This window comes from Sphingomonas sp. CARO-RG-8B-R24-01 (genome assembly GCF_022662295.1).
In the GTDB taxonomy this organism is placed as follows: domain Bacteria; phylum Pseudomonadota; class Alphaproteobacteria; order Sphingomonadales; family Sphingomonadaceae; genus Sphingomonas.
The window spans coordinates 113,149-224,068 of the sequence record NZ_JAKNQI010000009.1 but is presented as its reverse complement, the minus strand read 5'-3'; the positions used below and the strand labels follow the sequence as shown (position 1 = coordinate 224,068).

General features: G+C 65.7%; 104 protein-coding genes and 1 tRNA gene (1 of these 105 cut by a window edge). 44 read left to right on the top strand and 61 right to left on the bottom strand.

Annotated elements, in window-relative coordinates; translation table 11 throughout:
* Positions 1-457 precede the first annotated feature (457 nt).
* Entirely contained in the window at positions 458-841 is a 384-nt protein-coding gene (locus L8G49_RS17620; RefSeq protein WP_242187032.1) for a hypothetical protein, read from the top strand.
* Positions 842-881: 40 nt separating this feature from the next.
* Here the strand turns inward: L8G49_RS17620 and L8G49_RS17615 are convergent, their stop codons facing one another.
* From L8G49_RS17615 to L8G49_RS17605, 3 genes are all read right to left on the bottom strand, one after another.
* The gene (locus L8G49_RS17615; RefSeq protein ID WP_242187031.1) at positions 882-1,322 is read right to left on the bottom strand and encodes a hypothetical protein; all 441 of its coding nucleotides are present in this window, start codon (positions 1,320-1,322) and stop codon (positions 882-884) included.
* Between the two features lie 339 nt (positions 1,323-1,661).
* On the bottom strand, positions 1,662-2,840 hold the full coding sequence (locus L8G49_RS17610; protein ID WP_242187030.1) for a zinc-dependent alcohol dehydrogenase: 1,179 nt from the start codon (positions 2,838-2,840) through the stop codon (positions 1,662-1,664).
* A 179-nt stretch (positions 2,841-3,019) separates the two neighbouring features.
* Complete coding sequence (locus L8G49_RS17605) at positions 3,020-4,219, bottom strand: multidrug effflux MFS transporter (RefSeq protein ID WP_242140181.1); 1,200 nt, start codon at positions 4,217-4,219, stop codon at positions 3,020-3,022.
* A 1,067-nt stretch (positions 4,220-5,286) separates the two neighbouring features.
* Between L8G49_RS17605 and L8G49_RS17600 the strand changes: the two genes are divergently transcribed.
* Both L8G49_RS17600 and L8G49_RS17595 read left to right on the top strand, forming a co-directional pair.
* Positions 5,287-6,699 carry an amino acid permease gene (locus L8G49_RS17600; RefSeq protein WP_242139988.1) on the top strand — a complete coding sequence of 471 codons (1,413 nt, stop codon included), beginning with the start codon at positions 5,287-5,289 and terminating at the stop codon, positions 6,697-6,699.
* Between the two features lie 27 nt (positions 6,700-6,726).
* Positions 6,727-7,677 (top strand): cation diffusion facilitator family transporter, encoded by a 951-nt coding sequence (locus tag L8G49_RS17595; protein ID WP_242187029.1) that lies wholly within the window; start codon positions 6,727-6,729, stop codon positions 7,675-7,677.
* Between the two features lie 54 nt (positions 7,678-7,731).
* Here L8G49_RS17595 and L8G49_RS17590 read toward each other — a convergent pair whose 3' ends face one another.
* The 3 genes from L8G49_RS17590 to L8G49_RS17580 all read right to left on the bottom strand — a co-directional run bounded on the left by L8G49_RS17590 (position 7,732) and on the right by L8G49_RS17580 (position 10,465).
* Positions 7,732-8,388 carry a DUF4893 domain-containing protein gene (locus L8G49_RS17590; protein WP_242187028.1) on the bottom strand — a complete coding sequence of 219 codons (657 nt, stop codon included), beginning with the start codon at positions 8,386-8,388 and terminating at the stop codon, positions 7,732-7,734.
* Between the two features lie 102 nt (positions 8,389-8,490).
* On the bottom strand, positions 8,491-9,276 hold the full coding sequence (locus L8G49_RS17585) for a 3-hydroxybutyrate dehydrogenase (RefSeq protein ID WP_242187027.1): 786 nt from the start codon (positions 9,274-9,276) through the stop codon (positions 8,491-8,493).
* A 28-nt stretch (positions 9,277-9,304) separates the two neighbouring features.
* Positions 9,305-10,465, bottom strand: a complete 1,161-nt coding sequence (locus L8G49_RS17580; protein WP_242187026.1) for a patatin-like phospholipase family protein — start codon at positions 10,463-10,465, stop codon at positions 9,305-9,307.
* Between the two features lie 162 nt (positions 10,466-10,627).
* Here L8G49_RS17580 and L8G49_RS17575 point away from each other — a divergent pair, with 162 nt between their 5' ends.
* Positions 10,628-11,554, top strand: a complete 927-nt coding sequence (locus tag L8G49_RS17575; protein ID WP_242139993.1) for a neutral zinc metallopeptidase — start codon at positions 10,628-10,630, stop codon at positions 11,552-11,554.
* Between the two features lie 149 nt (positions 11,555-11,703).
* Here the strand turns inward: L8G49_RS17575 and L8G49_RS17570 are convergent, their stop codons facing one another.
* Both L8G49_RS17570 and L8G49_RS17565 read right to left on the bottom strand, forming a co-directional pair.
* A complete protein-coding gene (locus tag L8G49_RS17570; protein WP_242187025.1) occupies positions 11,704-12,693 on the bottom strand; it encodes an NADP-dependent oxidoreductase in 990 nt (329 codons plus the stop codon).
* Between the two features lie 137 nt (positions 12,694-12,830).
* Complete coding sequence (locus L8G49_RS17565; RefSeq protein WP_242187024.1) at positions 12,831-13,940, bottom strand: DUF2171 domain-containing protein; 1,110 nt, start codon at positions 13,938-13,940, stop codon at positions 12,831-12,833.
* 245 nt (positions 13,941-14,185) lie between these two features.
* On the opposite strand from L8G49_RS17565, the gene L8G49_RS17560 reads away from it, so the two are divergent.
* The 3 genes from L8G49_RS17560 to L8G49_RS17550 all read left to right on the top strand — a co-directional run bounded on the left by L8G49_RS17560 (position 14,186) and on the right by L8G49_RS17550 (position 15,941).
* Positions 14,186-14,261, top strand: a tRNA-Ala gene (locus tag L8G49_RS17560).
* Between the two features lie 79 nt (positions 14,262-14,340).
* A complete protein-coding gene (locus L8G49_RS17555; RefSeq protein WP_242187023.1) occupies positions 14,341-15,189 on the top strand; it encodes an oxygenase MpaB family protein in 849 nt (282 codons plus the stop codon).
* Positions 15,186-15,941, top strand: a complete 756-nt coding sequence (locus L8G49_RS17550; RefSeq protein WP_242187022.1) for an NUDIX domain-containing protein — start codon at positions 15,186-15,188, stop codon at positions 15,939-15,941. Before L8G49_RS17555 ends, L8G49_RS17550 begins: the two co-directional genes overlap by 4 nt.
* Before the next feature lie 4 nt (positions 15,942-15,945).
* On the opposite strand, the gene L8G49_RS17545 is transcribed toward L8G49_RS17550, so the two are convergent.
* The 4 genes from L8G49_RS17545 to L8G49_RS17530 form a co-directional block, all read right to left on the bottom strand.
* Entirely contained in the window at positions 15,946-16,497 is a 552-nt protein-coding gene (locus L8G49_RS17545; RefSeq protein ID WP_242187021.1) for a hypothetical protein, read from the bottom strand.
* 204 nt (positions 16,498-16,701) lie between these two features.
* The gene (locus tag L8G49_RS17540) at positions 16,702-17,013 is read right to left on the bottom strand and encodes a hypothetical protein (protein WP_242139998.1); all 312 of its coding nucleotides are present in this window, start codon (positions 17,011-17,013) and stop codon (positions 16,702-16,704) included.
* A gap of 56 nt (positions 17,014-17,069) precedes the next feature.
* A complete protein-coding gene (locus L8G49_RS17535) occupies positions 17,070-17,849 on the bottom strand; it encodes a transglutaminase family protein (RefSeq protein WP_242187020.1) in 780 nt (259 codons plus the stop codon).
* Between the two features lie 84 nt (positions 17,850-17,933).
* Complete coding sequence (locus L8G49_RS17530) at positions 17,934-18,668, bottom strand: Bax inhibitor-1/YccA family protein (RefSeq protein ID WP_242140000.1); 735 nt, start codon at positions 18,666-18,668, stop codon at positions 17,934-17,936.
* 388 nt (positions 18,669-19,056) lie between these two features.
* Between L8G49_RS17530 and L8G49_RS17525 the strand changes: the two genes are divergently transcribed.
* From L8G49_RS17525 to L8G49_RS17515, 3 genes are all read left to right on the top strand, one after another.
* Positions 19,057-19,218 (top strand): hypothetical protein, encoded by a 162-nt coding sequence (locus L8G49_RS17525; RefSeq protein ID WP_242187019.1) that lies wholly within the window; start codon positions 19,057-19,059, stop codon positions 19,216-19,218.
* 179 nt (positions 19,219-19,397) lie between these two features.
* On the top strand, positions 19,398-20,972 hold the full coding sequence (locus L8G49_RS17520; protein ID WP_242187018.1) for an MFS transporter: 1,575 nt from the start codon (positions 19,398-19,400) through the stop codon (positions 20,970-20,972).
* Positions 20,973-21,104: 132 nt separating this feature from the next.
* A complete protein-coding gene (locus tag L8G49_RS17515) occupies positions 21,105-21,476 on the top strand; it encodes a PilZ domain-containing protein (RefSeq protein WP_242187017.1) in 372 nt (123 codons plus the stop codon).
* A 10-nt stretch (positions 21,477-21,486) separates the two neighbouring features.
* Here the strand turns inward: L8G49_RS17515 and L8G49_RS17510 are convergent, their stop codons facing one another.
* The 3 genes from L8G49_RS17510 to L8G49_RS17500 all read right to left on the bottom strand — a co-directional run bounded on the left by L8G49_RS17510 (position 21,487) and on the right by L8G49_RS17500 (position 24,189).
* Entirely contained in the window at positions 21,487-22,023 is a 537-nt protein-coding gene (locus L8G49_RS17510; protein WP_242187016.1) for a superoxide dismutase family protein, read from the bottom strand.
* A gap of 143 nt (positions 22,024-22,166) precedes the next feature.
* Positions 22,167-23,177: a ferritin-like domain-containing protein gene (locus tag L8G49_RS17505; RefSeq protein WP_242187015.1), complete on the bottom strand. Its 1,011-nt coding sequence runs from the start codon at positions 23,175-23,177 to the stop codon at positions 22,167-22,169.
* Positions 23,178-23,217: 40 nt separating this feature from the next.
* Positions 23,218-24,189: a ferritin-like domain-containing protein gene (locus L8G49_RS17500; RefSeq protein ID WP_242187013.1), complete on the bottom strand. Its 972-nt coding sequence runs from the start codon at positions 24,187-24,189 to the stop codon at positions 23,218-23,220.
* Between the two features lie 421 nt (positions 24,190-24,610).
* Between L8G49_RS17500 and acnA the strand changes: the two genes are divergently transcribed.
* The gene (gene acnA / locus L8G49_RS17495) at positions 24,611-27,283 is read left to right on the top strand and encodes an aconitate hydratase AcnA (protein ID WP_242187011.1); all 2,673 of its coding nucleotides are present in this window, start codon (positions 24,611-24,613) and stop codon (positions 27,281-27,283) included.
* Between the two features lie 432 nt (positions 27,284-27,715).
* Positions 27,716-29,104 (top strand): short-chain fatty acyl-CoA regulator family protein, encoded by a 1,389-nt coding sequence (locus L8G49_RS17490; protein ID WP_242187009.1) that lies wholly within the window; start codon positions 27,716-27,718, stop codon positions 29,102-29,104.
* Between the two features lie 167 nt (positions 29,105-29,271).
* Here L8G49_RS17490 and L8G49_RS17485 read toward each other — a convergent pair whose 3' ends face one another.
* Positions 29,272-30,177 carry an SDR family oxidoreductase gene (locus L8G49_RS17485; protein WP_242187008.1) on the bottom strand — a complete coding sequence of 302 codons (906 nt, stop codon included), beginning with the start codon at positions 30,175-30,177 and terminating at the stop codon, positions 29,272-29,274.
* Between the two features lie 96 nt (positions 30,178-30,273).
* Between L8G49_RS17485 and L8G49_RS17480 the strand changes: the two genes are divergently transcribed.
* The 3 genes from L8G49_RS17480 (at position 30,274) to L8G49_RS17470 (ending at position 34,023) form a co-directional block, all read left to right on the top strand.
* The gene (locus L8G49_RS17480; RefSeq protein WP_242187007.1) at positions 30,274-31,119 is read left to right on the top strand and encodes a helix-turn-helix transcriptional regulator; all 846 of its coding nucleotides are present in this window, start codon (positions 30,274-30,276) and stop codon (positions 31,117-31,119) included.
* Between the two features lie 320 nt (positions 31,120-31,439).
* A complete protein-coding gene (locus L8G49_RS17475) occupies positions 31,440-33,035 on the top strand; it encodes an isocitrate lyase (RefSeq protein ID WP_242187006.1) in 1,596 nt (531 codons plus the stop codon).
* A 169-nt stretch (positions 33,036-33,204) separates the two neighbouring features.
* Positions 33,205-34,023 carry an EF-hand domain-containing protein gene (locus L8G49_RS17470; RefSeq protein ID WP_242187005.1) on the top strand — a complete coding sequence of 273 codons (819 nt, stop codon included), beginning with the start codon at positions 33,205-33,207 and terminating at the stop codon, positions 34,021-34,023.
* Between the two features lie 6 nt (positions 34,024-34,029).
* On the opposite strand, the gene L8G49_RS17465 is transcribed toward L8G49_RS17470, so the two are convergent.
* From L8G49_RS17465 to L8G49_RS17455, 3 genes are read right to left on the bottom strand one after another with little or no spacing between them, the layout of a single operon-like run.
* Complete coding sequence (locus L8G49_RS17465) at positions 34,030-34,980, bottom strand: aldo/keto reductase (RefSeq protein WP_242187004.1); 951 nt, start codon at positions 34,978-34,980, stop codon at positions 34,030-34,032.
* Positions 34,977-35,186 (bottom strand): hypothetical protein, encoded by a 210-nt coding sequence (locus tag L8G49_RS17460; RefSeq protein WP_242140014.1) that lies wholly within the window; start codon positions 35,184-35,186, stop codon positions 34,977-34,979. The genes L8G49_RS17465 and L8G49_RS17460 overlap by 4 nt, the downstream gene beginning before the upstream one ends.
* Complete coding sequence (locus L8G49_RS17455) at positions 35,186-35,554, bottom strand: hypothetical protein (RefSeq protein WP_242140015.1); 369 nt, start codon at positions 35,552-35,554, stop codon at positions 35,186-35,188. Before L8G49_RS17455 ends, L8G49_RS17460 begins: the two co-directional genes overlap by 1 nt.
* Before the next feature lie 172 nt (positions 35,555-35,726).
* Here L8G49_RS17455 and L8G49_RS17450 point away from each other — a divergent pair, with 172 nt between their 5' ends.
* The 5 genes from L8G49_RS17450 to L8G49_RS17430 all read left to right on the top strand — a co-directional run bounded on the left by L8G49_RS17450 (position 35,727) and on the right by L8G49_RS17430 (position 42,777).
* Entirely contained in the window at positions 35,727-36,695 is a 969-nt protein-coding gene (locus L8G49_RS17450; protein WP_242187003.1) for a metalloregulator ArsR/SmtB family transcription factor, read from the top strand.
* A complete protein-coding gene (gene metF, locus L8G49_RS17445) occupies positions 36,692-37,630 on the top strand; it encodes a methylenetetrahydrofolate reductase [NAD(P)H] (RefSeq protein ID WP_242187002.1) in 939 nt (312 codons plus the stop codon). Before L8G49_RS17450 ends, metF begins: the two co-directional genes overlap by 4 nt.
* 133 nt (positions 37,631-37,763) lie before the next feature.
* Positions 37,764-38,810 carry a homocysteine S-methyltransferase family protein gene (locus L8G49_RS17440; RefSeq protein WP_242187001.1) on the top strand — a complete coding sequence of 349 codons (1,047 nt, stop codon included), beginning with the start codon at positions 37,764-37,766 and terminating at the stop codon, positions 38,808-38,810.
* 151 nt (positions 38,811-38,961) lie between these two features.
* Positions 38,962-41,673, top strand: a complete 2,712-nt coding sequence (metH, locus tag L8G49_RS17435; RefSeq protein WP_242186999.1) for a methionine synthase — start codon at positions 38,962-38,964, stop codon at positions 41,671-41,673.
* A gap of 159 nt (positions 41,674-41,832) precedes the next feature.
* A complete protein-coding gene (locus L8G49_RS17430) occupies positions 41,833-42,777 on the top strand; it encodes a right-handed parallel beta-helix repeat-containing protein (protein ID WP_242186997.1) in 945 nt (314 codons plus the stop codon).
* 43 nt (positions 42,778-42,820) lie between these two features.
* Here the strand turns inward: L8G49_RS17430 and L8G49_RS17425 are convergent, their stop codons facing one another.
* Positions 42,821-44,446 carry an alkaline phosphatase family protein gene (locus L8G49_RS17425; RefSeq protein WP_242187036.1) on the bottom strand — a complete coding sequence of 542 codons (1,626 nt, stop codon included), beginning with the start codon at positions 44,444-44,446 and terminating at the stop codon, positions 42,821-42,823.
* Positions 44,447-44,543: 97 nt separating this feature from the next.
* Between L8G49_RS17425 and L8G49_RS17420 the strand changes: the two genes are divergently transcribed.
* From L8G49_RS17420 to L8G49_RS17400, 5 genes are all read left to right on the top strand, one after another.
* Positions 44,544-46,619 carry a thioredoxin family protein gene (locus tag L8G49_RS17420; RefSeq protein WP_242186996.1) on the top strand — a complete coding sequence of 692 codons (2,076 nt, stop codon included), beginning with the start codon at positions 44,544-44,546 and terminating at the stop codon, positions 46,617-46,619.
* The gene (gene bla, locus L8G49_RS17415; RefSeq protein ID WP_242186994.1) at positions 46,616-47,467 is read left to right on the top strand and encodes a subclass B3 metallo-beta-lactamase; all 852 of its coding nucleotides are present in this window, start codon (positions 46,616-46,618) and stop codon (positions 47,465-47,467) included. The genes L8G49_RS17420 and bla overlap by 4 nt, the downstream gene beginning before the upstream one ends.
* An 81-nt stretch (positions 47,468-47,548) precedes the next feature.
* Positions 47,549-49,051 (top strand): circularly permuted type 2 ATP-grasp protein, encoded by a 1,503-nt coding sequence (locus tag L8G49_RS17410; protein WP_242186992.1) that lies wholly within the window; start codon positions 47,549-47,551, stop codon positions 49,049-49,051.
* On the top strand, positions 49,051-49,986 hold the full coding sequence (locus L8G49_RS17405) for an alpha-E domain-containing protein (RefSeq protein WP_242186990.1): 936 nt from the start codon (positions 49,051-49,053) through the stop codon (positions 49,984-49,986). Before L8G49_RS17410 ends, L8G49_RS17405 begins: the two co-directional genes overlap by 1 nt.
* The gene (locus L8G49_RS17400) at positions 49,986-50,795 is read left to right on the top strand and encodes a transglutaminase family protein (RefSeq protein WP_242186989.1); all 810 of its coding nucleotides are present in this window, start codon (positions 49,986-49,988) and stop codon (positions 50,793-50,795) included. The genes L8G49_RS17405 and L8G49_RS17400 overlap by 1 nt, the downstream gene beginning before the upstream one ends.
* Before the next feature lie 43 nt (positions 50,796-50,838).
* On the opposite strand, the gene L8G49_RS17395 is transcribed toward L8G49_RS17400, so the two are convergent.
* Positions 50,839-51,642 (bottom strand): arginyltransferase, encoded by an 804-nt coding sequence (locus tag L8G49_RS17395; protein WP_242186987.1) that lies wholly within the window; start codon positions 51,640-51,642, stop codon positions 50,839-50,841.
* Positions 51,643-51,818: 176 nt separating this feature from the next.
* Positions 51,819-53,066 carry a threonine ammonia-lyase gene (locus L8G49_RS17390; RefSeq protein ID WP_242140185.1) on the bottom strand — a complete coding sequence of 416 codons (1,248 nt, stop codon included), beginning with the start codon at positions 53,064-53,066 and terminating at the stop codon, positions 51,819-51,821.
* Positions 53,067-53,216: 150 nt separating this feature from the next.
* On the opposite strand from L8G49_RS17390, the gene L8G49_RS17385 reads away from it, so the two are divergent.
* Positions 53,217-54,893 (top strand): amidohydrolase, encoded by a 1,677-nt coding sequence (locus tag L8G49_RS17385; RefSeq protein WP_242140026.1) that lies wholly within the window; start codon positions 53,217-53,219, stop codon positions 54,891-54,893.
* Positions 54,894-55,024: 131 nt separating this feature from the next.
* Here L8G49_RS17385 and L8G49_RS17380 read toward each other — a convergent pair whose 3' ends face one another.
* The 4 genes from L8G49_RS17380 to L8G49_RS17365 form a co-directional block, all read right to left on the bottom strand.
* Entirely contained in the window at positions 55,025-55,699 is a 675-nt protein-coding gene (locus L8G49_RS17380) for a hypothetical protein (RefSeq protein ID WP_242140027.1), read from the bottom strand.
* Positions 55,699-57,870 (bottom strand): alkaline phosphatase family protein, encoded by a 2,172-nt coding sequence (locus L8G49_RS17375; RefSeq protein WP_242140028.1) that lies wholly within the window; start codon positions 57,868-57,870, stop codon positions 55,699-55,701. The genes L8G49_RS17380 and L8G49_RS17375 overlap by 1 nt, the downstream gene beginning before the upstream one ends.
* 241 nt (positions 57,871-58,111) lie before the next feature.
* Positions 58,112-58,816 carry a response regulator transcription factor gene (locus L8G49_RS17370; protein WP_010163146.1) on the bottom strand — a complete coding sequence of 235 codons (705 nt, stop codon included), beginning with the start codon at positions 58,814-58,816 and terminating at the stop codon, positions 58,112-58,114.
* A 157-nt stretch (positions 58,817-58,973) separates the two neighbouring features.
* A complete protein-coding gene (locus L8G49_RS17365; RefSeq protein WP_242140029.1) occupies positions 58,974-59,876 on the bottom strand; it encodes a LysR family transcriptional regulator in 903 nt (300 codons plus the stop codon).
* A 135-nt stretch (positions 59,877-60,011) separates the two neighbouring features.
* On the opposite strand from L8G49_RS17365, the gene L8G49_RS17360 reads away from it, so the two are divergent.
* A complete protein-coding gene (locus L8G49_RS17360; RefSeq protein WP_242186985.1) occupies positions 60,012-60,710 on the top strand; it encodes a pirin family protein in 699 nt (232 codons plus the stop codon).
* A 37-nt stretch (positions 60,711-60,747) separates the two neighbouring features.
* Positions 60,748-61,350, top strand: a complete 603-nt coding sequence (gene wrbA / locus L8G49_RS17355; protein ID WP_242186983.1) for an NAD(P)H:quinone oxidoreductase — start codon at positions 60,748-60,750, stop codon at positions 61,348-61,350.
* A gap of 61 nt (positions 61,351-61,411) precedes the next feature.
* Here wrbA and moaC read toward each other — a convergent pair whose 3' ends face one another.
* The 4 genes from moaC to L8G49_RS17335 are packed head-to-tail and all read right to left on the bottom strand — an operon-like array spanning position 61,412 to position 64,240.
* Positions 61,412-61,885 carry a cyclic pyranopterin monophosphate synthase MoaC gene (gene moaC / locus L8G49_RS17350; RefSeq protein WP_242186982.1) on the bottom strand — a complete coding sequence of 158 codons (474 nt, stop codon included), beginning with the start codon at positions 61,883-61,885 and terminating at the stop codon, positions 61,412-61,414.
* Positions 61,882-62,667 (bottom strand): indole-3-glycerol phosphate synthase TrpC, encoded by a 786-nt coding sequence (trpC, locus tag L8G49_RS17345; protein WP_242186981.1) that lies wholly within the window; start codon positions 62,665-62,667, stop codon positions 61,882-61,884. Before trpC ends, moaC begins: the two co-directional genes overlap by 4 nt.
* Positions 62,664-63,659: an anthranilate phosphoribosyltransferase gene (trpD, locus tag L8G49_RS17340; RefSeq protein WP_242186980.1), complete on the bottom strand. Its 996-nt coding sequence runs from the start codon at positions 63,657-63,659 to the stop codon at positions 62,664-62,666. The genes trpC and trpD overlap by 4 nt, the downstream gene beginning before the upstream one ends.
* Complete coding sequence (locus L8G49_RS17335; protein ID WP_242186979.1) at positions 63,656-64,240, bottom strand: aminodeoxychorismate/anthranilate synthase component II; 585 nt, start codon at positions 64,238-64,240, stop codon at positions 63,656-63,658. The genes trpD and L8G49_RS17335 overlap by 4 nt, the downstream gene beginning before the upstream one ends.
* Before the next feature lie 124 nt (positions 64,241-64,364).
* Here L8G49_RS17335 and L8G49_RS17330 point away from each other — a divergent pair, with 124 nt between their 5' ends.
* Entirely contained in the window at positions 64,365-64,799 is a 435-nt protein-coding gene (locus tag L8G49_RS17330) for a hypothetical protein (RefSeq protein ID WP_242187034.1), read from the top strand.
* A 60-nt stretch (positions 64,800-64,859) separates the two neighbouring features.
* Here the strand turns inward: L8G49_RS17330 and trpE are convergent, their stop codons facing one another.
* Entirely contained in the window at positions 64,860-66,431 is a 1,572-nt protein-coding gene (gene trpE / locus L8G49_RS17325) for an anthranilate synthase component I (RefSeq protein ID WP_242186978.1), read from the bottom strand.
* Positions 66,367-68,316, bottom strand: coding sequence for a peptidylprolyl isomerase (locus tag L8G49_RS17320; RefSeq protein WP_277923341.1), 1,950 nt, complete (start codon positions 68,314-68,316; stop codon positions 66,367-66,369). Before L8G49_RS17320 ends, trpE begins: the two co-directional genes overlap by 65 nt.
* A gap of 136 nt (positions 68,317-68,452) precedes the next feature.
* On the opposite strand from L8G49_RS17320, the gene tpiA reads away from it, so the two are divergent.
* Together tpiA and L8G49_RS17310 are read left to right on the top strand one after the other, a co-directional pair.
* A complete protein-coding gene (gene tpiA / locus L8G49_RS17315; protein WP_242186975.1) occupies positions 68,453-69,190 on the top strand; it encodes a triose-phosphate isomerase in 738 nt (245 codons plus the stop codon).
* 15 nt (positions 69,191-69,205) lie between these two features.
* Positions 69,206-69,847, top strand: a complete 642-nt coding sequence (locus L8G49_RS17310) for a GNAT family N-acetyltransferase (protein WP_242186973.1) — start codon at positions 69,206-69,208, stop codon at positions 69,845-69,847.
* A gap of 9 nt (positions 69,848-69,856) precedes the next feature.
* On the opposite strand, the gene L8G49_RS17305 is transcribed toward L8G49_RS17310, so the two are convergent.
* From L8G49_RS17305 to rimO, 4 genes are all read right to left on the bottom strand, one after another.
* Positions 69,857-70,249, bottom strand: a complete 393-nt coding sequence (locus tag L8G49_RS17305; protein ID WP_242186971.1) for a hypothetical protein — start codon at positions 70,247-70,249, stop codon at positions 69,857-69,859.
* Positions 70,246-71,634, bottom strand: coding sequence for a leucyl aminopeptidase family protein (locus tag L8G49_RS17300; protein ID WP_242186969.1), 1,389 nt, complete (start codon positions 71,632-71,634; stop codon positions 70,246-70,248). Before L8G49_RS17300 ends, L8G49_RS17305 begins: the two co-directional genes overlap by 4 nt.
* Positions 71,631-73,034, bottom strand: a complete 1,404-nt coding sequence (locus L8G49_RS17295; RefSeq protein ID WP_242186967.1) for a serine hydrolase domain-containing protein — start codon at positions 73,032-73,034, stop codon at positions 71,631-71,633. The genes L8G49_RS17300 and L8G49_RS17295 overlap by 4 nt, the downstream gene beginning before the upstream one ends.
* Before the next feature lie 73 nt (positions 73,035-73,107).
* Positions 73,108-74,439, bottom strand: coding sequence for a 30S ribosomal protein S12 methylthiotransferase RimO (gene rimO, locus L8G49_RS17290; RefSeq protein WP_242186966.1), 1,332 nt, complete (start codon positions 74,437-74,439; stop codon positions 73,108-73,110).
* A gap of 123 nt (positions 74,440-74,562) precedes the next feature.
* Here rimO and L8G49_RS17285 point away from each other — a divergent pair, with 123 nt between their 5' ends.
* From L8G49_RS17285 to L8G49_RS17270, 4 genes are all read left to right on the top strand, one after another.
* Positions 74,563-74,832: a GIY-YIG nuclease family protein gene (locus tag L8G49_RS17285; protein WP_242186964.1), complete on the top strand. Its 270-nt coding sequence runs from the start codon at positions 74,563-74,565 to the stop codon at positions 74,830-74,832.
* A gap of 47 nt (positions 74,833-74,879) precedes the next feature.
* Positions 74,880-75,395 carry a DOMON-like domain-containing protein gene (locus tag L8G49_RS17280; protein ID WP_242186963.1) on the top strand — a complete coding sequence of 172 codons (516 nt, stop codon included), beginning with the start codon at positions 74,880-74,882 and terminating at the stop codon, positions 75,393-75,395.
* A gap of 145 nt (positions 75,396-75,540) precedes the next feature.
* On the top strand, positions 75,541-76,737 hold the full coding sequence (locus L8G49_RS17275) for a DUF1343 domain-containing protein (RefSeq protein WP_242186962.1): 1,197 nt from the start codon (positions 75,541-75,543) through the stop codon (positions 76,735-76,737).
* Between the two features lie 170 nt (positions 76,738-76,907).
* Positions 76,908-77,066: a hypothetical protein gene (locus L8G49_RS17270; protein WP_242140046.1), complete on the top strand. Its 159-nt coding sequence runs from the start codon at positions 76,908-76,910 to the stop codon at positions 77,064-77,066.
* An 81-nt stretch (positions 77,067-77,147) separates the two neighbouring features.
* On the opposite strand, the gene L8G49_RS17265 is transcribed toward L8G49_RS17270, so the two are convergent.
* The 12 genes from L8G49_RS17265 to L8G49_RS17210 all read right to left on the bottom strand — a co-directional run bounded on the left by L8G49_RS17265 (position 77,148) and on the right by L8G49_RS17210 (position 89,360).
* Entirely contained in the window at positions 77,148-78,326 is a 1,179-nt protein-coding gene (locus tag L8G49_RS17265; protein ID WP_242186961.1) for a VWA domain-containing protein, read from the bottom strand.
* Positions 78,327-78,334: 8 nt separating this feature from the next.
* Positions 78,335-79,720 (bottom strand): hypothetical protein, encoded by a 1,386-nt coding sequence (locus L8G49_RS17260; protein WP_242186960.1) that lies wholly within the window; start codon positions 79,718-79,720, stop codon positions 78,335-78,337.
* 59 nt (positions 79,721-79,779) lie between these two features.
* Positions 79,780-80,331, bottom strand: coding sequence for a CHAP domain-containing protein (locus tag L8G49_RS17255; RefSeq protein WP_242140188.1), 552 nt, complete (start codon positions 80,329-80,331; stop codon positions 79,780-79,782).
* Positions 80,332-80,452: 121 nt separating this feature from the next.
* Positions 80,453-81,307, bottom strand: coding sequence for a MoxR family ATPase (locus tag L8G49_RS17250; protein ID WP_242186959.1), 855 nt, complete (start codon positions 81,305-81,307; stop codon positions 80,453-80,455).
* 69 nt (positions 81,308-81,376) lie between these two features.
* Entirely contained in the window at positions 81,377-82,021 is a 645-nt protein-coding gene (locus L8G49_RS17245) for a hypothetical protein (protein WP_242186958.1), read from the bottom strand.
* Between the two features lie 293 nt (positions 82,022-82,314).
* Positions 82,315-83,217 carry a PAS domain-containing protein gene (locus tag L8G49_RS17240; RefSeq protein ID WP_242186957.1) on the bottom strand — a complete coding sequence of 301 codons (903 nt, stop codon included), beginning with the start codon at positions 83,215-83,217 and terminating at the stop codon, positions 82,315-82,317.
* A gap of 269 nt (positions 83,218-83,486) precedes the next feature.
* The gene (locus L8G49_RS17235) at positions 83,487-83,696 is read right to left on the bottom strand and encodes a glycosyltransferase (protein ID WP_242186956.1); all 210 of its coding nucleotides are present in this window, start codon (positions 83,694-83,696) and stop codon (positions 83,487-83,489) included.
* Positions 83,693-84,496, bottom strand: coding sequence for a hypothetical protein (locus L8G49_RS17230; RefSeq protein WP_242186955.1), 804 nt, complete (start codon positions 84,494-84,496; stop codon positions 83,693-83,695). Before L8G49_RS17230 ends, L8G49_RS17235 begins: the two co-directional genes overlap by 4 nt.
* Entirely contained in the window at positions 84,486-86,513 is a 2,028-nt protein-coding gene (gene rpoD, locus L8G49_RS17225; RefSeq protein ID WP_242186954.1) for an RNA polymerase sigma factor RpoD, read from the bottom strand. The genes L8G49_RS17230 and rpoD overlap by 11 nt, the downstream gene beginning before the upstream one ends.
* Positions 86,513-88,396 carry a DNA primase gene (gene dnaG / locus L8G49_RS17220; protein WP_242186953.1) on the bottom strand — a complete coding sequence of 628 codons (1,884 nt, stop codon included), beginning with the start codon at positions 88,394-88,396 and terminating at the stop codon, positions 86,513-86,515. Before dnaG ends, rpoD begins: the two co-directional genes overlap by 1 nt.
* Positions 88,393-88,836, bottom strand: a complete 444-nt coding sequence (locus L8G49_RS17215) for a DUF559 domain-containing protein (RefSeq protein WP_242186952.1) — start codon at positions 88,834-88,836, stop codon at positions 88,393-88,395. Before L8G49_RS17215 ends, dnaG begins: the two co-directional genes overlap by 4 nt.
* A gap of 56 nt (positions 88,837-88,892) precedes the next feature.
* Positions 88,893-89,360 (bottom strand): GatB/YqeY domain-containing protein, encoded by a 468-nt coding sequence (locus L8G49_RS17210; RefSeq protein ID WP_242186951.1) that lies wholly within the window; start codon positions 89,358-89,360, stop codon positions 88,893-88,895.
* A gap of 118 nt (positions 89,361-89,478) precedes the next feature.
* Between L8G49_RS17210 and L8G49_RS17205 the strand changes: the two genes are divergently transcribed.
* The 4 genes from L8G49_RS17205 (at position 89,479) to greA (ending at position 95,183) form a co-directional block, all read left to right on the top strand.
* Positions 89,479-90,891 carry a carbamoyl phosphate synthase small subunit gene (locus L8G49_RS17205; RefSeq protein ID WP_242186950.1) on the top strand — a complete coding sequence of 471 codons (1,413 nt, stop codon included), beginning with the start codon at positions 89,479-89,481 and terminating at the stop codon, positions 90,889-90,891.
* Positions 90,891-91,289, top strand: coding sequence for a ribonuclease E inhibitor RraB (locus L8G49_RS17200; RefSeq protein WP_242187033.1), 399 nt, complete (start codon positions 90,891-90,893; stop codon positions 91,287-91,289). Before L8G49_RS17205 ends, L8G49_RS17200 begins: the two co-directional genes overlap by 1 nt.
* Positions 91,289-94,621: a carbamoyl-phosphate synthase large subunit gene (carB, locus tag L8G49_RS17195; protein ID WP_242186949.1), complete on the top strand. Its 3,333-nt coding sequence runs from the start codon at positions 91,289-91,291 to the stop codon at positions 94,619-94,621. Before L8G49_RS17200 ends, carB begins: the two co-directional genes overlap by 1 nt.
* Positions 94,622-94,706: 85 nt before the next feature.
* On the top strand, positions 94,707-95,183 hold the full coding sequence (greA, locus tag L8G49_RS17190; protein ID WP_242186948.1) for a transcription elongation factor GreA: 477 nt from the start codon (positions 94,707-94,709) through the stop codon (positions 95,181-95,183).
* 123 nt (positions 95,184-95,306) lie between these two features.
* Here greA and L8G49_RS17185 read toward each other — a convergent pair whose 3' ends face one another.
* From L8G49_RS17185 to L8G49_RS17165, 5 genes are all read right to left on the bottom strand, one after another.
* On the bottom strand, positions 95,307-95,540 hold the full coding sequence (locus L8G49_RS17185) for a DUF4170 domain-containing protein (RefSeq protein WP_242186947.1): 234 nt from the start codon (positions 95,538-95,540) through the stop codon (positions 95,307-95,309).
* Between the two features lie 79 nt (positions 95,541-95,619).
* A complete protein-coding gene (locus tag L8G49_RS17180; RefSeq protein ID WP_242186946.1) occupies positions 95,620-96,219 on the bottom strand; it encodes a hypothetical protein in 600 nt (199 codons plus the stop codon).
* A gap of 28 nt (positions 96,220-96,247) precedes the next feature.
* Positions 96,248-96,544, bottom strand: coding sequence for a DUF3618 domain-containing protein (locus tag L8G49_RS17175; protein ID WP_242186945.1), 297 nt, complete (start codon positions 96,542-96,544; stop codon positions 96,248-96,250).
* Positions 96,541-96,909 (bottom strand): phage holin family protein, encoded by a 369-nt coding sequence (locus L8G49_RS17170; protein ID WP_242140061.1) that lies wholly within the window; start codon positions 96,907-96,909, stop codon positions 96,541-96,543. Before L8G49_RS17170 ends, L8G49_RS17175 begins: the two co-directional genes overlap by 4 nt.
* 22 nt (positions 96,910-96,931) lie before the next feature.
* Complete coding sequence (locus L8G49_RS17165; RefSeq protein ID WP_242140062.1) at positions 96,932-97,444, bottom strand: hypothetical protein; 513 nt, start codon at positions 97,442-97,444, stop codon at positions 96,932-96,934.
* Positions 97,445-97,590: 146 nt separating this feature from the next.
* On the opposite strand from L8G49_RS17165, the gene eno reads away from it, so the two are divergent.
* Positions 97,591-98,868 (top strand): phosphopyruvate hydratase, encoded by a 1,278-nt coding sequence (gene eno, locus L8G49_RS17160; RefSeq protein ID WP_242186944.1) that lies wholly within the window; start codon positions 97,591-97,593, stop codon positions 98,866-98,868.
* Between the two features lie 81 nt (positions 98,869-98,949).
* Entirely contained in the window at positions 98,950-99,237 is a 288-nt protein-coding gene (locus L8G49_RS17155) for a septum formation initiator family protein (RefSeq protein WP_242140191.1), read from the top strand.
* A gap of 175 nt (positions 99,238-99,412) precedes the next feature.
* Here L8G49_RS17155 and L8G49_RS17150 read toward each other — a convergent pair whose 3' ends face one another.
* On the bottom strand, positions 99,413-100,234 hold the full coding sequence (locus L8G49_RS17150) for an alpha/beta hydrolase (RefSeq protein ID WP_242186943.1): 822 nt from the start codon (positions 100,232-100,234) through the stop codon (positions 99,413-99,415).
* Between the two features lie 150 nt (positions 100,235-100,384).
* On the opposite strand from L8G49_RS17150, the gene L8G49_RS17145 reads away from it, so the two are divergent.
* The gene (locus L8G49_RS17145) at positions 100,385-102,121 is read left to right on the top strand and encodes a DUF885 domain-containing protein (protein WP_242186942.1); all 1,737 of its coding nucleotides are present in this window, start codon (positions 100,385-100,387) and stop codon (positions 102,119-102,121) included.
* A gap of 64 nt (positions 102,122-102,185) precedes the next feature.
* Here L8G49_RS17145 and L8G49_RS17140 read toward each other — a convergent pair whose 3' ends face one another.
* From L8G49_RS17140 to L8G49_RS17130, 3 genes are all read right to left on the bottom strand, one after another.
* Positions 102,186-102,809, bottom strand: a complete 624-nt coding sequence (locus L8G49_RS17140) for a PEPxxWA-CTERM sorting domain-containing protein (protein WP_242186941.1) — start codon at positions 102,807-102,809, stop codon at positions 102,186-102,188.
* Between the two features lie 292 nt (positions 102,810-103,101).
* Complete coding sequence (locus L8G49_RS17135; protein WP_242186940.1) at positions 103,102-104,496, bottom strand: MFS transporter; 1,395 nt, start codon at positions 104,494-104,496, stop codon at positions 103,102-103,104.
* Positions 104,497-104,551: 55 nt separating this feature from the next.
* Positions 104,552-105,043: a pyridoxamine 5'-phosphate oxidase family protein gene (locus L8G49_RS17130; protein WP_242186938.1), complete on the bottom strand. Its 492-nt coding sequence runs from the start codon at positions 105,041-105,043 to the stop codon at positions 104,552-104,554.
* 167 nt (positions 105,044-105,210) lie between these two features.
* On the opposite strand from L8G49_RS17130, the gene L8G49_RS17125 reads away from it, so the two are divergent.
* Complete coding sequence (locus L8G49_RS17125; protein ID WP_242186935.1) at positions 105,211-105,555, top strand: hypothetical protein; 345 nt, start codon at positions 105,211-105,213, stop codon at positions 105,553-105,555.
* Here L8G49_RS17125 and L8G49_RS17120 read toward each other — a convergent pair.
* Entirely contained in the window at positions 105,552-106,451 is a 900-nt protein-coding gene (locus tag L8G49_RS17120) for a phosphatase PAP2 family protein (protein ID WP_242186933.1), read from the bottom strand. The two genes, L8G49_RS17125 and L8G49_RS17120, sit on opposite strands and share 4 nt — an antisense overlap.
* Before the next feature lie 278 nt (positions 106,452-106,729).
* On the opposite strand from L8G49_RS17120, the gene L8G49_RS17115 reads away from it, so the two are divergent.
* Positions 106,730-106,906: a hypothetical protein gene (locus L8G49_RS17115; protein WP_242186932.1), complete on the top strand. Its 177-nt coding sequence runs from the start codon at positions 106,730-106,732 to the stop codon at positions 106,904-106,906.
* 193 nt (positions 106,907-107,099) lie between these two features.
* On the opposite strand, the gene L8G49_RS17110 is transcribed toward L8G49_RS17115, so the two are convergent.
* The 3 genes from L8G49_RS17110 to L8G49_RS17100 all read right to left on the bottom strand — a co-directional run.
* A complete protein-coding gene (locus tag L8G49_RS17110; protein WP_242186930.1) occupies positions 107,100-107,450 on the bottom strand; it encodes a DUF3147 family protein in 351 nt (116 codons plus the stop codon).
* A gap of 109 nt (positions 107,451-107,559) precedes the next feature.
* Complete coding sequence (locus tag L8G49_RS17105; protein ID WP_242140073.1) at positions 107,560-109,887, bottom strand: UvrD-helicase domain-containing protein; 2,328 nt, start codon at positions 109,885-109,887, stop codon at positions 107,560-107,562.
* 60 nt (positions 109,888-109,947) lie between these two features.
* Positions 109,948-110,920 carry the 3' portion of a glycosyltransferase gene (locus L8G49_RS17100; RefSeq protein WP_242186929.1) on the bottom strand. 287 nt of this gene lie beyond the right edge of the window, so only the last 973 of its 1,260 coding nucleotides appear in the window; its start codon lies off the right edge, out of view; the stop codon is at positions 109,948-109,950.

Below are 110,920 nucleotides of genomic sequence, written 5' to 3'. Positions count from 1 at the left end.
CCCAGTTTCGGACATTGATAATCGCCTTAGACGACGCATAATCGCGGTATGGCTTATCGAAAATCAAACCGAGCAGGATGCTTCGTTTCGCTCGCTTTATCTGTCTTTGTCGGACTGCCGATATGGGCTGTATTGTTACTCGGCGAGCGTTCTTGCGACATGCATATCGGTCCGCCGTGTGCGATAAGCTGGGGCTGGCTAAGGCTGCTCAACGGATTGACTATAGCCGCTGTTTGCGCCGCTGCTGGTTGGCTCGCTTCATTCTTGGTCCGTGTTTCTGGCAACGAAGACCCGACCGGCGACGGCAGCTAACCACCTTCTATTGCCGTCAGACCCTTCGCGGGCGTTCATCGTGCCTACAAGCCGACCGGCAGCTATCGAGCGGGAAAGCTGTCGGTCCGCAAGCGCCCAAAGCCGGCTGTTGACGACGACGATGCCACGGCTACGATCCGGACTGATGAAGGCAGCCTTTCTCGCTACACTGTTGATGTGCTCTGGCTGTTCGGATGCCTGCCAGAACACCGTGGCTTCGCGGATCGCTTCCCCCGATGGCATCCATGTCGCGGTTTTGTTCCAGCGTGATTGCGGAGCGACCACGGGCTTCTCCACCCAAATTTCAATACTGGACGCCGACGACAAACCGTCCGGTGGCGGAAACGCATTTGTCGCGGACGACGATCACGGTGTCGCTACGGTCGGTGAGTGGGAAGGATCATGGGCTGAGACGAAATGGCTGTCGCCGGAACGCCTTCTCATCCGATATGCTGCGAAGTCTAGGCTGTTCAAACAAAAGGCACGGGTTTCTGGAGTGAATATCACCTATCAAATGGTCGGCGGCTAACGCCCACTTTCGGTCATTCCGTTGCGCCGGTGGATCGTGTCTATCCGCGCCGTTTGAACACGTAGTCGAGGCTGTCATCCAAGCCGATGACACGGAGCGATGTCGGCGTTCCGATGGCTGGCAAAGCGGTGCTGTCCCGGTTGAAATGAACGAACACGTAGTTCCCGCCGAACTCGACCGCTCCGTTACGAACGCCAATACCAGCGGCGACGGTGATCTGATTTCCGAATTTGCTCTCTGACACGACGTAATTCGTTGCCTTGTTAGCTGTGGTGACTTTTCCATCACGCAATAGCAGGGGTGCGCAACAAGCGTTGACGTAGGTGCCGTTCGCCCACGACTGCGACGGTAGTATATGGCGGGGCGAAACGGCGTAGATCAGCCCGAAAACGAAAAGCATTCCGGGAATTAGAATCAGACTGCTCCACCCCATCAGGGATGAGCGCATCTCGTCGTCGACGGCTCGGCTAGAAGAAACCATCCACATACGGTGACGGAAATTCCCAGACGGAGCAATGTCTGGTTTCCGCCAAATTAGCCGCTCAGCCTAATGGATCGCGGTCGTCTTTTGACGGTCGCGCCCACTACCGTCATCCCCGCAACGGCGGGGATCCATACTGGCTGACTGAGCAGGACTGCGGGGACGGTGCTAATGGATTCCCGCCTACGCGGGAATGACAGACAGTTTGCAAGAAATTTGCCCTTCCACCGCCAGCTAGACGACGCTTACTCCCCGACCCAAACACGACAGTGGCATTCACGAGCCTACAGCCTACATTCCTCGCCGGGGTGACGGCACCGCCGCCACCCCGACCAAGCCTTACCCGTGCGGGCGCATCACGACCTTGATGACGCCGTCTTCCTTGTCGCGGAACTTCTTGTACATTTCCGGCGCATCCTCGAGCGAGGCGGGGTGCGTCACGACGAAGCTCGGGTCGATGTCGCCCGCCTCGATCCGCGCGAGCAGCGGCTTGGTATACGCCTGGACGTGGGTCTGGCCCGCCTTGATCGTCAGGCCCTTGTTCATCAGCGCGCCAAGCGGGACCTTGTCGCCCATGCCGACATAGACGCCCGGGATCGACACCGTGCCGCCCATCCGGCAGCTCATGATCGCCTCGCGCAGCACATGGATTCGATCGGTCGCGAGGCCGACCGCCGCCTTGGCCTTGTCGAGCACAGCATCCGCCGAGCCGTGGCCCGAGGCTTCCGCGCCGACCGCGTCGATGCAGCTGTCGGGGCCGCGGCCCTTGGTGCGATATTGCAGCTCGTCATAGACGTTCTCGACTTCGCTGAAATCGATCGTCTCCGCGCCGCCGGCTTCCGCCATCCGCAGCCGCTCGGGGACTTCGTCGATCGCGATGACGCGGCCTGCGCCGAGCATCAGCGCCGAGCGGATCGCGAACTGGCCGACCGGGCCGCAACCCCAGATCGCGACGGTGTCGCCGGGTTCGATCTGCGCGTTTTCCGCGGCCATATAGCCGGTCGGAAAAATGTCCGACAGGAACAGCGCCTGTTCGTCGGTAACGCTGTCGGGGACCTTGATCGGGCCGAAATCGGCCATCGGGACGCGGAGATATTCAGCCTGCCCGCCGCAATAGCCGCCCAACATGTGGCTGAACCCGAACAGGCCGGCGGGCGAATGGCCCATCGCCTTGATCGCCATCTCGGCATTGGGGTTGGTCGTACAGCAGGCCGAGAACAGCCCCTTGCGGCAGAACCAGCAATCGCCGCAGCTGATCGTGAACGGCACGACGACGCGGTCGCCGATCTTGAGGTTGGTCACTTCCGAGCCAAGCGCAACGACTTCGCCCATATTCTCGTGGCCGAGGATGTCGCCCGATTCCATCGTCGGCTGATAGCCGTCGAGCAGGTGAAGGTCCGACCCGCAGATCGCGCAGGCAGTAACCTTGATGATCGCATCGCGCGGATGCTTGATTTCGGGGTCGGCCACGGTGTCGACGCGGACGTCGCCTTTCCCATGCCAGCATAATGCGCGCATCGTATGTCTCCGTCAGGCTTCGGATCTGCCCCGGGGGTAGGGCAGTGGATCCTGTCGCGGTAACGAGCGATGCTGGAAAAGGTCCCGGTCCTTAGTCAAAAGACAATAAGTAAATGTACCGGGAAACCCCGTGTTGTCTGCAGAACTAAACCTTGGTTAAGATTGTCCGGCCAACCCGGTTAGTCATTCTGCATTCTTGGCTGGAACAGTGCGCCGCCCTCGACCACCCAGATGATTCCCAGTACCGCGACCCCGATCGCGAGGTAGCCGATCGCCAGCGGGAAGGTCGTGCCGTTGTACGATTGCCCGATAGCGGTGCCTACCAGGACCGCGCCGACGCTGGTGATAAACCCCTGCACCGATGACGCGGTCCCCGCGATATGCCCGACCGGCTCCATCGCCATCGCGCCGAAATTGGAGCCGCACAGCCCGATGCAGGTCATGCTCAGCGCCTGGAAGACCATGTAGGTGATGAGCGATTCACGCCCGACGCCGATCACCGCGAGGTGGATGAGCGACAGGCCGATCAGCCCGAACACAGCGACCTGCGAGATCAGCCGCGTCCCCAGCCGCTCGACCAGCCGGCTGTTGGCAAAGGACGCGCACCCCATCGAAAACGCGCAGACCGCGAACAGGATCGTGAAGCGTTCGCCCGCGTGGAATTCATCGACGAAGATCTGCTGCGCCGACGCCACGAACGCGATGATTCCGCCGAAGGTCAGCGACGCGGCGAGCGCATAGCCCGCCGAATAGCGGTTGGTCAGCGTCAGGCGGTAGGAGCTGGACAGCGTCGCGATCGAGATCGGCACGCGCCGCGCGACCGGCAGCGATTCGCGCAGCCGTGCGAGCGTCCATGCCAGCACGAACGCCGCGAAGCCGGCGAGCGCGTAGAAGATAAAGCGCCACGGCCCCATCGTCAGCAGCACCTGCCCGAGGCTCGGCGCGAGGATCGGCACGAGGAAGAAGATCATCTGCGCGACCGACAACGTCCGCGCCATCGTCCGCCCCGAGAAATTGTCGCGCACGATCGCGACCGCGAGCACCCGTGTCGCCGCCGACATCAGCCCTTGCAGGATGCGCGCACCGAGCAGCGCACCGAACGTGCCCGAACTCGCCGCGAAGATGCTCGCGGCGACGAAGCCGATCAACGTGATGATGAGGATCGGCTTGCGGCCATAGCGATCGGTCAGTGGGCCGTAAGCGAGCTGGCCGGTGCCGAACCCGAGCATGTACGCGGTGATGATCCACTGCCGGTGGTTGGCGGTGGCGATCGACAGGTCCCGCCCGATATCGGCAAGCGCGGGGAGCATCAGGTCGACGCCGAGCGCGTTGACCGCCATCAGCGCGGCGACGAACGCCACGAATTCATGACGATGCATCGCGGGGAGGGGGGAGGTGGATCGCGTGGACATGGCGTCCGCTTAGTGCTGCGGGGCGGGATAGGCCATCGTTGATGCTGGCGAAGCAAGGGCGGGGTGCGCGAGCGCGGTTCTTTCGCGTCGGACGCGTCCTGTTCGCTCGCGCCGGTTCGGGTCAGGCTGCTCAACCGTCCCTCCATGCCCTCCTTCCTTACGCTTCCCCGGCGCAGGCCGGGGCCCCGTCGCGCAGGTCGACGTCATCGAGCGTCGCCACCGCCATGCGCGGCCCACGACTGGGCCCCGGCCTCCGCCGGGGAAGGGCAGAGGGGGATGTCGTGCGGGCGGGCTGCGCGAGGGCGGTTCTTTCGCGTCGGACGCGTCCTGTTCGATCGGGCCGGATTGGGTCAGGCTGCTCAACCCTACCCTCCTTGCCCTCCTCCCTTACGCTTCCCCGACGTAGGCCGGGGCCGAGTCGCGCAGGTCGACGTCATCGAGCGCTGCCCCCGCCATGCGCGGCCCACGACTGGGCCCCGGCCTCCGCCGGGGAAGGGCAGAGGGGGATGTCGTGCGGGCGGGCTGCGCGTGGGAGGTTCTTTCGCTTCGGGCGCGTCCTGTTCGATCGGGCCGGATTGGGTCACGCTGCTCGCCCCCCCCGATGCCCTCCTCCCTTACGCTTCCCCGGCGCAGGCCGGGGCCCAGTCGCGCAGGTCGACGTCATCGAGCGCTGCCCCCATCATGCTCGGCCCACGACTGGGCCCCGGCTTTCGCAAGACCTCTGCGAACATCGCCCGATCCCGCATCCGTCACCCCGGCGAAGGCCGGGGCCGTGTGGTTATCCGGGCGCGGCGAGACGGCTGGGCGCGGTATCACCGGTTTTGCCACCTTACATGGCGGCCCCGGCCTGCGCCGGGGTGACGGGCAGAGGCAACGGTGCGACTTTCGGAGAGGGCTCGCCTTCGCCGGGGAAGTGGGGGAGGAAAAGCGCGTCGAGCAAGGACGGATGTACTCGTCCCACCGGCAGGGCTTTCCTCCCGCCACACTCCCACGGTAAGGCGCTCCATCAACGATAGAACATTCCCGGGGGAAGCATGGCCAGTCTGTTGCGCCGCAAGATCATCAAGACCGGCGCCGACCAGCCCGCCGACCAGCAACTCGCGCGCACCTTGTCCTGGCCGCACCTGATCGCACTTGGTGTCGGGGCGATCGTGGGAACGGGCATCCTGACGCTGATCGGCGTCGCCTCGGATCGCGCAGGCCCGGCGGTGTTGCTGAGCTTCGCGGTCGCGGGCGCGATCTGCGCGTGTGCGGCGCTCTGCTATGCCGAAATGGCGACGATGATCCCCGCCTCGGGCAGCGCCTATACCTACAGCTATGCGGTGCTCGGCGAGATCATCGCCTGGGTGGTCGGGTGGAGCCTGATCCTCGAATATTCGCTGGTCGTCTCGGCTGTCGCGGTCGGCTGGTCGAGCTATGCCGTGCGCTTCCTCGCGGGCGTCGGGATCGTTCTCCCTCAAGTCCTGACGCATGGCCCGAGCGTCGGTGGGGCGTTCGGGATCAATGTCCCCGCGGTCTTCATCATCGCGGTCGTCGCGGGGCTGTTGACGCTCGGCACGCGCGAGAGCGCGCGGATCAACAGCGCGCTCGTCATCCTCAAGATCGTCACGCTGACGCTGTTCGTGATCGTCGCGTTGCCACACTTCGATTCCGCCAATCTCCATCCGTTCGCGCCCTATGGTTATGGCAGCGTCGCGGGGGCGGACGGCGTGAAATACGGGATGATGGGTGCCGCCGCGATCATCTTCTTCGCCTTCTATGGCTTCGACGCGATCTCGACCGCGGCCGAGGAGACCAAGAACCCCGAGCGCGACCTCGCGATCGGGATCGTCGGGTCGATGGTGGTGTGCACGATCATCTACATCGTCGTTGCGCTCGCGGCGGTCGGCGCGGTCCATTACAGCGTCTTCGGCAAGAGCGCCGAGCCGCTCGCGCTGATCCTCGTCCAGCTCAAGCAACCCGGCATCGCGACGATTATCGCCGCGGCCGCGGCGATTGCGCTGCCGACGGTGATTCTCGGCTTTCTCTACGGGCAGAGCCGGATCTTCCTGGTCATGGCGCGCGACGGTTTCCTGCCCCCCGCGCTTGCCCGGGTCTCCACGCGCGGAACCCCCGCGCGCGTGACGCTGATGACCGCGCTGTTCGTCAGTGTCATCGCGGCGCTGATGCCGATCGACGTGATCGCCAGCCTCGCCAACGCCGGCACGCTCTGCGCGTTCGTCGCGGTGGCGGCGTGCGTGCTCGTGCTGCGGCGGCGCGATCCCGCCGCGCGTCGCCCGTTCCGCATGCCGCTCGCCTTCGTCATCGCCCCGCTCGCGATCCTTGGCTGCGCATATCTTTTTACCAGCCTGCAGGTCGTAACCCAGCTTTCGTTCGTTGCGTGGAACGCGGTCGGCCTGCTGGTGTACTTCGCCTATGGCCGCGCCCGCGCGACGATCGCCGCCTGAACCGCGCGCGGAAGAGGGAATTCGACGATGTCCGCAGCCAAAGAAGGTGAATCCAATCTGGTGATCTTCGCCGCCCTGGCGGCAAATCTCGGTATCGCGGTCGCGAAGTTCGTCGCGGCGGCGATCACCGGTTCGTCTTCGATGCTGACCGAGGGGTTCCACTCGGTCGTCGACAGCTTCAACCAGTTGCTGTTGCTCTATGGCCAGCATCGCGGGAAGCGGCCGCCGGACGTCGCCTATCCGTTCGGCTATGGCCGCGAACTGTATTTCTGGAGCTTCGTCGTCGCGATCCTGATCTTCGGGGTGGGCGCTGGCGTGTCGGTCTACGAGGGGTGGGTCCATCTCGAGGAACCCGAGCCGCTGCGTGACCCGCTGGTCAACTACATCGTCCTCGGCGTCGCCTTCGCGCTGGAGGGAACGTCGTGGGTGCTCGCGGTGCGCGGTTTCGCCGCGGACAATCGCGGGCGGGGCTGGTGGCAGGCGGTGCGGCGGTCGAAGGACCCGGCGGGCTTCATCGTATTGTTCGAGGATTCGGCGGCGCTGGCTGGCCTGATCGTCGCGGGCGCGGGTGTCTGGCTGAGCCACGCGCTGAACGATCCCCGGATCGACGGCATCGCCTCGATCGTGATCGGGCTGACCCTCGGCGTGGTCGCCGCGTTGCTCGCTCGGGAGGCGAAGGGGTTGCTGATCGGCGAGGGCGCCGACCCGGCAATCGTGGCGCGGGTCCGCGCGATCGTCGACGGCCGACCGGAAATCACCGCCGTCAACCACGTCCGCACGATCCATACCGCGCCGCAGAGCATCTTCGTCGCGATCAGTGCGGACTTCGTCGATACGCTGTCGATGGGCGAGGCCGAGACGCTGATCGAGCGGATCGAGACCGAGCTGAAACAGGCCGAGCCGATGTTGTCATCGATCTACATCCGGCCGGAAAAGCGCGAGGATGCGGCGGTGCTGCCGGGGGCGCCGACGGCCTGAGGCGAAGCTGTACGTCGTCGCCGCGGCAAACCGGTGGACCGCAGGCTCGCGGCGTCAGCCCACCGGCACGATCTCCACGACGTCGAGCAGCGATTCAAACCGTGGCGACGGCAGCACCAGCCGCCAGCGCCGCGTGCCGATCCGCTCGACGTACCCGGCAAGATCGCGATTGCCGTCCTTGCCGTAGGGCAACGCGCGATGTTCGTCACCGATCACCATCGTGCCCAGGAACACGGTACGCGCGGAGGAATCCTCATACAGCGTGCCGACCGGACGTTGGCCACCGCCGATCTTGTACATTCGGACGACGCCGCCCGTCGCATCTACCCCGCAGTCGACCACGGGATAGGCCGTTAACGCGCGCATGGCGGTGCCGTTGGCGCCCAGCTTGGTCACGCGGCAGCGATAGGCGCCCGACGGCGGAACGGGGTCGGGCAGCGCGCGATCCGGATCGAACAGCGCGGGATCCGCGTCGAGCTGCGCCATCAGCCCCGCCGCGCGCACCTGCGCCAGCGCATCGATCCAGGCGCCCCGCCACGATCGCAATCGCGCCCGGTCGGCCGGCGTCGCCACCTGTCGCCAGTCGCCTTGACGATCGGCCGCTGCGGAAAGGCCGGGGGCGGCCACCGCCTTCGCACCGCGGCCGCCGCAGGCGGTCAGGATCGCGCACAGGACAAACCCCGACAGGCGGGCAGGGCCGTTCACGGGCATGGGCTCATAGCAGGGCATTCCTTCGGCGGGGTGTTTCGCAACCAACCACGCAATTCCAGCAAAGCCAAGGACTTCCGTGCCCCATCCTGGGGTGTTGCCGGATCAGGCGGCGGTCCATCCGCCATCGACCGACAGGTTCGCGCCGGTGATCGCCTTGGCCTCGTCGCGGCACAGGAAAAGCGCGAGCGCGGCGACCTGCTCGACGGTGACGAACGCCTTGGTGGGTTGTGCGGCGAGCAGCACGTCGTTCAGCACCTCGTCGCGCGTCATCCCGCGCGCCTTCATGGTGTCGGGGATCTGCGCCTCGACCAGCGGGGTCCAGACATAGCCCGGCGAGATGCAATTGACGGTGATGCCGTCGGTCGCGGTTTCCAGCGCGATCGTCTTGGTCAGTCCGGCGAGCCCGTGCTTGGCCATCACGTACGCGGACTTGTTGGGGCTGGCGACGAGCGAATGCGCCGACGCGGTCGAGATGATCCGGCCCCATCGGGCCGCCTTCATGTACGGCACCGCTGCCTGCATCATGTACCAGGCGGAATTGAGGTTGATCTGGATGATCGCCTCGAACTTGTCGGCGGGGAAATCCTCGATCGGGGCGACATGCTGGATGCCCGCGTTGTTGACGATGATGTCCGGGCCGCCGAGCTGGTCGTGGCAGCGCTTGACCATGGCCGCGATCTGCTCGGGCTTGGTCATGTCGGCGGCGTCGTACAGCGCCTTGCCGCCACTGGCCGCTTCCAGCTTGGCGCGCTCGGTCTCGATTGCAGCCGCATCGCCGAAGCCGTTGATGACGACATTCGCGCCCTCCGCCGCAAACGCCTGCGCATAGGCAAGCCCGATGCCCGAGGTCGATCCGGTGACGATGGCGGTTTTGCCCTTGAGGAACATGCGGAGTCTCCGTTGCGGCGGGGGATGGTCAGATCGTGCGCGGTGGGTTCGGTTGCGTCAGGTCGAAGGTCGCGCTCTTTCCGGTCTCGATATTCTGCGCGATCAGCTGGGCGTTCGCCATGGTCTCTTCCACCGCCGCCAGACCCGCGCTCCAATGCTCGCGCATCGTGCGGGCGGAAAACTCGAAATCGCGGCTGCCGCCCTCCCAGGCATTGGCGCGGTGGATCAGATGGACCAGGTTGACCGGATCCTCATGCGACCGCGCCGTCAGGGCGACGACATCGGGGTCGTCCTGCAGGTCTGCGGGCAGCTTCGCCAGCACCCGCCGCGCCAGCTCGCGATCCTTGCGGACGCGCATCATCTGGTCCGACACCTGGCGCGTGCGGCTGGAAAAGCGGATTTCCTTCTCGCGCGCCATGACGTCCATGATGGTGCGCGGATGTTCCGATGCCGCCGGGAACAGATCGATCTGGAACGCCAGCAACGCGCCTTGCTGATGATCGAGCACGTGCGTCAGCGGGGTGTTCGACACCAGGCCGCCGTCCCACCACCACCGGCCGTCGATCTCGATCGGGGGGAGGCCGGGCGGCAGCGCGCCCGATGCCATGATATGGCGGGCGTCGATGCGTGTTTCGGTGGTGTCGAAATAGGCGAAATTGCCATTCTCCACATCGACCGCGCCGACCGAAAGCCGGACCGGACCGGCATTGAGCAAATCCCAGTCGATCAGTCCGTCCAGCGTCGCCTTCAGCGCATGGCTGTCATAGAAACTCAGTGCCTCCGGCGTCCCCGGGATCGCCAGCGTCGGGGGGATCAGCCGCGGCGTGAAGAAGCCGGGAACACCCCCGGTCAACACCGTGCCGGCGGACCATTCGTGCAGGAATTCACGGACTCGATCGTTGGGAAAGATCGGGAAGCTGGGCAACGCGCTGGTGACCGTATCCCAGAAGGCGGTCAGCTTCTCGACGCGCCGCTCCGGCGGGTTCCCGGCAAAGATCGCGGCGTTGACCGCACCGATCGAAATGCCGGACACCCAATCGATCTCGATCCCGCTCGAGGCCAATCCCTCGATCACGCCGGCCTGGTAACTGCCCAGCGCGCCGCCGCCCTGCAGAACCAGGGCGACACAATCGGGTAGCGGCAGGCTCTTGGCCCGGCGTTTCGGCTTGATCGATTCTGTATCTGCCATGGCCACGACATGCGCGTGTTGCAGTGCAGGATCAACGCCCGTTTTCACGGAATAAGCGCTCCGCCCGAGGACAAAAACGGCGCCGTGGCATGCACCCTTGCAACAAGCCGGCCTGCCGCGCATTCATGCCGCAACGGCAACGAATCTCGGAAAACATCCGCCATGCGTCTCGACGACTTCGATCCCAACATCAATGTCGAGGACCAGCGCGGGCAGGGCGGTGGCAGCGGCTTCGGCGGTTTCGGCGGCGGGGGCGGCGGCGGTCTGCTGTTCGGCCTGCTCCCGCTGGTGTTCAGCCGGTTCGGGTGCGGCGGCGTGGCGGTATTGCTGGCGGTGCTGCTGTTCTTCGGCGGCGGGCTCGGCATGCTCGGCGGGGGCGGCGGCGGTCAGGTGGGGGCACCGACCCAGCAGGCCGGGAGCGCGCGCGCGGGCACCGACGCAAAGTCGAGCTGCACGCTGAATGCCGAGAGCAAGGTCGCGTGTAACGCCTTCAGCTCGGCCGACAAGACGTGGGCCGCCATCTTCCAGCGCGAGGGCAAGACGTTCCAGCAGCCCAAGCTCGTATTCTACGGCGGTGACGGCCGTTCGGGCTGCGGCGCGGCACAGAGTGCGATGGGGCCGTTCTACTGCCCGCGCGATCAGGGTGTGTATCTCGACACGAGCTTCTTCGGGGAACTGGCCAATCGCTTCGGCGCCAAGGGCGACTTCGCGCAGGACTATGTGATCGCCCATGAATTCGGCCATCACATCCAGAACCTGCTCGGCACGTCGGACAAGGTCTCCAGCATCCAGCGCAGCGGCAACGAGGTCGAGGGCAACAAGGCCTCGGTCAAGCTGGAACTGCAGGCGGATTGCTACGCCGGGGTATGGGCTGCCCAGAACCGTGACCGGCTCGATCCGGGCGATCTGGAGGAGGGCATGACCGCGGCGAAGGCGATCGGCGACGACACGCTTCAGCAGCAATCGCAGGGTCGGGTCGTTCCGGACAGTTTCACCCACGGCACGTCGGCGCAGCGCATGAAATGGCTGCGGACCGGGATGGAAAGCGGTGATCCCAACGCCTGCGACACGTTCTCCGGCGCGATCTGAGCGCTGACCGCAACCCAGCCCGGGGCTCCGGGCTGGGGAGGTAGTGCCCCTTTCGTCAATCAATGGGCGCATACGCGCTTTGGGAGGCCGGGGGGTAAGCCCCGGATTTGGCGGAGGCCCCGGATCTGGTCCGGGGCCTGCCCCCCTTCTTACAGCCGAACCAGCATCTTCCCCGTGTTGCCCCCGGTGAACAGGCCGAGAAACGCATCCGGCGTGGCGTCCAGGCCATCATGGACGGTATCCTGGCTGGTAAGCGCGCCGCTCTTCACCATCGCCGCCATGTCCGCGTAAAAGTCCGCAGCACGCGCGAAATACGGCGTAACTAGGAACCCCTGCATCCGGATCCGCGCACCGATCAACCGCATCAGATAGCGCAGTTGCGTCGGAGCCCCGCTATTGTACGCGTCGATCATGCCGCAGATCGCGAAACGCGCCTGATCGCGGGCTTGCGCGAGTGCCGCATCGAGATGATCGCCGCCGACATTGTCGAAATACACGTCGATCCCGTCCGGGGCGGCGGCGCCCAGCGCCTTCACCAAGGGCACGTCTCCCTTGTAGTCGATCACGTGATCCGCACCCAAGGATTTGACCCAGGCACATTTGTCGGCACCCCCGGCCGATCCGATGACCGTCATTCCCTTGGCCTTGGCGACCTGCACCACGGTCGAACCGACGGCACCCGCGGCGGCGGAGACGAACACCGTCTCGCCCGGCTTGGCCGACGCCACGTCCAGCAATCCCCAATAGGCCGTCATGCCGGGCATGCCGAGCATGCCGAGGAACTGTTGGTCGGGCACGCCGAGATCGGGCAGCTTCTGGACCTGGTTTGCCGGCAGGATCGCTTCATCGCGCCAGCCCAGCATGTGCTGGACCTTGTCGCCGACCTTGATGGCGTCGGAACGGCTCTCGACAACCTCGCCGAGCGCGCCACCCTGCATCGGCTCGCCGAGCGCGAACGGCGCGACATAGGACTTCGTGTCGTTCATCCGTCCGCGCATGTACGGGTCGACCGATAGCCAGCGGTTCGCGACCCGCACTTCGCCGTCGTTCAAGGCGCGCGAGCCGGTCTCGACCAAGGCGAAATCGCCGTGCTGCGGCATGCCGGTCGGGCGGCTTTTCAAGGTCCAGGAACGGGGCATTGGCGCTTTCTCCATCAGGTGTTTCGAAGTCGAGGTATGCGCGGCGGGGAGTGATGGCAACGAAAAAACCCCTCCTCCGCCGAAGCGGAGGAGGGGCTCTCGTCACGATCGAAATTTCCTTTGCGAACGCAACGCGTTCAGTAGGTCCCGCCGAAGCTCCGATTGAGCGTCCGCGGACCGTCGGCCGAGTCGGACCCCTTGGCGTCCGTAGTCTTGGCGTCGGTGGTCTTGGCGTCGTCGTCGCCGAAGAACGCCTGATTCCGTTCCTCGTCGCGCCAGTGCGCCTTGGCGTCCTCAGCCGTCTTGGAGATCGTGACCTTGTCCGCGACGCTCTGCAGCCAGCTCGACGGGATCGAATGGTGGCGACCACCGGCGTCGGCGTCATTCTTCGTCAACAGGATCCGGTCACCGCGAACCTTGTCGACCGTGCCGACATGCGCGCCGTCCGAGCCAAGAACTTCCATATGCTCGGTGACTTGCGCCAGCGACTGGCGCTGCGTCTGGCGATTGGTGCGCCATGAACCGAACTCGGACTCGAACTTCGTGCGGTTCTCCCGGCGATATTCGTCATAGTCCCGATCGAGCGCCTCGATCTGCGTCCGGCGCCAGCTGCCGTAGTGGTCATCGCTGCCCGACCGCTCCGTGGCGGACCGCTCGGTGCCATAGCGCTGATCGTCATACCGCGCGTCCATGTCGCGACGGCGCGTCGCCTCATCATCGCCGAACCAAGACCGGACCTCGTCGCCCGCCCGGTCGAAGAATCCGCGGTCGTCGTAATCATAGCCCTGGGGCTGGCGGCCATAGCCCGGCTGGCCCTGGCCCTGCGAACCGTGGCGCTGCTGGTCCTGCGGTTTCCCATAGGCACGATTGGAGTCACGATTGCCGTACATGTCGGGTCGACCGTAATCTTCCCGCCCCTGGGCGCGCCCCTGGAACCGGTCGCCATGGCCGCCGTCGCCATAGGCGCCGCCACCGTAGGAACGGTTGCCGTAGCCGCCGCGGGACTCATAGCGATCATTGCCGCCCTGATCCTGGTAGCCGCCACGGTCGCGGTTCTGGCCGCCGCCATACCCGTAAGAGGTCGACCGCGAGTCGCTGTCCGACCCGTAATTCTGCTGGCGATCCGCGCCGCGCGGGTCCCGCCCGTACCGATCGCGATCGCCATAAGGGCTCTGCCCATAGTCCTGATACTGGTCACGGTTGTCATGTCGGTCGTCGTTCGACCGGGGATAGCGTTCATAAGCCATGATAGCGTCCTCCTGAGACAAGGGTGCCAAATGGCGCGTCGTTCGGCGCGTCGCAGTGGCAGCTGTCAAAACTCGGGAAAAAGCGGCTCGGTTCCGTGGTCTAACGCACATTCGAGGCGCGTCGTCGACACCGCTGGCGGATGCGGGGGGCGCGGCAGGCGGGTTGGTGAAGGCGGCCCATTGCCAGCGGCGAAAAGCAGCGTTAAGGCGGCAGTCCCGCCGAACGACCGGCCGGGGCGTGGTGCGGGGCTGTAGCTCAGATGGGAGAGCGCTGCAATCGCACTGCAGAGGCCAGCGGTTCGATTCCGCTCAGCTCCACCACGCCAAGCCCGTCGCCACGCGCATCCTTTCACGGCGCGGAGCCTAGTCGCTTCCGTATCGTTGATGCACAATGCCACCGATGTCTCCCGCCGACCGCCTGTCCCGCCCGCTGAAAGGCATGATCGTCGGTCAGGTGCGGGCGTTGTTCAACGATCAGGCGCGGGGCGAACGACCCGTCCAGCGGCGTGATGACGCCCTGTTTCCTCCAGATTCTGTTGCCTGGCGCGTGCACGGGGACGTGACCTCGATGCTGGTCGGGGGTATCGCGGCGCTGCTGTTGCAGATGTTGCACCCATCGGTACTCGCCGGCGTATGGGATCACTCGGGGTTTCGGGACGACATGCAGGGCCGGCTGCGCCGCACCGCGCGGTTCATTGCGGTGACGACCTATGGCGCACCCGATGATGCCCGAGCGTTGCTCGCCAAGGTGCGCCGCATCCATGACCATATCGGCGGCACCCTGCCGGACGGAACGTCCTACCGTGCCAGCGATCCCGCGCTGCTCGCCTGGGTCCATGTCAGCGAGGTGCTGAGCTTTCTGGATGGCTGGATCCGTTACGGCGAACCGGGCATGAGCCGTGCCGACCAGGATCGCTATGTCGCCGAAATGGCGCGCATTGCCGAGCCGCTCGGGGTGGAAGCGATCCCCCGGACGCGGGCGGAGGCCGAGGCCTTGCAGGCCGCGATGCGGCCGCAACTGAAGGTCGATGCGCGAACGCGCGACGTCGCGACGGTCCTGTTGCGGCAGCCGGCGCCCTCGCTGGCAGCACGCCCGTTCCAGACGATCACCATGCAGGCGGCGATCGACCTGTTGCCGGGCTGGGCACGGACGATGCACGGACTGGAGCGACCCGGACTTGGCGTGCCGCTGCTGCGTGCGGGGACGTTCGGGGTCGCCAGCACGCTGCGGTGGGCGTTCCGGGGATGACGACGCCGCCCCCGTCGCCGATTCCTGCCGCGACGCTGGTGCTGTTTCGCAGCGGCGGTGGCGCCCCCGAACTGTTGTTCGTCGAACGGTCGAGGACGATGGCGTTCGCCGGCGGTGCGCTGGTGTTTCCCGGCGGGCGGGTCGATCCCGGCGACCACGCGCTGGCGGCAACGTTCGACGGCGACCCCGACGAAAGCGCCGCGCGCATTGCCGCGATCCGCGAGACGCTGGAGGAGGTTGGGCTGGCGATCGGCCTCCAGGCGATCGATGCCGATCGTCTGGCAGGGCTGCGAGCGGCGTTGCATGGCGGCGTGGGTTTCGGGGATGCCCTCGTTGCCGCGCAGGCCGTGCTGGCGATCGACGGGCTGGTGCCGTTCGCGCGGTGGTGCCCGTCGCATGCTCCCGCCCGCATTTTCGACACGCGGTTCTTCCTCGCCGAAGTTCCCGCCGAGGCGCCCGACCCGGTGGTCGACGATACCGAGAATGTCCGCGTCTTCTGGGCGACCGCGCAGGCCGTGCTCGACCTTGCCGATTCCGGGGCCGCCAAGATCATCTTCCCGACCCGTCGCAACCTCGAGCGTCTCGCCCAATTCGACAGCTTTCGGGCCGCCGTGGCGGACACGGCCGATCGCCCGATGCGAACGGTCACGCCATGGGTCGAGGATCGCGACGGCATGCCGCATCTCTGTATCCCGACCGATCTCGGCTATCCCGTGACCGCCGAACCGATGGAGGATGCGGTCCGCGGATAGCCGCTCAGTTGGGCAGCGCGGTCGCTTCGACCTTCTCGACCCAATGGGGGAAGAAGCCTGGCTGGCGATTGGACCATCCCGACGCGGTCGCCGCGGCTTCGCTGATCGATTGCAGCAACGTGCGCCGCAGGTCGGGGTGGAGATGCGGCAAGGCGGCGGCCGAGCAGAAGGCGGCGGGCAACCACGGCCTGACTTCCGCGCCGACCAGTCGCTCGTACAGGAAGCGATAGGCCGCGAATGTCGTAAGCCGTCCCTGGCCCAGGTCGAAGGCAGACACGGTCAACAGGGGCGCAAGAAACGGTTCCAGCGACTCCAGCCCGCCGCCATCGGGCATCGTGGCGCGGATATCGGGCAGGCGTGCGTATAGCCGCGCCTGGGCGCGAATGCTTGCCGCTTCGATCACATCGCGGGACCAGCGCAGCATGGCGTCCTCGCGGTCGAGGCCGATGTCGAGTGAACGGCGGATATAGCGCTGGGTTGCCGCTGCAAACCCCGCGAATTCCTTCATCTCCGCCAGGGTCATCGTGCCGTTGGCCGCTTTCATCCGGAAACCCATGTGCCACTCCGCTGCTAAGGGTGCAGTCGGACGACCATGCGCTTACCGGATTACCCCGTGGTTAACGCCGATCGCTTTCTGCGCCACCAAGCGACCATAGGTTGTGTTGCGACGCAACATGCATTGCGATCAAGCGTTTAAAACCTTCGAAAATATCCGCTAGCGTTGCGCCCGCGCAACGGAAGTTGCGCGGGCGGTGGATGGTTAACGCTTGTCCGTCGCCAGCTTCGCTTCCGCTTCGGGATCGTAGCCGGACGATTTCGGGGGCTCGCTATTCTCGCCTGGACGCGTCGAGGCGGGTGGATCCGACGCATCCATCGACTCGTCCAACGCATTGTCCAGCGCCGCGTCGGGGCTGGTGGGGTTGCGCTCGAGGCGCTGCGCGATGGACTGGTCCTGACCGGCATCCTGCTTGGGATGCTGGATGTGGCCCGTTGCATCGTCCTCGGGATCGCCAGGAGCGACCGAAAGGCTGTCCAACGCCTTTTCGTCGATCAGCTTGGGGTCATCGTTCATCGTAGCTCTCCTGATCGTTAGGGCCATAGAACGACCCGACCCGCAAGCCTGTTCCGTCAGGGCAGCCGCGTCACCGATACGCGCTGGGCGACGAAGGTCGCGCGACCGAAGACGGTCATGAACGCAATGTCGGTCGCATCGCGGCCCACCGCGACGCGGACGAGGTCCGAACAGCTTGCCATGCGGGTGGCGTCGACCAGATGCCACCGGTCCCCCAGCCACACTTCCGCGACCGCGTGGAAGTCGGGCGGATCCACGCCGGGGGCATAGGCCGAAACGCAACGCGCCGGGATGCCGCCCGCGCGGGCGAGTGCTACGAGCAGGTGCGCATAGTCGCGACACACGCCGTGCCGCTCCGCGAAGGTCATCATCGCGGTGGTGGTGCCGTTCGACGTGCCGCATTCGTAGCGCAGATGCCCCGCCACCCATTCGACCAGCGCGGCGGCGAGCGGGCCGCCCTGCAACCCGCCGAACTGCTGCTCGACAAACCCCTCCAGCCGATCCGATTCACAATAGCGGCTGGGCAGCAGATACGGGATCGTCTCGGGCGGCATGGCGCGCGGCGGGGTGGGGCCGAGCGTCCTGAAATCCACGGCCGGCCGATCGATCCGGACGATCGCGCGATAGTCCGCGCGAAACGCTCCTTCGCCGCGCGCCCAGCAGCGTTGGCCGATGCCGTCTTCACCAGGGACCGCCCGCAACGGTTCGGGCGAGTAGACGCGCAGGTCCTGCAATTCGAGGTGCTGGTCGGGCTGTTTTGCCGCCTCGATCAGCAGCAGCACATCTGCGGCCCCGTCGATGGTATAGTCGAGCATGGCCTCGATCGCGATGCGCATGGTGGTCCTCTGCCTGTGACGAAGAAAAAGGCCCGATGGATCGTGCCATCGAGCCCTTCCGGATGCTGTGGATCCGTACCGCGTTTAGTTGCGGTTGCCGAACAGGCGCAGGATGAACAGGAACATGTTGATGAAGTCGAGGTACAGGCTCAGCGCCGACATGATCGTCACGCGCTGCTCATATTGCGTACCGGCGACCTGGGCATACAACGCCTTGGTGCGCTGCGTGTCGTAGGCCGTCAGGCCGGCGAACAGCAGGACTCCGACGAAGCTGATCACCAGCGCCAGCGGGCCCGAATGCAGGAACACGTTGAGCAGGCTGGCCACGATCAGGCCGATCAGCCCCATCATCAGGAACGTGCCGAACGCCGACAGGTCCCGCTTGGTCGTGTACCCGTAGAGGCTGAGACCACCAAAGGCCGCAGCCGTCGCGAAGAACGCCTGGGCGATGGCGACCGGGCTATAGACCAGGAAGATCGTCGAGAGCGAAAGCCCCATCGCGACCGAGAAGCCCCAGAACATCGCCTGCAGCGTGCTGTTCGACATGCTGTTCTGGCCGAAGCTCATCCCGAAGACGAAGCCGAGCGGCGCGAGCGTGATGACCCACTTGAGAATGCCGGGGCCGCCGAACACCGTTGCAGCTGCGCCGCTGGCCACGAAGCCCAGCGCGACGATGCCGGTCAGCAGAACCGCCGACGTCATGTAGTTGTAAACAGACAGCATGTACCGCCGCAGGCCGGCGTCATACGCCTCCGAGCGGGTGGTCCCAGCCGTCTGGAACGCGGAAGCGTTCGGACGGGGATCAGACCAGTTTGCCATTACCAAAAGCTCCTTGCAGCCGGCCGTGTGCCGGTTACGCTGAATATCGGCGCACTGCGTCCGCATTTCAAGCGAATCCGGGGGCAACGGGGCGGTCAGCAACACTGTCTCACAATAGGCCGTACGGCGTGCCGCCTGCGCGTGCGCGCGGACGACATCGCACTCGACCATAATCTTGCGATGAAATCGCTAAGCGAAAGATATGGGACCCACGGTGATCGATCACGGTGCGGCGAACATATTCTCTGTCACAACACCGTCATGATCTGCCGGCTCTGATGACACAATGAAGTCAAGTTGATGACGATGCATAATGTCTAACTGTTGATTAGGAAGTTATACATGATTCATGTTAGGACGCGCCAAACCGGGCGATAGGAATGCTCGAATGCTGTTGGCAGTCTTCGTGATTCTGGTGGTCGGTCTGGGCATCGGCCTGTGCAGCTTCCTGCTGAAGCGGAACAAGCGTTCGCGGCGGCGGCGGACGCATTATGTCACTATTGCCGTAAGAGACTCCGACCGGGCGACCGACCACGAGAACGATCTGTAAAGATCTTGCCGATCGCGCGGATCTCCGGCGGGACGCATCCCGCTATGCAACGCCCGGCGACCGTACCGCGCCACCGCGGCGGCAGCACCGCGGCGGACGTTCATTTAAAATCGCTTTCGTAATCTCGGTATGCTCTGCTAGTCCTGGCGCAAGAACAGAAAAGACCGAGAGGATCCAGCATGACGACCACCGGCGCGGCCACGGCCGATGCGTCCGAAACTGTGCGCGTATCGCGGTACGCCTGGCTGGTGTTGGGGATCCTCTTCCTCGTTTACGTCCTGAATTTCGTCGATCGGCAGATCATCTCGATCCTTGCCGAGGACATTAAGCGCGATCTGCATTTGAAAGATGAGGATCTCGGCTTTCTCTACGGTACGGCGTTCGGCGTGTTCTATTCGCTGTTTGGCATTCCGCTCGGGCGGCTTGCCGATACGTGGCATCGAGTCCGGCTGATGACGGTCGGCCTGGCGTTATGGTCTGCGATGACCGCGGCTTCGGGGTTGGCGCAGAGCGGCGGCGGGCTGGCCGGGGCGCGGATCGGCGTAGGCGTAGGCGAAGCCACCGCAAGCCCCTCGGCTTACTCGCTGATCTCGGACTATTTTCCCAAACGTCTGCGCGCCACGGCGCTCGCGATCTATTCGTCGGGGCTGTACGTCGGGGGCGGGCTATCGCTCGGGATTGGCGGACTGATCGTCCAGCGATGGAATCACGCCTATCCGAGCGGCGGACCCTTCGGGCTCCATGGCTGGCAGGCCGCCTTCATGCTGGTCGGCGTGCCGGGCCTGATCCTCGCGCTGGTCGTCGCAACCCTGCGGGAACCGATCCGCGGGGCAGTCGAGGGACTGCCGCAGCCCGAACGGCATCCCGCACCGTTCAACGCGTTCCTCGCCGAGCTGTTGACGATCCTGCCGCCGTTCACGCTGATCGGCGCTGCCCGGGGCGGGCTGCAGACGTTTCTGGTCAATATCTTGGCACTGGGGATCGTGGTCGCCGGCGTGCTGGGGTTGCACGCGATCGGGGAACCATGGCCGCAGTGGATCGCGATCGGGATCGGCGTCTACGCCGTCTTCTCCTGGGCGGCGGCGTTGAAGCGCCGGGACCCGCCGACCTATCGCTTGATCGTCGGCAATCCGGCATTCCTGTGCATCGTCGTTGCCTATGGGCTGAACGCCTTCATATCCTACGCCATCAGCTTCTGGGCGGCACCGTTCGTGCTGCGGACGCTCGGCGAGACGCCGGCCGTCGCGGGCCTGTTCGTCGGCTCGACCGGGGCGCTCGCCGGGTTTCTCGGCGTGATGCTCGGCGGGCTCGCCGCCGATCGGTTGCGCAGGGGCAATCCCGCGGGCCGGGTGCTCGTCGTGCTGTTCGGTGCGACGGTGCCGATCCCCTTTGTCATCCTGGCTTTCACCGCGACGACCACAATGGTCTTCTATCCGTGTTTCTTCATCGCCAGCATCTGCGCCAGCACCGCGCTCGGCGCGGCGGGGGCGACGATGCAGGACCTCGTGCTGCCCCGGATGCGCGGGACCGCGACGGGGACGTTCTTCATCGGAACGACGTTGCTCGGACTGGCGATGGGCCCCTATCTCGCGGGGCGCATCTCGACGCTGTCAGGCAGCCTGTCGATCGGGGTGCTGTCGCTGCTGTGCGCCGCGCCGATCACGATCGCAGCAGGGATTGCTGCCTATCGCCTGGTCCCCCGCGCCGAGGCCCAGCGCGAGGCCTGGGCGCGCGTCGCCGGCGAAACGATCTGATCCTTAGGGATGACCGGGCGGCCATTTCATCCCAAGAGATGAGGGGGCCGCCGTTCGGGGTGGGTCTGCGCAAACCCTTCGGAAAGCCTTTCGGACATTACTCTCGCGGCGGACCAACTGCGGAGAGTATTCATGTTTTCGGCTGAGATCGTCACGCTTCCCGGACATGCGGGCACCGTCCGGAGCACGCGCAAGGCCGATCGCTCCGACGTCACCATGCCCGGCAGGGTAGGGGATCTGGGCGCGCGCAGCCTTTGCCGCATTTCCGACCTGTCGACGTCCGGCGCGCGTCTGAAGACCTTTCAGCCGCTCGTGCCGCACAGCGTCATCATGCTCCGGTTGCCCAGCCAGCCGCCCCGGCGGGCACGGATCGTGTGGGCGGACGATTTCACCGCCGGCTGCGCGTTCGAGCGACCGATCGACCAGACATTGCTCGACGCGCTGGTCGCGATCTACGGCTTTACCCCCGCGCTTCCCGAGATCGGGATGTTCCGGCTCCCCTGACCCGATCGGATCAGCTTGCGCCGAAGACCCCGCAGGCGATGCGACCACCGCTGTTGCCCGAGGGATCGGTCATCAGGTCGTCCGGGTTTGCATGGACCACCAATGCCGAGCCGTCCGCGTCGAGCAACCCGGCCATCGTCGCGCCGGGCAGAACGATGCCGATCGTGCCACGCCCGTTCGAGCCGACGATCAGGTTGGGCAGGTCGCCTTCATGCGGACCCTGCGGGTTCATCGACCCGTGTTTTGCCGCCGTGGGGTTCCAATGGCCGCCGGCCGTCGCGAAATCCGGGGCGTCGCAATGGCCCACGGCGTGGACGTGCGCGCCGTGCGTGCCCGGTGGCATGTTGCGGACGTCGAGCGTGAGGCGAAGTCCGCCGCCGACCTCGGTAGCCGTTGCGCGACCGACATCGGCGCCGTCGGGCGTGCGCAGCATCGCGACCGCATGGGCCCCGTTCGCCATCGGCGTACCGGTCTTCAGCTCGTTCCTGTCGCATGCGGCCAGGCCGAGCGTGGCCAAGGTCGCTGCCGCGAGGATCCGTACGCGCATCGGGAATCTCCTGCTTTGTGTCGGTGCCGGGGTGCGCCTTAACGCAGCGCGCGACAACCATACCCCGGCGTGGTCCTCAAAACACAGCCAAAAAAAAGGGCCGCGCGACTCACGCCGCGCGGCCCCGTACAGATGGCGTCGGTTTAGTTGGCGTTGCTCGTCTTGATGAAGCCGTTGACGCCGTTCGGGAAGAAGCCGCCCCCGACGGTCGCCGACTTGGTGAGGTAGACGATGTTGAGGACGTTCGCTGCGGACCGGCTGTATGCGATGCCACTGGCATCGGTCGGGACGATATTCGAGATCGTCGAATCCGCGCCGGCAATGCCCTGATCGTCGTCGGTCGTGCCATCGAGGCTGTCGCGCGCGTCGCTGATCAGGCGGACCGTGTCGAACAGCGACCCCGTTCCAGTGCCGCCGGCAAGGCCCTTGGCATACAACACCGTGCGCACCAGCCCGGCGTGATAGGCTTCCGCCGCGAGGATACCCGCTGCTGCGTCCAGATACGTCTTGCTGGTCAGCAACGGTGCCGCGCCCTTATAGGCACTGACGCCGACGTCCTCGAAGATGAACGCGCCGAGCAGGAAGTTGTTGTCATTGGCATAGGGGTCGAACGTCCCCGTTGCCGACACGACGCCAGCCGCGCGCGCCGCGGCCGTGAACGCGCCCGTTGCGCTGCCGTCGATATTGATGGCGGGCATTGCAACGGCCGCCGATCCCAGCGCGGTTCGCAGGAACGCGACGTGTGCGATCTCGTCGGATGCGATTTCCCGCGCATATTGCGCAACCACCGGATCGGTAAAGGTCACCTGCTTGCCGCCGGTGACCGCGCCCTGCGTTCCCACGCCCGACAGCTGCGAGGCCGGAAGACCGGTTCCGTAGACGGCGTAGGAGTAGAATTGCGCCTCGAGATATTCGAGGTTGAGCGCGAAGTTCAGGATGTCCGCGTCGGTCGCCGCGGTGGTGCCCGTCGGGGTCGGGGTGGGCGTCGGCGTGGGAGTGGGCGTCGTATTGTTGTTGCCGCCGCACGCCGCCAGCAGCGACAGGCCGCCGGCCGCGATCGAGGCCTGGCCGGCCGCGCGAAGGAAGCTGCGACGTTCGTCCCGGCGGCGATCGCTCGCCTCCAGAACCTGTGTGAGCATGTCTTGATCGTTCATGTCGAATTCTCCCTGAAGGGATCGAGAGGCATTGACGCGCTTAGGCGGTCACGGTGCTCGTCTTGATGGTGCCATTGACGCCGGCGGGGAAAAATCCGCCCATGCCGACACCGGCGTTCGTCGTGTTCAGGTACACGATGTTCAGGACCTGACCCGTCGTCCGGCTGTAGGCGAGGCCATTGCCGTCGAGCGGTACGATATTGGACGCGAGCGAGCCGTTGATCGTCGTTGGCGAAATGCCCTGGTCGTCGTCCGAGGACCCGTCGAGCGAATCACGGGCATTGGAGATCGAATCTGCCGATGTCCGCAGCGTGGGCGTCTGTACGCCGCGCGCATAGAGCGAGGTCCGCACGAGACCGGCGTGATAGGCCTCGACGGCCAGGATGCCGGCAGCTGCCTCGAGGTAGGTCTTGTTGGTGATCAGCGTTGCGGCGCCCTTGTAGGCCGTCACCCCCACGTCCTCGAAGATGAACGCGCCGAGCAGGAAGCTGTTGTCGTCGGCATAGGGGTTGAAGTTGGCGGACAGGCCGGCTGCAACGGCGGCCGTGCTGAACGCGCCGCCGGGGCCGCCCGCAATGTTGATGGCGGGTTGTGCCACGGCCGATGTCATCAGCTGGCTGCGGAGGAACGTCACGTGCGCGACTTCGTCCTGCGCGATTTCCTTGGCATAGGCGATGACCAGCGGATCGGACAGATTGGCCTTCTGACCGCCGGTGACCGCGCCCTGCGTTCCCGTGCCGGTCAGCAGGTTTGCCGCAAGGCCGGTCCCGTTGACCGCGTAATTGTAGAATTGCGCTTCGAGATATTCGAGGTTGAGCGCGAAGTTGAGGACGTCTGCGTCAGTCGGTGCGGTCTGCGCGTCGGCGCGTTGGCCGATGGCAAGCGCGCTCATACCGGCACCCGCGATCGCGGCGGCACCGAATGCATTCTTGAAGAACTCACGGCGTTCGTTGCGGCGTTCTACGCGCCGGTCGAATGCTTCGATGAGTTGCTGGTTAACGTCGTCGGTCATCGAACTAGACCTCCCTGTGGATGGTAAAGCGCCAACTCGCCCGCCTGGAGTCGGTTCCATGTCATTGATAAACAATAATAAAACGTACTTTTGGCAGGCGCACGGCGGGTCGGTTCGCGACCGACGGCCGCGACTTTTACCGCTGTGGCACAGCTACGCGCGGCGTTTCCGCAGGGATGCAGTCCGTCACAATAATTCGTATCGATCCCATTCGGTTTCATGAAATGTCGTGAACGGGCCCTCATCAATTACGCTTGTTCGTGCCCGAAGCGCGATTGGCAGACGTGCCCTTTCCCCGGCGATGCCCCCTTGCTAAGGGCTCCCTCGACTCTTGCATTCGCACAGTCGGTCGCGCCCGCGCGGAGCCCCCCGGTTCCGCCTCCCCGCCGCGGCCCGACGCAAAGGGAAGGACCCGCTGCACATGACCGCCATTGGCCAGGACACACTCGGCACGCGCACCACGCTCGACGTCGGTGGTACCTCGTATGACTATTTCAGCCTCGCCACCGCCGCCGAGAAGCTGGGCGACATCAGCCGCCTGCCGTTCTCGATGAAGGTGCTGCTCGAGAACCTTCTCCGTTTCGAGGATGGCGTCACCGTCACCACCGAGGATCTCCAGGCGATCATCGACTGGCAGCAGGAGCGCAAGTCCGACCGCGAAGTCCAGTATCGCCCCGCGCGCGTGCTGATGCAGGATTTCACGGGCGTGCCGTGCGTGGTCGATCTCGCGGCGATGCGCGATGCGATCACCAAGCTCGGCGGCGACGCGGTCAAGATCAACCCGCTCGTTCCGGTCCACCTCGTGATCGATCACTCGGTGATGGTCGACGAATTCGGCACGCCGCAGGCGTTCGAGGATAACGTCGAGCTCGAGTACAGCCGCAACAACGAACGCTACGAGTTCCTCAAGTGGGGCTCGAAGGCGCTCGACAATTTCAAGGTCGTCCCCCCCGGCACCGGCATCTGCCACCAGGTCAATCTCGAGAACATCGCGCAGGCGGTGTGGTCCTCGACCGCGCCCGACGGCAAGACGATCGCATACCCCGACACCTGCGTCGGCACCGACAGCCACACCACGATGGTCAACGGCCTCGGCGTGCTCGGCTGGGGCGTCGGCGGGATCGAGGCTGAGGCCGCGATGCTCGGGCAGCCGGTCTCGATGCTGATCCCTGAAGTCGTCGGCTTCAAGCTGACCGGCGAGCTCGCCGAGGGCATCACCGCGACCGATCTCGTGCTCACCGTCACCCAGATGCTGCGCGCGCGCGGCGTCGTCGGCCGGTTCGTCGAATTCTACGGCCCGGGCCTCGACGCGCTCAGCCTCGCGGATCGCGCGACGATCGCCAACATGGCGCCCGAATATGGCGCGACCTGCGGTTTCTTCCCGGTCGACGACGCCACGCTCGATTACATGCGCCTGACCGGCCGCAGCGAGGAGCAGATCGCGCTGACCGAGGCCTATGCCAAGGCACAGGGGATGTGGCGTCTGGCGGATGCGCCCGATCCCGTGTTCACCGACACGCTCGGCCTCGACATGGCGAATGTCGTGCCGTCGCTCGCCGGACCGAAGCGCCCGCAGGACAAGGTCATCCTCACCGAGGTCGACGACACGTTCAACGCCGATCTCGCCAAGGTCTATCACCACTCGACCGCCAAGCGCGTCCCGGTCGAAGGCCGTGACCATGACATCGGCGACGGCGACGTCGTGATCGCGGCGATCACGAGCTGCACCAACACCTCCAACCCGTCGGTGCTGGTCGCCGCGGGTCTGGTCGCGCGCAAGGCGAACGCGCTGGGCCTCAAGCCCAAGCCGTGGGTCAAGACCTCGCTTGCGCCGGGCTCGCAGGTCGTGACCGACTATCTCGACAAGGCAGGGCTCACGACCGATCTCAACGCGGTCGGCTTCAACCTCGTCGGCTATGGCTGCACCACCTGCATCGGCAACTCGGGGCCGCTCGCCCCGGCGATTTCGGCGGCGATCAACGGCAACGACATCGTCGCCGCCTCGGTCCTGTCGGGCAACCGCAACTTCGAAGGCCGCGTCTCGCCCGACGTGCGCGCGAACTTCCTCGCGTCGCCGCCGCTGGTCGTCGCCTATGCGCTCAAGGGCACGGTGACCGAGGACTTCACCACCACCCCGATCGGCCAGGCGACCGACGGCCATGACGTCTATCTCAAGGACATCTGGCCGACCAACGCCGAAGTCCGCGAAGTGATGGACGCGAACATCGATCGCGGCATGTTCCAGTCGCGCTATGCCAGCGTGTTCAAGGGCGATGCCAAGTGGCAGGCGATCGAGATCGAAGGGTCGGACACCTATGCGTGGCCCGCGAGCTCGACCTACATCGCCAACCCGCCGTATTTCGAGGGCATGTCGATGACCCCGGCACCCGTGCAGGACATCGTCGAGGCGCGTCCGCTCGCGATCCTCGGGGATTCGATCACGACCGACCACATTTCGCCGGCCGGCTCGATCAAGGCGGACAGCCCGGCAGGTGCGTGGCTGATGGAGCGGCAGGTTTCGCGCGCCGACTTCAATTCTTATGGCGCGCGGCGTGGCAACGACAATGTCATGGTCCGCGGCACCTTCGCCAACATCCGCATCAAGAACGAGATGGTCCCGGGCGTCGAGGGCGGCATGTCCTCGTACAAGGGCGAGACGATGCCGATCTACGACGCGGCGATGCGCTTCAAGGCGGATGGCGTTCCGATGATCGTCATCGCGGGCAAGGAATATGGCACCGGCTCGTCGCGTGACTGGGCCGCGAAGGGCACCAACCTGCTCGGCGTCCGCGTCGTCATCACCGAGAGCTTCGAGCGGATCCATCGCTCGAACCTCGTCGGCATGGGCGTGCTGCCGCTGCAGTTCGCCGAGGGCATCGACCGCAAGACGCTCAACCTCGACGGGTCGGAGAGCTTCACGATCATGAAGGTCTCGGAAATCCGTCCGCGTCAGGACGTCGAAGTGACGATGACCCGCGCCGACGGCACGGTAGAGACGTTCATGACGCGCTGCCGGATCGATACCGTCAACGAGCTGGAATATTTCCTCAACGGCGGCATCCTGCAGTACGTGCTGCGCAAGCTGGCGGCGTAAGCGGGGGCGGGCGGGCTTCGGCCCGCCGGTTCTATGGAAATAAAGAAGGGGCGGGGAAACCTGCCCCTTTTTTGCGTGTGCCAGGTAAGACCGTTCTCAACGCGACCGCTACCCCGGCGAAGGCCGGGGCCCAGCAGTGGGCCATCGATCCTCCCGCGCTGCGTTAGCTTCCTCGACCTTCGCTACTGGGCCCCGGCCTTCGCCGGGGTGGCGTCAAACGAGGTCTGGCGTGGCACCCCCCAGAAACGGGAAATGCCCGCCACGCTTGCGCGTGGCGGGCATCCTTTCCTCCCCAGGAAACTTTCTTGAGCCGTCCCTAGAGCTTAGCATCCGAAGGCGCACCGCAGGATCGGCGATCCGCACGGTCATCTTGTAACGTTCGTCGGTCAAGTGTACGTCGGGTTGTAAAGTCTTGACTTACAGGAGCGTGCCATGGCCGATCGCAAGCTGTTTGCAGGGCATGCCGTCCGCAGATTGCGACGCAGCGCCGGCCTGACCCAAGCCGCCATGGCCGAGGTGCTCACGATCTCGCCGAGCTACCTCAACCTGGTCGAGAAGAACCAGCGGCCCTTGTCGGCAACCTTGCTCGTCAAGCTTGCCGAGACGTTCGATTTTGATCCCCGCGCGCTGGCGGCCGGGGAGCCGGGCGGCGGGGAGGCGGCGCTGCGGCGCCGGCTGGCGGATCCGATGTTCGCCGATCTGGAAATCGACCGCAACGAAATCGAGGAATGGCTCGCCGGGGCCCCTGGCGGCGCGGAGGCGTTCGCACGCGCGTTCGACCGGATCGGCGTCGGCGGGGGCGGCGAGGAGTCCGCCGCGCTCGACCCGATGGGAGAAGTGCGGCGCGAAATCGAACGGTGGCGCGGGCATTTCGCCGATCTCGATGCCGCCGCCGAGGCGCTGGCGGACGAACTGCGCATGGGGGCAGGCGACCTGTATGGCGCGATTGCCGAGCGGCTCCGGATCAAGCATCAGCTGACGATCCGCGTCCTGCCGGTCGATGTCATGCCCGACCTGCTCCGCCGTACCGACCTGCACGCCCGGCAAGTGCAGCTGTCGGAAACGCTCGACCCTGCCAGCCGGACCTTCGCGGTCGCGGTCCAGCTTGCGCAGATCGAGGCGCGCGACGAAATCGACGCGCTCGCCAAGGGCGCGGGCTTTGCAGATCGCGCGGCAGAGCGACTGTACCGGCGGCATCTCGCCAATTATTATGCCGCCGCACTGATGATGCCCTACGCCCGCTTCCTGCGCGCGTGCGAGGCGACCGGCTATGACATCGAGCTGCTTCAGCGGCGGTTCGGCGCGGGGTTCGAACAGGTCGCGCACCGGTTCACCGCGCTGCAACGCGTCGGCGCGCGCGGATTGCCGTTCTTCCTGGTCCGGATCGATCGGGCGGGGCAGGCGTCGAAGCGATTTTCGGGTGCGAGCGGCTCGCCACTGGCGGAAGCCGAGGCACGGTGTCCCTTGTGGCGGTTGCATGGGGCGTTCGATCGGCCGGGGACACTGGCGGTCCAGCTGGTGGCCTTGGAGGATGGCTCCCGCTGGCTGACGATCGCGCGGACGGTGACGCCGCAGGGGCGGCGCTACGGCGCAGTGCCGGCGGAGTTCGTCGTCGGGATCGGGGTCGCTGCGGCGCATGCAGGATCGTTGGCGGTCGCGCGCGGGGTCGACCTGACCGGCGAAGCGACCCCGATTGGGCTGGGCTGTCGCGCCTGCGGACGCGGGCAATGCCCGCAGCGATCGCTCCCGCCCGCAGGCCGCGCGCTGATCGTCAACGAACGCGAGCGCGGGGTCAGCGGGTTCGCCTTCGGCGGCGACTGACGCGGCAAGCGGCCGCGCGCTGCATCCCGCTTTCGCCGAAAACGTGGCGAAGCCGTGCCTTTGCATAGTCTTGCGAATGCAGGGGCAAGATACCGGTAGAAAGCGAACCGGCCTGTATCCAACCCCCGCCCATTGGCCGGCGTGCTCCAGCGGCCACATGTTCGGCGCTACGCAGGAACCTCGATCGGCGCATACACCATCGCCTCGAGGTCGGTGATCAACCCGGGACCGGTCGGATCCCAGCCCAGTTGCGCGCGCGTCCAGTCGCTGGACGCCGGCATGTCGAGCGCCGCGAACATCGCAAACCATCCGAAATGCCCGGGCGCCTCTTCCGGGGAGAGGGATACTGTTGGGAGACCCAGGCCCGCGGCGACGACTTCGGCGATCGCGCGGGCGGAGATACCCTGCTCGGCGACCGCATGATAGCGCGCGCCCATCGTGCCGTGATCGAGAACGAGTGCGTAGAGCTTCGCCACGTCGAGGACATGCGCGGCCGGCCACCGGTTGGCCCCGTCGCCGACATACGCCACCACCCCCTTGTCGCGTGCGATGTCGATGTACGGCGAAATCAATCCCTGCCTGACGGTATCGTGGACCTGCGGGAGCCGCATTACGCGGACATCGACGCCCGCTTCGAGCAGGGCATTGCCGGTCTGCTCCGACGCGATCCGCGGGTTGGGATGTTCGGGATTGAACAGCGCTTCGATGGCCAGGCGTCCGGGACCGGCATCCCCGATCCCCGTCCCGGAGGTGATGATCAGCGGCCGCGCCGAACCGCGGAGCGCTTCTCCCAACGCGCCGATCGCATGGCGATCCTTCTCGCAATTCTGGACGAAGTTGCTGAATGTGTGATCGAACGCGGTGTGGATCACCGCGTCGGCCTGCTCTGCGCCCGCGCGCAGGCTGGCGGGATCCTCCAGCGTGCCATGATGGGGCGTGGCACCGGCTTCGATCAGTCGGTCGGCCCCGGCGTCGGACCGGGTCAGTCCCAGCACCTGATGCCCGGCCGCCAGGAGTTCGGGAACGATCCGCGCCCCGATGAAGCCGGTCGCACCTGTCAGAAATACGCGCATCGATTGTCTCCGTGTTGTCCGGGGACGGACTTCGCGCTACTCGAGATCCTGTAAAAGTAGTGATCGTATCATGGTATAACCTGCAACAGGATCGAGATGTCGATGGAGACGGATAATCCGCTCGGAACGTTCCTGCGCGATCGCCGGTCGCGCATGGACCCGGTGGCGTTCGGGTTCGGCGGCGGACGTCGCCGCACGCCCGGCCTGCGGCGGGAGGAAGTTGCGCAACGCGCCAACATCTCGCCGACCTGGTACACCTGGCTCGAGCAGGGCAGAGGCGGCGCGCCGTCTGCGGACGTCTTGAGCCGCCTCGCCGCCGGACTGATGCTGACCGAGCCGGAACGCGAGCACCTTTTCATCCTCGGGCTCGGGCGCCTGCCGGAGGCGACGTACAAGACCTCGGGCGAAGTGACGCCGCGGTTGCAACGGGTGCTGGACGCGATGCCGTTCAGCCCTGCCATCATCAAGACAGCGACCTGGGATGTCGTCGCCTGGAACGCGGCGGCGGCAATGGTGTTGACCGACTATGGCAAGCTGCCGCGTGAGCAGCGCAATATCCTGCGGTTGATGTTCACCAACCCCGGGATGAAGGCGGCGCAGGAGGATTGGCGCAGCGTTGCCCGGTATGTCGTCGGATCGTTCCGCGCGGATGCCGCCCGCGCCGGCGCGGGGGCGGAAATCGCGACGCTGGTCGAGGAACTGTCCCGGCTCAGTCCGGAGTTCGAGTCGCTCTGGCGCGATAACCATGTGGCCGGTCATGCGGACGGACTGAAGCGGCTTCACCATCCCGAGCACGGCTTGCTCGAGCTCGAATTCTCGGCGCTCGCAGTGGATGGGCGGCCCGAGCTGGGGGTCATTATCTATAATCCCGCGACGCCGGAGACGGCCGGACGCATCCAGTCGCTGATGATGCGTCGGGCTGATCCGTCTCCCGCGGATTGAACGGGAAGCCACGTTTAACGGCGACACTGGGGTGCTGCGGGCCATGTCCTACAGGGCGAGCATCTGGTATCCCGGTCCGATCCGCCGGAAACGGGCGCGGCAGGGCGATTTCCAGAGGCAGGGCGGTGCGCGGCCGGAAACGCGTTTCGCCTAACTTTCCCCTAACTTTCCGCCTGCCAGTAGAATGTAAATAACTTCACAAGTTTACATGTCGAATGGCTTGAGGTTGACCGAGTAACCTCGGCAATGGCCGAATATGCGCATCAATTCCTGTAAAGATCGGTATTTTGGCGAAATCGCTACACCACTGGGGCATTCGCATGACGTATCAATCCAGCATCGCGCACGCAGACTCGTTGATCCGTGGGCAGCACGGCACCTGGGACGGGATTTCGGCCGAGTCCGTCGCGCGGATGAAGCTCCAGAATCGCTTCCAGACCGGTCTCGACATAGCCCGGTACACTGCGGGGATCATGCGGCACGATATGGCGGCCTATGATGCGGATCCGGCCAAGTACACCCAGTCGCTCGGCTGCTGGCACGGGTTCATCGGCCAGCAGAAGATGATCAGCGTCAAGAAGCACTTCGGCTCGACCGAGCGCCGCTACCTCTATCTGTCGGGCTGGATGGTCGCGGCCTTGCGCAGCGAGTTCGGCCCGCTGCCGGACCAGTCGATGCACGAGAAGACCAGCGTCCCCGCGCTGATCGAGGAGCTTTACACGTTCCTGCGCCAGGCCGATGCCCGCGAGCTCGGGATGATGTTCCGCGAGATTGATGCCGCGCGTGCGTCGGGCAATGCGATCGAGGAACAGCGCCTGCTCAACGCGGTCGAGAATTACCAGACGCATGTCGTTCCGATCATTGCCGATATCGATGCGGGCTTCGGCAATGCCGAGGCGACCTATCTGCTCGCCAAGAAGATGATCGAGGCAGGCGCCTGCGCGCTCCAGATCGAGAATCAGGTCAGTGACGAAAAGCAGTGCGGCCATCAGGACGGCAAGGTCACCGTGCCGCACGAGGACTTCCTCGCGAAGGTCCGTGCATGTCGCTACGCCTTCCTCGAGCTGGGCGTGGACGATGGCATCATCGTCACGCGCACCGACTCGCTCGGCGCGGGGCTGACCAAGCAGATCGCCGTGTCGAAGGAACCGGGCGACCTCGGCGACCAGTATAACAGCTTCCTCGATTGCGAGGAGATCGACCCGTCAACCGCCCGCAACGGCGACGTCATCCTCAACCGCGACGGCAAGTTGCTGCGGCCCAAGCGGCTGCCCTCCAACCTGTTCCAGTTCCGCGCCGGGTCGGGCGAGGATCGCTGCGTGCTCGACTGCATCACCTCACTCCAGCACGGCGCGGACCTGTTGTGGATCGAGACCGAGAAGCCGCACATCGAGCAGATCGCGGGCATGGTCGACCGGATCAGGGAGGTCATCCCAAACGCAAAGCTGGTCTACAACAACTCGCCATCGTTCAACTGGACGCTCAACTTCCGCCAGCAGGTGTTCGACGCGTGGAGCACGGACGGGCGCGACGTCTCGGCGTACGACCGGGCGAAGCTGATGTCGGTCGATTACGACGGCACCGAGCTGGCGGACGAGGCGGACGAGCGGATCCGGACGTTCCAGCGCGATGCCGCGGCGCGGGCGGGGATCTTCCATCACCTCATCACGCTGCCGACCTATCACACCGCGGCGCTGTCGACCGACAATCTCGCCAAGGCGTATTTCGGCGAGGCGGGGATGCTCGGCTATGTGAAGGGCGTCCAGCGTAAGGAGATCCGCGAGGGGATCGCCTGTGTGAAGCACCAGAACATGTCGGGCAGCGACATCGGCGACGACCACAAAGAGTATTTCGCGGGCGAGGCGGCGCTCAAGGCGGGCGGCGCGCACAACACGATGAACCAGTTCGCGGCCTGACCGCGGAAGGCTACGAGCTGCAGCGCCCGGGACGGTTGTCCCGGGCGTTCGCGGGCAGGCTGGTCGCAACACCAGACCATTTCGGCGCATCGCTTCTGGCCCGGGCTTGCCGCGATCCGAAAACACGCGCTGGCGAAACGCTTCTGCCTGCCTGCTGCGTGGTGAACCGATGCGCGTCCTGACCTTGGCCCTGATCCTCGCTGGACTATCGCTCGGCCGGGAGGCCGGGCATGCGCAGGACCGGCCCACCGGAGCGCCGCAGGCTGGAGCTGGCGTCGATGCCGACCGACCCCACGTCGGGCGCCAGATGGGGCGGCTGTTCATCAGTCCGATGGGGGAGCCGTTCCGCGCACCCGCAGGAGGCAGGAACCCGATCGACGTCTGGTTCGACCAGGCCGACACCAACCATGACGGTGCGCTGACGGATGCGGAATTCGATGCCGATGCCGCACGGTTCTTCGCCATTCTGGACCGCGGTCATGACGGGGAGATCGATCCCGACGACATCGAAGTGTATGAGGACAGGATCGTTCCCGAAGTCCGCGTCGGCGGCGGTGGCGGCGGCGTGCGTGCCGCCGGATCGCACGGTCGGGGCGGCGGCGGGGGACGGCGTGGTGGTGGCGGCGGTGGCTTTGGCGGCGGGGGGCGTCGTAGTGGCGGCGACAATCGTGGCAGCGAGGGCGGCGATAGTGCGGCGCCGAGCCAGCCGGCCTATGACTCCGTACGGCAAGGCGCGGCGCGTTACGGCTTCTTCGACTATCCCGAGCCGATTACCGTGGCCGATACAGATTTCAATCGCGGCATCTCGCCCAAGGAATTCGAGGCAGCGGCGGACAGTCGGTTCGCGGTGCTCGACAAGAATGGCGACGGCCGGGTCACGCGCGCCGAACTGCCCCGCTTCGATCCCCCCGCCGCCGCGCTCGCTCCCCCGAGCCGGCGACCGATGGAACGACCGCATCGCGACGAGGATCGCGACCCGGACGGTTGATCCGGGTCAGGCGCCGGCTTCGGTAAGCCGGTCCAGTTGCTCGACGCTGAGGGTCAGGGTGATCGCGCCCAGCAGGTCCTCGACCTGTGCGACACTGGTGGCGCTGGCGATCGGCGCGGTGACGGCCGGCTGTTCCTTGAGCCATGCCAGTGCGATCTGTGCGAGGCTCGCTCCCGTTTCCTCCGCAACCGTATCCATCGCAGCCAGCACGGCTGGTCCGGTCCCGTCCAGAAAAGCCTGCATCCGACCGCCGCGCACGCTCTTGCCAAAATCGTCCGCGCTGCGATATTTGCCGGTCAGGAACCCGGAAGCGAGGCCGTAATAGGGCACCGCACCGATGTTGTTCTCGACGCAATAGGATTGCAGCTCGCCTTCGAACTTGCTGCGGCTGACGAGGTTATATTCGGGCTGGAGCACGTGAAAATGCGGCAGCCCGTGCGCCCGCGCGGCATCGTTGGCGGACTTCAGGCGCTTGGCATGGAAGTTCGACGCACCGAGCGCGCGGACCTTGCCCGCGTCGACCAGCTTGCCGAACGCAGTGAGCACCTCTTCCTGCGGGACCGACTCGTCGTCCTGATGCGCGAAATAGAGATCGATCGTCTCGATCCCGAGCCGTTGCAACGATGCCTCGCAGGCCGCGGCGATCCGCGCTGGCGCCAGCTTCTCGCCACCCTCGCCGGGGAGCATCCCGACCTTGGTCGCGATCTGGACCTTGTCGCGCTTGCCGCTCTGCTTCAGCCATGCGCCGATCACGCTCTCGGATTCGCCGCCTTTATGCCCGGGCACCCAGGCGGAATAGGCGTCGGCCGTGTCGATCATCGTCCCGCCGCCCGCGACGAAGGCGTCGAGCACCGCAAAGCTGGTGTCCCGGTCGGCGGTCCAGCCGAACACGTTGCCGCCCAGCACGAGCGGTGCGATGCGGAGGTCGGTGGCGCCGAGGCGGCGTAGGTCGGTCATTGGCTCTGTGCTCCGGAATCGTTGTCTTCGCCGCCCTCGTCATCGGGGACGATCTCGGCGGCGTTCATGTCTTCGCTGTTCGCATCGCGCGAGACAGCAGCGGCGTTGGAGGCCGCATCTTCGCCGGATGGCGTACCGGGGACGGACGATCCGCCGCCCGAGCACGCCGTCACCAGCAGCGCGGCCAGGACGATGGCCGCGCGCATCAGTTCTCGAGCTCGTTGCCAATGTCCTTTGCTGCCGCCCCGGCGCGATGCTTGGCGCGGTCCGCCTTTTCGCCGACCCGGTCGGCGGCATCGTCCGCCTTTTCCCCGAACCGGTCGGCGGCGCGGTCAGCCTTGTCGCCGAGGTTGGCGGTCTTGTTGCTCAGCGTGTCGCCAAATTTGTCCATCCGATCGGCCGCCGCGCCCAGCGCCGCATCGGTGTCGTCCCGCGCCTTGCGCGCGGTCTGGTTGACGTCGCCCGCGATCGAGTTCGCCGCTTCGGACGTGTCGTTCTGCGCCTTTTCGCTGCAGGCGGACATGCCGAACGCCGCAAGAGCAAGCATTGGAACGAGGGCGAGTTTGTAGGTCATGAATGGCTCCCGTGGGGTTCGAGGGGAAGGTACCTACCCGCATAAACCCGCGCAACCGCGCAAAGGTCCGTATTGCGGCGGCGCAGGAAGCCGGGGGTTCGGAAGACAAATGTCCCCAGGCCCGCGCACGTCGTTGACCCCATATAAAGATATCTTTATATGTCTGCCGGACATGACCATCGCCCTCGACATATTCCGCGCCCTGGCGGACGCGACGCGCCTGCGGATCGTAGCGTTGCTGCGGACCATGGAGCTATCGGTCGGCGAGCTTGCACAGGTGCTCGGGCAAAGCCAGCCGCGGGTGTCGCGACACGTCAAGATCCTGTGCGACGCGGGCCTGGCCGAACGGCGCAAGGAAGGCAGCTGGGTGTTCGTCGCGCTGGGGGCTGGGGCGACCGTCGGACCGGTTGTGGCGGCGCTCGACCATTGGGCGACGCTGTCGCCCGATCATTGGGCGGTGGCGGATGCGGCGCGGCTTGCGGCGGTGCGGGCGGATCGGGCGGCGTCGGCGGCGAGCTGGTTCGAGGCGAATGCCGGGCAGTGGGATGCGATCCGCTCGCTGCACATCGCCGAGAGCGAGGTCGAGGCGGCCATCTCCGCGGTACTCGGCGATACGGCGATCGGCCAGTTGATCGACATCGGTACCGGCACCGGCCGGATGCTCGAACTTTTCGCCGGGCGCGCGCAGCAGGCGCTCGGGATCGATCGTTCGTCCGAAATGCTGCGACTGGCGCGCGCGAAACTGTCCGAGCGCGGGCTGACCAATACCGAGCTGCGCCAGGCCGATCTCTACGCGCTGCCGCTTGCCGATGGCGCGGCGGACGTCGCGATCGTCCACCACGTGCTCCACTTCGCGCAACAGCCAGACGCGGCGATCGCCGAGGCGGCGCGGGTGCTGACGACGGGTGGCCGCCTGCTGATCGCCGATTTCGCCGCGCACGACCGCGAGGAACTGCGCGCGCAGGACGGGCATACGCGGCTCGGCTTCGCGGACGAGCAGATGGCGACGTGGTTCGCGGCGGCTGGGTTGATCCCCGAGCGGACCGAGACGCTGATGGGGGGCGAACTGACGGTCAAATTGTGGCTCGCGCGCAAGCGCGATGCGACGCGTTCCGGAATACGAGAGGCGATGGCGGCATGACGATTTCGGTAAACCAGCTCGAGGAGGCGCGGCGCGCGCTCGAAGCGCCGCTGTTCGCGGATCTTGCGGGTGATGCGGCGGTATCGTTCGAATTCTTCCCGCCCAAGACCGAGAAGATGGAAGAGGCGCTATGGGAGACTGTGCGCACACTCGAACCCTTCGCGCCCGAGTTCGTCTCGGTGACGTACGGCGCTGGCGGGACGACGCGCGACCGGACGCATGCGACCGTCGCGCGGATCGAACGCGAGACGAGCATGCCCGCGGCGGCGCACCTGACCTGCGTCGAGGCGTCACGCGGCGAGATCGACGAGATCGCCGAGCAATATTGGGCGGCAGGGGTGCGGCATATCGTGGCCCTTCGCGGGGATGCGCCGGGGGCGGGCGGCTTTGTCCCGCATGCCGATGGCTATACCAATGCGGCGGATCTGGTGGCGGGGCTCAAGCGGCTCCATCCATTCGAGATTTCGGTCGCGGCCTATCCCGAATGCCATCCGGACTCGAAGGGCCACAGCGACGATCTCGACAATCTCAAGCGCAAGCTCGATGCGGGCGCGACACGCGGGATCACGCAATTCTTCTTCGAACCCGAGACCTTCTTCCGTTTTCGCGATCGTGCGGCGGCGGCGGGGATCGATGCGCCGATGGTGCCGGGGATCATGCCGGTCACCAATTTCCAGAGCATCGTGAAGATGTCCGCGCTGTGCGGCACCGAGGTTCCGGCGTGGATGGGGCGGTTGTTCGAGGGGCTCGAGGATCATGCGGGTGCGCGCGGGCTGATCGCGGCCACGCTGGCGGCCGAACTGTGCCGCAAGCTCTATGCGGGCGACGTGCGGAATTTCCATTTCTACACGCTCAACCGTGCCGAACTGAGCTTCGCGATCTGCCATTTGCTGGGGCTGCGGGCGAAGACCGCGGCGAAAGCAGCGGCGGCGTGAATCGTCAAAGCCCCTCCCCCTCGGGGGAGGGGTTGGGGTGGGGCCGTGCAGCAGAACGCGTTCTCTGCGAGGCACTTCCCCACCCCCAACCCCTCCCCTGAAGGGGAGGGGCTTTAGATAGTGGACCTGTAGTATGACGATCCGTGAAACATTCCTTGCCGAGGCGGCCAAGCGCATCCTCATCACCGACGGCGCATTCGGGACCGAGATCCAGAACTGGAAGCTGTCCGAGGCGGACTATGCCGGCGATCTGGGTCTCTCGAAGGACCAGAAGGGCAATAACGACATTCTCGCGCTGACCAAGCGCGAAGTGCCCGAGGCGATCCACCGTGCTTATTTCGAGGCAGGCGCGGACATCGCCGAGACCAACACCTTCTCGGCCAATCGCATCAGTCAGGCCGATTACGCCGCCGAGCATCTGGTGCGCGAAATCAACGTCGAGAGCGCCAGGCTCGCGCGGTCGATCGCGGACGAATATCAGGCGAAGGACGGCCGCCCGCGCTTTGTCGCAGGCGCGATCGGGCCGACCAACAAAACGCTGTCGCTCAGCCCCGACGTCAACGACCCCGGCTTCCGCGAGATCGACTTCGATTATCTGAAGGGCGTGTACCGCGAGCAGACCGACGCGCTGATCGAGGGCGGGGCGGACTTCATCCTGGTCGAGACGGTGTTCGATACGCTCAACGCCAAGGCCGCAATCATGGCGTCGCTGGAGGCGGGCGAGGCGCTGGCACGCGACGTGCCGATCATGCTGTCGATGACGCTGACCGATCTGTCCGGGCGCAACCTGTCGGGGCATACGGTCGAGGCGTTCTGGCACGCGGTGCGCCACGCCAAGCCGGTGACGATCGGGCTCAACTGCTCGTTCGGCGCGGAGCAGTTGCGGCCGCATGTGCGGACGCTCTCCGATATCTGCGATACGCTGATCATGGTCTATCCCAATGCGGGGCTGCCCAATGAACTCGGCGAATATGACGAAGCGCCGCACACCACCGCCGGCCTTGTCGGCGAATGGGCGCAGGCGGGGCAAGTCAACGTGCTCGGCGGCTGCTGCGGATCGACGCCGGCGCACATCAAGGCGATTGCGGACGGGGTGCGCGGGCTGACGCCGCGCGCGCTGCCGGTGCCGCCGGTGGTGACGCGGCTTGCCGGGCTCGAGCCGATGACGATGGCGGCGTGATCTTTTCTCCCTCTCCCCGCTTGCGGGGAGAGGGTGGCCGAGCGCAGCGAGGTCGGGAGAGGGGCAGTATCGAGCGCCACCTCTTCCCACTGCCCCTCTCCCCGACCCTCTCCCCGCAAGCGGGGAGAGGGAGAAGAAGAACGAAACCATTATGACCACCTCCACCGCCAATTTCGTCAACATCGGTGAGCGCACCAACGTCACCGGCTCGGCGCGCTTCAAGAAGCTGATCATGGCGGGGGATTATCCCGCCGCGGTCGAGGTCGCGCGGCAGCAGGTCGAGAGCGGTGCGCAGGTGCTCGACGTCAACATGGACGAGGGCCTGCTCGACGCCGAATATGCGATGGTTACCTTCCTCAAGCTGATCGCCGCCGAGCCCGACATCGCGCGCATCCCGTTCATGGTCGACAGTTCGAAATGGTCGGTGATCGAGGCGGGGCTCAAGTGCGTCAGCGGCAAGCCGATCGTCAATTCGATCAGCATGAAGGAAGGCGAGGAGCAGTTCCTGACGCAGGCCAGGAAGGTCATGCAATACGGCGCGGCGGTCGTCGTGATGGCGTTCGACACGGTCGGGCAGGCCGACACGCGCGCGCGCAAGCTCGAGATCTGTGGCCGCGCCTATGATCTGCTGATGGGGATCGGCTTTCCCCCTGAGGACATCATCTTTGATCCCAACATCTTCGCGGTCGCGACGGGGATCGAGGAGCATAACAATTATGCGGTCGACTTCATCGAGGCGTGCCGCGACATCAAGGCGCGCTGCCCGCACGCGCATATCTCGGGGGGGCTGTCGAACCTGTCGTTCAGCTTCCGCGGCAACGAGCCGGTGCGCCGCGCGATGCATTCGGTGTTCCTCTATTATGCGATCCCCGCCGGGCTCGACATGGCGATCGTCAATGCGGGGCAGCTCGACATCTACGACCAGATCGACCCGAAGCTGCGGCAGGCGTGCGAGGACGTCATCCTCAACACCGACGACGGCGCGACCGAGCGGCTGATCGCGCTCGCCGAGAGTTTCAAGGGCACCGATGCGGTCGCCGAGAAGGCGGCGGCGGAATGGCGCGGACTGCCGGTCGACAAGCGGCTCGAATATGCGCTCGTCAAGGGCATCGACATGCACGTCGTCGAGGACACCGAGGAAGCGCGCCAGGCGATCTTCGACAAGGGCGGTCGCCCGATCGAAGTGATCGAAGGCCCGCTGATGGACGGGATGAACGTCGTCGGCGACCTGTTCGGATCGGGCAAGATGTTCCTGCCGCAGGTGGTGAAATCGGCGCGCGTGATGAAGAAGGCGGTCGCACATCTGCTCCCCTTCATCGAGGCGGCGAAGGAGCCCGGCGCGCGCGGCAAGGGCAAGATCATCATGGCGACCGTCAAGGGCGACGTGCATGACATCGGCAAGAACATCGTCGGCGTGGTGCTCCAGTGCAACGGCTTCGACGTGGTCGACATGGGGGTGATGGTGCCCTGGTCGGACATTCTGAAGGCCGCGAACGAGAATGACGCCGACATGATCGGGCTTTCGGGGCTGATCACGCCGTCGTTGGACGAGATGGTGACGGTCGCCGAGGAAATGCAGCGGGCGGGCATGACGATGCCTTTGCTGATCGGCGGGGCGACGACGTCGAAGGTCCACACCGCTTTGCGGATCGCGCCCGCGTATAAGGGGCCGGTGGTGCATGTGCTCGACGCGAGCCGCGCGGTTGGCGTTGCGTCGACCTTGGTGAGCGACACGATCCGCGACGAGTTCGTCCAGAAGACGTCGGATGAATATGAAGCGGTGCGCGTCGCGCGTGCGAACAAGGGGCAGAGCGAGCTCGTCCCGATCGAAGTTGCGCGGGCGAATGGGTTCGTGGCCGACATGGCGTTGAAGCCCGCCGCGCCGGTGCAGCCGGGCGTGCATGTGTTCGATGACTGGGATCTGGCGGATCTGCGCGAGCTGATCGACTGGACGCCGTTCTTCCGGGCGTGGGAGCTGGCGGGGAATTATCCGGCGATTCTGGATGACGAGATCGTTGGGGAGAGCGCGCGGAATTTGTTCGAGGATGCGCAGGCGATGCTCGACCGTATCATTGCGGAGAAGTGGCTGACGGCCAAGGGTGTGGCTGGGTTGTGGCCGTGCCGTAGGGAAGGGGATGATGTGGTCATCTCGCTTAAGCCCCTCCCCTTCAGGGGAGGGGTTGGGGGTGGGGCCGTGCCTGCTTCCGACGGTGTGTCTGCTGAACTGCCCCACCCCAACCCCTCCCCTGAAGGGGAGGGGCTAGAGGAAGTTCGTATGCCATTCCTCCGCCAGCAGATCGCCAAGCGCGAGGGGCGCGCGAACATGTGCCTCACCGACTTCATCGACCCGGCAGGCGACTGGATCGGCGGGTTCGCGGTCACCACGGGGCACGGGATCGACGCGCATCTGAAGCGGTTCAAGGCGGATAACGACGATTACTCGGACATCCTCCTCAAGGCGCTCGCCGACCGTCTCGCCGAGGCGTTCGCCGAGCGGCTGCACCAGCATGTCCGAACGACGCTATGGGGCTATGCCGAGGGCGAGCAGCTTACCAACGAGGCGCTGATCCGCGAGCAATATCGCGGCATCCGCCCCGCACCTGGCTATCCCGCGTGCCCGGACCATAGCGAGAAGCCGATGTTGTTCGAGCTGCTCGATGCGACCGCGGCGACGGGCATCACGCTGACCGACAGCTTCGCGATGCTGCCGACTGCGGCGGTGTCGGGCTTCTACTTCGGGCACCCGCAGGCGGAGTATTTCGGCGTAGCGCGGGTAGGGCCCGACCAGTTGCATGACTATGCGACGCGGCGCGGGGTGGATCTGGCGACCGCGACGCGCTGGTTGCGGCCGAACCTGGACTAGCGCTGGAGGGCTGCCGGCGACGCTTCGCGTGGGGGCGCGGCATCGGGTTCGCCCGAACGAGCACCGCCTGTCCCAGCGCGAGACGTGGCGCGATCAACCGGCTTGCGGTGGCGTGCCAGTGCGGCAAGCCGGATGCGTCGTTCGTGATGGAGTCCCCTGATGCGCCGTTTCGCCCCGCTGCTGGTCCTGACGCTTGCCGTGCCCGCTGCCATGCCCGCCGTCGCCGCGCCCAGGGCCGCACCGTTCACGATCGTGGAAACCGGGCAGGGTTTCGACACGATCGATGCCGCGGTGCAATCGGTGCGGATGGGCACCGCGACGATCCTGATCGCGCCGGGCGTCTATCATCAATGCACGGTGCAGGCCGGCGGCGTCATCACCTTCAAGGCGGCGACGCCAGGTAGTGTGATCTTCGAGGGCACGACCTGCGAGGGCAAGGCGGCGTTCGTGCTGCGCGGACAGGGATCGGTCGTCGACGGGATCGTGTTCCGCAAGATGCGCGTCGCGGATGGCAATGGCGCGGGGATCCGTACCGAGATCGGCGATCTGACGGTGCGCAACGCGACGTTTCTCGACAGCCAGGAGGGGATCCTCGGCGGGCATCCGTCGCGCCAGACGATCGTGATCGACCATTCGAGCTTCGCGGGGCTTGGGCAATGCGACCAGTCGACCGACTGCGCGCACGCGATTTACCTTGCCAACCAGGGCAGCGTCACGATCACCCGGTCGCGCTTCGAACGCGGCACCGGCGGGCATTACGTCAAGCTGCGCGTCCCGCACGTGACGATCACCGACGACAGCTTCGACGACACGCAGGGCACCAGGACCAACTACATGATCGACCTGCCGGAAGGCGCGACCGGGCTGATCGCGGGTAACACCTTCGTCCAGGGTCGCAACAAGGAGAATTGGACCGGCTTCGTCGTGGTGGGCGCCGAGGCCAGGACCTATCCGTCGGCCGGCCTGCGGGTCGAGGCAAACGACGCGCGGCTGGCGCCGGGGGAGACGCGCAGCCCTGCTTTCGTGGCGGACTATAGCCGCGCCAGGCTGGTCATGGCGGCCAACCGGCTCGGTCCTGGCGTGCGCGCGTTCGAGACGCGCTGACGGCGCGGGACCACCGCCAGCGCCGCCCTTCCGGCATGCGCCGCTAGCGGCAGGGTGCGCCCGCACGGGCGAGATCGAGGCACTTCCCGTCGACCTTGGGCGCGACCAGCGTCAGCCCGATCTGGCGGGCCAGCGTCGGCGCGATGTCGACCGTCTCGATGCTGCCGGGATGCTCGAACCCGGTCATCCCCTTGCGCCAGAACAGGATCGGTACGCGGCGGTCATAGTCGTACGGGCTGCCGTGCGTCGCGACATAGCCCTTGGTCGGATCGGGAATCGGCGTCACGCGGGGCTTGAGGAAGACGATCAGCTCGCCCGAACGCCCGACCTTGTACGATGCCCGGGCACGCTGGATCATCGACCATTTCTCCGGCGGTCCCTTGGGCGCAGGCGTGGCCACGATCTGCGCGGCGGTGAACACTTCGGCAACCTGCGGGTTCGCCTTGTAATAGGCGACCGCTGCGTCCTGCACCGCGCGCCGCTGCGCGAGCGTGATGTCGCGCGCGAGATAGACGTCGCCATTGGGGATGTCGCCGAACAGCACCGGCTTGGCGATCCCGAGCTTCGCCGCGATCTCCCTGCCCACGATCAACGGCGCCAGCGCGATCTTGGCGCGCTGGGCATCGGGCAGCCCGGCGTCGACTTCGCGTTCGGGAATGTCGTTGCCGCCGTGGTCGGCGGTCAGCACCAGCTCATAATCGACGCCGGTCCGGTCGAGCACGTCGAAGAACGAGCCGAGCGTCGCATCGAGCTGCTGGAGCTGGATGCACATTTCGGCGCCTTCGGTGCCGTAGGTATGGCCGATGTAATCGGTCGCGGAGGCACCGACGTCGATGATGTCGGTCGTATCGCCCTGGCCGAGCTTCATGTCCTGGACCAGCCCGGCAGCCAGCGCGACGACTGCGCCGTCGAAGGCGGGGGAGGCGCGGAAGGCGCTGGCATTGCCAGCATCGCGCGCGAAATGTCCTGCGCCGACCGTCTTGCCCGCGCCGAGCGGGATCGCGCGGTCGTGTGGCTTGCAGATCTCTGGAACGTCGAGCGCCGCCTGCGGGGCGGCGATCCGTGCCGTGATCGCGGCATTGGCGCGGGCGACGACGGGTGGCGTAGCGCGACCGGCGTAGCTGACCATCGCCTTGCCGTTCCACCACCAGAGCTCGTCGACGGTATGGCCGCCCATCATCACCGCGGCGCGATCCTTGCCCGCAACCGACACGACCCGCACCCGGGGGTTGGCGGCCTTCATCCGCTCGCCCAGCGTGGGCACAAGCAGATGCTTGTCGGACACGGTGTAGTTGCCGTCATGCGTGGTGCCGGGGATGGTTTCGTCCTCCGCGCAATACACCGTCTTGTCGGCGCGCGCGACCGAGAGGTCGATCCAGTTGTTCGCGATGATACCGGTGTGCTCGGGCCGGAAGCCGGTCAGGATGGTCGAGTGGCCCGGGCAGGTTTCGGTCGCGGCGTGGCTCTGATACCCGCTCGGGAAGACCGCGCCCTTCTGCAGACGCGCGAGGCCGCCGGTAAACGATCCGCGATATTCACCGAACAGGTCTGCCGAGAACTGATCGACCGAGATCACGACGATCAGCTTGGGCGGAGTTGCAGCGGCACCCCGTGCCGGCGCATTCTGCGCGGCGAGCGGTGCGCCCGCCAGGGACAGAGCGATCGCCAGGATGGACGCGGTTCGTTTCACGACGGATTCTCCGAATTGGACGGCGGGCAGACTTCGCCGCTATGGCCCGAGGGTTCGGGCTCGACAAGGACGTGCGATGCGCTGGTTTCATGACGTTGTGGTTACGCTATTCGCGCTGTTGCTCGTGGGAAGCGCGGCGCAGGCTCAGGCGGCGACGCTGGATCCCGCGGGCGCGGGCACGCATCTGAAGATCACGCTGGTCGCCGAGAGCGATCGGCCGATGGCGGGCACGAGCGTGACCCTCGCGCTGGCAAGTGTCCCGGCGCCGGGATGGCACGGCTATTGGCAGAATCCCGGCGATGCGGGCTTCCCGGCAAAGCTCGACTGGACACTGCCCAAGGGAGCGAGCGCGAGCGAGCCTGCCTATCCCGTTCCGGGAACCCTGATCGTCGCGGACCTGATGAACTACGTGTTCGAGCGTCCCTATGCGCCGCTGGTCACGCTGAAAATCCCGGCCGGGCTGGCGGTCGGAACGCCGCTGCCGGTGCGGTTGAAGACCAATTACCTCGTCTGCTCGGCCGAAGTCTGCGTTCCCGAATCGGCGGATCTATCGATCGACCTGGTCGTCGGCGACGGTACGATCACGCCGCAGGCTCGCGCACGGTTCGACGCGTGGCGGCGTGCGGTGCCGAAACCGCTCGACGCACGCGCGACCTATCAGACCGGGAACGGCCGGATCCGCATCGCAGTGCCGTATCCGGCGGGCGCGGCGCTGACGAAGGCCTATTTCTACCCGATCACCACCGGGATGATCGATTATGCCGCGGCGCAGACGGTGACGCAGGACGGCGACCGGATCCTGATCGAAACCAAGGCGGCGACAACGCCGGCGGCTGCCGGCACCGCATTGCAGGGCGTCCTGCAGATCGGGGCGCGGCAAGGGCTCGTCGTCACCGCCGCGGCGGGTACGGTGGCCGCATCGCACACGGCGCCGGCGTCGGGGCAATCGCTCGGCGGCGCGAGCGTCGCGACCGCGACGCTCCTTGCCTTTGCCGGGGCGGTGCTCGGTGGATTGATTCTGAACATCATGCCCTGCGTCTTCCCGATCCTCAGTCTGAAGGCGCTGAGCCTGGCGCGGGGCCATCTCGACGAACGCGCCGCGCGGCACGAGGCGCTGGCCTATGCCGCGGGCGTGATCGCGGTCTGCGTCGCCCTCGGCGGGGCGATCCTGGCGTTGCGTGCCGGGGGGACGGCGGTCGGCTGGGCGTTCCAGTTGCAGGATCCGCGGGCGATCGTCGTGCTGTTGCTGCTGACCGTCGCGCTCGCGCTCAACCTGAGCGGGCTGTTCGAAATCCCGACACCCGCCTTCGTCAACCGCAGCGGGGGCGCGGGCGGGGCATTCGCGACCGGCGCGCTCGCGGCGTTCATTGCAACGCCCTGCACCGGGCCATTCATGGGGGCGGCACTGGGGGCGGCCCTGGTGCTGCCGTGGGCGGCGGCGCTGGCGGTATTCGCCGGACTGGGGATCGGGCTGGCGCTGCCATTCCTAGCGCTTGGGTTCATACCTGCATTGCGGCGGCGGCTGCCGAAGCCGGGGCTGTGGATGGAGACGTTCCGGCGGATCCTGGCAATCCCGATGTGGCTGACCGCCATCGCGCTGGCCTGGGTGCTCGGGCATGAGGCGGGGGTCAATGGCATGGCGATCGGTCTGGTCGTGGCTTTCGGGATGGCGGTGCTGCTGTGGATCGCGGGCGCGCGGCAGGCGAGGGGCCTTGCGATCGGCGTGGTGCTCAGCGCGCTACTACTGGCGACCGTCGTGGCCGGGACGTGGCTGATCGCTGGGCAGCACCCGGATGCCATCGGCGCACCCGCACTCGCGCCCGGCGGGGCGGAACCGTTTAGCGAGGCGCGGCTGGCCGCGTTGCAAAAGGAAGGACGGCCGGTCTTCGTTTATTTCACCGCCGACTGGTGCCTGACCTGCAAGGTCAACGAGAAGATCGCGATCGAGACCGATGCTACCCGCAAGGCATTTGCCGATCACAAGGTCGCGGTCCTGATCGGAGACTGGACCAACGGCGATCCGATGATGGGGCGTTTCATCGAGGCGCATAATCGCGCAGGCGTTCCGCTGTACCTCTATTATGCCCCGGGCGTCGCCGAGCCACGCGTCTTGCCGCAAGTGCTGACCTCTGCGATGCTGGCCGGATTATGAAACCCTGGATCCTCGCAGCGCTTTGCGCGCCGATGCTGCTGCTGACGACCGCCGCAATCGACGTGCCGCCGTCCTGGTCGCAACCGATCAAGCCGTTCAAGGTGGCGGGACCGATCTGGTACGTCGGTACGCGCGGGCTGGCGGTCTATGCGATCGTCGCGCGGGAAGGCACGATCCTCGTCAGCGGCCCGATGGCGAAGGAGGCGGGGCAGGTCGAACGCAACCTGGTCGCGATCGGCGTTCAGCCGCGACAGGTAAAATGGATTCTCAACTCGCACGCGCATTTCGACCATGCCGCCGCCTTTGCCGAATTGCGGCGATGGAGCGGGGCAAGGGTGGTGTCGTCCGCCGGGGATGCGACCGCGCTCCGGCGTGGACGGCATGAGGCCGACAACGACAACGGCTTTACCCGTTTCCCCTCGGTTGCGGTCGATCGGGTCGTCGGCGACGGCGAACAGGTTCGCGTCGGCCGGATCGCGATCACCGCGGTGTTGACGCCGGGCCATACCCCCGGCTGCACCACCTGGTCGCTCCCCATTGTGGACGGCGGGCGGTCGCTGCAGGTCGTGTTCCCGTGCAGCATCACGGTCGCGGGCAATCATCTCGTCAACAACCGGGCCTATCCGGGGATCGACAGCGACTATCGCCACAGTTTCGATCGATTGGCCGCGTTGCATGCCGACATCGTCCTGCCGATGCATCCCGAGATCGCGGACGTTCTGGAACGTGCAGCCCGGCCGGATGACGGCGATGCGCAGGCGTTCGTAGACCCGACGATCCTCCCCGGGATCGTCGCGGCGGCCCGGACGGACTATGCCGCTGCATTGGATACGCAACGCAAGCGCTGATCCACGCGCGAAATCCGCTTGTGCGCCGCAACAATCCATCGCAGCATGGAACCCGCACGGAGTTGGGGGCTTTATCGTTCGATGGGGATAGGGCAGGCGTTCGACGAAATCATGGGAAATGGCGGGAGCACGATCCCGCGGTCCGAACTCGCCGCGCTTGGCGAGTGGATCGAGACCACGCCCTCCAACGAATTGCGCCGACGTCAGCAATCTGCCGAGGCCACGTTCCGCCAGCTCGGCATCACGTTCGCGGTCTATGGCGACAGCGATGCCAGCGAGCGCATCATCCCGTTCGACATCGTTCCCCGGATTTTCCTTGCCGACGAATGGACTCGGCTCTCCGAGGGGCTGGTACAGCGGGTCGAGGCGATCAATGCGTTCCTGCACGACATCTACGGTGAACGTCGGATCCTGGCAGAAGGCGTGCTGCCGGCGGATCTGATCTTCGGCAATCCGCAATTCCGCCCCGAGATTGCGGGCATCCGGCCGCCGCACGACATCTGGGCGCATATCTGCGGGATCGATCTGGTGCGGACCGGGCCGGACGACTTCTATGTACTCGAGGACAATGCGCGCACGCCGTCAGGGGTCAGCTACATGCTGGAGAACCGGGAGGCGATGCTGCGGCTGTGTCCGGAACTGTTCCGGTCGTTCCGCGTGGCGGCGGTCGATTCCTATCCGGACAAGCTGCTCGAGACGATGAAGTCGGTCGCGCCGAGCGGCGTCGCTGCCCCGGTGTGTGTCGTGCTGACGCCGGGACATTACAACTCGGCCTATTACGAGCACAGCTTCCTCGCAGATTCGATGGGCGTCGAACTGGTCGAGGCGGCCGACCTGGTGGTCGACGACGACATCGTGTGGATGCGGACGATCGCGGGACTGGTGAAGGTCGATGTGATCTACCGGCGGATCGACGACGACTATCTCGACCCGCTGGTGTTCCGGCCGGATTCGATGCTGGGTGTGCCCGGGCTCATCGCCGCCTATGCCGCGGGCAACGTCGCCTTGCTCAACGCGCCCGGCAACGGGATCGCCGATGACAAGGCGATCTATTCGTACATGCCAGAAATCGTACGCTTCTATTCCGGCGGCGAGCCGAAGCTGCCCAATGTCGAGACCTGGCGCTGCCGGGAGCCGCAGTCGCTGAAATATGTGCTCGACAATCTGGAACATGTCGTCGTGAAGCTGGTCGACGGGTCGGGCGGCTACGGCATGCTGGTCGGTCCGACCGCGACCAAGGCCGAGATCGAGACGTTCCGCGCCGCGCTGATCGCCGAACCGCATCGCTATATCGCGCAGCCGACGCTGGCGCTGTCGACCGTGCCGACCTTGGCGGATGCGGGACTGGCGCCGCGTCACGTCGACTTCCGCCCGTTCGTGCTGACTGGCTCGAAGGGCGTGCAGGTCGTTCCTGGTGGCCTGACCCGGGTGGCGCTCAAGGAAGGATCGCTCGTCGTCAATTCGTCGCAGGGCGGCGGGACCAAGGATAGCTTCGTACTGATGGACAATGGCGCGGGGGCGCAGGCGCAGGTGTCGGATGCGCTCGGCCAGGCGCAGGTCCAGACCCTCGGGCAGCCGCTCTGATGCTCAGTCGGACCGCATCCTCCCTGTATTGGCTCGGCCGTTATGTCGAGCGCGCCGATTTCATCGCACGACTGGTGGAGGCGACCGTGCGGCTCGACGTGCTGTCGCCGCGTCCCGCGGGCGAGGCGGCCTGGGCGTCCGCGTTGGCGGTGACGGAGACCGACACCGCGTTCGCTGCCTCCGGACAGGCGATCACGAAGAGCAACGTCGCGCGGTTCATGACGCTCGATTCGAGCCACCCGGGTTCGATCGTGCGGGCGCTCGACATGGCGCGCAACAATGCTCGGGCGGTGCGCACCGCGCTGACGCGGGAGGCTTGGACCGCGATCAACGGCGCCTGGCTGATCTTCGACCGCCGCGCGAGCGCCGGAAGCGCGATGGCGACGCTCAATCTGGTCGAGGCGGTCAAGGCGGAGACACGCGGGTTCGAGGGGGCGATCCACCGGATGCTGCGCAACCAGACGACCTGGTTCATCCGCCTGGGGCAGGCGATCGAACGCGCCGACAACACCGCGCGGCTGCTCGACGTGAAATATCACATCCTCCTGCCCGAGGGCGAGCGGGTGGGCGGGGTCGTCGACCGCGATCAATGGACGACGATCCTCCAGACCGTGTCCGCCGTGACGGCGTATCGCTGGCTCTATTCGGAGGGGCTGAGGCCCTCCAACGTGATCGACCTGCTGATCGCACGCGCGGAACTTCCGCGCAGCCTTGCGGCCTCGGTCGAAGAAGCGGTCGACATCCTGAACCTGCTGGCCAAGCGGACCGGGCTGCACGGCGAGGCGGACCGCATGGCGCGCGCGCGCCAGGCGCGGATCGCACGGACCAAGTCCGGCGAAGTGATCGCCGGCGGCCTGCACCAGTATCTGCAGGGCTTTATCGCCGAGAACGACCGTCTGCACATGGCGGTCGGTCGGCAGTTCAAGTTCAGCTGATGCGGCTATCGGTCGATCATCGCACGACGTATCGTTTCACCGCGCCGCAGGCCCGTCTGACGCAGATGCTCCTGCTGATTCCGGAGGATACGCATGACCAGTCGGTCGCGGGGTGGAACCTGCATGTCGATTGCGATGCGCGGATGCGGCATGGCCGCGACGGGTTCGGCAATCGTATCACCATGCTGTATGTCGCCGGGCCGATCTCGGACATCGAGATCGCGGTCTCGGGCGAAGTGTTGACGCATCGGTCGAACGGCATCGTCCATGGCGCGCACGAAGCGCTGCCGCCCGCCGTATTCCTCCGCACGACGCCGCTGACTGCGGCCGATGCCGAAATCACCGCCTTCGCCGCCGGTATCACCGAGACCGACCCGGTGGCACGGCTGCATGCGCTCAACATCGCGATCAAGCGCCGGTTCGCGCTGGATCATGGCCGGCCGATCGCAGGCCGCACCGCGACCGAAGCGTTCGCCGAGGGGGCGGTGAGTTCGCGGGATCTCGCCCAGGTGTTCCTCGCGGCGGCGCGCACGCTGGGCGTGGCGGCGCGCTACGTGTCCGGGTATAGCCCGGTATGCCAGGCCAAGGCCGACGGACGCCCTGCGCCGCATGGATGGGTCGAGGCATATGTCGATCGCCTCGGCTGGGTCGCGTTCGATCCCTCGACTGGGTTGAGCGCCGACGAAGCCTATGTCCGCGTGGCGGTGGCGCTCGACTCCGCCGGTGCCGCACCGGTGGCGGGATCGCGGCTGGGCGAGGGAGTGGAAACGCTCGACGTGGATCTGCACGTCGGCGGAAACGGGCAGTAGCGCCGGCTGCCCGGTTCGGGCAGCGATGCGCCGGGCAAGCCCGTTACCGGGTCCCGGCCAACTGGTCCGTCATCACCGCATATTTCTCCGCCGGCGGTGCGAACTCTGCATCTTCGTCGACCAACAGACTCCAGCCCTTGGGTCCTAGCGCCTCGATCGGCCGGTAGCGGATCTTATACTGCATCCGCGGCGAGCCTTTGACCCAATAGCCGAGATAGACATACGGCAGACCGACCGCGCGTGCCCGCAGGATATGGTCGAGAATGATGAGATTCCCCAGCCCCGACCGGGCGGCATCGTCGGTCTCGAAAAACGAATAGATCATCGACAGACCATCCGCCTGCTGATCGGTGAGACAAGCGCCGACCAGCCTTCCGCGCTCGCCGTGCTTGGCAGGTTCGCGATATTCGACGATGAAACTGTTGACCGGCGAATGCTCGACCATGTCGGCATAATCGCCTTCATCCATTTCGGCCATGCCGCCGCCCGGGTGTCGCGAGCCGAGATACCGGCTGAGCAGCTGGAATTGCTCGTCGGTCGCCCAGGGACGGCAGGCGGTGACTTCCAGGTCGCTGTTGCGCCGCAATTGCTTGCGCTGCGTGGCGTTAGCCTCGAAATCCGCGGTGACGACGCGCACCGATACGCACGCCGTGCAGCCGGCACAGCTGGGGCGATAGGCAACCGACTGGCTGCGACGAAACCCGATCCGCCCGAGCGCGTCGTTCAGATCGCTCGCCTGCTCACCGCGCAGCTCGGTGAAGACCTTCCGCTCCTGGCGACCCGGCAGATACGGGCAAGGGGCAGGGCTGGTGACGAAGAAGCGCGGAAAGCGAAAAGGCGCAGTCACCGGATAGTGTCCTCTGCAGCGGGAAGGTGCGGTCCGCGATTCCAGCCATGCATGGCGTTATGAAAGGTCCTCGGCCCGATGGAAAGTACGTTTCATGAAAATGCGATTTCACCGGGCCGCTCGAATGCCAATCAGTCTAGCGATCAATTGCTGACGATCTGGTTAACAAACCATGTTCAGGCAAGTTCAACCGGCGTTACCGTATAACCTGCCACCTGCAGCGCATCGGTCAACCGATCGAGATGCGCACGGTCGCGGGTTTCGCACTCGACGTCGAGGAACAGACCCTTGGCCGGCAGCTTGGTGAAAATCCGCTGGTGGGACAGTTCCAGAATGTTGACGCGTTGGGCATCGAAGATCCGGGCGACGTTGAACAGCGCCCCGGGTTGATCCTGCAACCGGATCCGCAGGCGCGCGAGCCGTCCCGAGCGGGCGAGATCGCGCAACAGGACGTTCGCCAGCAATCGCGTATCGATATTGCCGCCGCACAGCACGACGCCGACGGTCCGCCCCGCGAACCGTCCCGGATGTTGCAGCAAGGCGGCTAGCCCGGCCGCTCCGGCACCTTCCACCACGGTCTTCTCGATCTGCAACAACAGGCTGACCGCCTGTTCGAGGCTGCGCTCGCTGACCAGGACGATGTCGTCGACCAGCGCTTCGACCATGTGCGACGTCAGCGCGCCGGGTTCCTTGACCGCGATCCCCTCGGCGAGCGTGTCGCCCGCGCACGGCATGGTGGTGCCGTTGATGCGGTTGTACATCGACGGGAACAGCTCCGCCTCGACCCCGACGACCTCGATCCGGTGACCGCCCGGCCTGCGTGAAGCGGCTTCCGCCACGACCGCCATGCCCGAGATCAGGCCACCCCCACCGATCGGCGTCAGGAAGGTGTCGATCTGCGGAACGTCCTGCAGCATCTCGAGCGCAGTCGTGCCTTGGCCTGCGATGACACGCGCGTCGTCAAACGGATGGACGAAGGTCAACCCGCATTCGGCCTCCAGTTCGCGCGCATGGGCATAGGCTGCGTCGAACGTGTCGCCGTGCAGGACGACGGTCGCGCCATGGCCCTCGGTCTGCGTGATCTTCACGATCGGGGTGTTCGTGGGCATGACGATGGTCGCCGGAATGCCGAGGCGGTTGGCGTGATAGGCAAGGCCCTGGGCATGGTTGCCGGCCGAGGCAGCGATCACCCCAGCGGTCTCGGGCGGCAGTTGCAACAGCGTATTGAGCGCCCCGCGCTCCTTATAGGCCGCGGTGAACTGCAGGTTCTCGAACTTGAGGTAGACGGTCGCGCCGGTCAGCTCGGACAGGGTGCGGCTGATGAAGCATGGCGTGCGAACGATCTGGTCCGAAATGCGCATGTGCGCGGCTTCGACGTCGGCGAGGGTGACGGGGAGGGTTTCGGACTTCGCTTGCGTTGCCATCATTCACTTCCGTTCGCCCCCGAGCCTGGGAGGGCAGCCTTGCTTTCCCACGTCGTTGGGCGACGGTGCGTCGACAGGCTCGGCACAGAAGGGAGCGCCCGTCGCCTAGACTATCTGGCGCGATGAAGGAACACGCCTTATCGCAAGCCCATGGTCAGCCCTTTCCCGCTTCGTTCTGCAGCCGCGCTGCTTTCCGCCACGGCGTTCCTCGCGGCACTCGTCCCGTCCCTCGCCAGGGCCGACGCCCTGATCGACAATGTCAACGGGATCAGCATGGACAAGGACGGCAAGGTGATCCGCTTTACGGGCTTGGTCATGTCGCCCGATGGCAAGGTGGTGAAGCTTCTGGCGGAAAACGAGAAGCGTCCGGTAAAGCTCGATTGGCGCGCGGATGAGCACGGCAAGGTGCTGCTGCCGGGGTTCATCGATGCGCATGGCCATGTGATGAAACTCGGGTTCCGCGCGCTCGAACTCGACCTGTCCGCGGCGACGTCGCTCGAGGATGCGAAGGCCCGTATCGCCGCTTATGCCGCCGCCAACCCCGACCGCAAATGGATCGTCGGCGGCGGGTGGAACCAGGAAGCGTGGAAGCTCGGACGATTCCCGACCGCTGCCGATCTCGACGCCGTGGTGAGCGATCGGCCGGTCTGGCTGCAGCGGGCGGACGGGCATGCCGGCTGGGCGAACAGCGCGGCGATGAAGGCGGCCGGTATCACCAGCAGGACGCTTGCCCCGGCGGGCGGCCGGATCGAGAAGACGGGTGCGCAACCCAACGGCGTGTTCGTCGATTCCGCGCGCGATCTGGTGGAGAAGGCCGCCCCGCAGCCGCTGCCCAAGGAGCGCGACTTCGCGTTCCTGAAGGCGCAGGAAATCCTGCTCAGCCATGGCATCACCGGCACCAGCGACATGGGCAGCACGATGGACGACTGGCTCAGCTATCGCCGCGCGGGCGATGTCGGCGCCTTGCGCATCCGCATCATGAGCTATGCCTTCGGGATCGAAACCGCCATCAAGATCGGAGGATCTGGCCCGACGCCGTGGCTGTATGCCGACAAGCTGCGAATGGGCGGGGTGAAGCTGTATGCCGATGGCGCGCTCGGCTCGCGCGGCGCGTGGCTCAAGGCGCCGTATAGCGACGCACCCGGGCAGTCGGGGGCGGGGTTCATGTCCGACGACGTGATCCGCAACCTGATGAGCCGCGCCGCGGTCGATCATTATCAGGTCGCGGTCCATGCGATCGGGGACCGCGCCAATGCCGAGGTACTAGGCGCGATCGACGATATGGTAGGCACCTATACCGGCGACCGGCGCTGGCGGATCGAGCACGCGCAGGTCGTCGATCCCGCCGACCTGCCGCGCTTCGGCAAGAATGGTATCATCGCCTCGATGCAGCCGACCCACGCGACCAGTGACCGCACGATGGCGGAAGCACGGCTTGGGCCGGCCCGGCTGGCAGGCGCCTATGCGTGGAATTCGATGTTGCGCAACGGCGCGACGCTGGCGTTCGGTTCGGACTATCCGGTCGAGGCACCCGATGCTTTTGCGGGATGGGCTACCGCTTTTACCCGGCAGGGTGCGGACGGCCAGCCTTATGGTGGCTGGCGCCCGGAGGAACGCGTGACTCGTGAACAGGCATGGTGGGCGTTCACGGGCGCTGCGGCCTATGCCGGGTTCGCCGAGGAGAAGTTCGGACGGCTCGGTGTGGGTCAGCGTGCGGACTTCATCATCGTCGACCGCGATCCGTTGCTCGCGAGCCCGAGCGACTTGCGCGCGACCAAGGTGGAGCAGACCTGGGTCGGCGGCGAGAAGGTGTTCGTGCGACCGTAGTGAACGGGCTCGTCGCTATCACACGAGTTTCGTCGTAGTTCGCCCGTTCCCGGAAGAGGCAGGACGGACGCCTGCCAACATCGTCGAAACCCGCAATCGTCGAGCACGCCCAAGTCGCCTGCGCCCGCGCGTCAGTCCGCTTCGATATCGCGGTTGGCGTCGTTCTTGATGAAGCCGCGATCGTCCGCGACGAAGGTCGCCGCCGGTATCGCGCCCTGATCAATCGCGGTGACTCGCCATACCGGTGGGCCGCTTGCCGGTGCGATCAGCAGCGGCAGCTTGGCCCGGTCGTCCCAGCAGATATGCGTCGTGCGATTGCCCTCGGCCAGCGCGTACCAGCGGCAGGGCCGCGCGATCCGCGGCATGCCCGCGGGGCCCGTTGTCTCCAGCGTCAGACGATACGCGCCCTTTGGATGGCGCAGCCCGTGCCCGAGATCGTACCAGTCGGTGAAGGATCCGATCCGGTACAAATTGGTCCGGTCGATCGTGGTGCTGATCCGGCGTTTCAGGTCGAGCACCTTGAGCGTGTAGCCGACCTCGCCCGCCTTGCGGCTGGCGTAGGTCGCGAGCGCCTGATCGGTCACGCGCTTGATCCGGCGATCATGATCGCGCCACACGTCGAGATGGTGAACCGCCCCGTTGGCAGCATAGAGGACGCGATAGTGCAGGAAGCCCGGCTCGCCCGCTGCGCCGAACACGCGATCAAAGACGAGCCCGCGCGGGGCCTGCGCCGCCTGCCCCGGCGTGGTCGCCAGGGCAAGTAGGGGAAGCGCGATGGAAGCCAGCTTCGGTACGGAAATGCGCATTACTGGCGCGTTGCCTTGGCGTAGTCGAAGTAGCGATAGGTCTTGCCGTCGATCGTCAGATCCTTGACCTGCAACGAGATCGTATAGGTGCCCAGCGGCAACGACGTGTCCTTGGTCGTGCCGGTCGGGTCGAGCGGCGTTTCGAACTGGAGCCCGGTCGCCGGTGCGGTCGGGGCGATCGACGACGCCGCGATGGTCGGCGTCGAGGCGCTTGCAGGCGTCACCAGCGCTTCGTTGATGATGCGGCCATCGGCCTGCGGCATGGCGAGCCGCAGCAGATAGGCCACCGTCGGCGCGACGTCGACGTTGCCGGTCGGCGTCGTGACGGTGGCGCCCTTGCGGAACGACGGGCCCGCCGCGATCAGCGTGTTGTGGACGTCGATCGGGCTGAAGCTGCCGTGCATGCCACGCTGGCCACCGGTGCTTTCGAACTCGATGCCGAACTTGCCCTGAATGGTCGCCTGATCGTCCCAATTGAACGAGACCACGACGTCGGGTTGACCGTTGCCGCTGCGGGTCGCGTTCTCGAGGTTGACCTGGCTCATCTGGAGCGTGCCCGGGATCGCCCCGTAGCGGCTGTCGACGAACACTGCGCCATATTCCTCGCGCTGTTGCAGGAAGGTGACGAGGTTGCGGATCGTCGTCAGGTCGTGGCTGGGGACGTAGAAGTAATCCGATCCGCCATTGGCCGCGACGACGATGCCGTTCGTAGGCAGGCTGCCGGGGGCAGGGACGCGGAAGCTGCCGGTTGCGCTGATCGCCTGGTATTTGGTCGAGCTGGTGGCGCCGCACATCGTCGTGCTGGTGTCGACCCGTACGGGTACGGTCGGCGTGCCGGTCGCCGAAATGCCGTACATCGCGCTGACCGAGCAGCCGCTGCCATCATAGGCCTTGAACCCGCGATAGGTCAGCAAGTCGGCCGAGCGGACATCGCCGGAGAAGGAATATCCGGAGGAATTGAGCCCGCCCAAGCTCGCAGCGCTGGTCCCGCTGGTCGCGCCGTTGACGGTCGGGCCATTCGGAGCGGTCCCCGAGGGATTGATCGCGCGCAGGGGATACAGGTTGAGCGGGCCAGAGACGCTGGAATGCGCATGGTCCGATACGACGACGATGTTCGTCGTCGTGTCGAGGCCCTGCGCCTTAAGCGCGGCCATCAGCTCGCCCAGTCGCGCATCCTGCGACCGCAGGCCGGCGCGCGCATTGGCGCTGCCCGGGCCATAACCGTGCTCGACGTTGTCCGGGGTGCGGAACCAAATCAGCGACAGCATCGGCTTCTTCTGGGGCAGGATGTACGACGTGAAGACGTTGAGCATGTATTTGTTCGCCGCGTCCTCGGGCGCGCCCTGGCTCGTGTCGGTCGAATCGCGCGACGGTACCGTGATCGCCCCGTTGGGATCATAAGCGGTCGTATCGAACGTGACGTATCCGGCCCGCGCGGTCGGCGTGCCGTTCGTGCCTGCCAGCGTGACCGCGTCCGTGCCCGAATAATTGTTCACGACGTTGGTCGGCAGCGCGATGTTGGCGGCCTGCAATTCCGTGACGAGGCTCCGTGGCTGCACCGTGTTCTCGTCGAGGAACACGCCGCCCTTGCCGAGATCCTGAATATACGCGGCGCCCGACTTGCCGATCGCGGCGGTGGCCAGGCCGCCGGCCTGTGCCGTCGCGAACAGGCTCTTCACGAGTAGCAGCTGGCCGCCGTAATAATCGTTGAGCGTGGTCAGGACCTGATAATCCTCGGTGAAGACCGGATCGGTATAGCTCTGCGTCGAACCCGACGCGGTCTTGCCCGCCGGAATCGTGTTCCCCGCGCCCTGCGGCGGCGTCCAGAAGGTGTTGCCGTAGAAGCCCGAGGTCTTCGGGAAGGAACCGGTCGCGAACGACGACCCGTTCATCATCGTGAAGGTCGGGTAGGTCGAATGGTTGTCCTGGAAGTTCACGCCGCTCTGTTGCAGCGCGAGCAGGTTGGGCGTGTCGGTCGCATTGACGTCATCCGGGCGTAGGCCATCCCAGACCATTACGATCGTGCGGACCGCGGCGACGGCGGGGGTCGGTGTGGGGGTCGGCGTCGGGGTCGGGGTGGGCGTGGGGGTCGTGGTGGATCCGCCGCCGCTGCAACCCGCCAGGATGAGACTGGTCGCACATAGTGCCGCCAACGCCGAATGCTTTTTCATGATAGGAGCCCCACAAGTGAACCAGCCACACGGCATCGGCGGCAGGCGATAGGTGCAGTTAAGCGGCAAACATGACTACTGCGTGACTTATGGTAAAGAATTTGTCACGCAAATAGTTGGTTCGGTGTCATTTTTTGAAGGGCATGCCGATCACGCGCGCGATCGGCAAGACAAGCCAAGGCGCGCGACACGGGGTGTCACGCTGCTGTACCTTGGCTGTCAGGATCTGGCCCCGCCGCGACTAGGCGACTTCGGCGGATTCCAGCATTTCGTCGGGCTCGCGCAGCACATAGCCACGACCCCAGACGGTCTCGATGTAATTCTCGCCTTCGCAGGCCATGCTCAGCTTCTTGCGCAGCTTGCAGATGAACACGTCGATGATCTTCAGTTCGGGCTCGTCCATCCCGCCATACAGGTGGTTGAGGAACATTTCCTTGGTCAGGGTCGTGCCCTTGCGCAAGCTGAGCAGCTCGAGCATCGCATATTCCTTGCCCGTCAGGTGAACGCGCGAGCCATCGACCTCCACCGTCTTGGCGTCGAGGTTGACCGCGAGCTTGCCGGTGCGGATGACCGACTGGCTGTGCCCCTTGGAGCGACGGACGACCGCGTGAATGCGCGCGGTCAGTTCCTCGCGGTGGAAGGGCTTGGTCACATAATCGTCCGCGCCGAAGCCGAACGAGCGGACCTTCGAGTCCATTTCGTTGATGCCCGAAAGGATCAGCACCGGGGTTTGGACACGCGCGACGCGAAGCCGCTTGAGTACGTCGTAACCGTGCATGTCGGGCAAATTGAGGTCGAGCAGGATGATGTCGTAATCATACAGTTTGCCGAGATCGAGGCCTTCCTCGCCAAGGTCAGTCGTATAGACGTTGAAGCCTTCGGCCGTCAGCATCAGCTCGATCGCTTTTGCGGTCGTCGGCTCGTCTTCGATCAGCAGCACACGCATCTTGCTGTTCCCCGTTTCAAGGCGTCGGTACCTCCCGTGGCCCGACCGACCTTCGCAGTAACTATTAACCTCAACAGTGATGAAGGCAAAAGGTTAATTTGCGATTAAGCCGCGGTAATCCGCGAGTCGTCTAGGAGCTGGCCCCGAGTCGCGCGGATCAGCCCTGAACGCAGATCGATTTCAGGCGGTCGGTCAGGAAGGAAATCAGCCCCTCGACCCGTGCGGGGCGTAGCGTGCCGGGCGGTGTCATCAGGTGCAGCGCACCCGTATGCGGCGCCCAGTCCGCGAGAATGATTTCGATCCGCCCGGCCGCCAGGTCTTCCGCGACGATAAATTCCGGGAGCATTGCGATGCCCAGCCCACGCCGGAGTGCCGGCAGCATCGCCTCGCCGCTGTTGGTGGCGAGCGGGCCGTTCAGGCGTACCGACACTTCGGTCCCGTCGGGTCCGACGAAGCGCCATGGCGAGGTGACGTTGGTATAGGCGAAACAGCGATGCTCGCCGAGCTGTCCGGGATGGAGCGGGCGCCCGTGTGCGGCGAGATAAGCCGGCGCGGCGACGACATGCATCCGCATGTCCGCGAGTTTGCGGGACCGGAGCGAACTGTCGGGAAGCGTCGCGATGCGCAACGCGATGTCGAAGCCTTCGGCAACGATGTCGACGCGCGCGTCGGACAGATGCAGGTCGATCTCGATCCCCGGGTTGAGCACCAGGAAATCCGCAATCACCGGGGCGATCGCGAGCAGTCCAAGCGACATCGGCGCAGCGACCCGGACCAGTCCGGTCGGGGCGCTCGCCGCGTCCAGTGCGGCTTCCTCCGCGGCGGTCGCCTCGGCGAGGATCCGCGCGGCGTGCTCCGCCAGGGCCTTGCCGTTTTCGGTCAGCGTCAGGCGTCGCGAGGTCCGATGGAACAGCGACTGGCCGAGATGCGCCTCGAGCCGGGTCACCGCCTTCGAAACGGTCGCCTTCGAGACACCGATCGCATCGGCGGCGCCGCTGAACGAACGGTATTCGACCACGCTGGCAAAGATTGCCCAGGCTTCGAGGTCGGGAAGACGCATGCAGCAAGCTCCGATCGATACGGCCGCGTAACCCTTACCGACGGAAACGATCGGTTTCCAGTGTTTCCATTTACGATGCGATGAGAGGGCTTATCTTGCTCATAACGGAATGCATCATTCCCTTGGAGACATAGCATGATCGAGAAGAGGTCCTTCGAGAGCCTGGGTCACGCCAATCATGGCTGGCTGAACGCGCGCCATCATTTCTCTTTCGCCAACTATTACGAGCCCGCCCGGATGGGCTGGGGCGCGATTCGCGTGTGGAATGACGACGAGATCGCCGCCAACAGTGGGTTCCCGCCGCATCCCCATCGCGACATGGAAATCATTACCTACGTCCGCAAAGGTGCCATCACCCACAAGGATTCGCTCGGGAACGAGGGGCGCACCGGCGCAGGCGACGTGCAGGTGATGAGTGCCGGCACCGGCGTGCGTCATGCCGAGTATAATCTAGAATCCGAGCAGACCACGATCTTCCAGATCTGGATCGAGCCCAGCCGCACCGGCGGATCCCCGTCCTGGGGCGCCAAGCCCTTCCCGAAGGACGACCGCTCGGGCCAGTTCGTCACCTTGGCCAGCGGCTTCGCCGAGGACACCGGTGCGCTGCCGATCCGCGCCGAGGCGCGGGTGCTTGCCGCCATGGTTCGCGCCGGCGAGACGATCACGCACGAGGTTCTGCCCGGTCGCCACGCCTATCTGGTTCCCGCGACGGGATTGATCGAGATCGATGGCGAGACGTTCAAGGCGCGTGACGGCGCGGCCATGGATGGCGGCCAGACCGTGACGATCACCGCGATCGAGGATGCAGAACTGGTCCTCGTCGACTCCGAATAAAGTCCACTCCGTTCCACCCCAGCATAAGGACGTTCCCATGGCCAAGGTTCTCGTACTCTATTACTCGTCATACGGTCACATCGAGCAAATGGCGGATGCCGTCGCGGAAGGCGCGCGTTCGGCCGGTGCCGAGGTCGATATCCGCCGTGTCGCGGAAACTGCACCGCAAGAGGTCGTCGCCGCTGCGCATTTCAAGACCGATACCGCACATCCCCTGATCGAGGGGCCCGACGCGCTTGCCGATTATGACGCGATCATCGTCGGTGCGCCGACCCGTTATGGCCGGATGCCCGCGCAGATGGCGGCGTTCTGGGATACGACGGGCGGTCTCTGGTTCGGTGGCAAGCTGATTGGCAAGGTCGGCGGCGCGTTCACCTCGACCGCCAGCCAGCACGGCGGGCAGGAGACGACCCTGTTCTCGATCATCACCAATCTGCTGCATCACGGCATGACGATCGTCGGGCTCGACTATGGCTTCAAGGGCCAGATGGGAGTCGAGAAGGTTCTCGGCGGCACGCCTTATGGTGCGACGACGATCGCCGATGGCGACGGTAGTCGTCAGCCCGCTGCCGAGGAACTCGACGGCGCGCGCTATCAGGGCAAGCGGATCGCCGAGACGGCGACGAAGCTGTTCGGCTGAGCGAAAACCCGGCTTAGGTCGGAAACAGGGGCGGGGGTCAGCATGGCTGTCCCCCGTTTCTTCATTCGGGGCGGGCCCAGTCGCCGGACTTGCCGCCGATCTTGGTCAGCAACTGGACGTCGCGAATGGTCATTGCCTTGTCGATCGCCTTCGCCATGTCGTAGATCGTCAGCAGCGCGACGGTGACCGCGGTCAGCGCCTCCATCTCCACGCCGGTCTTGCCGTCGGTCGCGGCCGTCGCCCTGGCCATGACGCCGGCATCGTCGACGGCAAGCTCGATCGCCACGCGGGTCAGCGGCAGGGGATGGCAGAGTGGAATCAGATCGCTGGTCTTCTTTGCGCCCATGATGCCGGCGACGCGGGCAACCGCCAGGACGTCGCCCTTGATCGCGGCCCCGTCGCGGATCGCGCGTACCGCTTCGGGGGCCATGTCGATCCGTCCCTCGGCAACCGCCTCGCGCCGTGTCGGAACCTTGCCGCCGACATCGACCATATGCGCCGCACCGGCGGCATCCAGATGCGTCAGCCCGCTCATCCGATCAGTGCCCGCGTCGCAGCCTCGACGTCGACCTGGCGCATCAGCGCCTCGCCGATCAGGAAACAGCGAATATCGTGCTCGGCCATCGCATCCAGATCGGCGCGCGTCGTCAATCCGCTTTCGGCGACGAACGTGCAGTTCCTGGGGGCCTTGGACACCAGCTCGTAGGTTCGCGCGAAGTCGACCGTAAAGGTCCGCAGATCGCGGTTATTGACGCCGATCAGCCGCGACTTGAGCTTCATCGCGCGCTCCATTTCGTCGGGGGTATGGACCTCGACCAGCACGTCCATCCCGCATTCGAGCGCGCTCGCCTCGATCTCGGCAAGCAGGCCGTCGTCGAGCGCCGCCATGATCAGCAGGATCGCATCGGCGCCAAGCCCGCGTGATTCGGGAACCTGCCAAGGATCGACCATGAAATCCTTGCGCAGAACCGGCAGGTCGCACGCGGCGCGTGCCGCAATCAGATACGCATCCGACCCCTGAAACCAGGCTTCGTCGGTCAGCACCGAGAGACAGGCGGCCCCCCCGGCAGCATAGGCCGCGGCATGCGCGGGAGGATCGAAGTCTTCGCGGATCAGGCCCTTGGACGGGCTGGCTTTCTTGATCTCGGCGATCAGCGCGAGCCCGGTCTGTGCCTTGGTGTCGAGCGCGGCGCGAAACCCGCGCGGCTTGCTCTGCGCAGCCATGCGCGCGTCGAGTTCGGACATCGGGATCGTCGCCTTGCGCGCGGCAACGTCGGCGCGCTTGGTCTCGAGGATGCGGTTGAGGATATCGGTCATGAATAAGCGATCCAGCGATCGAGCAGGGCATTGGCGGCGCGCGTGTCGAGCGCTTCCGCGGCGAGGGCAACGCCTTCGGCGAGGGTCCGGGCCGTCCCGGCGACGATCAGCGCAGCGGCGGCGTTGATCAGCACCGCGTCGCGATACGCGCCGGTCTCGCCGGTCAACAGACGCCGTAGCGCGGCGGCGTTATAGGCAGGGTCGCCGCCGACGATCGCGGTGATCGGATGGCGCGGAAGGCCTGCGTCTTCCGGCGCGATGCGATCGGGCAGCGAAGCCTGGCCGACGCTGACTGCCAGGGTCGGGCCGGCGCAGGAGACTTCGTCCAGTCCTTCCTCCCCCGAGACCACCAGCGCAGCCTCGGTCCCGAGCTGTTCCAGCGCGGCGGCATAGGTCGCGGCATAGTCGGGCCGTGCGATTCCGATCAGCTGCCGCGTGACACCGGCCGGATTGGCCAGCGGGCCCATCAGGTTGAAGATCGTACGCCGACCGATCCGCTGCCGGATCGGCGTGATGCGCTTCATCGCCGGGTGGTGGTTCGCCGCGAACAGGAAGGCGATGCCGATGTCCTGCAGGCTCGCCTCGGCGCTCGCACCGGCGCGCTCCATGTCGAGGCCAAGCGCCTCGAGCGTATCCGCCGCGCCCGCCTTGGACGACGCCGCGCGATTGCCGTGCTTGGCGACGGGAACGCCCGTGCTGGCGACCACGATCGCTACGGCGGTCGAGACATTGAGCGTGTGGTGCCCGTCTCCGCCCGTCCCGCATACGTCGATCGCACCCACGGGCGCAGCGATTGGGATCAGGCGGTTGCGCAAGGCGCGGGCAGCTTCGGCGATTTCGATGCTCGTCTCGCCGCGCTCGGTCAGGCCGATCAGGAAGGCGGCGATCGCCGCTTCCGGAACATGGCCGTCGAGCAGATCGGCGAAGGCCTGCGCTGCCGTCTCCCGGCTGAGCGGGGTCGACGGATCGGGCAGCAACGCGAGCGTGCTCATGCGACCGCCTTGGCGGCGATGCCGGCGTCGGCGAGGAAGTTGGCGAGCATGGCGTGGCCATGTTCGGTCGCGATGCTTTCGGGATGGAACTGCACCCCGTGAATCGGCAGGCTATGGTGCCGCACGCCCATGACTGACCCATCGTCGGCGTGTGCGTTGGCGACCAGCGTGTCGGGCAAGTCCTCGACGATCAGCGAGTGATAGCGGGTTGCGATGAATGGCGAGGGGAGCCCGGCAAATACCCCGCTGCCGTCGTGCGTGACCGGTGAGGTCTTGCCGTGCATCAGTCCGCCGCGCACGACCGTGCCGCCGAAATGCTGGCCGATCGCCTGATGGCCGAGGCAGACGCCGAGCAGCGGCCGCGCGGTTTCCGCGCAGGCGGCGACCAGATCGAGCGATATGCCCGCCTCATCGGGGGTCTTGGGACCGGGCGAGATCAGGAACCCTTGTGCGTTGCTCGCCATGGCGTCGGCGGCGGTCAATGCGTCGTTGCGGACGACCTTCACCTCGGCCCCCAGCTCCATCAGATAATGGACGAGGTTCCACGTAAAGCTGTCGTAATTGTCGATGACGAGGATCATCTCGCGCCGCTACCGTGTTTGGACATCTATCACAACGGGTACGCGGCTAAGGGGTGGAAAGACGCGGTTCAGGGTGGATCAACCTTGCGCAGCGCACGTTGGTACGGCCTCAGGAGAAATAATGATGTTGCGCACTTTCGCCTTGCTCGGCTTGCTGGCCGCCATGCCCGCCGCCGCGGTTGCCCAGTCGACTCCCGCCGGTGCGCAACAGGCCGAGTCGGGCAAACCGCCGCAGCGGATCCGCTCGATCACGCTGACCGGAAACCAGACCTGCCCGAAGTCGTCCGACCCGGATGCGGAGATCGTGGTCTGCGCGCGCGTCGGTGAGCCCTACCGCATTCCCAAGGAACTGCGCGACGACAAGCCGATCCCGGCGCAGAACCAGAGCTGGGTGAACCGCACCGCGGTGGCGGACGACGCAGGTCGCCGCGCGGGGGGGTTGCCGGATACGTGCTCGCCGGTGGGCTCGGGCGGACAGACGGGCTGCGCGAAGATGCGGGCCGAGCAATATGCGGCTGAGAAGGCCGAAGCGAAGCGGCAGGAGCGCCTGATCCCCTGACACGGGCTCGGCTCCGTCACCCCGGCAACACCGGGGTGACGTACCGTTCGCCTCGCGTGCTTATTGTCCGAAACCAGCCGCGTTCGCGCGCGCGAGAGCCTCGCGCGCAGCCGCCAGCAACGCCCCGGCCTTGGCCTCGCACTCGCGCTGTTCATAGGCAGCCTCGCTGTCGGCAACGATGCCCGCGCCGGCTTGTACGTGCATCACCCCGTCCTTCACCACTGCGGTTCGCAGTACGATGCACGAGTCCATCGACCCGTCGGGCGAGAAATAACCGACCCCGCCGGCGTAAGGACCGCGCACCGCATCTTCCAGTTCGGCGATGATCTCGCAGGCCCGCACCTTCGGCGCGCCGGAGACCGTGCCCGCCGGAAACCCGGCGAACAGCGCGTCCAGTGCATCCTTGCCAGGGGCAAGGCGTCCGATGACGTTCGACACGATGTGCATCACGTGGCTGTAGAACTCGGTCGTGTAGCTCGCCGTCACCGTGACGCTGCCCGCTTCCGCCACGCGGCCGACGTCGTTCCGTCCGAGATCGAGCAGCATCAGATGCTCCGCGCGCTCCTTGGGATCGGCGAGCAGGCTGGTACGGTTCGCTTCGTCCTCGGCAGCGGTCTTGCCGCGCGGGCGGGTGCCGGCGATGGGGCGGATCGTGACTTCGCCGTCGCGGACGCGGACCAGGATCTCGGGCGAGGAGCCGGTCAACGCGAAGCCCGGCAGATCGAGGTGATACAGGAAGGGCGAGGGATTGATCCGCCGCAGCGCGCGGTACAGCTCGAACGGCGGCAAGGGAAACGGCGCGGTGAACCGCTGCGCCAGCACGACCTGAAAGATGTCGCCCGCGACGATATAGTCCTTTGCGCGAGCCACCATCTCGGCATAGCGACCCGGCGCGAGCGTCGAGGTGAGGGCGATGGCATCGCTCGCATCGGTGCGGACCGGGGCGGGTAACGGCGCCGTCGCCAGTCGCGCGGCCGTCGCATCGATCCGATCGATCGCGGCGGCGACGATCGCGTCGGGATCCCGCGCGGGATCCGGCCAGACCGGGGACACGACGAACAATGCGTCGGCGAGCCGATCGAAGATCAGGATCACCGTTGGCCGAACGAAAATCATGTCGGGCAACCCGAGCGCATCCTTAGCGGGGCGGGGCAGCCGTTCGACGAGGCCGATCGTCTCATAGCCGAAATAGCCCACCAGGCAGGCGAGCGCGCGGGGCAGCTCCGAGGGTACGTCCATCCGGCAGGATTCGACCAGGCCGCGCAGGGCGTCCAGCGTCGCATCGGGGCAAGGCGCGAACGCTGCGCGATCGGTCAGCCAAGCGGCGTTGATCTCAGCCTGCGCGCCGTGCGCGCGGAACACCAGATCCGGCGCCAGCCCGATCAGGCTGTGCCGCCCGCGTGTCTCGCCGCCTTCGACCGATTCGAGCAGGAAGTCGCCCCGCCCGGGCTCTATCAGCTTGAGCGCGGCAGCGACGGGCGTTTCGGTGTCGGCGATCTGGCGTTGCCACAGCAACGCCGGACGCCCCGCCGCGAGCGCTGCTCGCGCCGCGGCGGCGCCCGCGCGATCAGGGCTGGCTGGCACTGGTGATGCCCAGCAGCTCGGCCTTGAGCGACGCGATCGCCTTCGCATTGCGCGACGTCCCGATCGCATTCTGCACGGCCTTGCCGAATTGCGTCACATATTCGCGGCCGACGACGTTGCCGATGTCGCTCTGCGTGCCCGTGATGACCTTGGCATTGCCTTGCGCATTGCCCGGCGTGATGCTGTCGAGGTGCACGATCACCCAGCCCGACTTGTCGGGGGCTTCGAGCAGCTTGGTGCTCTTCGCGGCCATGGCGAACATCAGCGCGAGCGGCGGGGGGACGCGCTGCGGGTTGCCGATGAGCGCGGCGCGCGGACCGGTCACGGGCTGGAGCGGCGGCAGCTTGAGCCCGGTCGCCGCGAGCGCTTGGGACAGGGGCGTGCCCGCATTGGCCGCCGCGACCACCTTGGCGGCGACGTCATGCGCGGCGCGCTCGGCCCGACTGAGCTGGAAATCGCGCACAACGGTCTCGCGGATCTGGGCCAGCGGGCGCGGCGCGGCGGGGATGACCTTCTCGAGCGTGACCAGCGCGAAGCTGCCATCCGGGCCAAGCGGCACCGTCTGCGGCTGGTCGCCCGGCGACGCGGCGAAAGCCGCGGCGAGGATCGGGGTGAGCGCCGGATCGGGCTTGACGGTCGGGGTGTCGACATTCTGTCCGGTCGCGGTGAGCGGTTGGGTGCTCTGCGCGGTCAGCTGGTTCTTGGCGACGATCCCGTCGAAACTCGTCTTGCCCAGCGCATCGTCGAACGCGTTGCGCTTCTCGGTAAGCAGCGCGGTGGTCCGCTGCGGCGCCAGCGCCGCCTTCAGTTCGGGGGTCGCTTCGGCGAGCGACTTGGCCGCCTGCGTCCGAACGGTCGTGATCTTGGCGACGACGAAGCCGAGCGGCGCGCGCAGAGGACCGACGACGTCGCCCGCCTTCGCGGCGAAGACGGCATTGGCGATTTCGGGCGAAGACTGCCCGGCGAACGCGGCCTTTTGGGTGTCCTTGATCGTCGCCGGTTCCAGGCCAGCGGCGCGGGCCGCCTGCTCGATCGACGTCCCGCCGCGAACCTTCGCGACCAGCGCGTTCGCCGCGGCCTGGTCGCCGACGACGACCTGGACGATCGTGCGCAGTTCGGCGGCAGCGAACTTCTGCGCCTGGGCGCGATATGCAGCGGCGATGTCCGCATCGCTCGGCGTGGCCTGGCCGGCGACGGACGCCGGGGTTACCGTCGCGTAACGGATGATGCGCCGCTCGGGCAGGCGATACTTGCCCAGGTTACGCGCATAGAAGGTGGTCAGTTCCGCATCGGTCGGCGCGGGGCCAGCGGCCAGCGCCGCCGCCGGAATGAAGCCGATCTGACCGCTGCGCTTTTCGAGCAGGAGATTGGCATAGGGCACCGCGAGGCCGGCAGGCACCTGCTTCGCCTGGATCGGCGAGAGCAGCAGCTGGCGGGTGAGGATCTGATCGGTCGTTTGCAGGCGCACGTCGGCGTCGGTCATCCCGATCTGGCGCAGCACCTGCTCATATTTTTCCTGGCTGAACTTGCCGTCGAGGCCGGCGAGCCCGGGCTGGCTGGCGATCAACCCGTCGACCGCGCGCTTGCTCACGACCATCCCCTGGGCCTGGGCATATTGCCGGAAGGCGGTCGAATCGATCAGTCGCTCGAGCGTGGCCTCGAACCCGCCGCCCGCGACGAACTGCTGGGTATCGAGCGTCGGCTGCTGCTGCCGGTAACTGTCGACGTCGCGCGCGACCGCTGCGCGCAGTTCGCTGATCGTGATCGTCTTGCTGCCGACCTTGACCGCGACGTCGGCGGCATTGACCGTGCTCCCCGCCGACTGACCCGAATGGTCCGACAGCACGAAGGCGAGTCCGAGCAAGGCAACGAAGCCGAGCGCAACCGCGCCGCCGAGCGGGTGGCGGATCATTCGACGGAAAAAACTGAGCATGGTCGGGGTCGGCCGATCTGTCGTGGTAAGGGACGAAGAGGGGTTGCTTTACGGGCAGGGCGGGGCGGCATCAAGCTTGTGCAGTGCGCATGCGGCGCTATCGCTGTGCCAAAGCGTAAAAAGGAGTGATGCTCAGATGGCGCGACGCAAGCTGGTGGCAGGTAATTGGAAGATGAACGGCAGCCATGCGGCGCTGGCCGAACTGGTCGCGATCGCGGCGGCGGCGGAAGCGGCGCCCGGGATCGACGTTTCGATCGCCTTGCCCGCCACGTTGATCGCCCCCGCGGTCGCGCGGGTTCCGGGGTTCGCGTTCGGCGGGCAGGACGTCCATGCGGCGGAAAGCGGGGCGCATACTGGGTGCCTGTCGGCAGCGATGCTGGTCGAGGCCGGCGCGCGCTTCACGATTGTCGGTCATAGCGAACGGCGCACCGACCAGGGCGAGACGAGCCAGGACGCCTGGGCCAAGGCGAGCGCGGCGCATCGGCATGGGCTCGGCGTGATCCTGTGTGTCGGGGAAACGGATGCCGAGCGCGACGCGGGGCGGGCGGCGCGGGTCGTCCAGGCCCAGATCGAGAAATCGGTACCGGACCTTGCCAACGGCGACTGGCTGACGATTGCCTATGAGCCGCGCTGGGCGATCGGCACCGGACGGACCCCGACGCTCGACGAGATCGGCGAAGTGCATGCGATTACCCGCGCCAAGCTGCGCACGCTGGTCGGCGATGCGGCAGACGGCATCCGGATCCTGTACGGCGGCTCGGTAACGGGAGCGAACGCTGCGTCTATCCTCGAAACCGAGGATGTCGACGGGGCGCTGATCGGCGGCGCCAGCCTGACCGCGGCGAAGTTCGTACCCATCATCGAAGCGGCCTAGGGACCGGGTCGCGGCATGGGATTGGCGCTCACCCCGCAGATGCTCGAGAATTGGGCAACGGCGCGCTCGATCGCGCGCCAGCTCCCGCTGCCGGTACAGGACCGGGGTGGCCTGCGCGTCGACACGGGAAGCGCCGACGAACGGTGTCGGTATGTGTTCCTGGAGGCCGACCGGGCGTTCGAGGCGGCGGCGCTGGCGATCACGGCGCCGTACGTGTTCCTCAAGGCCTGCACGGCGCCCGTCGAGGTTCTCGCCATCGTGCCGCCACGCTGGACACTCCAGTCGGTTGCCTGGGTCATGCTCCAGGATCCGCCATGCGACGATCCCGCACCCCGGCTTCCGGCCGGTTACATGCTCGGCGTAACGATGGCAGACGGGGTCGCATCGGCAACCGTCGTTAATTCCGCGGGGAGGCTGGCGGCGCGGGGCTATGGCTGCGCGTCGGGCGGCGTCTATTGTTACGACCGGATCAGGACCGAGGCAGCCCATGCCCGGCGGGGGCTGGGGCGCGCCATCATGCATGCGCTGGGCCGGGCGCAGCCGGACCCCGGCGCGTGCCGGATGCTGACCGCGACCGACGATGGGCGGGCCTTGTACGAGACGCTCGGGTGGCGGGTCGTTGCGCCCTATACGACCATCGGGATCCCGGGGGACTGACCGCCCCGCTCAGGCGGGGGGCGGGACCAGCCCGATCGCCTTCATCACGACAGCCTGCGCGATCATCGTGACCAGCCAGAACAGGGTGTCGCGGGTAATCCGCCCGGCGCGCGCTCCGCGATAACTCTGCGTGATCGCGACCACCGGCAGGACGAAGCCTGCCCAGATCACCACCGCGCTTCCCACCGCCATGATCCACGGCGCAGCCTTGGGCGGCGCGAGGATCAGCGCGCCCGCCAGGATCGATGCGAACCAGAACAGCCCGAGCGCCGCGATGACGAGCGTCGGGATCGTCAACGCCACAGCGCCTTTGTCGAACGTCGCACGATAGACCGCGCCCAGCAGCATCCCGATCGCGGTTGCGACAAGGATCGGCGCAAAGTTGATCAGGATGTAGATCATCCGGGAAACCGCGCCTTGAGCATTGCCCAGGCGGCGCGCAGTCCAAGCGCCTCACCGCCCTTGGGACGACCGGGCTTGCTGGCGGGGCGCCAGGCGAACGTATCGAAATGGGCCCAGGGCGTTCCCGCCGGCACGAACCGCCGCAGGAACAGCGCCGCCGTCACCGATCCTGCAAAACCGCCGTCCGGAGCGTTGACCATGTCGGCGATGTCGGAGGCCAGCATCTCGTCGTAGCCATCCCACAAGGGGAGCCGCCACAGCGGGTCGCCGGTCGCGATTCCCGCCGCCAGCAAGGCTTCGGCGAGGGTGTCGTCATTGGCGAAGGTGGCGGGCAGATCCGGGCCCAGCGCCACGCGCGCTGCGCCGGTCAGCGTCGCGAAATCGAGGATCAGCGAAGGCGATTCCTCACTGGCGCGCGTGATCGCGTCGGCGAGGACCAGCCGTCCCTCGGCATCGGTGTTGGTGTTCTCGACCGTCACGCCCTTGCGGGTGGCGAGCACGTCGCCCGGCCGGAAGGCGTTGCCGGCAATGCTGTTCTCGACCGCCGGGATCAGCAGGTGGAGCCGGACCGGCAGGCGCGTCGCCATGATCAGTTCGGCGAGCGCCAGCGCATGCGCCGCGCCGCCCATGTCCTTTTTCATCAGGCGCATGCCCGACGAAGGCTTGATGTCGAGCCCGCCCGAATCGAAGCACACGCCCTTTCCGATGACGGCGATGCGCGGGTGCGCCGGACTGCCCCATTCCAGCTCGATCAGGCGCGGCTCGCGGCCTTTCGCGGCGGCCTGGCCGACCGCATGGATCATCGGAAAGCCCTTTGCCAGCTGGTCGCCCTTGGTGACCGTCAACAACGCCTGGTGCGCCCTGGCGAGGGTCGCGGCCTCCGCCTCCAGGTCTGCCGGTCCCATGTCGGCAGCGGCGGTGTTGACGAGGTCGCGCACCTTGGCGACGGCGCGGGCGATGCGGATCGTTTCATCGATCCGCGCGGGTTCGCCGGTCAGCAGGACGCGGGCGCCGACGGGCGCGGGGTCCTTGCGGTAGCGATCGAAGCTATGTTGGGCGAGGCACCAGCCCAGCATCGCAGCCCCCGGTTCGCCATCGGCGAGACGGTAGCTGCCCGCGGGCAGCTGCGCGCCGAGCGAGGCGATCCGCCACGGCGAAAGATGGCTTTCGTTGCACACGAGCAGCATCGCCCAGTCCTCGACGCCGTCGCCAGGCAACACCGCGCGGTTGCCCGGCTTGCCGGTCAAACCGTGCGCGGCGACCGCGGTGCGGGTTCGCGGTGGCTGTGCAGATAGCCAGCTATCCCATTGATCTGGATGAACAACATGGATCGTACGGGCGCTCTGGCCGCGATCGGGTTGGAGACAGGTGGTAAAATCGATCATGGCTGGGTGGGGGTCACGAGCAATTGCTCGAGCTTTCCGTTGGGGCCGGGTTCGGCGTAGGTGCTGACCGACAAAACCGTGCCGGGATAGGTGACGCGGTACGAGCGATTGACGAAACCGCCGCGCAACCGCGGCTTGCCGGTCTGGACGAACGCGGTCGGGGTGCCGAGCGGCGCGAGGCTGATGCGATAATCGCTCAGCGTCGTCGGGGTGAAGTAGAAATTCGCGTCGTCCGTCAACAGGTTACGGTCGAGTGTTCCGACGCCGCGGAGCTGATCGAAGACGGTGCGCACGCGCCCGAGGGTCGCGGCATCGGCGGGATCGGTCGCGGCGGGGCTGAGCACGATCCCGGCGAGCTTCTGCGCGATCGTCTCATAGGCGTCGCTCGACCAGCTGTTGATCAGCACCACGATTGCGGCCTTTTGATCCGGATAGACGACGTTTTCCGACAGGAATCCGACCGCTTCGCCGCTATGTTCGATGAAACGACGCCCGTTTGCGCTGCCCGTGAAGACGCCCAGGCCATAGCCGTTGCTGCTCCCGTCGGCGAGCTTGACCGGCTTCTCCTGCGTCGCCCAATCCTCGGGCGCGAGCACCGCTCGATCCAACCGTGCAACGTCCCACGTCGCGAGCGCCCGCGCGCTCATCGCAAGCTCGCCCGCCGCATAGAGCCACCCGCGCGCCGGCGGCTGGACCGGTCGGAACGGACCGAGAGCGGCGCGGCCATAGCCTTGCGGAAAGCCCGGGCCGACCGCGAGATCCTGATCGTACACCGTGACGCCAAGCGGCGTGAAGATCCGCGCCTTGAGGAAATCGAGCAGCTTCTGCCCCGAGACCTTCTCGACGATCATCCCGGCGACGACATAGCCGGTGTTGGAATATTGCCACTGCGTGCCCGGCGTGAAATCGAGCGGCTTCTTCGCCCAGCGATCGACGATCTGCTGCGGCGCGACCGGGGTCGCCATCGCCTTGAAGCTGTAGTCCTGCGGCCAGTAATCCTGGAGCCCGGCGGTATGGCTGAGCAACTGGCGGATGGTGATCGTGTCGCCATCGGTGATGCCGGGGACGTATTTCGAGACGTGATCGTCGAGGCTCAGCTTGCCCTCGCGCTGCAGCAGCAGGATCGCGGCGGCGGTGAACTGTTTCGAGACGGATGCGATCTGATAGGGCGCGTCGTCGCGCGTCGCGCCGGTCTCGGCCTGTTTGCCATACGTCTTGGTGTAGACGATCTTCCCCCCGCGCACGATCGCGACCGAGGCCGAGGGGACGCCCGACTTGGTGAGCGCGTCGGTGACGGTCTTGTCGACCAGCGCGGTTTCCGCCGACGTCAGCGATTGCGCCAGGGCCGGGGCGGAGACGGACAGCAAGGCTGCCGCCAGACAATATCGGGAGAGCTTCACGAAGGCACGGTCCTCGAGCGATGGAACGACGATATGTCACCGTCCCGCCGCTGAAGGGAAGGGGGCGCTGCCCTCAAACGGTCGGGACGCCGTAAAGATCATGCTCGTCGGCATCTTCGATCTTAACCGCGACGATATCGCCCACAGACAGATGCCCGGCGTCGCGGAGAAAGACCTCGCCGTCGATCTCGGGCGCATCCGCCTTGGAGCGTCCGGTCGCGCCGCCTTCCTCGTCAACCGCATCGATGATGACGTCGAGCGTGCGGCCGACCTTGGCCTGGAGCTTGTCCGCCGAAATCCGCGCGGTGAGTTCCATCAGGCGGGCGTAGCGTTCTTCCTTGATTTCCTCGGGCACGTGGTTGGGCAGGTCGTTCGCCGCCGCGCCCTCGACCGGCTCGAACCGGAACGCGCCGACGCGGTCGAGCTGCGCTTCTTCCAGCCAGTCCATCAGATAGGCGAAATCGTCCTCGGTCTCGCCGGGGAAGCCGACGACGAAGGTCGAACGGATCGCGATGTCGGGCGCGATGGTGCGCCAGGTCTTGATCCGCTCGAGCACCTTGGTTTCGTTCGCCGGGCGCTTCATCAGCTTGAGCACGTTGCGGCTGGCATGTTGGAACGGGATGTCGAGATAGGGGAGGATCAGCCCCTCGGCCATCAGCGGGATGACCTGATCGACATGCGGATACGGGTAGACGTAATGCAGCCGCACCCAAGCGCCGAGCTTGCCGAGCTCGCGCGACAGGTCGGTCATGTGCGCGCGGACTTCCTGCCCGTGCCACATCCGCGGCTGGTGGCGGATGTCGACGCCGTAGGCCGACGTGTCCTGGCTGATCACGAGCAGTTCGCGCGTGCCCGCCTCGATCAATTTCTCGGCTTCGCGCAGGATTGCGTCTGGCCGACGGCTGACGAGGTCGCCGCGCAGGCTCGGGATGATACAGAAGGCGCAGCGGTGGTTGCAGCCCTCGGAGATCTTGAGATAGCTGTAATGCCGCGGGGTGAGCTTGAGCCCGCTTTCGGGGACGAGATTGAGGAATGCGCTCGGCGGCATCGGGGCGGCGGTGTGGACCGCGCCGACGACTTCTTCGTACTGATGCGCGCCGGTGACTGCGAGGATGCCGGGGAACTTCGCGCGGATCATCTCCGCTTCCTTGCCCATGCAGCCGGTGACGATGACGCGACCGTTCTCGGCGATCGCCTCGCCGATCGCCTCGAGTGATTCCTCCTTGGCGGAATCGAGGAAGCCGCACGTGTTGACCAGCACGACGTCCGCCCCCGCATAATCCGGGGACATGGCATAGCCATCGGAGCGCAGCTTGGTCAGGATCCGCTCGCTATCGACCAGATTCTTGGGACAGCCGAGCGAGACCATGCCGATCTTCGGCGGGGAGGGGAGTGTTGTTGCCATGGGAACGGCGGCATGTAGCGATCTTGGGGTGAATTTGCCAGTCTTCCCCTGCACCCTTCCCCGGCGAAGGCCGGGGCCCAGTCGAGGAACGATCGTGATGGACGGCCAGCCTATGTGTACATCATGGCGAGCCAGCGGAACGGTACGCTTTATATCGGATCGACCAACGCTCTGGCGCGCCGTGCATGGGAGCATCGCGAAGGCATCATTTCGGGGTTCACGAAGGAATATGGGTGCAAGCTGCTCGTCTGGTACGAGGTTCATGCCGTGGTGGAATCAGCGCGGTTGCGGGAGTATCAAATGAAGTCGTGGAAACGGGCGTGGAAAGTCCGCGAGATCGAAGGGTTCAACCCCGATTGGGAAGATTTGTACGACCGGATCGCGCAGCCATGACGGACACCGCTACTGGGCCCCGGCCTTCGCCGGGGAAGGAATATAGGTTGGTCGCGCATCCTGACAGGCCGCCCAGTGCGGTGCGATCGGTCAGCGTGGAAGTCCTTTGGGACGGCGACGAACTACTTCTGACGTTTAACGTCGAGGGCTTGGAGCACGTCGCGCTTCCCGACTGGGCTGCTCCCTCGCGCGCGGACGGCTTGTGGCAGACCACCTGCTGCGAGCTCTTCCTCGCGCCGGTCGGGTCGGACGCCTATTTCGAGTTCAACTATTCCCCGTCGTCGCAATGGGCGGCGTATCGGTTCGACTCCTACCGGGCGGGCGGTTGCGATCTAGCGGTGTCGGTCGCGCCGCAGGTCGGTCGCGAATCCGCCGATCTGGTCGGGGTTCGCCAGAACCGGCTCGACCTGCCGCCGGGCCCGCTCCAGATGAGCCTCACCGCGGTGATCGAGGAAACCGACGGCACCAAATCCTATTGGGCGCTCGCCCATGCCCCCGGGCCGCCCGATTTCCACAACCGCGCGACGTTTATCGCAACACTGCCAGCGCCAGCGCACCCTTGACCTGTTCTGCTTCCCCGGCGAAGGCCGGGGCCCAGTCGCGGGACGGTCGAACGCATCGCGCAGCGCGCGGTAACGACCACCTTCGCTATTGGGCCCCGGCCTTCGCCGGGGAAGCAAAACCAAGATGGTGCGGGGACCAGAACCCATGAACTTCGGTATCGATCGCCTCCTCGCCGACCCGGCGCTGCGCAAGCCGCTCGAGGGCAAGCGCGTTGCACTGCTCGCGCACCCCGCCTCGGTCACCGCCGACCTGACGCATTCGGTCGATGCGCTGATCGCGGTCGGGCTGAACGTCACCGCGATGTTCGGCCCGCAGCATGGCGTCCGCGGCGACCTGCAGGACAATATGATGGAGTCGCCCGACTTCACCGATCCGACCTACGGAATACCCGTCTTCAGCCTGTACGGCGAGGTGCGGCGGCCGACCGGCCAGTCGATGAGTACGTTCGACGTACTGCTGGTCGACCTGCAGGACCTCGGCACCCGGATCTACACTTTCATCACGACGCTGCGCTACGTCCTCGAAGCGGCGGCGGAACATGGCAAGACGGTGTGGGTGCTCGACCGGCCCAATCCGGTCGGCCGCCCGGTCGAGGGCCTGACGCTGCTGCCGGGCTGGGAAAGTTTCGTGGGCGCGGGACCAATGCCGATGCGCCACGGCCTGACGATGGGCGAACTGGGCCACTGGTTCATCGACCTGCTCAAGCTGGACGTCGACTATCACGTCGTGACGATGGACGGGTGGGACCCCGATGCCGCGCCCGGGTTCGGCTGGCCGGTCGAGCGGACGTGGGTCAACCCCAGTCCCAACGCTCCCAACGTGATGATGGCGCGCGCTTATCCGGGGACGGTAATGCTCGAGGGGACCGCGCTGTCGGAAGGACGCGGGACGACACGCCCGCTCGAACTGTTCGGTGCGCCCGACATTACGGCGCGCGGGGTGATCGCGGAAATGCGCCGGCGCGCGCCGGACTGGCTGGAGGGATGTCGCCTGCGCGAGATCTGGTTCGAGCCGACCTTCCACAAGCACGTCCACCAGCTGTGCAGCGGCGTGCAGATCCATGCCGAAGGCCCAAGTTACGGTCACGCCGCGTTCAAGCCGTGGCGGTTGCAGGCACTCGCCTTCAAGGCGATCCGCGCGCTCTATCCGGACTATCCCTTGTGGCGCGATTTTCCGTATGAATATGCCTTCGGCAAACTGCCCATCGACGTGATCAACGGTGGTCCGGGGCTGCGCGAATGGGTCGATGACGCGGACTCGGAGCCTGGTGATCTCGATGCAATCGCCATAAAGGACGAAGCCGCCTGGGCTGAACTGCGTCTACGCTTTTTGTTGTATTGACCCAACACCGAAAGAATCTGTCCAATACTGTTCCGTTGGTCGCAATTGCGTAACGACTCGCGGATAAGCTCTTTGTGAACGGTGGTGCGACCCAGCAGCTTCGGTCATGAACAATTCAGGTGATTCGCGGCGGCTGGGGGGTTGTCGGATCGCATCGGAGGGTGGGACACGTGGAATCGGACCGTCTGTTTTACATGCGCCGGGTTACGGCGGAACGACTGGCAGCAGCCCGCGCGGTGACGGCGGAAGCGCGCGAGCGTCGAATGGTGCTGGTGCAGTCCTATCTCGACAAGTTGCAGGCGCTTTCGCCCGACCTGACCGTCGCCTGACCTGACCGTCGCCCGACCTGACCGTCGCCTGACCTGACCGTCGCCCGACCTGACTGTCGCCTGACCTGACCGTCGCCTGACCTAGCGTTTGCGGGTCAGCTCCCGCATCGCTTCGTCCAGCCCGGCGAGCGTCAGCGGATACATGCGATCACTCATCAGCTCGCGCAGGATTCGCACGCTCTGCGAATAGCCCCATTGCTGTTCCGGGATCGGATTGAGCCATACGGCAGCGGGGTAGGTGGTCGTCAGCCGGTGCATCCAGACCGCGCCTGACTCGTCGTTGAAATGCTCGACCGATCCGCCGGGATGGCTGATTTCATAAGGGCTCATCGACGCGTCGCCGACGAAGACCAGTTTGTAATCGTGCCCGAACTTGTGGAGCACATCCCACATCGGCGTGCGCTCTGAAAAGCGGCGCGTATTGTCCTTCCAAACGCCTTCATACGGGCAATTGTGGAAGTAGAAAAATTCGAGGTTCTTGAACTCGGTCGTCGCCGCCGAGAACAGCTCCTCGCACAGCTTGACCCATGGATCCATCGAGCCCCCGACGTCGAGGAACAGCAGCAGCTTGACCGCATTGCGGCGTTCGGCACGCATGACCACGTCAAGCCAGCCCTGTCGTGCGGTCCCGTCGATGGTCGCATCGATGTCCAACTCATCCGCTGCGCCCTCGCGCGCGAACTTGCGCAGGCGGCGGAGCGCGACCTTGATGTTGCGAGTGCCGAGCTCGCGCGTATTGTCGAGGTTGCGGAACTCGCGCTGGTCCCACACCTTCAGCGCGCGTTGGTGCACGCTTTCGCCACCGATGCGGACGCCTTCGGGATTGTAGCCGCTATTGCCATAAGGCGACGTGCCGCCGGTCCCGACCCACTTGTTGCCGCCCTGATGGCGCTCCTGCTGCTCGTCGAGCCGCTTCTTCAGCGTTTCCATGATCTCGTCCCAGGAACCGAGCGATTTGATCGCTTCCATCTCTTCGGAGCTGAGAAACTTCTCCGCGACGGCGCGCAGCCAGTCTTCGGGGATGTCGGCGCTGGTCTGGCCGAAAGTGGTCGCGATTCCCTTGAAGACCTTGGAAAAGACCTGGTCGAACCGGTCCAGCAGGCCTTCGTCCTTCACGTAGACGGCACGCGAGAGATAATAAAAATCCTCGGGGGTGCGCGCGATGACCTCGGCGTCGAGTGCCTCCAGCAGGAGCAGATGCTCCTTCAGGCTGGCGGGAATGCCTGCGGCGCGGAGCTCGTCGAGGAAGTTGAGGAACATGCCCTATGCTAGGGCCGGCGCTGATACAGTGTCCAGTGGGTTCCGGACAGGCCGTGTGCGTAGGCACCGGCAATCGCGTCGAATGTGGCACCACAGCGTTGCGGTGCAACGGGCATTTCCTCTCCCTTGAAGCGATCGACGAACAGGAATTGCGCCGGCCTGCACCCGCCTTGCACGATGTCGACCGGATACCGCAGATGTGCCGCCGCGAATTCGAGCATGGCGAGACCGGTCGCGCGATCCAGCAGCACGGTGGCGCCGGCCGGGCTACGCGTCCGCATCGCGATGACCGCAGGATCGGGGTCGCCGCGCTGGTTATGGATCAGATCGGCATCCTGCCACAGCCCCCCCGCCAGGACCCCGGCGAGCAGCGTTCCCGAAAGCCAGCGGCGCGATCCGCCGCGTGCGATCCCGGTGGCGGTGGTTTCGGCGATGAGCAGCAACAGGGCGATGGCCGCCAGCATATAATAGCGCGGGTGACCGGTGTTCCCGACATGCAGGATTGCGAGCGACATCGGAAAGGCGACGATCGCCAGCGCGTAGAAGGGGATGTTTCGTACCCCGGCATATCGGGAAAGGAGGACGAGGATCAGCACGGGTGGGATCAGCCAGACCGAAACCACCGGCCAGCCGACGGTATAGCCCAGCATTTCGATGGTGCCGTGCAGGAACAGCAAGATCCCGAACGGCATGTAGCTGCCGATCTGGAAACCGGTCGGACTGGCCCAGGCCGCGCCCGCCACCATCCCGATCACGGCCAGTAGCGCGACCATCGGCGCAGCAAAGAGATGGACCGTCCGTCGCGCGGCGGCGAGCGGATCGGTACGGCGCAGAAGCGTCAGATAGACCCAGCCGATCAGCGCGGCGCAGCCAAAGGCCATGGTCAGCTGCGACAGCGTCCCCAGCAGGAAACACAGCACCAATCGCAAGCGGATGCCGTCGTCGAACCCGGACGTCAGCCAGCGATCGATCAGCAGAATCGCGGTGAGCAGGGCGAGCGTCATCCCAGCGTAACCGCGTGCCTCCGATCCCATCGTCACCATCATCGGCGAAACCGCGAAGAGGATCGCCGCGATCAGCGCCATGTGCCGGTCGCGCTGGCGGAAGATTTCCGCTGTGACGGCAATACCGATGGTGCCGGTCACGATCGATAGCGCGCGCTGCAGGACCGGCGCGGCCGTGGACCCGACGCATTGCAGCCAGAGCGAATTCAGGTGGTGATTGTTGTCATGGTTGATGTTGAGGAAAACGCCGAGCGGGGTATGCGCCTGCCGCGCCAGTTCGGCGGACCAGGCCTCGTCCAGCCACAGGCCGCCCTGCGCCGCCGCAATCCGCAGGCCAAGGCCGAGCAGCACGATCGCACGGACAAGGTAGGAATAGCGCCGATCAACCACGTGAAGTCCCCGTTCGGAACGGGTCTTAGCGACGATGGTTTACCCGATCGTTAAGCATCTCAATGCACGTAGGAATCGATCAACGCGCCGACATAGTCCGGGCTGCGACCGGTCAGTTCCGTCGCGGTTCGCGCCTTGGCGCCGTGCGCCGCTGGCGTGCCGTAGATGAACCCGTAGGTCGGAAAGACCGATCCGCCGAGGCCGGCACTGTCCCGGAACCAGACCTTGACCTCGCTCCAGTCATTGTCGGGCGACACGTCGGTCAGCGTGACGTCCTGCTCGGCATGGCCGCGTTCGCCGTTCATGCGCGACCAATTGGCATGGGTCACCATTGCCACGCGGGAGTCGACGACCCGGCTGATGACGGCAACGTGGCCGAGCGGCAGGCGGCTGGTCCGCGCAAAGACCAGCACCGCACCAGGTTTGGGGAATTCGCCGCGGCGATACCGACCTTCGGCCTGGCCCCACCAGGTCCATGCATCGCCGAACAGCTGGATGCCCGAAGCGGCGCGGGCGAACGGAACGCATTGCCCGACATAGTCGAGCAGCGACGACGCGACCGCCGGTGCCGTCACGAGGAGCGCACTCAACGCCATGATCGTCCATCGCATTTCGCGCATTTCGTATCCCGTCGGACACAGCCCGATGACCGACCTAGCGTCAAATGGTTAACAAGTCGTTACCAAATCACGCGACGACGGCCTGCGCCACCAGCCGGCGGGCGGACCGACGTCAGCCCTTGTTCTGCTGTCGCTTCGCCATGAAGGCGAGCCGTTCGAACAGCATCACGTCCTGTTCGTTCTTGAGCAGGGCACCGTGGAGCGGCGGGATCGCCTTGGTCGGGTCGCGGTTCTGCAGCACGTCGAGCGGCATGTCCTCGTGCAGCAGCAACTTGAGCCAATCGAGCAATTCACTCGTGCTCGGCTTCTTCTTCAGGCCCGGAACGTCCCGGACATCGTAGAAGATGTCCATTGCGCGGTTGACGAGAATCTTCTGGATGCCGGGGAAGTGGACGTCGACGATCGCCTGCATCGTGTCGCGATCGGGAAACTTGATGTAGTGGAAGAAGCAGCGGCGCAGGAAGGCGTCGGGCAGTTCCTTCTCGTTGTTCGACGTGATGATGACGATCGGGCGCTCGACCGCGCGCACGGTCTCACGGGTTTCATAGACGTGAAATTCCATCCGATCGAGTTCCTGCAACAGATCGTTGGGAAATTCGATGTCGGCCTTGTCGATCTCGTCGATCAGCAGCACCGGTGGCTTGGGTCGGGTAAACGCTTCCCACAATTTGCCGCGGCGGATGTAATTGCCGATGTCGTGGACGCGTTCGTCACCCAGCTGACCGTCGCGCAACCGGGCGACCGCGTCATATTCGTACAGGCCCTGCTGGGCCTTGGTGGTGGACTTGATGTTCCACTCGATCAACTCGGCGTCGAGCGCCTTGGCGATCTCATAGGCGAGCACGGTCTTGCCGGTGCCGGGTTCGCCCTTGACCAACAGCGGACGGCGGAGCGTGACGGCGGCGTTGACCGCGACTTTCAGATCGTTGGTGGCGACATAGCCTTGTGTGCCTTCGAAACGCTTCATCGCGGCAACCTCGTTCTTTTGAATTCCGGGTACGGCGATAGAGGGAAAGAGCAGGGGAGCGCAAGCGCGCTAGTGGTGGTTGCGCGCGATCGCCCGGGCCTCGAGCAGGTCGAGCAGGCCGCGGTGCTGAGCGAACGCCTGTTGCGCGCCGAACCGCATGGCGCGGAGGATTGCCGGCGTGGCACCGGCGGCGGCGGCGATACGGACGATCTCGACTTCGTCCGGAAGCGCCGGGTCGGGCGTGTCCACGCTGAAGCGATCGGCGGCGGCGTCGAGGATGGCGCGGAATGCCTGCCAGTCGATCAGTAGCGCGACAGCCGCGCCCGTTGCGCAACCCGTTCGTTCCGAGCTTGCGAGCATGTCGAAGGCGTGACGCATCGCCGCGAAGGCAGCATCGCTTTCGGCTTGCCCGGCCGTCGAGGGGAGGGGGCCGACCGCGGCGGTGAGAGCGGCGATATAGGCGCGCTCTCGCGCAAAACCGCCGGCGGCCGGCTCCAACCAGCGTTGGTCCAGGTCGGGGACTGCACGGTAGCCGGCCTTTTCGAACAGGTCGGCATGCCGGCCATGCACCGCGCACAGCGCATGGACGGCATCGGCCAGATCGCGCCCGGGTGCTGCCGGATGGGTCAGTTGCGCAACCCACGGGTGGCGCGCACATCCGTCGCTTGCGGCAAGCGTTGCGATCGAGCTTGCACCGTCTCCTGCGCGCTGCATGTCTGTCGCCACGATTGCCATGATTTTTATACTGTCCTCTGATCCGTTGGGCCGACTTTGGGCCTGCACCCGCGAATTGGTCGTTCAAAGACTACACTGATGGGCGTAAAGAGTTGGTTTAGAAAAGCTTCGGCGCGGCAACTAGGACTTTGATCGCTGGTCTGCCAGCGTCGCATCGCGAACCTGCGGCAGGATAAACTTCTTTCGATCACTGCTACAAATCGTCTTTAAACAACAGCATGCCTAGTATTCCACATAGTTTCCCCCCGTTCGTCGATCGATGAGCCGATGATTTATCGCGCCCGGACGAGCGCCGCGACGTTTTGAACGAGACCGCCCTGCCAGATCGGTGCCAGTCCAACGGAGATCGCCAGCGTCTCTCCCCGTTTCCGGACCAGTTCCGCGTCGAACGTTTCGGGATGACGGCCGGTCAGCACCCGGGCGATGGCAGTATCCATCACGTTCGCCCGCGGGGTCGCGATCATTCCGGACAGTTGCGTCCCGATCAATTGGTCGCGCGGACGACCAAGCAGCGCGATGGCGGCCTCGGTGGGATCCTGTAGAAGACCATGACGGTCGATGATCAGCAAAGCGACATTGCGGACCGCCACCATCGCATCACTTGCCGCTGCCGCCGTGGCCGCAAGTCGCGCATGCTCCTGCGCCGCGGTCTCGTCGGCTCCGACTAGCGCGACTCCGTCTCCGGCCGGGAGAAGCGTGCACGCCAGCATCCGCGCGGCCCGCGTACCGGAAGCCAGCGAGAAGCGCGATTCGCTACCGGTCGCGATCACGCGCCGGATCGCGTCGTCGAACTGTTTGTCCGGTACGGACGCGGCAATCGCAGTGATCGGCTGCCCGACACCCGCCCTGGCCCCGAAATGGAGCCGCGCCGTTCGGCTGGAGCCGAGAATGCGTCCCGCTCCGTCGGCGAGCAGCACGATGTCGCTGACCGCATCGAACACCGGCGCCCAGTCGACGGCGGGCGCTTCCCGCTCCTTGCCAGGTACGCAGAGCGCCTCCAGCGTTTCGATCGCCAGCAGAACGAGCTTGGGGCGTCCATGTTGGAGGACATAGACTGGATTGCGAGCGGCGCGCGCCTGCCACAGACCAAAATGCCGCACCAAATTGGAGCAAGTTACGACATTGTCGGCAAGCGGGGTTAGTGACGGAATGGACGGGTCACGCGGGATCGTCATGCACGTCTGATCGCGCAAACCTGCGATTCAAGCCATGCGATGCCGCCAAAACGGATGCATTTCCGGCAGGAGCGGGGAGCGGGTCACGACTGTCGTCCGACCACCGGGTAAGGTCGGGAACGACAGTATCTTGCGGCAGCGACGAGGGCGCTGCCGCAGCGATCCGGCGCTGAAGGCATCGTCAGCTCGGGGCGGAGCGCAGGTACGGCAACACTCGAAAGCGTCGGGCTACTCTGCGCCCTCGCGATCCCGCACTTGCGCAGGCAGGATCACGCTACCGGGAGCAGCACCGCTGCCGTCCGGTCGGCAAAGCCGCTGTTCGTCAGGCGGGTGGTTGCCGTGCGGCGGCCGGCCTCGCCCATTTGCTGGGCAAGCTCGGGCTGGTCCGCCAATCGGCGGATCGCGGCCCGCATGGCGGTGGCGTCGCCCAGCGGCACGGCGATCCCCTCGACGCCGTCGGTAAGATAATCGGTGATCACATCGGCATCGGAAAAGATATGGGGCCGCCCAGCGCCATTCCGGCAACCGCAGTGATATGCCCGGCACCGCGCGATGAATCGTTCAGCGGGATGACGTTGGCGAGGGATCCGCGAATGATGCCGAGGCACTGATCGAACGGCAGCGATTCGTAGGCAATGATCTCTGCGTCGACGGACGGCAGCGGTTGCGCGCAACCTACGAACACGCCGGCGATGCCGGTACCGTCAAGCGCGCGGGCGACGGTGGCAAAATCACGATTGTTGCGACCGACCACCGCCACATAAGGGCGGTTCGGCAGCGCGCATTCCGGAGCGGCTACGTCCGGAAGGTCGAAGCCCCACGGTACGACCGTAAAACGGCCAGCATCGAGCCGATGCAGGTGCAGGAACTGGCTCACTTCGGGCGTCGAGTGCACGATGAACAGATCGACCCGACCAAAGATCCGATTGATCACATGATCGAGCGGCGCAACGCCACTGCGAAAGGGCCGCCGGGAAAGGTTCATCCCGGCGATCGCCAATCTTCCGCGGGCACGACGGACAATGGCCGCAAACGCCATCGCGAAGCCGATACTATAGTCGCTGGCAGCGGTCAGTTCATATTGGGCAATGTCATGACATGCCCGAAACGCCCGCAATGCCTGAACCGGACTGCTGCCTGCCATTACATGGCGATGCGTCACCGCATATCCGCGTTCGATGAGCTTGTTACTGATGTGCCAAGGTCCGGCCCGCTCCCCCAGCGGGCCAATGGCAAGTAAAAGAGCCCGGGGTGCTGTTGCGACCGGTCTACTGATCAAGGAAACTCCGCATTTTGCGACTCCGCGATGGATGCTTCAGCTTGCGTAGCGCTTTTGCTTCGATTTGGCGAATACGTTCGCGCGTGACCGAGAATTGCTGGCCGACCTCTTCGAGCGTGTGATCGGTGTTCATCCCGATCCCGAAGCGCATCCGCAGCACGCGCTCCTCGCGCGGGGTGAGCGATGCAAGCACCCGCGTGACGGTTTCCTTGAGGTTCGCCTGGATCGCGGCATCCACCGGGATGATCGCGTTCTTGTCCTCGATGAAATCGCCGAGGTGGCTATCCTCCTCGTCGCCGATCGGGGTTTCGAGGCTGATCGGCTCCTTGGCGATCTTCATCACCTTGCGGACCTTCTCGAGCGGCATCGACAGACGCTCGGCCATTTCCTCGGGCGTGGGCTCGCGGCCCTGCTCGTGGAGGAACTGGCGGCTGGTGCGCACCAGCTTGTTGATCGTCTCGATCATGTGGACCGGGATACGGATCGTCCGCGCCTGATCCGCGATCGAGCGCGTGATTGCCTGACGGATCCACCAGGTCGCATAGGTCGAGAACTTGTAGCCTCGGCGATATTCGAACTTGTCGACCGCCTTCATCAGACCGATGTTGCCTTCCTGGATGAGATCCAGGAACTGCAGACCGCGGTTGGTGTACTTCTTGGCGATCGAAATGACGAGCCGCAGGTTGGCCTCGACCATTTCCTTCTTGGCGATGCGCGCCTCGCGCTCGCCCTTCTGGACCATGTTGACGATGCGGCGGAATTCGCCGAGCGCCATGCCGGTCGCCTGGCTGATCTCGCTGATTTCGACGCGGATGCGATCGACCGCTTCGCCCTCGTTGGTGACGAACGCCGTCCACTTCTTGTCGAGCTTGGCGACGCTCGGCAGGAACTGCTCGTCGAGTTCATGCCCGATATAGCGGTCGAGGAAGTCCTTGCGCGGCACCTTGTGGCGCTCGGCGAGGCGCAGCATTTGGCCACCAAGCGCGGTCAGGCGACGGTTGAAGGCATAGAGCTGGTCGACCAGATATTCGATCTTGGCGTTGTGGAACTGGACGCTCTCGACTTCGGCGGTCAGCTCCTCGCGGAGCTTGTGATACTTCTTCTCGTCGCCGGTCGACAACTCGCCGCCGCCCGCCATCGCGTCGAGACGCGCCTGCTGGATCTTGGAGAACTTCTTGTAGAGCGCGGTGATGTTGGCGAAACGCTCGAGCGCGATCGGCTTGAGCTGCTCTTCCATCTGCGCGAGGCTGAGGGTGTTGTCTTCCTCTTCGTCGTCCGAAGCGCGCGGGGTGCGGCGCTCGCCGTCCTCGTCATCGTCGACCGACGGTTCCTCGGGCTCGGCTTCTTCCTTGAACGAGGGGCCGGCGTTCTTTTCCGAAATCTCGCCGTCGCCATCCTCGGCTTCGGCCATCGCTTCCGGCGCGGGGTCCTTCGACAGCATCGCGTCGAGATCCATGATCTCACGCAGCTGCATCGTGCCTTCGTTGAGCGCGGTCGACCAGTCGATGATCGCGTTGAAGGTGATCGGCGATTCGCAAAGGCCGAGGATCATCGTGTCGCGACCGGCTTCGATCCGCTTGGCGATGGCGATTTCGCCCTCACGGCTCAGGAGCTCGACCGCGCCCATCTCACGCAGATACATGCGGACGGGATCGTCGGTGCGGTCGACGATTTCCTTCTTCTTGACGTCGAGCGCGGGGCCAGCGTCCTCGGACGCGTCTACCGGCTCCGCATCATCATCGTCCTCGGCCTTGGCCGGCTCGTCGCCGTCCTCGCCCTGCTCGTCATTCTCGACGATGTTGATGCCCATCTCGCTGAGCGCGGCGCTGATGTCCTCGATCTGGTCGGACGACATCTCGCCCTGCGGCAACGCTTCGTTGAGCTGCTCATAGGTGATGTACCCGCGCTTCTTGGCGCGAGCGATGACCTTCTTGATCGAAGCATCGTTCAAATCGATCAGCGGTGCGTCGCTCGACTCGGTCGTATCCGCAACGTCCGCCATATCCGTCTTCGCCATCAACTGCCCTCGGTCATAAAGCTTCTTGCGTCTTCGTTCGACTGCACCAGATTTGCAAGCCGCGCGTCGAGCGTCTGTTTTTCCTTCACCAACGCCACCTGGCGGGCAAAGGCCTCATCCGAATAGTCCGACTGCATGGCAGCGGTCGCCTCAGCCAGCGCGGCGTCGACTTCGGGTCGCGCCACCAGGATCGCGATCGCCTCATCGAGGTCCTCGCGCGCCCGGGCCGGCTCGGCATCCTTCTGCGTGAACGAACACGACAATCGGTCGGGTCGCAGCAGATCATGCGCGATACTGTCAAATCCGGATGAAGCCAATATGGTGAGCAACCGGTCACTATCAAGCACATGGTCTTCGACCGCGAGATCGACGACTGCCTCGAAGAGCCGCCCGAGTGCGTCGTCGCCCAGTTTGAGGCTCCCAAGCACTTCCATATGGCGCGCAATTTCCGCTGGATGGCGGATCAGTCCGGCGAGCACCGCCTTGGCGAGGATCGGGTCGATCCCGCGCGTGCGTACCGATTTGACACCCTCTCCGACGGGAAAATGAGGCGCTTTATACGGTTTGCCGGGCTTGCCGCGCTGGAACGGCTGGAACGGCGCGCGCGGTTCGAACGCCTTGCGTTGCGGGCGAAAGGCTTCGTCGAAGCGGGTGCGGAATTCGGCCTGATATTCGTGCGCGACGTTGCTGTCGGCGATCGTCTTGGCAAGATCGGCGAGCCGCGCCTTGAGGCCGGCCTTCTGCTCGGGCGTGTCGCGCGGCTCGGCGGAGAGCTCGCTTTTCCACAAGCGGTCGACCAGCGGTTCGGTCTGCTGGAGCAACGCCTCGAACGCGCCCGGCCCCTTGGCGCGGACCAGATCGTCCGGATCCTGGCCCGCGGGCAGGGTGACGAAGGCAAGGCTGCGCCCGGGCTGGAGCAGCGGGAGAGCGCGGTGGGCTGCACGGAGCGCGGCCTTCTGTCCCGCGCTGTCACCGTCGAAGCACAGGATCGGGACTTCGCACAATCGCCACAGCCGCTCCAATTGCGGCTCGGTCAGCGCGGTGCCGAGCGGGGCGACCGCCTCGCCGAACCCCGCCTGCGCGAGCGCGATCACGTCCATATAGCCCTCGACCACCAGCACGCGCCCCGTCTTGCGCGAGGCGGGCGCGGCGCGATCGAGATTGTAGAGCGTGCGGCCCTTGTCGAACAACGGGGTTTCGGGGGAATTGAGGTATTTGGGTTCGCCGTCGCCGATAATGCGGCCGCCGAACGCAATCGTCCGCCCGCGCGGATCGCGGATCGGGATCATCAGGCGGCCGCGGAAGCGATCGTACGGGACCTTGTCGTCGACCTTGATCAGCAACCCGGCCTCGATCAGCAGCGGGTCGCCATAATCCTTGAGCGCGGTCTTGAGCCCGCCGCGCGAATCGGGCGAGAAGCCGAGCCCGAAGGTCCGCGCGGTCTCGGGCTTGATCCCGCGCTTGGCGAGCACCCCGCGCGCGGTCGCGCCGGCGAGGCCGTCGAGCTGCTCGGTGAACCAGGTTGCGGCGTCGCTACACGCTTCGTGAAGGCCCTTGGCGGCTTCCGCTTTCTCCGCGGCGCGCGGGTCCATCGCGGGGAGTTCCATGCCAGCGGTCTGCGCGAGTTCCTTGACCGCATCCATGAACGGCAGCCCGCGCTGCTCGGTCATCCAGCGGATCGCGTCGCCATGCGCCGAGCAGCCGAAGCAGTGGTAGAAGCCCTTGTCGTCGTTGACGTAGAACGACGGGGTCTTTTCGTTGTGGAACGGGCAGCACGCACGCCACTCGCGGCCTGCCTTCTGAAGCTTGGTGGTCTTGCCGATCAGGCCGGACAGGAGGGTGCGGCTGCGGAGTTCGTCGAGGAATTGGGGGGAGAGGGTCACGGCTTCACAGTTCCCGTATTGCGCGCCGATTGCTCCGCGTGCTCCCCTCCCGCTCGCGGGAGGGGGTAGGGGGTGGGCACGCGCTCTCCACCAAGCGCAGCGTCAGCAATCGTTTCCAAGACGCCCGTCATGTTCGAAGTCAGATCGTTGTTCCAAAACCGGAGGACGCGATACCCGGCACGTTCGATCGCGCTGGTTCGCGCGGCATCATACGCCACGGCATCGCCATGCTGGCTGCCGTCAAGTTCGACCGCCAATATATGCTCGCGACACGCAAAATCCACGATGTAGCCGGCGATCGGCATCTGACGAGTGAACTTCAGACCGAACAGGCGACGGCCTTTCAGCTGTCGCCAGAGCAGTTGCTCGTGCAGCGTGGCTTCGTTGCGGAGCGCCTTCGCCGCCGCAGTCGGCCGGCCCAGTTTGAACCGCGCGCCCACCCCTCGGTCCCCTCCCGCGAGCGGGAGGGGAGGAAGAAGGGCGTCGCCCTCGTCCATTACGCCAGCGCAGCCTTCACCGCAGCACTCGCCTTGCTCATGTCGATCTCGCTCGCGTGGCGCGCCTTCAGCTCCGCCATCACGCGGCCCATGTCCTTCATGCCCGTAGCGCCAAGATCGGTCTTGATCGCCTCGATCGCCGCAGCGGTCTGCGCTTCGTCGAGCTGCGCGGGCAGGAACTGCTCGATCACCGCAATTTCCGCGCCTTCCGCATCGGCCAGTTCCTGGCGTCCGCCCTTCACGTACATGTCGATCGACTCGCGACGCTGCTTGATCATCTTCTGCAGCACCTCGACCACGAGCACATTGTCGTCGTCCGGCGCCTTGCCCTCGCGCGACTGCGGCGCGCGTGCCTCGATGTCGCGATTCTTGATCGACGACTGCACCAGCCGGAGGGTCGCGGTGCCAGCCTTGTCGCCGCCCTTCATCGCGGTGATGAGTGCAGCCTTGATGTCGTCTCGAATCATGTGTCGTCCTTTTGCTGGGGCAGGAGGGTAGCGGGTTTATCCGATTGACGCACTGCCCATCCCCCTCTAGCTCCCGGCGCTTAGCGACATCGAAACGAAAAACGGAGTGCCCGCCGCAATGGCCGACGCCAATCCCATGACTGCGCCCGACGGAGCCACCGGCGTATTGGTGCTATCCACTGGCGAGATCGTATGGGGCAGGGGGTTCGGCGCGGAAGGTGCCGCCGTCGGCGAAGTCTGCTTCCACACCGCGATGACGGGCTATCAGGAAATCATGACCGACCCGAGCTTTGCGGGCCAGATGATCACCTTCACCTTCCCGCATATCGGCAATGTCGGCGCGAATGCGGACGACGTCGAGGCGGACGACCCGCACGCGCTCGGCATGATCGTGCGCGAGGACGTGACCGAACCGAGCAATTTCCGGAGCACCGAGCGACTCGATGCGTGGATGGCGAAGCACGGGCGAATCGGCCTGTCGGGCGTCGATACGCGCGCGCTGACGCGCCGGATCCGTAGCGGCGGCGCGCCCAACGGCGTCATCGCGCATGCGGCCGACGGCGTGTTCGATGTGGCTGCGCTGCTCGACATGGCGCGGGCGTGGCCGGGGCTTGAGGGCATGGACCTTGCGCTCGGGGTGAGCACCGAGATGCATTATGGCTGGGGTGCCGAAACCGCTGGCGGCACGTGGAAGCTCGGCAAAGGCTACGACACTTCTTCCCCCCTCCCCTTCAGGGGAGGGGCCGGGGGTGGGGCCGTGCAGCAAGCGGACCCCGCGATTGCACAGGACAGCCCCACCCCAAACCCCTCCCCTGAAGGGGAGGGGCTTCAGAGCACTTCCTCACCCCTCCCCTTCAGGGGAGGGGCTGGGGGTGGGGCCGTGCAGCCAGCGGAGCCCGCGATTTCGCACGACAGCCCCACCCCAAACCCCTCCCCTGAAGGGGAGGGGCTTCAGAAGACGCGGCCGCATGTCGTCGCGATCGACTACGGCTCGAAGCGCAACATCTTCCGCAACCTCGTTGCCGCTGGTGCCGACGTCTCGGTCGTCCCCGCGCAGGCGAGCTTCGACGAGATCATGGCGCTCGCGCCCGACGGCATCTTCCTGTCGAACGGCCCGGGCGACCCCGCCGCGACCGGCGAATACGCCGTGCCGGTGATCCAGCAGCTGCTCGACACCGGCAAGCCGCTGTTCGGCATCTGCCTTGGCCACCAGCTCCTCGCGCTCGCAGTCGGCGCGAGCACGACCAAGATGTTCCAGGGCCACCGCGGCGCCAACCACCCGGTCCAGCGCCTCAGCGACGGCGCGGTGGAAATCACCTCGATGAACCACGGCTTCTCGGTCGAACGCGCGACCCTGCCGCCTACCGCGCGCGAGACGCATGTGTCGCTGTTCGACGGCTCCAACGCCGGGATCGAACTCACCGACCGCCCTGCGTTCAGCGTGCAATATCACCCCGAAGCGAGCCCCGGCCCGCAGGACAGCCTGTATCTGTTCGAGAAATTCGTCTCATCTCTGAAAGCACCGGCATGATGAACCTCCCAGAAGTCCCGCAAGCCCGGCTCGAAGAAGAATGGGCCGCCGACAAGGACGTGCTCGCCAGCCTCAAGGAAAGCGGCGACATCGCGCATCTCGTCCGCCCGGTCGACGTCAGCTTCCGTGGTGATGATGCGGCGCTCGACAAGCTCGAGGCGGATGCCGAGGAACTCGGCTTCGAAGTGATCGAGCGCGAAGAGGATGAGGAAGGCGAGATGTGCCTGTTCCTCGGCCGCGAACAGGCCGCCGACGAAGCCTCGATCCGCGCGCTGACCCGCAAGTGCGTCCAGATCGAGCTGGCCTACGGCGTCGAATATGATGGCTGGGGCTGCACGTCCGAGGACGGCAGCGACGACGACGCGGACGACACCGAAGAAACCGGACAGACCCACTGATGCCAAAACGTACCGACATCTCCTCGATCCTCGTCGTCGGCGCGGGGCCGATCGTCATCGGGCAGGCGTGCGAGTTCGATTATTCGGGCACGCAGGCGATCAAGGCGCTCAAGGAAGATGGCTATCGCATCATCCTGGTGAACTCGAACCCCGCCACGATCATGACCGATCCCGAGCTGGCGGACGCGACCTATGTCGAGCCGATCACCCCCGAGATCGTCGCAAAGATCATCGAGAAGGAGCGCCCCGACGCGATCCTGCCGACGATGGGTGGGCAGACCGCGCTCAACACCGCGCTCGCGTTGTTCAACGACGGCACGCTCGAGAAATACGGCGTCGAGATGATCGGGGCGGATGCCGAGGCGATCGACAAGGCCGAGGACCGGATGAAGTTCCGTGACGCGATGACCAAGATCGGTCTCGAGAGCGCGCGCTCCGGCATCGCACACAGCCTCACCGAAGCGTTCGAAGTGCTTGAACGGACAGGACTTCCCTCGATCATCCGGCCGAGCTTCACGATGGGCGGCACCGGCGGCGGGATCGCGTACAATCGCGAGGAATTCGAGACGATCGTGCGCTCGGGGCTCGACGCCTCGCCGACGACCGAAGTGCTGATCGAGGAATCGCTGATCGGCTGGAAGGAATATGAGATGGAAGTCGTGCGCGACCGCGCCGACAATGCCATCATCATCTGCTCGATCGAGAATATCGATCCGATGGGCGTCCACACGGGCGACTCGATCACCGTCGCGCCCGCGCTGACGCTGACCGACAAGGAATATCAGATCATGCGCAACGCGAGCATCGCGTGCCTGCGTGAGATCGGCGTCGAGACGGGCGGGTCGAACGTGCAGTTCGCGGTCAACCCCAAGGACGGGCGCCTGATCGTGATCGAGATGAACCCGCGCGTGTCGCGCTCGTCGGCGCTCGCGTCGAAGGCGACCGGCTTCCCGATCGCCAAGGTCGCCGCCAAGCTCGCGGTCGGCTATACGCTCGACGAGATCATGAACGACATCACCGGCGCGACCCCGGCGTCGTTCGAGCCGACGATCGATTACGTCGTCACCAAGATCCCGCGTTTCGCGTTCGAGAAGTTCAAGGGCGCGGAAGCCGTTCTGTCGACCGCGATGAAGTCGGTCGGCGAAGTCATGGCGATCGGCCGCAACATCCATGAGAGCCTGCAGAAGGCACTCCGCGGGCTCGAAACCGGGCTGTCGGGGTTCAACATGATCGACCGCCTCGAAGGCGCCCCGCGCGCCGAGATCGAGGCCGCGCTCGCGATCGCGACGCCCGACCGGTTGCTCGTCGCAGCCCAGGCGCTGCGCGAGGGCTTCACCGTCGCCGAAGTCCATGCGCTGGCGAAATACGACCCGTGGTTCCTCGAACGGATCGCCGAGATCGTCGCGGCCGAGGAGCAGATCTGCGCCAACGGCCTGCCGATCGACGCGCCCGGGATGCGGCGTCTGAAGTCGATGGGATTCAGTGACAAGCGGCTCGCCTATCTCGCTCTGAAATCAGCGAATCTTCGCGGCAACGCCCGTGGCATCGCGCGTGGGTCGGGGCTGGTCCACGACGCGATCGTCGCGATGACCGGCGGCGTGACCGAGGCCGAAGTGCGCGCGCTGCGGCATCGGCTCGGCGTGCGTCCGGTGTTCAAGCGGATCGACACCTGCGCGGCGGAGTTCAACGCCAAGACGCCGTACATGTATTCGACCTACGAAGCCCCGAGCTTCGGCGAGCCCGAGTGCGAAAGCCAGCCGACCGACCGGCGTAAGATCGTCATCCTCGGTGGCGGGCCGAACCGGATCGGGCAGGGGATCGAGTTCGATTACTGCTGCTGCCATGCGTGCTTTGCGCTCGCGGATGCCGGCTATGAGACGATCATGGTCAACTGCAACCCGGAGACGGTGTCGACCGACTATGACACGTCCGACCGCCTCTACTTCGAGCCGCTGACCGCGGAGGACGTGCTCGAGATCCTCCACGTCGAGCAGCAGAACGGCACGCTCGTCGGCGTGATCGTCCAGTTCGGCGGGCAGACCCCGCTCAACCTCGCGCAGGCGCTGCAGGACGCGGGGATCCCGATCCTCGGCACCTCCCCCGACGCGATCGATCTGGCGGAGGACCGCGAGCGGTTCGCGGCGCTCATCAACAAGCTTGGCCTGCTCCAGCCCGCCAACGGCATCGCGCGCAGCCGTGACGAGGCGATCGCGGTCGCCGAGCGGATCGGCTACCCAGTGCTGATGCGCCCGAGCTACGTGCTCGGTGGGCGTGCGATGGAGATCGTCGACGGTCCGGCACAGCTCGACAATTACATCGCGACCGCGGTGCAGGTGTCGGGCGATTCGCCGGTACTGATCGATCAGTATCTGCGCGACGCGATCGAGGTCGATGTCGACGCCATCTCGGACGGCACCGACGTCGTCGTCGCGGGCGTGCTCCAGCATATCGAGGAAGCCGGGGTCCATTCGGGCGACAGCGCCTGCTCGATCCCGCCGTACAGCCTGACGCCCGCGATCATCGAAGAGATCGAGAAGCAGACTGCCGCGCTTGCCAAGGCGCTGTCGGTGGTCGGCCTGATGAACATCCAGTTCGCGGTCAAGGGCGGGCAGGTCTATCTCATCGAGGTCAACCCGCGCGCCAGCCGCACCGTGCCGTTCGTCGCCAAGGCGATCGGCGCACCGATCGCCAAGATCGCCGCGCGTGTGATGGCAGGGGAGAAGCTCGCCAATCTGCCCGTGATCGATCGCAACATCGATTATTTCGCGGTCAAGGAAGCGGTGTTCCCGTTCAATCGCTTCCCCGGCGTCGATCCGGTGCTGTCGCCCGAAATGAAGAGCACGGGCGAAGTGATGGGGATCGACCCTGATTTCACGCTCGCCTTTGCCAAGTCGCAGCTTGGCGCGGGGACGATCCTGCCAAAGGCGGGCGCGGTGTTCGTCAGCGTCAAGGATACCGACAAGCCGGTGATCCTGCCGGGCGTGCGCGCACTGGCCGGGCATGGCTTCACGATCGTCGCGACCGGCGGCACCGCGGATTACCTGGCGGCGCAGGGCGTGGCCGTCGAGCGCGTCAACAAGGTCGCGCAGGGACGGCCGCATATCGTCGACCGGATCAAGAACGGCGAGATCGCGCTCATTTTCAACACGACCGAGGGCTGGCAGAGCCTCAAGGACTCGCAACCGATCCGTGCATCGGCGCTTCAGTTGAAGATTCCGTACTTCACCACGGCACCCGCGAGCGTCGAGGCGGCGCAGGCAATCGTCGCGCTTTCGACGCGCAGTCTTGAAGTGCGACCGTTACAATCCTATTATTCCTCTTCGCACCATTGATCCCGACATATTGAAACAGTGCGGGCGGCCCCTCCTCGGAGGGTTCGCTTGATAAGGGATTGTTCGAAGACAAAGGGTTTAAGGGATGGCTACCGTCGAAAAGATGCCGATGCTGCAGGAAGGCTATGAAACGCTGAATGCAGACCTGAAACGGCTGAAGGCGGAACGCCCGACGATCGTGGATGCGATCGAAGAGGCGCGCGCGCATGGCGACCTTTCGGAAAACGCCGAATATCACGCCGCCAAGGAGCGTCAGGGCCAGATCGAAGCGTCGATCAGCGACATCGAGGACAAGCTCGCGCGTGCGCAGGTCATCGACCCGCGTGACCTGTCGGGCGACAAGGTTGTGTTCGGCGCGACCGTCACGCTGATGGACGAGGACGACAAACCCGTCACCTACCAGATCGTCGGCCAGACCGAGGCGAACGCCAAGGGCGGCCGCATTTCGTACAACTCGCCGCTCGGGCGTGCGCTGATCGGGCGGAAGCTCGATGACGAGGTCGAAGTGACCGTTCCATCGGGCGACCGCTACTACGTCGTCTCGAAGATCGAGTTCATCTGAGCGATACGGACGCCTGTTCTCCTGCGGAAGCAGGAGTCAAGGGTAAAGCGCCCTAGCTTTCGACGCTCTGGTGCGCCTGCGTGCGCAGGACCACGCGAGCGTCGATCGGCGAATTTCTGATCGTCAGGCGGCAGTGCCCGGTGTGGTGAGCGCAGGCTCGAGCAACCGGTGCAGATGCACCACGACGAACTTCATCTCCGCATCGTCGACCGTGCGCTGCGCAGCGGCGCGCCAGGCCTTCTCGGCGCTGGCATAGTCCGGAAACACGCCGACGATCTCGATCGCGGACGTATCCACGAAGTCCACGCCGCGCGGATCGCGGACGCGGCCACCGAAGACCAGGTGAAGCTTGCTCATGATAATAGGTTCCCGAAGACAGCAGGTTTCGCGCACCTCATAGGCACGCCGGGCCGCTTCGGGAACCTGTCTTGACGGATTATTCCGTATCGCCGCCGGTTTTGGGAGCGGTGGTCGGCGTGCCGGCCGACGCGGCGGGGCGGGTCGGCGCAGCGTTCGCCTGTTCCGCCGGAGCGGGCGAGACGCTGGCCGGCGCATTGCCGCCAGACAGCTTCGCAGTCAGCGCCGCCGTGCCCGCCGCGGTCAAGGCGTTGACAACGCCACCGAGCAGCTTGCCAACCTGATCCTTGGCCGAATCGCGCGAAAGCCCGAGCGACGCGAATTCAGACTGGGCGGTTTCCTTGGCGGCATCGATGGCGCCATGCGCCGTGTCGGTCAGGCGCTTGCCGACCGGCGCCAGCAGGCGTGCCTCGCTTTGCGTACGCGGCAGCAACGACCCCGCGAGCATCCCGGCCGCGATCCCGCCGACCAGCACGCCAAGCGGGCTCGCCTCGATCATCGCTGCGGCGCGATGGCCGAAATCCTGTGCTGCATGGGATGTCGTTTCGGCCGCCTTGCCGGCGGTTTCGCGCGCGGTGTCGACGGCCTTGCCGACGTTTTCACGGGCGACGTCGATGGCGTCATGCGCCTTTTCGGAAAACGCAGCGCCTTGCGACTGAAGGGTTTCTTTTACGGTCACACTCTGTCTCCTGGAATTTGTCAGCGCGTCAGCGCTTGGGTTTGTCGCGTCCGCGGAACATACGGGAGATCGTTCCACGCGCGAGGAACAGGCTGGTCAGTGCCACGCCGGCGACGGTTGCCCATGGCCGCTGTTCCGCCGTATCCATCGCGGTCTGCATGACCGCGGTCCCGCGCGTTTTAAGCGTCGCCACCACGTCCGAGGCGATCGTCTGCGGATTGGCCCGTTTCTGAATGACGCCGATCGTTTCGGACAGGTTGGCCCGCGCCGCTTCTGCGCGCGCCTGCGCCGCGACGACGCGTGCGGCGGCTGGAGTCTTGCTCATGCCCCCACCTCCGGAACGGCCGACATCCGCTTGAAATGGCCGATGCCCATCATGCCGAGCACGCCCGCTACCACCAGCAGCACGCCGACCACGATGACCGTTGCCCAGATCGGGCCGACCAGTGGCGTGAGGATCATCAACACTCCCACCACAAGCCCGATCAGCGCAAGCAGGCCGATGATCGCCGCGGCGACCAATAGTACCACGCCTGCCTTGGCCTCATCGACCTTGGCGAACAGCGTTGCCTTGCGAAGCTCGATTTCGGCGCGCGCCACCTCCTCGACGTCCGACATCGCACGCGACAATAAGGTCGCCACGCTGTCGTCCGCCGAGGCGGGCCCGGCATTCTTCAGGATTTCGCTCATCCGGGCCCCCGTCACGCCGCGATCAGGCCTTGGTGTCGCTGTCGGCGGCGAGACCCGACTGGATCAGGCGTACCAGCACGAACCCGAGCGCAGCGGCGGTGCCGATCGCGACGGCGGGGCTCTTCTGGACGAACCCGCGCGCATCTTCGATGAGATCGTCGAGCTGCTTCGCCTTGAGGCCTTCCGAGAAACCCTGGACCTTGTCGGCGGCGGTGCGCGCATACTGGCCGTATTGCGAGCCCAGCTTGTCGTCGACCGTACCGGCGGCGTCATTGATCATCTGAACGATCTCGTCGAGCGCGGTGCCGGCGCGGGCCTTGCCGTCCTCGGCATAGCTCTTGGCGCGATCGACCACTTCCTTGCCGAGCTTGTCGGTGCCGTCCTTGAACAGCTGAGCCGCGCCGCTCGTCAGCTTCTGCGCTTCGTCGCGGGCAGACGACGCCGCTTCCTTGGCCGCACCGGCGGCTGCATTGATCTTTTCGTTGGCGTCTGCCTGCGCATTTGCGCCCGTCTCGGAACCTGGGGTCGTGGCCATGATAGTGCCCTCCAATTGTTACTTGCCGACAATAAGCGGTCCGGGCCGCGCCTAGTTCCATCGGTCGCGCACGAATTGCGGCGACACCGGTTAGGCGATAGAGGCACCCGCGACGCCATTCCCGAAATTGGTAGAAGGATCGTTCCGTGACCGCAATCATCGACATTCATGCCCGTACGATCCTCGATAGCCGGGGCAACCCCACGGTCGAGGTCGACGTGATGCTGGAAGACGGCAGCTTCGGCCGCGCCGCGGTCCCCTCGGGCGCCTCGACCGGAAAGCACGAAGCGGTCGAAAAACGCGACGGCGACAAGAGCCGCTGGGGCGGCAAGGGCGTCGACCAGGCAGTCGAGGCGGTCAACCGCGAGATCGCCGATGCGGTGCTCGGGCTCGAAGCCGAGGACCAGCGCGATGTCGATCACACGATGATCGAGCTCGACGGGACCGACAACAAGAGCCGCCTGGGCGCGAACGCGATCCTCGGCGTGTCGCTCGCGGTCGCCAAGGCCGCTGCCGATGCGCGCAGCCTGCCGTTGTACCGCTATGTCGGCGGCGTCGCCGCGCATGTCCTGCCGGTGCCGATGATGAACATCATCAACGGCGGCGAACATGCCGACAACCCGATCGATTTCCAGGAATTCATGATCGTGCCGGTCGGCGCGTCGTCGATCCTCGAAGCGGTCCGCTGCGGGTCGGAGATCTTCCACACGCTCAAGAAGGGCCTGCACGACAAGGGCCTGGCGACGTCGGTCGGCGACGAGGGCGGCTTCGCGCCCAACATCGCGTCGAACGACGAGGCGATCGAATTCATCCTGCGCTCGATCGAAACGGCCGGGTACAAGCCGGGCGAGGACGTGATGCTCGCGCTCGATTGCGCGGCGACCGAATTCTATAAGAACGGCAAGTATGAAATCTCGGGCGAGGGCAAGAGCCTGAACAGCCACGAAATGGCCGAATATCTGGCGGATCTCGCGCGGCGCTACCCGATCTTCTCGATCGAAGATGGCATGGCCGAGGACGATTTCGAGGGCTGGAAGGCGCTTACCGATCTTTGCGGCGACACGGTCCAGCTGGTCGGCGACGATCTGTTCGTGACCAACCCGAAGCGGCTGGGGCAGGGGATCAAGGACGGTCTCGCCAACTCGCTGCTGGTCAAGGTCAACCAGATCGGCACGCTGACGGAGACGCTCGAGGCGGTGTCGATGGCGAACCGCGCGAATTATACCGCCGTGATGTCGCATCGCTCGGGCGAGACCGAGGATTCGACGATCGCCGATCTGGCGGTCGCGACCAATTGCGGGCAGATTAAGACGGGCAGCCTTGCGCGCTCCGACCGGCTCGCGAAGTACAACCAGCTGATCCGGATCGAAGAGGAGCTGGAGGGCGCCGCGGTCTATGCCGGACGGTCGATCCTGCGCGCGTAATTTTTCTCAAATAACAGCTTGATCCACGAGTCGCGATGCGCGAGAATCGCGCTCGTGATCAAGCACCGCTCCAACCACCGCATGCTTCTCCGCCGCGCGATCGCGCCGGCGGCGCTGATGATCGTCGGGCTGTTTTTTGGTGGTTATGCCGTGTTCGGGCCGAACGGTGTGCTGGCCTATGGCGACATCGAGCGACAGCTTGCGGTCAAGCAGCGTCAGCTGGCGTTGCTGGACCGCAATCGCGGCGAATTGAAGAACCGGGTCGCGTTGCTCGACCCGCGGCACGCGGATCCGGATCTGGCGGATGAACTCGCGCGCAAGGATCTTGGCGTGGTGCATCAGGATGAAGTGATCGTTCCGCTGAAGTAGCGGCCGCCGTTTGGGCCGGCTGAAATCTGTTCCGCTTGGGAGCGGGGTTGGTATGGGGCCGTGCAGCACGGCCGGCCGACTTCTCTGCGAGGCGTCCCCCACCCCCAACCCCTCCCCCGAAGGGTAGGGGCGAGACAAAGCAGCAGCCTCGCGCGAGCCTGCGGAACGCAGCGATTTACCGCCCCAAGAACGTCAGCAGATCGTTCGTGAACCGGTCGCTCTCCGTGATCGTCAACGCATGCGGGGCGCCCTCATATTCCACCAGCTGGGCGGTCGCGATGCCCTCGGCCGCGCGGCGTCCGGTGGCGTCGATCGGCACCGTCTGGTCACTCGTCCCATGGACGATCAGCGTCGGTACGCGAAATGCGGCAAGATCCGGACGGAAGTCGGTATGTCCGAACGACTGTGCGCACGCGAGGATCGGCTTGAGGCCCGCCAGATTGGTCTGCGACCACGCCCACTCGACCGTCTCGTTGCTGACCGGCGACGAAATGAACCCGACGCCGAGGAACTGCTTCATGAAGGTCTGGAAGAAGCCGTAGCGGTCCTTCTGAATGCCTTCGCCGATGGCAGCGAGTTTGTCTTCGGGCACGCCGTGCGGGTTGTCGTCGGTCTGGAGCATGTACGGCACAACGGAGGCGATCAGGCCCGCAGCAACGACGCCCTTGCCGTCATGGCGGCTCATGTAGCGCGCGACTTCGCCGCCACCCATCGAGAAGCCGACCAGCGTGGCGTCGTTCGCGCCGGTCTGCTCCAGCACGTCTGCCAGATCGTCGGTCAGCGTGTCATAGTCATAACCGGTCCACGGCTGGCCCGACCGGCCGAACCCGCGGCGATCGTACGCGATCGCGCGGAACCCTGCGTCGGCGAGCGCCATCGCCTGCGCGTCCCAGCTGTCCGAATTGAGCGGCCAGCCATGGATCAGCACGACCGGGCGGCCGCTTCCCCAATCCTTGACGTACAGATCGGTACCGTCGCGAGTCTTGATATAGGGCATAGGAAAGCTCCTCGGCATTGAATTGCGTGGAAAGAACGATGCGCGCGACAGGCCGTTCCGTCCGGGGTGGCGCTTACCGCCGCAAGCTGCCAGCTTCCCGTCGCAAACGAATCCCGGCGAAACTCCGGGGCTGCGGACATAGGAACGGGAATGCGGAAAATCTGGCTTACGGGAATTGCAGCACTGGCGATGGCGTCCTGTACGTCCAAGACCTCAACGCCTCAGCCGACCGCGTCAGCTCTGGCGGCCTTGCCGACCACCGACTGGAAAAGCTTCCGCGACACGTTCATCGAGGACTGGTTCAATGTGTCCCCGGCGGACGCGGTGTATCAGGGGCGGCACGATTTTGACGGCGGGCTGGGTGACTGGTCACCGGCGGGGTTGAAGCGTCAGGGCGACTTCCTGCGGAACGCGATCGCCAAGGCCAAGACCTTCGACGCGGCGAAACTCGGCAAGCAGGACGCGTTCGAGCGCGACTATCTGGTGACGGTCGCCGCGGGCAAATTGTTCTGGCTGGAAGACGCCGACTTCCCGCATCGCAATCCGGCATGGTACGTCAACGCCGGGCTCGACCCGAACGTCTATATCGCCCGCAAATATGCCGACGCGCCGACCCGAATGCGCGCGATGGTGTCGTTCCTGCGCAAGATCCCGACCGCGGCGGCGCAGATCCGCGCCAACCTCAAGACGCCGATGCCGCTCAGCTACGTCAATTTCGGTGTCGCGGCGTTCAACGGGTTCGGCGATTATTATACGGGGGACGCCAAGAAGGCGTTTGCCGACGTGAAGAGCCCGGCGTTGCAGGAGGAGTTCGACAAGGCGGCAGTGGCGGCATCGAAGGCGATGCATGACCTCGGCGCGTGGCTGGAGGGCCAGCGGGGTTCGGCGACACAGGACTTTGCGCTGGGGGCGGACAAGTTCTCCCGCATGATCAAGGAGACGGAACGGGTCGACGTTCCGCTGGCGACGCTCGAGGCGGCGGGGCAAGCGGATATGAAGCGCAATCAGCTGGCGCTCGTCGCGGCATGCGCGCAGTTCGCGCCGGGCGCGAGCGTACCCGCGTGCATGGCGAAGATGAACGCCAACAAGCCCGCCAACAACGATCCCGTCGCCGAAGCGCGCAAGCAGATTCCCGAACTGCGCGCGTTCGTGCTCAAGAGCGACGTCGTCACCATCCCCGATCAGGAACAGGCGCTGGTCGAGGAAAGCCCGCCGTACAATCGGCAGAACTCCGCGTACATCGATCCGCCCGGGCCGTTCGAGAAGGGCATCCCCTCGGTCTATTACATCTCGCCGCCCGACCCGTCGTGGAGCAAGGTGGAGCAGGCGGGGTTCATCCCGGGCAAGAGCGACCTGTTGTTCACCTCGGTGCATGAAGTGATGCCCGGGCATTTCCTCCAGTTCCGTCACGCCAACGCCTCGCCATCGCTGTTCGGGCGGCTGTTCGTCGGCTACGCCTTTGCCGAGGGCTGGGCGCATTATGCCGAGGAAATGATGTGGGAGGCCGGGCTCCATGCCGGCGACCCGGAAACGCATATCGGACAACTGTCCAACGCGTTGCTCCGCGATTGTCGGTATCTGTCGGCGATCGGGCTGCATGCCCATGGCATGACGCAGGAACAGTCGCGCAAGATGTTCGTCGAGCAATGCTATCAGGACGAGGGCAATGCGAAGCAGCAGTCGGCGCGCGGGACCTATGACCCGGCGTATCTCAACTATACGATGGGCAAGCTGATGATCCGCAAGCTGCGCACCGACTGGACCGCCACGCATGGCGGGCGGGCCGGGTGGAAGGCGTTCCACGACCAATTCCTGAGCTTCGGCGGCCCACCGATCCCGCTCGTCCGCAAGGCGATGCTGGGCGGGGACGGCAAGGCGGTGTTCTGACGCGCTGCGCATGACAAAGCCGCCGGCCTTTCGGTCGGCGGCTTCGTCGGGATCCTGACAGGGTTCAGGCGTAAGCGACCTTGGCGTTGACGCGGTTGCGCAGGGCGAAGCCCATCATGCCGAAGCCCGCGATCATCATCGCCCAGCTGGCGGGCTCTGGCACGGCGGACAGGGAGACGCTGTCGATATAGCCGCCGCGCGAGTCGCTGGTGCCGAGCGCCGCGAAGGTGAGCGTCGTCGGCGCGCTGACGTTGAACGCGAACGTCTGGCGCCGCCAGTCGGTCTGCTCGTCGCCATTGCCGCCGATCGAAGCAAAGGACTGCACTCCGTTGAGCAGCACCGCAATGCCGTTCGAGCTTGCGGGAACACCCGGCCGGTCCGAATACCAATAGCGCAGGATGTAGCTACCCGCATCGATCAGACGGCTCATCGAGCTGTTGGCCGAAGTGTCGAGCTCGACGAGATTGGCGCCGGAAAAGGCCTTACCCGCCACGTTATTATATTGGACCTCGATCCCGTGCGCACCGCCGGTCCAGCCTTCGTAGCTGGACAGGGTGGTAAAGCCGGGGCCGGTGCCGAAGCTCATGCTGTCGAAATTGGTGGTGAAGGTCGTCACGGCGAACGCCGGGGCTGCACATGCGAGGGTCGCCGAAGCGGCCAAGGCAGCGATCATTTTCAAACTACGCATCGTTTTCCTTTCCCTGTTTACTCGGAATGGAAAATCACTCTTTAGTACACTGTACTGACTCTTTACTCCGAGCCTGCAACACTCAGCATGATCCGTGCCAGATCAGACTATCAGTCGCTTAGACAATGCGCCGCCGGTCGAATGTAAGCGAGAGTGACAGGTTAAAAATACCTTGTTGCGCGATCACAGCTGTAGTGAAAATGCGAAGATGTTTATTAACCATAGTGTTTAACCGTGACAGTAACTCTGTACTCGACTTCCAGGCGGCGTTCACTCTTCCCGACGCGCAGCGTCAACGGACCGGACTGGCGGGCTGCAAATCAGCGGACTCTTCGGTTTTGGGCATGCGTATCGACGGACGCAGCCGCGCCAGGCTGCACAGGCCCGCAACGAACGCGAGTCCGGCCGCGACCAGCGGTGGGGTCGCCCCGCCGCCCAGACCGAGCGCGAGGAGCGCCGCCACCAATGTGGCACCGGTCGTCTGTCCGAGCAGACGCGTCGTGGATACCAGGCCACCGGCGGCGGCGGCGCGTTCGCGGGGCGCGCTGCCGATGATGAGGCGCGCGTTCGGCGGAAGGAACGTCCCGAACCCAGCGCCGCACAAGGCCATGCGCCAGACCACATCGAAATGGCTTGGGTGGGGCGGCATGTAGGCGATCAGGACCAGCGCCACGATCGAGATCGCCATTCCGATCCCTCCCAGCACGCCGGCCGGAATACGGCTGGACAGCCATCCCGATAGCGGCGCGACGACGATGTTGGTCAGCGGCCATGGGGCCATCAGCAACCCCATCTCGGTCGGGGTGAAACCAAATTCGCTTTGCAGGCGAAACGGCATCGAGATGATCAGCGTCATCGAGGCGATGAACGCGGTGTACGCGCCAATCACCGAAAGGCGCAGCACCGGGCGCCCCAGCAGGTCGATCGGCAGGATGGGATCGCGCTCGCCACGCTCGCGACGGACGAACAGCACGCCGGTAACCACCCCGGTAAGGACGATCGCCGCGGAAACGACGGGGCTGTCCCCATGGACCGCACTTTCCAGCCCACCAATGATCAGTCCGAACATTGCGGCACACATGACCGCGCCGACGACGTCGAACGGCGTATCGCGCGGCGGCGTGTCGGGGAGCGCACGCCCGAGCATCAGCGAGCCGATCGCAAACGGCACCGCACTCGCAAACACCCACGGCCATGGTGCAATCCCGAGGATGAAACCGCCCAGCGACGGCGCGAGCGCGGCACCAGCCGAAACGATCGCCGAATTGATCCCAAGACCGCTGCCTAGTTGCTTGGCGGGATAGGTCGATCGGATCAGCGCCGAGGAAACACTCAATGCCGCGGCGGCGCCGATCGCCTGCGCCGCCCGTACGATCAGCAAGAACGGCAGGCTTTTGGCAAAGAAGCACAGCAACGTGGCGATCGTGAAAACCAGCTGCCCGATCTGATACATGCGCTTGAGGCCGATCCGCTCGCCGAGCCCGGCGAACGGCAGCAACAACATTACCAGCATAAGCTGATAGATCGTTACCACCGAAACCACGGACGACCGATCGACCCCGAGATCGTGCGCGATCGTCGGCAAGGCGATATTGGCGACGCCGCCGTCGATGATGATGAGGGCCGTACCCAGGCAAAGCGCGGCAATCGCGGCATAGCGGCGGGGCAGGGGAAGGCCGTCGGTCATGCTTGGGTTCTGGTTTCCCGCCGGTTCGGTTCGTGCGTCGACGACAGGCGTGGCGTTAATCGAGCGAGACCTTGGCGACCTTGTCCTTATAGTCTTCCTTCGGGTCGATCCCCATCAGGATCTTGACGCCCGCAAGCATGCTGGATGCGTCGACCCAGATCTGCGCCCGTTCGGCGTCGAGCCGGATCAGTTGCAGCTTGGGATCGTCCTTGCCGCCCTCGAACCAGGCGGCAACGAAGCGGTTCCAGAGCCGGTCGATCACGGCGCGATCGTTGTCGAGAGTCAGCGTCCCATGAACCGCTGCGAAGAGGTCGTTTCCCTTCGATGCAAAGGTCGCAACCGCTCGAGCCCCGACGGTGAGGTCGGCCACCAGCTCGGTGTCCTTCGATCCGAAGAAGTAGATCGGGCCGTGGTCCCGGTCGCCGTCCAGTTGCGCGGTCATCGGGCGAGTGTGCCCCTCGTCCACGCCGACGAGACCGAGCATCATGGTCATGTCGGAACGCAGCGCCTTCCAGAATTTGCGTTCGATGTCTGCTGTGTCCGACATGATAATCTCCTTTGGCGGGGGAACGGGCGGGGCGCGTGGCGGTTCCGGGGCGGAGGGCGCGGGGACTCCGGGCAGATGATCTTGCAAACGCGGCACTGTAGCGCGGATCCCGATATGGAATTCGAACGTTACTTGCTGCACCGCACCATTTTTGGTACAACGCTGTCATGAAATATCCCGACGAACAGGGCGAAACGGCCATGCCCACCGGACCCGTGCCGACGGTCTTCGAGGCGATCGTGCGCAAGAAGTGCCTCGGCGCGACCTACAACAAGATGCAGATCGTGCTGGCGCCGCACATCATCTACACGCGCCACGGCGAGCTGTACGTCGATGGCGTCGTGCTGGAGCGCGACGGCAAGCCGCCGCGCGAGTTCAAGGTCGGCACGTTCAAGCTGATCGGCCTTGTCGATTTGGCGCTGGTCGACCGCAATTTCCAGGTCAGCGCGTTGTTCGTCGCGGGCGACCCCAAATATGCCGATACCGCGCTGATGGCGGTCGAGCACGCCTAACGCGCGGCAACGGGCCTTGCCGGCGTTCCCGGCAACCGGCGCCGCACGACGGTGACGATCAGGATCGCAACGATGGCCACCGTCGCGCCCGCAATCATGTCGGCGAGATAATGCGTCCCTTCGACTGGCGTTGACAGCAGCATCGCCATATTGACGATCAGGATCGGCTTGCGGATCCGCGCGAAGGGCCAGGCCGCCGCGATGAACAGGATGGCGCTGGCGGTGTGAAAGCTGGGAGCCTCGACCAGCCCGCGTAGCGCGCCCAGATCCACGTCGTGCAGGGCATGGCTGCGCAACAGCGGAATCAACTGTGCTTCGTACAGTCCGCTTTCGGTCTGATAGGGCAGGGGGCCGTGCAGCAGCGTGGCGCACGGACCATAGGCCGGCCAGAACCGAAACAACACGAGCGCGATGATGGCAGCGACCCAGAAGCTGGCGATCAGTCCCCGTCCGGCGGCGCGTTTGTCGGCCCAGGCGCAATACCCCAGGATGACCGCGGGGCTGATGTAGATACTTTGATAGGCGGCGGTCCCGAGGATCTGCAGCGCGCGATGGTCCGCGACCACCTGATACCAGGCGAGCCAGTCGAAATGCAGGGCCGCATCGATCTGCTGGAGAATCGGATCGATCGTTCCGGTCGTTTCGGCGGCGATCGGGTATGTCGCCACGGCACCCATCAGGGAAATCGCGGTGAACAGGCCGAACGTTTCAGCGATGTCGCGGGTAACGCGCTGCGTCGCGCTCCGCGGTGCGCGCAGGACGTAGCGCAGGCTGGCGGCGAGCGTGCAGACGGCGGCAAAAACGAGCGTGCTCGGCGCCGTGGGATCGATCGTGATCCCGGTGTCCATCAGCAGCGCGGCCAGGCACGTCACGCTGATCGCGAAGCCGATCACCATCCAGCGGCCCGGAATCAAGCCTGTGCGACACCGTCCCAGAGGAAACACCGGCGCTGGTGGCGCAAAGGGAAAAACGGTCGAGTTGAACAAGTAGCCGTGCCTGGAAAGGACGATGAACCCATCGTCGGAGGATCGGGCGAAAGTACCCGATCGCTACCTTCCATGACGTGAAGAGTTTATGACGTAAAGGTTACATCGCGCCTGCCGCGCCGAGCGGAGGAGAAGGGGCGCCGGAGCGCCCCTTCCGTATTGACTCAGCGGCAGATCTGGATGCGGCGATGGTTGCGCCACTCGGTCCGGCAGTGCCGGCCGCGATCGTTCCAGCCACGGTTGCGACCGTGATAGCCGCGGTCACCACCACGACGGTCGCCCCGCCAGTCACGATGATCGCCACGACGGTCGTCGTAGCGTTGATGATGACGGTCACCGCGGTCGCCGCGATAGTCCTGCGCTGAGGCAGTCGTCGAAACACCGACGCCGGCGATCAAGCTCGCGGCAGCGAGAATGTGGGCGATCTTCATAATGTGTCCTTTCGGCCCGGACATCGGGCTTGATGTGCTTATGGGGATGAGTGCGGGTATGCTTGCTGAACGCATCCGACAGCGCGCATACACCTTCCCCAACGCAGGTCGGTACGCGATCGTTGCGTTACAGACCTATGCCCAGTCGCGGTGCTGCCGCGATCAGTGCAGTATATAGCAGGATCGTCAGCGCACAGCCGAGCCCGAGCGTCGGCCAGAAGCCAATGCCGTGCCGAAGCAGCACGGGCATCACAAGGAACATCGGCAGCGAGGGGAGGACATACCAGAAGGTCGCGCCGATGTGCGCCGCCATATTTCCTTCGTCTGGCTTTTCGCCCCACAACCACATCATTCCCAGAACGGAAACGAGCGGAAGCGACGCGACCAGCGCGCCAAAGCCGGGATAGCGCTTGGCCAGCGTCGACGCGGCAGCGATCAGCATACCCGAGATCAGCGCTTTCAGGGCGAGAAACAGCATGCCGTGGTTTATGCGCCGGGGCGGGTCGAGAAACCAGCGGGAAGGCGCTGCACTCGGTCGGCGGGTCAGTCGGTGTTCGGGCTCCGGCGGTTGCTCACCTCGCGATCCCTCAGCCGCCCACCGTTACGAAGCTATCCATGACCCGCTTGCGCCCGGCGCTCTCGAAATCGATCTCGAGCTTGTTGCCCTCGATCTCCGCGATCAGGCCGTAGCCGAACTTCTGGTGGAACACGCGCATCCCCACCGCGACGTCGCTGCGGCCCTTGTTGCCCAGGCTGATCGCGGACGACCGCGACTCCTGCACGCGCGACGGCTCCCGCGAGAAGGTCCGGCTGGTGAAGTCGCCGCCGGGCTTCGCCCCGCTGCCGACCCCAGCCGCGCGCTGCCAGCCCGGGCCACGCCCGGTCCCGCGCGCGACGTCGGCGAACGGGTCGGCGCGTTCGGACCAGTTGGCGCGCCACAGGCTCTCGCCGCCCGCCATGCTGCTCTCGGCCTCGATATGCTCGGGCGGCAGTTCGTTCACGAACCGGCTCGGGATGCTGCTGGTCCACTGGCCGTAGATGCGGCGGTTGGCGGCGTGGAGGATCGTCGCACGCCGGCGTGCGCGGGTAATCGCGACATAGGCCAGGCGGCGTTCCTCCTCGAGGCTCGCGGTCCCGCCCTCGTCGAGCGAGCGTTGCGACGGGAACAGCCCTTCCTCCCAGCCCACGAGGAAGACGGTGTCATATTCGAGGCCCTTGGCGGCATGGATCGTCATGATCGTGACCTTGGGGTCCTCGGCCGCCGCTTCATTGTCCATCACGAGGCTGACATGCTCGAGGAACGCGCCGAGCGTCTCATATTCCTCCATCGCGCGGACGAGTTCGGTCAAATTCTCGAGTCGTCCCGCCGCCTCGACCGACTTTTCGGCCTGGAGCATGCCGGTATAGCCGCTCTCATCGAGGATGATCCGCGCGAGGTCGCCATGCGACAGTTCGGTCACCTGCGCGCGCCACCGTGCCATGTCGATCACGAGATTGCCAAGCGACTTGCGCGCCGCACCCGTCAGTTCGTCGGTATCGAGCAGGCGCGCGGCCGCGGTGACGAGCGGGATGCCCTGCGCGCGGGCGAGCTGGTGGACCTTGGACACCGCCTTGTCGCCAAGCCCGCGCTTGGGGACGTTGACGATCCGGTCGAACGCGAGATCGTCCGCCGGCTGCGCGACGACGCGGAGATAGGCGAGCGCATCGCGGATCTCCGCGCGTTCGTAGAAACGGAAGCCGCCGACGATCCGGTAGTTGATGCCGGTCGCGATGAAGCGGTCCTCGAACTCGCGCGTCTGGTGCTGCGCGCGGACGAGGATCGCGACCTCGTCGAGCGAGGTGCCCGCGCGCTGTGCCGATTCGATTTCCTCGCCGACCCGGCGCGCTTCCTCGGGCCCGTCCCAGACGCCGAGCACCTTGACCTTCTCGCCCACGTCGAGCTCGGTCCACAGCTGCTTGCCCAGCCGCCCGCTGTTGTTGGCGATCACGCCCGAGGCGGCGCCCAGAATATGCGGGGTGGAGCGGTAATTCTGTTCGAGCCGGATGATCTTCGCGCCCGGAAAGTCCTTTTCGAATTTCAGGATATTCTCGACCTGCGCGCCGCGCCACGAGTAGATCGACTGGTCGTCGTCGCCGACGCAGGCGATGTTCTTGCGCTCCTGCGCGAGCAGCCGGAGCCAGAGATACTGGACGCTGTTGGTGTCCTGATACTCGTCGACCATGATGTATTTGAAGCGGCGCTGATAGTCCGCGAGCACGTCGCGGTCGCGCTGCAGGATGACGAGCATGTGGAGCAGCAGATCGCCGAAATCGCACGCGTTGAGCGCGATCAGCCTGGTCTGATAGGCGGCGTACAGTTCCTGCCCGCGCCCGTTGGCGTAGAGCTCGCTTTCGCCCGCATCGATCTGGGCGGGTGTCAGGCCCTTGTTCTTCCACCCGTCGATCAATCCGGCGAGCTGGCGCGCAGGCCAGCGCTTGTCGTCGAGGTCGGCCGCCTGAATCAACTGCTTGAGCAGTCGCATCTGGTCATCGGTATCGAGGATCGTGAAATTGCTCTGCAATCCGACGAGCTCGGCATGGCGGCGCAGCATCTTGGCGCCGATCGCATGGAACGTGCCGAGCCACGGCATTCCCTCGACCACGTCGCCGACGAGGCGTCCCACTCGCTCGCGCATCTCGCGCGCGGCCTTGTTGGTGAAGGTGACGCTCAGGATCTCGCTCGGCCAGGCCTTCCGCGTGTTGAGCAGATGCGCGAGTCGCGCGGTCAACGCCGCGGTCTTGCCGGTCCCTGCGCCTGCCAGCACGAGCACGGGGCCTTCGGTGGTCAGCACCGCCTCGCGCTGCGGCGCATTCAGGCCGCGGAGATAGGGCGGTTCATGGGGCGCAAGCGCGTCTTGGGAAACAGGAAGACTCATCGGTGAACAGGTAGGGAACGCAAACGATCGGGGCAAGCGTACCTTGTCCGGTCGTGGCAATCACAGCGTAGCGGATGCGACGGCGGGTTGCGGATCGGTGCGGGGCGCAGGCGCGGGCGCAGCACGTCGCCCGGCAACGCGACGCATGAGGGCGAGATACCGGCCACCGGCGTGGTCGATCGTATAGAGCCGCGCGGCCCGGCGGCGTGCCTGTACCACGTCTGCCCCCTCGGGCCCGACGGCGGCACGCATCGCCGCGCCCAGCGCCGCCACATCGCCGACGGGCACGACCTGTCCGAGCGCGCCGTGTTCCAGAAGATCGTCGATCGACACACAGCAGCGCGTCGAAACGATCGGCAGACCCGCGGCCAACGCCTCGATCAGGACGGCGGGCACACCTTCATAGTCCGACGAAAGAATCAGCGCGTCGGCCTGCGCGAGCCACGCGGCGAGCGGATCGACGTGACCGGGCATGTGGACCCGGCCGCCAAGCCCCAAAGCCGCCACCTGCGCCTCCAACCGCGCGCGCTGCTCGCCATCGCCGAGCAGGGTGAGCCGATCCGCCGGTCGCGCGATTCGCGCGAAGGCGTCCAGCAGCAACGCGAAGTTCTTCTGCGGAGCCAGGCGCCCCACCGCGAGGAAGTGATGCCCGTCGGCAGCCCGGCACGTCGCATCCCGCTGGGTCGCCAGGGAGGCAAGATCCGCCGTGCCCAGCGCAGGATCCTCGATCACGCTGATCCGGTCGTGCGAAACCCCGGTATAAAGCGCTATCTCGTCCTGCATCGCGGGCGCGAGCGCGACGAAGTGCGCGATCCAGCGGCCCTGCAGGCGAAGCCATAGGTGGTATAGCCCGCGGACCGGCGGCGTCATGTCGCGGCGGACGAGGCAATTGCTGATCTTCGCGACGATTGGCGGGCAGTCGCGCCCGATCAGCAGCCGGGCGACGACAAGGACGGCGCTGTAGGTATTGCCGGCGCAGAACAGCACGTCGGGTCGATCGTCCCGGACGTGGCGGCGCACGGCCAGCACGAGC

Coding starts and splice junctions, on each gene's coding strand:
- L8G49_RS17455 (WP_242140015.1), bottom strand. CDS start 35,554: ATGACCTACAAACTCGCCCTCGTTCCAATGCTTGCTCTTGCGGCGTTC.
- L8G49_RS17565 (WP_242187024.1), bottom strand. CDS start 13,940: ATGGCTTATGAACGCTATCCCCGGTCGAACGACGACCGACATGACAAC.
- L8G49_RS17510 (WP_242187016.1), bottom strand. CDS start 22,023: ATGCGCGTACGGATCCTCGCGGCAGCGACCTTGGCCACGCTCGGCCTG.
- L8G49_RS17485 (WP_242187008.1), bottom strand. CDS start 30,177: ATGCGCGTATTTCTGACAGGTGCGACCGGCTTCATCGGGGCGCGGATC.
- L8G49_RS17300 (WP_242186969.1), bottom strand. CDS start 71,634: ATGATCGATTTTACCACCTGTCTCCAACCCGATCGCGGCCAGAGCGCC.
- L8G49_RS17240 (WP_242186957.1), bottom strand. CDS start 83,217: ATGACGATCCCGCGTGACCCGTCCATTCCGTCACTAACCCCGCTTGCC.
- L8G49_RS17170 (WP_242140061.1), bottom strand. CDS start 96,909: ATGAGCGAAATCCTGAAGAATGCCGGGCCCGCCTCGGCGGACGACAGC.
- L8G49_RS17105 (WP_242140073.1), bottom strand. CDS start 109,887: ATGAGTCTTCCTGTTTCCCAAGACGCGCTTGCGCCCCATGAACCGCCC.
- L8G49_RS17125 (WP_242186935.1), top strand. CDS start 105,211: ATGAAATATCCCGACGAACAGGGCGAAACGGCCATGCCCACCGGACCC.
- L8G49_RS17515 (WP_242187017.1), top strand. CDS start 21,105: ATGTTTTCGGCTGAGATCGTCACGCTTCCCGGACATGCGGGCACCGTC.
- moaC (WP_242186982.1), bottom strand. CDS start 61,885: ATGAGCGGGCTGACGCATCTGGATGCCGCCGGTGCGGCGCATATGGTC.
- L8G49_RS17130 (WP_242186938.1), bottom strand. CDS start 105,043: ATGTCGGACACAGCAGACATCGAACGCAAATTCTGGAAGGCGCTGCGT.
- L8G49_RS17210 (WP_242186951.1), bottom strand. CDS start 89,360: ATGATTCGAGACGACATCAAGGCTGCACTCATCACCGCGATGAAGGGC.
- L8G49_RS17405 (WP_242186990.1), top strand. CDS start 49,051: ATGCTCAGTCGGACCGCATCCTCCCTGTATTGGCTCGGCCGTTATGTC.
- L8G49_RS17115 (WP_242186932.1), top strand. CDS start 106,730: ATGGTTGCGCCACTCGGTCCGGCAGTGCCGGCCGCGATCGTTCCAGCC.
- L8G49_RS17535 (WP_242187020.1), bottom strand. CDS start 17,849: ATGCGCATCGCGATCGAGGCCATGCTCGACTATACCATCGACGGGGCC.
- L8G49_RS17480 (WP_242187007.1), top strand. CDS start 30,274: ATGTCGATGGAGACGGATAATCCGCTCGGAACGTTCCTGCGCGATCGC.
- L8G49_RS17390 (WP_242140185.1), bottom strand. CDS start 53,066: ATGGCAACGCAAGCGAAGTCCGAAACCCTCCCCGTCACCCTCGCCGAC.
- L8G49_RS17145 (WP_242186942.1), top strand. CDS start 100,385: ATGCGGAAAATCTGGCTTACGGGAATTGCAGCACTGGCGATGGCGTCC.
- L8G49_RS17250 (WP_242186959.1), bottom strand. CDS start 81,307: ATGAAGCGTTTCGAAGGCACACAAGGCTATGTCGCCACCAACGATCTG.
- L8G49_RS17460 (WP_242140014.1), bottom strand. CDS start 35,186: ATGCGCGCGGCCATCGTCCTGGCCGCGCTGCTGGTGACGGCGTGCTCG.
- tpiA (WP_242186975.1), top strand. CDS start 68,453: ATGGCGCGACGCAAGCTGGTGGCAGGTAATTGGAAGATGAACGGCAGC.
- L8G49_RS17200 (WP_242187033.1), top strand. CDS start 90,891: ATGAACCTCCCAGAAGTCCCGCAAGCCCGGCTCGAAGAAGAATGGGCC.
- L8G49_RS17410 (WP_242186992.1), top strand. CDS start 47,549: ATGGGGATAGGGCAGGCGTTCGACGAAATCATGGGAAATGGCGGGAGC.
- L8G49_RS17430 (WP_242186997.1), top strand. CDS start 41,833: ATGCGCCGTTTCGCCCCGCTGCTGGTCCTGACGCTTGCCGTGCCCGCT.
- L8G49_RS17140 (WP_242186941.1), bottom strand. CDS start 102,809: ATGCGTAGTTTGAAAATGATCGCTGCCTTGGCCGCTTCGGCGACCCTC.
- L8G49_RS17420 (WP_242186996.1), top strand. CDS start 44,544: ATGCGCTGGTTTCATGACGTTGTGGTTACGCTATTCGCGCTGTTGCTC.
- L8G49_RS17450 (WP_242187003.1), top strand. CDS start 35,727: ATGACCATCGCCCTCGACATATTCCGCGCCCTGGCGGACGCGACGCGC.
- L8G49_RS17110 (WP_242186930.1), bottom strand. CDS start 107,450: ATGCTGTTTCTCGCCCTGAAAGCGCTGATCTCGGGTATGCTGATCGCT.
- L8G49_RS17330 (WP_242187034.1), top strand. CDS start 64,365: ATGTTGCGCACTTTCGCCTTGCTCGGCTTGCTGGCCGCCATGCCCGCC.
- L8G49_RS17175 (WP_242186945.1), bottom strand. CDS start 96,544: ATGAGCAAGACTCCAGCCGCCGCACGCGTCGTCGCGGCGCAGGCGCGC.
- L8G49_RS17185 (WP_242186947.1), bottom strand. CDS start 95,540: ATGAGCAAGCTTCACCTGGTCTTCGGTGGCCGCGTCCGCGATCCGCGC.
- L8G49_RS17520 (WP_242187018.1), top strand. CDS start 19,398: ATGACGACCACCGGCGCGGCCACGGCCGATGCGTCCGAAACTGTGCGC.
- metF (WP_242187002.1), top strand. CDS start 36,692: ATGACGATTTCGGTAAACCAGCTCGAGGAGGCGCGGCGCGCGCTCGAA.
- L8G49_RS17610 (WP_242187030.1), bottom strand. CDS start 2,840: ATGCGCGCATTATGCTGGCATGGGAAAGGCGACGTCCGCGTCGACACC.
- L8G49_RS17620 (WP_242187032.1), top strand. CDS start 458: ATGAAGGCAGCCTTTCTCGCTACACTGTTGATGTGCTCTGGCTGTTCG.
- L8G49_RS17360 (WP_242186985.1), top strand. CDS start 60,012: ATGATCGAGAAGAGGTCCTTCGAGAGCCTGGGTCACGCCAATCATGGC.
- L8G49_RS17440 (WP_242187001.1), top strand. CDS start 37,764: ATGACGATCCGTGAAACATTCCTTGCCGAGGCGGCCAAGCGCATCCTC.
- L8G49_RS17595 (WP_242187029.1), top strand. CDS start 6,727: ATGTCCGCAGCCAAAGAAGGTGAATCCAATCTGGTGATCTTCGCCGCC.
- L8G49_RS17150 (WP_242186943.1), bottom strand. CDS start 100,234: ATGCCCTATATCAAGACTCGCGACGGTACCGATCTGTACGTCAAGGAT.
- metH (WP_242186999.1), top strand. CDS start 38,962: ATGACCACCTCCACCGCCAATTTCGTCAACATCGGTGAGCGCACCAAC.
- L8G49_RS17530 (WP_242140000.1), bottom strand. CDS start 18,668: ATGGCAAACTGGTCTGATCCCCGTCCGAACGCTTCCGCGTTCCAGACG.
- L8G49_RS17385 (WP_242140026.1), top strand. CDS start 53,217: ATGGTCAGCCCTTTCCCGCTTCGTTCTGCAGCCGCGCTGCTTTCCGCC.
- L8G49_RS17600 (WP_242139988.1), top strand. CDS start 5,287: ATGGCCAGTCTGTTGCGCCGCAAGATCATCAAGACCGGCGCCGACCAG.
- trpE (WP_242186978.1), bottom strand. CDS start 66,431: ATGCGAAGGCGATCGCGTCGCTCAAGGCCGAGCTGCTGGGCATCACCA.
- L8G49_RS17375 (WP_242140028.1), bottom strand. CDS start 57,870: ATGAAAAAGCATTCGGCGTTGGCGGCACTATGTGCGACCAGTCTCATC.
- L8G49_RS17555 (WP_242187023.1), top strand. CDS start 14,341: ATGTCTCCCGCCGACCGCCTGTCCCGCCCGCTGAAAGGCATGATCGTC.
- L8G49_RS17545 (WP_242187021.1), bottom strand. CDS start 16,497: ATGGGTTTCCGGATGAAAGCGGCCAACGGCACGATGACCCTGGCGGAG.
- L8G49_RS17615 (WP_242187031.1), bottom strand. CDS start 1,322: ATGGTTTCTTCTAGCCGAGCCGTCGACGACGAGATGCGCTCATCCCTG.
- L8G49_RS17305 (WP_242186971.1), bottom strand. CDS start 70,249: ATGATCTACATCCTGATCAACTTTGCGCCGATCCTTGTCGCAACCGCG.
- L8G49_RS17120 (WP_242186933.1), bottom strand. CDS start 106,451: ATGGTGATCGGCTTCGCGATCAGCGTGACGTGCCTGGCCGCGCTGCTG.
- L8G49_RS17365 (WP_242140029.1), bottom strand. CDS start 59,876: ATGCGTCTTCCCGACCTCGAAGCCTGGGCAATCTTTGCCAGCGTGGTC.
- L8G49_RS17320 (WP_277923341.1), bottom strand. CDS start 68,316: ATGCTCAGTTTTTTCCGTCGAATGATCCGCCACCCGCTCGGCGGCGCG.
- L8G49_RS17475 (WP_242187006.1), top strand. CDS start 31,440: ATGACGTATCAATCCAGCATCGCGCACGCAGACTCGTTGATCCGTGGG.
- L8G49_RS17605 (WP_242140181.1), bottom strand. CDS start 4,219: ATGCATCGTCATGAATTCGTGGCGTTCGTCGCCGCGCTGATGGCGGTC.
- L8G49_RS17490 (WP_242187009.1), top strand. CDS start 27,716: ATGGCCGATCGCAAGCTGTTTGCAGGGCATGCCGTCCGCAGATTGCGA.
- L8G49_RS17570 (WP_242187025.1), bottom strand. CDS start 12,693: ATGCCCCGTTCCTGGACCTTGAAAAGCCGCCCGACCGGCATGCCGCAG.
- carB (WP_242186949.1), top strand. CDS start 91,289: ATGCCAAAACGTACCGACATCTCCTCGATCCTCGTCGTCGGCGCGGGG.
- greA (WP_242186948.1), top strand. CDS start 94,707: ATGGCTACCGTCGAAAAGATGCCGATGCTGCAGGAAGGCTATGAAACG.
- L8G49_RS17525 (WP_242187019.1), top strand. CDS start 19,057: ATGCTGTTGGCAGTCTTCGTGATTCTGGTGGTCGGTCTGGGCATCGGC.
- L8G49_RS17505 (WP_242187015.1), bottom strand. CDS start 23,177: ATGAACGATCAAGACATGCTCACACAGGTTCTGGAGGCGAGCGATCGC.
- bla (WP_242186994.1), top strand. CDS start 46,616: ATGAAACCCTGGATCCTCGCAGCGCTTTGCGCGCCGATGCTGCTGCTG.
- L8G49_RS17205 (WP_242186950.1), top strand. CDS start 89,479: ATGGCCGACGCCAATCCCATGACTGCGCCCGACGGAGCCACCGGCGTA.
- L8G49_RS17285 (WP_242186964.1), top strand. CDS start 74,563: ATGGCGAGCCAGCGGAACGGTACGCTTTATATCGGATCGACCAACGCT.
- L8G49_RS17165 (WP_242140062.1), bottom strand. CDS start 97,444: ATGGCCACGACCCCAGGTTCCGAGACGGGCGCAAATGCGCAGGCAGAC.
- trpC (WP_242186981.1), bottom strand. CDS start 62,667: ATGACCGATATCCTCAACCGCATCCTCGAGACCAAGCGCGCCGACGTT.
- L8G49_RS17310 (WP_242186973.1), top strand. CDS start 69,206: ATGGGATTGGCGCTCACCCCGCAGATGCTCGAGAATTGGGCAACGGCG.
- L8G49_RS17380 (WP_242140027.1), bottom strand. CDS start 55,699: ATGCGCATTTCCGTACCGAAGCTGGCTTCCATCGCGCTTCCCCTACTT.
- L8G49_RS17585 (WP_242187027.1), bottom strand. CDS start 9,276: ATGTTCCTCAAGGGCAAAACCGCCATCGTCACCGGATCGACCTCGGGC.
- L8G49_RS17500 (WP_242187013.1), bottom strand. CDS start 24,189: ATGACCGACGACGTTAACCAGCAACTCATCGAAGCATTCGACCGGCGC.
- L8G49_RS17550 (WP_242187022.1), top strand. CDS start 15,186: ATGACGACGCCGCCCCCGTCGCCGATTCCTGCCGCGACGCTGGTGCTG.
- L8G49_RS17370 (WP_010163146.1), bottom strand. CDS start 58,816: ATGCGTGTGCTGCTGATCGAAGACGAGCCGACGACCGCAAAAGCGATC.
- L8G49_RS17155 (WP_242140191.1), top strand. CDS start 98,950: ATGCTTCTCCGCCGCGCGATCGCGCCGGCGGCGCTGATGATCGTCGGG.
- L8G49_RS17580 (WP_242187026.1), bottom strand. CDS start 10,465: ATGGCAGATACAGAATCGATCAAGCCGAAACGCCGGGCCAAGAGCCTG.
- L8G49_RS17470 (WP_242187005.1), top strand. CDS start 33,205: ATGCGCGTCCTGACCTTGGCCCTGATCCTCGCTGGACTATCGCTCGGC.
- L8G49_RS17255 (WP_242140188.1), bottom strand. CDS start 80,331: ATGCGATGGACGATCATGGCGTTGAGTGCGCTCCTCGTGACGGCACCG.
- wrbA (WP_242186983.1), top strand. CDS start 60,748: ATGGCCAAGGTTCTCGTACTCTATTACTCGTCATACGGTCACATCGAG.
- L8G49_RS17275 (WP_242186962.1), top strand. CDS start 75,541: ATGAACTTCGGTATCGATCGCCTCCTCGCCGACCCGGCGCTGCGCAAG.
- L8G49_RS17590 (WP_242187028.1), bottom strand. CDS start 8,388: ATGCCCGTGAACGGCCCTGCCCGCCTGTCGGGGTTTGTCCTGTGCGCG.
- L8G49_RS17245 (WP_242186958.1), bottom strand. CDS start 82,021: ATGCAGCGCGCAGGAGACGGTGCAAGCTCGATCGCAACGCTTGCCGCA.
- L8G49_RS17135 (WP_242186940.1), bottom strand. CDS start 104,496: ATGACCGACGGCCTTCCCCTGCCCCGCCGCTATGCCGCGATTGCCGCG.
- L8G49_RS17540 (WP_242139998.1), bottom strand. CDS start 17,013: ATGAACGATGACCCCAAGCTGATCGACGAAAAGGCGTTGGACAGCCTT.
- L8G49_RS17400 (WP_242186989.1), top strand. CDS start 49,986: ATGCGGCTATCGGTCGATCATCGCACGACGTATCGTTTCACCGCGCCG.
- L8G49_RS17265 (WP_242186961.1), bottom strand. CDS start 78,326: ATGTTCCTCAACTTCCTCGACGAGCTCCGCGCCGCAGGCATTCCCGCC.
- rimO (WP_242186966.1), bottom strand. CDS start 74,439: ATGGCAACAACACTCCCCTCCCCGCCGAAGATCGGCATGGTCTCGCTC.
- acnA (WP_242187011.1), top strand. CDS start 24,611: ATGACCGCCATTGGCCAGGACACACTCGGCACGCGCACCACGCTCGAC.
- L8G49_RS17575 (WP_242139993.1), top strand. CDS start 10,628: ATGCGTCTCGACGACTTCGATCCCAACATCAATGTCGAGGACCAGCGC.
- L8G49_RS17335 (WP_242186979.1), bottom strand. CDS start 64,240: ATGATCCTCGTCATCGACAATTACGACAGCTTTACGTGGAACCTCGTC.
- L8G49_RS17465 (WP_242187004.1), bottom strand. CDS start 34,980: ATGACCGACCTACGCCGCCTCGGCGCCACCGACCTCCGCATCGCACCG.
- trpD (WP_242186980.1), bottom strand. CDS start 63,659: ATGAGCACGCTCGCGTTGCTGCCCGATCCGTCGACCCCGCTCAGCCGG.
- rpoD (WP_242186954.1), bottom strand. CDS start 86,513: ATGGCGAAGACGGATATGGCGGACGTTGCGGATACGACCGAGTCGAGC.